This is a genomic window from Micromonospora sp. NPDC051006, assembly GCF_044456245.1.
Classification (GTDB): Bacteria; Actinomycetota; Actinomycetes; order Mycobacteriales; family Micromonosporaceae; genus Micromonospora.
Window position 1 is genome coordinate 1 of sequence record NZ_JBITFP010000026.1, and the last position, 89,634, is coordinate 89,634.

The window sequence follows — 89,634 nt, forward strand, 5'->3', positions numbered from 1 at the left end:
AACTCAACGGACGACCCCGCCAAACCCTCGACTGGCAGAATCCAGCCGAAGCACTCAACAAGCACCTCGTTGCAACAGCCGCTTGAAACCGCCGCCGGGGATACCGCACTGTCGCCGACCTGGTGTGGATCTAGCCCTGCCGCCCGCGCGCGGGACGCGGCTAGGCTGACCGCCATGACGGGCAGGGTGGCAGCGGTGAACCTCGGTGTGGTCACCGAGGCCGAGTGGGCCGGCGACGCGAGCGGCCGCAGCGGAATCGACAAGCGGCCGGTCGACGGGCCGGTGCTGGTCCGCGCCGACGGGGTGGTCGGCGACTTCATCGGCGAGCGGGCCCACCACGGCGGCCCGGACCAGGCGCTCTACGCCTACGCGGAGGAGGACGCCGGCTGGTGGGCGACCGAGCTGGGCCGCGACCTCGGGCCCGGCAACTTCGGCGAGAACCTCACCACGTACGCGGTCGACGTGACCGGTGCGGTGATCGGCGAGCAGTGGCAGATCGGATCCGTGCTGCTCCAGGTGACCAAGCCCCGGACGCCGTGCACCACCTTCGCCGGCTTCTGGGGAGTTCCCGACCTGATCAAGCGGTTCACCGTCCGGGCCCTGCCCGGGGCGTACCTGCGGGTGCTGCGCGAGGGGGAGATCGGCCCGGGCGACCCGGTCGAGGTGGTGGACCGGCCCGCTCACGGCGTGAGCATCGGCGAGGTCTTCCGGGCCACCAGCCTGGAGCCCGAACTGCTGCCTCGACTGCTCGACGTCCCCGAGTTGCCGGAGTCGATCCAGGACAAGGTCCGCCGCCGCCTCGCCAGCCGGTAACCCGGCTCGCGGGCAGCGCCGCGCCACCATCAGCCCGCGCAGGCAGCGAACCAGGCCGCGTCCCAGCCGGGCCGCGTCCCAGCCGGGCCGCGGAGCCCAGCCGGGCCCGGCGCGGGAAGTCGGGCACGGAAAAGAGGCCCCCTGCCGCGCCCGGGGGCGGCGGCGGGGAGCCCCTCTTCATCGGCTCAGCGGAGCCAGGGGACGCTGCGGTCCAGCAGGCCGCGCTCCTTGAGCTCCTTGCGCAGCGGGATCTCGTCGTCGACGTAGCCGTCCCAGTTGATGCCCCAGTAGTTCGCGGTGTGGGTGCCCTCACCGATCAGCTGGCGCTGCACCGGCGTGCGGTTGCGGTACCACTCGCCGTCCAGGTCCGGGTGCAGCTCGTCCAGCGGGCGGATCCACCGGTAGGTGTAGCCCACGAAGAGCATCTTGCGGGTGATGTTCGACAGGTTCGTCGAGCGGGAGTGCCACTGCCGGCGGTCGAAGATGAAGGCGTCGCCCGGGTTCGCGGTGATCTCCACCGTGCCCTCCGGGTCGGGGTTGTGCACGCTCAGGTCCTTGGGCCGGTCCAGCGAGTTCCACAGGTGGCTGCCCGGGATGACCTTGGTGGCGCCGCGCCCGGTCTCGGAGAGGTCGGAGAGCACGTACGCGACCTTGAGCGAGAACATCGGGCGGGGCAGGTTCGGGTCCATCGTCTCCGGGTCGGAGTTCTGCCGGTACCCGTCCTGGTGCCAACCCCAGTACGGCTTCTCCGGCTCGAGGGCCGGCGGGGTGACGTCGAGGTGGTTGTGGTGCGTGTAGATGTTCCAGCCGGCCAGGCCCCACATGTACGGGAAGGCGATCGGGTGGGTCAGCAGCTCGCCGAAGAGCTCATCGCGCTCCAGGAAGCCCAGCAGGTGCAGGGTGCCGTCCTTCTTGGTGTTGCCCTTGGCCTGCTCCTCCGCGTAGACGCGGTCGACCGCCGCCTCCAGCGCCGCCCGGTGGTCCTCCGTCAGGACGTTGCGCAGCAGGAGGAAGCCCTGCTCGTGGAACTCCTTGCGGTCAGTGTCGCTGATCGGTTCGTAGCCGGTCCGGCCGCCGTAATCGAACACCCGTCGTACCCCTCCCCATGAGGTGGATCCATTTCTGGCACAGGCCGCCGATCGTAACGCGCGCAGCGCCGAGTCGGGGAGGGCGGAGGACGCGCTCGGGCCGGACCCGGACACCCGGCAGCGGGATGACTCCGGTCCGTGTGGACGGCGGCCAGCAATGCGCCGTCTGAGGGCTTTTGACGGATTGTGCGGTAACTGCCGGTAAGGAAATCCGGGCTGGGTCAGCTCGCGGCGAAGACCTCGGCGACGACCTGCGGGCTGGCCTGCGGATCGCCGCCGGCTGCGCTCCAGGTGCCGTCGCGGGCGGTCCACTCCAGGTCGCCGAAGCGGACCCGCTTCACACCGTGGTCCTGAGCGTGCGAGACCAGCCAGTGGGCGTAGCGCCAGCCGTTGCGCTGGTCGGTCGCGGCGAGGGTGAACCCGGTGACCTCGACCGGGACCGCGCTGCTCGCCAGCCCCCAGTCCAGCGCCAGGTTGCGGGTCAGCGCGGCCGCCGCCGCCTCGCCGCGCATCACCGGGGTGCGGCCCACCGTGCAGGCCACCGCGCCGGTCGCATCGCCGAGCAGCGCCCGGCTGAGCACCGCCGACTCGTCGGCCCACTTCTGGTACGCCTCGGGGAAGGCCGAGCGCTGCACGCGCTGGGCGGCGTCGGTGACCCGCATCCGCTCCCAGCCGCGCACCTTCTTCAGCGCGGCGTAGAACCGGTCGGCCGCGTAGCGAGGGTCGCGGATCTTCTCCGGGGTGCCCCAGCCCTGGCTGGGTCGCTGCTGGAACAGCCCGACCGAGTCCCGGTCGCCGCTGGCGAGGTTGCGCAGTCCGGACTCCTGGTAGGCGGTGGCCAGCGCCACCACCACGGCCCGCTCCGGCATGCCCCGCTTGGCGCCGATCGCCGCGATGGTCGCCGCGTTGGCCATCTGGTCGGCGTCGAGTTCCACCCGACCGTCGGCCTGGACGGTGCAGGTCCGGCTGGCCAGCGGCAGGCGCAGATCGCTGCCGAGCCGTCGGACGACGAGCAGGACTCCCACCACGGCGAGGAGGACGAGAACGACGCCACCCGCCACGACCGCCCGAGTTCGCACCCACACCCCCTGTTCGACAGTCCGACAAGCGTACGTCCCGCAGCGGCCGATCCGGGTCGTCCGACCGGTTTGGACCGGGCCGAGCCGGGCCGCACCGACCGGGCGTTCCCGCTCCTGCCGCGCTCTCACCTGCGCGTACCGGCCTCCCGTCCGCCCTGGTTCGGCGATAATTGGAGCCTTGGACCCGGCCGACGGCGTCTGGTGCGAGATGCCGAAACCGTGACAGAGCACCGTACGTCTCGCCCGGCCCGACCTGTCGCCAGCGTCACCGCGACGACCAGCGCCGAAGGTGGTTGACCGGTCAAGCACTTGCATATGATTGACATGTCAATTACAGGGGCCGTCGCTGAACCGGCGACGTCCCGCAGGTGCCCGAACGGCCCGCCACAAGCCGTCCGGACAGGGCAGACACCAAGGAGCAGTTCCATGGGAACGCTGGACGGCAAGGTAGTGCTGATCACCGGCACCGGCGGAGGGCTGGGACGGGTCGCGTCGCTGGCCTTCGCGCGGGAAGGCGCGCGGGTCGTCGGGGCCGACATCCAGGTCGAGGGCAACAACGAGACGGTCGAACTCGTCCGACGTGCCGGCGGCGAGATGACGGGCATCGCTCCGGTCGACCTCACCGATCCGGAACAGGCGCGCCAGCTGGTCGAGGACGCCGTCGCGGCCTATGGCGGACTCGACGTGGTCTACAACAACGCCGCCTCGCTCCGCTTCGGCCCGATGCCCGACTTCTCCGTCGAGGACTGGCGGGCCACCATCACCGGCGAACTCGACATTCCCTTCTTCGTGTCGAAGTTCGCCTGGACGCACCTGGTCCGGCGCGGCGGCGGCGTCATCATCAGCGCCGCTTCCATGGCCGGCATGATCGGCGGCCACGTCCCGCCGATGGTCGGGCACGCCGCCGCGAACGCGGGCATCATCGGCATGACGCGGCAACTCGCGCTCGAAGGCGCGCCGCACGGGATCCGTGCGGTGGCGATCAGTCCCGGGCCGATCCTGAGCCCGGCCAGTGAGCGCGACCTCGGTGACGACCAGGTGGCCCGGGACGCGATCACCAACAAGACGCTCCTCAAGCGCTTCGCCCGACCCGAGGAGGTCGCCGAGCTGGTGGTCTTCCTCGCATCCGACCGGGCGTCGTACATCACCGGCGCGAACTACCCGGTCGACGGCGGCGCGACCGCCTGGTGACCCGAACGGACGCCGGGACGCCGCCGCTCGGCGGCGGCGTCCCAGCGCCGATCCGTCCCGGCCGACCCGAGGCAGACGCCCCGGCGCTAGCCCGCCTGCTCGGCGCGACCACCGTCGAGAGCGGCCACCCATCGAGTCAACCGTTTCTCCCGGAACGCCGTGACGCCCTCCCGCCCCTCCTCGGAGAGGAAGTAGCCGGTCGACAGCGTGGCCAGCTCGGCGATCTCGGTCCGCAGCTCGGTGGCGGCCGGGCGGCGCAGCAACTGCTTGGCGCCGGCCAACGCGCCCGGCGCCCCCCGCACCAGCGACGCGCAGTACCGCTCCACCGCCGCGTCCAGCCCGTCAGCGGGCACCGCCGCGGTGACCAGCCCGATCTCGGCGGCCCGCCGGCCGTCGAAGGTGTCCCCGGTCAGGTAGAGCTCGGCCGCCGCCCGCGGGTGTAGCCGGGGCAGCACGGTCGCCGAGATCACCGCCGGGATCACGCCGATCCGTACCTCGGTGAAGGCGAAGGTCGCCTCCTCGGCGCAGACCGCCAGGTCCGCCGCCGCGATCAGACCCAGCCCGCCGGCCCGGGCCGGCCCGGCGACCCGGGCGAGCACCGGCTTGGGGCACTCCCAGACCGCGGCGAGGACGTCGCCGAGCATCCCGGCCGGCACCGTCCCGCTGGCGTACGCGGCGGCGGTCTCCTTCAGGTCCGCGCCGGAGCAGAAGACCGGGCCGGTGTGGTCGAGCATCACCATCCGGACGCCGTCGTCGGCGACCGCGGCGGCCAGCCCGGCGAGCAGCTGCGTCATCAGCGGGGTGGAGAGCGCGTTGCGGTTGTGCGGGCTGTCCAGGGTGAGGGTGGTCACCCCGCGAGCCGTGGCGACCCGCACCAGCGCGTCGGGAGAGGTCATGCGGGCACACTAGTGCTCATGCCCGGCGTGCTTCCAGAAGGCGAGACCGTCCCCGTCGACGGATCGCTACCCTCCGCCGCGACCGCCGACGTCGGCGCGCGCGGTTTCGGCGTGTACGTGCACGTGCCCTTCTGCGCCAGCCGCTGCGGCTACTGCGACTTCAACACCTACACCGCCGGCGAGCTGGGCGGTGGGGCGAGCCGGGAGGAGTACGCCGACTCCGTGCTCGCCGAGCTGCGGCTCGCCGCCCGGGTGCTCGGCGACGCCCCGCCGAAGCGGGTGGACACCGTCTTCGTCGGTGGCGGCACCCCGACCCTGCTCCCCGCCGACGACCTGGCCCGGATCCTCGACGCGATCGACCGGACCTGGGGGCTGGCCGCCGACGTCGAGGTGACCACGGAGGCCAACCCGGAGTCGGTCACGCCCGAGTCGCTCAAGACGCTGCGGGCGGCGGGCTACACCCGGATCTCCCTGGGCATGCAGTCCGCCGCGCCGGGGGTGCTGGCGATCCTGGACCGCAAGCACAGCGCGGGTCGGGCCACCGCCGCCGCCCTGGAGGCGCGCGACGCCGGGTTCGACCACGTCAACCTGGACCTGATCTACGGCACGCCGGGGGAGAGCGCCGAGGACTTCGCCCGCTCGCTGGAGCAGGTGGTCGCCGCCGGTGTCGACCACGTCAGCGCGTACGCCCTGATCGTGGAGGACGGCACCCGGCTGGCCGCCCGGATGCGCCGTGGCGAGCTGCCGTACCCGAGCGACGACGTGGCGGCCGACCGCTACCTGGCGGCGGAGGCGGCGCTCGGCGCGGCCGGCTTCTCCTGGTACGAGGTCTCCAACTGGGCCCGGACGCCGGCCGCCCGGTGCCGGCACAACCTGCTCTACTGGGCCGGCGCCGACTGGTGGGGGCTCGGGCCGGGAGCGCACAGCCACGTCGGCGGAGTGCGCTGGTGGAACGTGAAGCACCCCACGGCGTACGCCCAGCGGCTCGCCGCCGGGACGTCCCCCGGCCTGGCCCGGGAGGTGCTCACCTCCGACGAGGCGCACATGGAGGACGTCATGCTGCGGCTGCGGCTCGCCTCCGGACTGCCGCTGGACGTGCTGGACGCCGCCGGCCGGGCCGCCGCCGCGCGGGCACTGGCCGACGGCCTGCTGGACGCCGGACCATACGCGGCCGGTCGGGCCGTGCTCACCCTGCGGGGCCGGCTGCTGGCCGACGCCGTCGTCCGCGACCTGCTGCCGTGAGCGGTGCCCGACCGGCCGGGGGAGCGGCCGGCCGGGATCACTTGATGAAGCTCGCCGACATCGGGTAGCGGTAGAGCTGGCCCTCGTTGGCCTTGATCCCGGCGAGGATGCCGAAGACCGTGCCGAGGATGACCGCCGCGGCGACGCCGATGAAGCCGATGAGGATGCAGGAGAGCACCCAGCCGATCAGGCCGACGATCGACCAGATCAGCTGGAAGTTGAGCGCCGCCACGGCGTGCGCCCGGACCGTCGGGGACTGGTTGCCCCGGGCCAGCATCGCCACCAGCGGGGCGATCCAGCCGAGCACGCCGCCGCTGAGGAACATCCCGGCCGCCCCGCCGAAGTGCGCGACGAGCGCCCAGGTCTTGTCCTCGTTGTTGGCGAAGCCGCCGCCGGGAGCCCCGTAGGCCCCGCCGGTCGGATAGCCGACGCCCGGCGGCGGGTAGCCGCCCTGGGGCCCACCTGGGAGTGGGTAGCCGCCTGACGGTGGCAGGTCACCGCCGGGTGGCGGATAGCCATCGGGCGGGGGATAGCCGCCCGGGCCCGGGGCCCCGGACAGTGGTGCGGTGGGCGGCTCGTCCGCTGCGGACGGGCCCGGAGCTGCATACGGCGGGTTCGGCTCCGGCGGGTTGCCGCCGGGCTCCCCGGCGCCGGGAGGGCGAGGTGGTTCAGTCATGGACGTCACGGTAGGGGCAGCCGGCAACGCCGCACCAGAGCGTTGTCGTCCGGATCGGCGGGACGTGGGCAGGGCCGCACCCGCGGTCCGTCGTTGATCATCGCGCTGGCGGGCCTGCCGACGTAGACTGGCACTCGTTACAGTCGAGTGCCAGGAGAGCCGCCGGCGGTGCCCAGTGCCGCCGGCCGAGGCGCGTAGGAGGTGGGGGGAATGGGTCTCGACGACCGCAAGCTCGCCGTGCTCCGCGCCATCGTCGAGGACTACGTCGCCACGCAGGAGCCGGTCGGCAGCCGCGCGCTGGTCGAGCGACACCAGCTCGGGGTCTCGCCCGCGACGGTCCGCAACGACATGGCCGTGCTCGAGGAAGAGGGCTACATCCGGCAGCCGCACACCAGCGCCGGCCGGGTGCCCACCGACCGCGGCTACCGGCTCTTCGTCGACCGGCTGTCCCGGGTCAAGCCGCTCAGCCCGGCCGAGCGCCGGGCGATCGAGCGCTTCCTGGTCGGCGCGGTCGACCTCGACGACGTGGTGCACCGCACGGTTCGGCTGCTGGCCCAGCTGACCCGGCAGGTCGCCGTCGTGCAGTATCCGAGCCTGGCCCGGTCGTCGGTCCGGCACCTGGAACTGGTGCCGATCTCCACCACCCGGCTGATGCTGGTCATGATCGCCGACACCGGGCGGGTCGAGCAGCGGCTGGTGGAGATGCCCGCGCCGATCCCCGCCGACGACGTCACCGATCTGCGCCGGTTGGTCAACGAGAAGCTGGCCGGCACCCGGCTCTCCGACACGCCGCCGCTGGTGCAGGCGCTGGTCGACGAGGTGCCGACCGAGCTGCGCCCGGCGATGACCACCCTCTCCACCGTGCTGCTGGAGACGCTGGTCGAGCGGCACGAGGAGCGGCTTGCGCTGGCCGGCACCGCCAACCTGACCCGGGGCGGCCTGCTCGACTTCCAGGGCTCGCTGCGGCCGATCCTCGAGGCGCTGGAGGAGGAGGTCGTGCTGCTCAAGCTCATCGGCGAGACGGAGCCGAGCACGACCCGGGTGTTGATCGGCGACGAGAACGAGTTCGACAACCTCCGCGCCGCCTCGGTGGTCAGCACCGGCTACGGCCCGGGCGCCACCATCGTGGGCGGCCTGGGGGTGCTGGGGCCCACCCGGATGGACTACCCCGGGACCATCGCCACGGTGCGCGCCGTGGCACGCTACGTGGGCGAGCTGCTGGCCCAGAACTGACCAGTCAGGGCGCCGACGGCCGGCTCCGGCCGCGGCGCAACGCAACGCGAGACGAACATGAGGACACGGAACGCAGTGGCCAGGGACTACTACGGCATTCTCGGTGTGAGCCGGGAAGCCTCCGACGACGAGATCAAGCGCGCCTACCGCAAGCTGGCGCGCCAGTTCCACCCGGACGTCAATCCGGATCCGGAGGCTCAGGAGAAGTTCAAGGACATCAACGCCGCGTACGAGGTCCTCTCGGACGACCGGAAACGGCAGATCGTCGACCTGGGCGGTGACCCGCTCGCCCCGGGCGGCGGAGGCGCCGGCGGCCCGGGTGGCCCCGGCGGGGCCGGCCCGTTCGTCGGGTTCCAGGACATCATGGACGCGTTCTTCGGCGGGGCCGCGGGCGGCGCCCGTGGGCCGCGGCCGCGCACCCGGCCGGGCGCCGACGCGATCCTGCGGCTGGAACTCGACCTGCACGAGACCGCTTTCGGCGTCGAGGCGCCGATCACCGTCGACACCGCCGTGCTCTGCACCACCTGCTCCGGCGCCGGCACCGCCGCCGGCACCCACCTGGCCACCTGTGAGGCCTGCGGTGGTCGCGGTGAGGTGCAGTCCGTGCAGCGCACCTTCCTCGGCCAGGTGGTCTCCGCCCGGCCGTGCACCGTCTGCCAGGGCTACGGCACCACCATCCCGCACCCCTGCCCGACCTGCGCCGGTGACGGGCGGGTACGCACCCGCCGCTCGCTGACCGTCAAGATCCCGGCCGGGGTCGAGGACGGCATGCGGATCCGGCTGGCCCAGCAGGGCGAGGTCGGCCCCGGCGGCGGCACCGCCGGCGACCTCTACGTCGAGATCCACGAGCGGCCGCACGACGTCTACTCGCGCAAGGGCGACGACCTGCACTGCCGGGTCACCGTGCCGATGACGGCGGCGGCCCTCGGCACCCGGCTGACCATCAAGACGCTGGACAGCGAGGAGACGGTCGACGTCAAGTCCGGCACCCAGCCGGGCAGCACGCTGCGGCTGCGCGCCCGCGGGGTGCCACACCTGCGCGGCACCGGCCGGGGCGACCTCTACGTGCACCTCGACGTGCGTACCCCCACCAAGCTCGACGCCGACCAGGAGAAGATGCTGCGCGACTTCGCCAAGACCCGGGGCGAGGAGGTCGCCGAGCTGACCAAGCAGGGCGGCTTCTTCTCCCGGATGCGGGACGCGTTCAACGGTCACGCCTGAGTCGTAGCCGGGTCAGCCGCCCTGGCCGGTCCGGGGCGGCTAGCCTGTTGATCGTGTCCGCGCCGCTCTTCCTGGTCGATCCGCTGCCCGCCGCCGACTCGCTGACCCTCGGCGGGCCCGAGGGGCACCACGCGGCCACCGTGCAACGACTGCGGGTGGGCGAGGAGCTGCTGCTCGCCGACGGCCGGGGTGGCACGGCGACCGCCGTGGTCACCGCCGTCGGCCGGGGCAGCCTGGAACTCGACGTCACCTCCCGGGGGTACGCAGACGCGGCCGTTCCACGGCTGGTGGTGGTGCAGGGCATCGCCAAGGGCGACCGGGGCGAGCTGGCCGTGCAGGCGATGACCGAGGTCGGGGTGGACGAGATCGTGCCCTGGGCGGCGTCCCGCTCGGTGGCCCAGTGGCGCGGCGACCGGGGCGTACGGGCCCGGGAGAAGTGGGTCGCGACCTCCCGCGAGGCCGCCAAGCAGGCCCGCCGGCCCTGGCTTCCGGTGGTGGCCGGCGCCCCGGACGAGTCGACCGCCCAGGTGGCCCGCCGGATCGCCGGAGCCGCCGCCGCGTTCGTGCTGCACGAGGAGGCCGACGGGCGCCTCACCACCGCCGAGCTGCCGGACGCCGGCGAGATCGTGCTGGTGGTCGGCCCCGAGGGCGGCGTCGCCCCGGCCGAGCTGGACGCCTTCGCCGAGGCCGGCGCCCGCCCGGTCCGCCTCGGCGAGTCGGTGCTGCGCACCTCCACCGCCGGCGTGGCCGCCCTCAGCGTGCTCGCCACCCGCCTGCTCCGCTGGTAACCCCCGGCCCTCCGCCCCCCGCCCCCCGCACCCCCGGCCCGCCCTCGGCGATCATGCAGTTGTGGTGCCTCACCAAAGGGGCGTAACGCCAGTTACCGGGCACCACAAGTGCATGATCGGCGGGGTGGGGGTTGGGGGGGTTAGGTGCGGAGGTAGGAGGCGCCGTTCAGGTCGACGATGGTGCCGGAGGCCCACTCCGCTTCGGGGGAGGCGAGCCAGTGCACCGCGGCGGCGATCTCCTCGGGGCGGGCCACCCGGTTGAACGGGCTCTGCGCCCGTACGGCCGCGCCCCGCTCGGCCTTCAGGTGCTCGTTGGTCATGTCGGTCGCCACGAAGCCGGGCGCGACCGTGGCCACCGCGATGCCGTACGGGGCCAGCGCCACCGCCAACGACTGGCCGAGCGCGTTCAACCCGGCCTTGCTCGCCCCGTACGCCGGGTTTCCCGGCTCGCCGCGGAACGCGCCACGGGAGGAGACGTTGACGATCCGGCCGCCGCGCTCGCGCATGTGCTGGGCGGCGCACCAGGTCGCGTTGGCCGCGCCGAAGAGGTTGGTGTCGAGCACCTCCCGCCAGCGCTGCCGCCACTGCTCGTAGGAGCTCTCGAAGACCGGGTGCGGCGGGTCGGCCGGCCCGAACATGCCGGCGTTGTTGACCAGCACGTCCAGCCCGCCGAGCAGCTCGGCGGCCCGGTCGACCATCGTGCGGACCGCCTCCGGGTCGGCGAGATCGGCCCGCAGGACCACGTGCCCGTCGCCGGGCAGTTGCGCGCGCAGCTCCTCGGCGAGGTCCGCCGAGTCCCGGTGGTGGATCGCCACCCGGTCGCCGCCGGCCGCGAAGGCCTGGACCACGGCCCGCCCGATGCCGCGCGAGCCTCCCGTCACCAGTACCGCCCGTGAAGTCACGCGGGCCATCATGCCGCAGCGGCCCGGCCTCGCCCATCCGGCCCCGGTGCAGCGCTTAGCATGCCCCGATGGGAAGCGACTGCCTGTTCTGCCGAATCGTCGCCGGGGAGATCCCGGCCACCGTCGTCCGGGAAACCCCCACCACCCTCGCCTTCCGCGACATCGGCCCGAAGGCGCCGGTGCACGTGCTGGTCATCCCGAAGGAGCACTACGCCGACGTCGCCACGCTCGCCCAGGGCGACCCGGGGCTCGCCGGCGAGGTGCTGGCCACGGCCGCCGCGGTGGCCGACGACGAGGGCCTGCTCGGCGACGGTTTCCGGCTGATGTTCAACACCGGGGCGTACGGCGGCCAGGAGGTCTTCCACGCGCACGCCCACCTGCTCGGTGGCGCGCCGCTGGGCCCGATGCTGGCCCGGGACCTCGGGTGAGCGAGGTGGCGGACCGACTGGACCGGATGGTGCGCCAGGTGCAGGCGCAGGCCCGGATTCCGGCGGTCTCGGCCGCGCTGCACCGGGCCGACCGGCCGCTGTGGAGCTGCGCGGTCGGCGGCACCGGCAACGACACCGCCCTCGGCCCGGCGACGCAGTTCCGGATCGGCTCGGTCACCAAGACCTTCACCGCCGTGCTGACCCTGCAGTGCCGCGACGACGGCCTGCTCGACCTGGACGACCCGGTGGGCCGGCATCTCGACCTGCCGGCGCACGGCGAGCTGACCCTGCGCCGGCTGCTCTCGCACACCGCCGGGCTGCAACGCGAGCCGTTCGGCGACGTGTGGGACAGCCTGCGTGCCCCCGACGCCGACCAGCTCCTGGCCGACCTGGCCCGGGCCGAGCGGGTGCTGCCGCCGGCTCGCCGCTACCACTACTCCAACCTCGGCATGGCGCTGCTCGGGCAGCTGGTCGGCCGGTTGCGCGGCGGCAGCTGGGCGGAGGTGCTCGCCGAGCGGGTGCTCGTACCGCTGGGGCTGACCGCGACCACCGTGACACCCGGGCCCACCGCCGCCACCGGGTTCCTGGTCGACGCCTACTCCGACGAGGCGCACCCGGAGCCGCCGACCGACTTCGGCGCGGTCGGCCCGGCGGCCCAGCTCTGGAGCACCGCCGGCGACATGGCCCGCTGGGCCGCCTTCCTGGCCGACCCGGCGGCGCTCGACCCGGCGGGCGCGGTGCTCGCCCCCACCACCCTGGACGAGATGCGCTGGCCGCTGACGGTGACCGACGAGACGCTCTGGGCCACCGGCTTCGGGCTCGGCCTGATCCTGGTGCCGCAGGGTGAGCGGGTGGTGCACGTCGGGCACGACGGCGCGATGCCGGGCTTCCTGGCCGGGGTGTACGGCCGGCGCGGCGGCGAGGGCACCCCGGGCGCGATGGGCTGCGCGGTGCTGCTCTCCTCCGGCGGCGCCGCCGCGGCGCTCGACCTGCCGCACCGGCTGCTCGCCGCGGCCGTCGAGCACGACCCGGCGCAGATCGAGCCGTGGCGGCCCGGCCCGCCGGCGCCCGCGCCGCTGCGCGGCCTGCTCGGCCGGTGGTGGGGCGAGGGCTACGAGTACGTCTTCTCCTGGCACGACGGGGCGCTGCGGGCTCGGGGCGCCGACGACCCGCCCGGCCGGCCGCCGGCGGTCTTCGCGCCGCTGCCCGACCAGCCGGACGTGTACCGCACCGTCTCCGGGCGGGAGGCCGGCGAGCTGCTCCGGCTGACCCGGGACGAGCACGGGACGGTGATCCGGATGCACTGGGCCACCTACCGGTTCACCCGCCGTCAGGAGACCTTCGACCGGTACGACTTCCGCCAGGGCGGTTGACCGGCCGGGGCGGGCCGGAGGACGTCCCCGGCCCGCCCCGCCGGCTTCCGGGGGTGGCCGATCGCCTGGTTCGTCCCGGTCCGTCACGGCCGGGTGGCCCGGTCTCAGGGCGGGGAAATGCGCACAGTGTCGGCGCTGTTGAACCGATACGATGGGTGGTACGTCGTACGCCGCGCCACCAGGGCCGGCGCCCCGAGATCGAGAGCAGGTGGCACAGGGCCCCACGGCCCGACCTATGACCGGCACCCCACCTCCCGGCCCGCCCCAGGTGCAGACCAGGATCACGGTTTCCGATCCGAAGATCATGGTCAACCTGCTCGGTGCGGGTGACGAGATCCTGCGCCTCGTCGAACGCTCGGTCAACAGTGACGTGCACGTCCGTGGCAACGAGATCACCATCACCGGCGCGCCCGCGGACAACGCCCTCGCCGAGCGCCTCTTCAGTGAGCTGCTCGAACTCATCGAGAAAGGCGAGACCCTGACCACTGACGCCGTCCGGCGTACCGTCGGCATGCTCGAGCAGGGCAGCGCCGAGCGGCCCGCCGAGGTCCTGACGCTCAACATCCTCTCCCGGCGCGGCCGCACCATCCGCCCCAAGACGCTCGGGCAGAAGCGCTACGTCGACGCGATCGACGCGAACACCATCGTGTTCGGCATCGGCCCGGCCGGTACCGGCAAGACCTACCTGGCGATGGCGAAGGCCGTGCAGGCCCTCCAGGCCAAGCAGGTCAGCCGGATCATCCTCACCCGGCCGGCGGTCGAGGCGGGTGAGCGGCTGGGCTTCCTGCCCGGCACGCTCAACGAGAAGATCGACCCCTATCTGCGTCCGCTCTACGACGCGCTGCACGACATGCTCGACCCGGAGTCGATCCCGAAGCTGATGGCCGCCGGGACGATCGAGGTCGCGCCGCTGGCGTACATGCGCGGCCGGACGCTCAACGACGCCTTCATCATTCTCGACGAGGCGCAGAACACCACGCCCGAGCAGATGAAGATGTTCCTCACCCGACTCGGCTTCAACTCCAAGATCGTCGTGACCGGTGACGTGACCCAGGTCGACCTGCCCGGCGGGACGACCAGCGGCCTGCGTATGGTCCGGGAGATCCTGGACGGGGTGGACGACGTGCACTTCGCCCAGCTGTCCAGCTCCGACGTGGTCCGGCACCGCTTGGTCGGGGAGATCGTCGACGCGTACGCCCGCTGGGATGCCGAGCGGGAGAACCAGCAGGCGCAGAGCGTGCACGCCGTACCCGGGCGGGCCGCCCAGGGCGGCCGTTCCGGCCGGCGCCGCTAGAGCAGGGGAACCAGTTGTCCATCGAGATCGCCAACGAGTCCGGTGTCGAGGTCGACACCGACGCCGTGCTCGCCGTCGCCCGGCACGCCCTCGACGAGATGGGGGTCAACCCCCTCGCCGAGCTCTCCGTGCTGCTGGTCGACGTCGACTACATGACCGAGCTCAACCACCGCTGGATGGGTGGCGACGGGCCCACCGACGTGCTCGCGTTCCCCATGGACGAGGGCAGCGTCGACCACGGGCCGGGCGAGAGCGCCCCGGCCGGCGGCGAGCCGGCCCTGCTCGGCGACATCGTGCTCTGCCCCGACGTGGCGGCCAAGCAGGCGGCGACCGCCGGCCACTCCGCCGCCGACGAGCTGCACCTGCTCACCGTGCACGGGGTGCTGCACCTGCTCGGTTACGACCACGCTGAGCCGGAGGAGGAGCGGGAGATGTTCGCCCTCCAGGCCCGACTGCTGTCCAGCTGGCGGTCGAGCCGGTCCCGGTGATACCCCTTCATGCGTCCGCGGCCGGTGCGACCACCGGCCTACCGGACCTGCAACTGCTCGTCTTCGCCGCCGGTCTGGTGGTGCTCGCCGGGCTGATCGCGATGACCGAGGCGGCGCTCGCCGCGGTCTCGCCGGCCCGCGCCGCCGAGTTGACCCGCGACGGCGCCCGAGGCGCTCGGGCGCTGCAGGCCGTCGCCGGCGACGTGGTCCGCCACCTCAACCTGCTCCTGCTGCTGCGGCTGCTCGCCGAACTGACCGCCACCACGCTGGTGGCGCTGGTCGCGGTGGACACCTTCGGCGCGGGCTGGCGGGCGGCGCTGGTCACCGCCGGCGCGATGACCGTGGTCAGCTTCGTGGTGGTGGGGGTCGCCCCGCGTACCCTCGGCCGGCAGCACGCCTACTCGGTGGGTCGCGCGGTGGCGCCGCTGGTGCGCTGGCTGGGCCGCGCCCTCAACCCGCTCGCCTCGCTGCTGATCCTGATCGGCAACGCGGTGACCCCGGGCCGTGGCTTCCGCGAGGGCCCGTTCGCCACCCAGGTCGAGCTGCGGGAGTTGGTCGACCTGGCCGAGCAGCGCGGCGTCGTGGAGCACGGCGAGCGGCAGATGATCCACTCGGTCTTCGCCCTCGGCGACACCATCGCCCGCGAGGTGATGGTGCCGCGTACCGAGATGGTGTGGATAGAGGAGGGCAAGACCCTCTCCCAGGCGCTGGCGCTCTTCCTGCGCTCCGGTTTCTCCCGGATCCCGGTGATCGGCGAGAGCGTCGACGACGTGCTCGGCGTGCTCTACCTCAAGGACCTGATCCGGCGGGTACGCGGCGACGACCGCTCCGCCGAGCAGTTGCCGGTCTCCGAGCTGATGCGGCCGGCCACCTTCGTGCCCGAGTCCAAGCCGGTCGACGATCTGCTCTCCGAGATGCAGGCGGCCCGCAACCACCTGGTCATCGTCGTCGACGAATACGGCGGCACCGGCGGTCTGGTCACCATCGAGGACATCCTGGAGGAGATCGTCGGCGAGATCACCGACGAGTACGATGTCGAACGCCCGCCGGTCGAACGGCTGGCGGACGGGTCGGTCCGGGTCGCCGCCCGGCTTCCGGTCGAGGACCTGGGCGAGCTTTTCGACACCGAACTGCCCACCGACGAGGTGGAGACGGTCGGTGGTCTGCTCGCCCAGTCGCTGGGCCGGGTGCCGATACCCGGTGCGCTGGTCGAGCTGGCTGGTCTCCGGCTGATCGCCGAGGGCACCACCGGCCGACGCAACCGGATCGACACCGTGCTGGTGAGTCGGGTCGAGTCGACCGACCAGCAGGAGAGCCCGGGGCGCGGCGAGTCCGCCGAGTCCCGGGGCAACCAGAACCGAGCCGAGGAGAGGCAACCCGCCGATGCCTGAGTCGCCCGCCGTGCCAGCCGCCCGGCCCACCCCGTCCGCGCCGGCCGAGCTGAGCGCCGAGGACGGCAAGCTGGTCGTCCTGGCGCGGGGTGCCCGGGCGCGGGTGGGGGCCGTGGAGGGCGCGGCGGTGCGCGACCAGGACGGCCGGACGTACGCGTCGGCGAGCGTCGCGCTGCCGTCGCTGACCCTCACCGCGCTGCAATTGGCGGTCGCCTCGGCGGTGGCCGCCGGTGCGACCCGGCTGGAGGCCGCGGTGGTGGTCACCGAGGCCTCGACCCTGGACGGCGCCGGGCACGCGGCGGTCCGCGACCTCGCCGCCGAAGCGCCGATCCACGTGGCCGCGCCGAACGGCACCGTCCTCGGCACGGTGCTCCAGTGAGCGCGACCGGCGGTCTGCGGGACCCGGAGGAGCGCCCCTACCGGGCCGGCTTCGCCTGTTTCGTGGGGCGGCCCAACGCCGGCAAGTCGACGCTGACCAACGCGATCGTCGGGCAGAAGATCGCCATCACATCGAACAAGCCGCAGACCACCCGGCACATCATCCGGGCTGTCCTGCACCGGCCGGAGTCGCAGCTCGTCCTCGTGGACACCCCCGGCCTGCACCGCCCGCGTACCCTGCTCGGCGAGCGTCTCAACGACCTGGTCCGTACGACCTGGTCGGAGGTCGACGTGATCGGCCTCTGCATCCCGGCGGACGAGCCGGTGGGCCGGGGCGACCGGTTCATCAGCGGCGAGCTGGCGGAGCTGAAGGCGACCGTGCTGGCCGTGGTGACGAAGACCGACCTGGTCGACAAGAAGCGCCTGGCCGAGCAGCTGCTCGCGGTGAGCGAGCTGGGCGACTTCGCGGCCGTGGTGCCGGTCAGCGCCGTCTCCGGGCACCAGGTGGACACCCTGGTCGACGTGATGACCGACTACCTGCCACCGTCCCCGCAGCTCTACCCGGACGACATGCTCACCGACGACCCGGAGCAGGTGCTGGTCGCCGAGCTGATCCGGGAGGCGGCGCTGGAGGGCGTCCGCGACGAGCTGCCGCACTCCATCGCGGTGGTGGTGGAGGAGATGCTCCCCGAGGGCAAGCTCACCAAGATCTACGCCGACCTGTACGTCGAGCGTCCCAGCCAGAAGGCGATCGTGATCGGTCACCGGGGCAGCCGGCTCAAGCAGGTCGGCACCGCCGCCCGGCAGCAGATCGAGGAGCTGCTCGGCACCCGCGTCTACCTCGACCTGCACATCCGGGTCGCCAAGGACTGGCAGCGCGACCCGAAGCAGCTGCGCAAGCTCGGCTTCTGACCCGGCCGCAACCTCTGTTCGAGCGCCCGTCCCGGCTTCCGGGTCGGGCGCTCGACCGTTACCGCCAACCCTGATCGGCAGCGGTCAGCGCACTGCGCGGCCCGCTGCGCTGGCCGAAAACCGGCATGATCGGCATCGGTCGGACCTATGGGAACTTTCACTTCTCGACGGGGTGTCGGTCCGTTTGGCCGCGGGCGGGCGGAGGGTAGGAGACATTCGCGCCCGTGCCCCCGACACAGATGCAGGCTGATGCGAAACAGATACCTCGATCTGCTCCGTTTCCTGGCCATCGTTCGAGTCGTCGTCTACCACGTCACCGGCTGGGCCGCGCTGACCCTGATCTTCCCGGCGATGTCGGTGATGTTCGCGCTCGCCGGTTCGCTGATGGCCGCCTCGCTGCACCGGTCCGGGCCGGCGGCCGTGGGCCGCCGGCTGCGTCGACTGCTGCCCTCACTCTGGGTCCTGGCCGCGATCTTCGTGCCGGCCATGCTGCTCACCGGGTTGCCGTTGACCCCACGGGTGCTGCTCTGGCTGTTCCCGGTCGCGGACCCGCCGGCCAACGGCTGGGGCGCGCTGGCGCTGAGCGTCATCTGGTACCTGCGCGACTACCTGTGGTTCGTGCTCGCCTCGCCGGTCGCGCTCTGGCTGTTCCGCCGGGCCCCGCTGCCCACCCTGCTGGCCCCGTACGTCCTGCTCGCGGCGATCGAGTCGGGCATCTGGGCGACGGCGCCCGGGGTGGCCCGGGAGTTCGGCCTCTACTTCGGCGCGTGGTTGCTCGGCTTCGCCCACCACGCCGGGATGCTCCGGCGGCTCGCCAACCGGGTGCTGGTTCCGCTGGCGCTGGCGCTCGCCGCCGCCGGGGGCGGTTGGATCCTCACCCACCCCGGTCCCCGCGGCTACGACCTGAACGACATCCACCTCGGCAACGCGCTCTGGTCGGCGGCGTTCATCCTGGTCGTCCTGGGCCGGGGGCCGGCCGGCGCGGCGTGGATCGAGCGCAGCGCCCTGTTCAGCCGGCTGGTGACCGTCTTGAACCGGCGGGCGCTCACCGTCTACCTCTGGCACATGCCGTTCGTGGTCGCCCTCACCCCGCTGGTCGACGTGGTGGGCTGGTCGCACCAGGATCCGCTGGGGCTGGCCATCCGGGTGCTGCTGGTCTTCGCGCTGGTGGGCGTGGTGACGCTGGCGGTGGGCTGGGTGGAGGACCTGGCCGCCCGTCGGCCGGTCGAGCTGCTCCCCGGCGTCCGCCGCCCGGTGTCGGCCGGCGTGCCGCCCACCAGCCCACCCCCGGCCGGCGCGGTCACCCGGCCGGTGCTCGTCGGTGCTGCCGCTCGTGCCGCCGACGGTGCACCGTGGTCCGCTGCCGCCCGATCCGACGGCGCGGGCGGGCCGGGCCCGACCGGGGCGTACCCGGACCGGCGCGGCCCGGACGCCGGCCCGGTGCCGGCGCAGCGCACCGGCCGATAGCCGCCCACGCCCGAGGTCAGCGCTGGGTGATCGAGACGTCGCCGCTGCCGGTGGAGACGTCGAGGACCAGGGACGCGCCGGGGTCGTCGGCGACGCCGAGCTGGGCGTCGCCGGAGCCGGTGTTGGACCGGACCCGGTACCGGCCGGGGGGCACGACCAGGTTGACGTTGCCGCTGGACGCGTGCGCGCGGGCGGAGACCGGCTGGTCCACCTCCACGTCGACGTCGCCGGAGTTGGCCTCGACGTCCACCTGCCCGGAGAGCCGGCGGGCGCTGATGTTGCCGGAGGAGGCCCGCAGGATGACCGGGCCGGTCACCTCGGTCACCTCGATGTCACCCGAGCCGGTCTCGACCCGGACCGCTCCGCTGCCGCCGGCCAGCCGGACGTTGCCCGAGCCGAGCTGCAGCTGCACCGTGCCGACCCGGCTCAGCTCGACGTCCCCGGAGCCGGTCTCGCCCTGCACGGCGACCCCCTCCGGGGCGGTCACCTCGTAGGAGATGCTGCACCGCGACCCGCAGTCGGTGTCCAGCACCAGCTCGTTCTCGTTGATCTGGTACGTCGCGTCGGGCTGGGCGCCCTGGTAGCGCACCACCCGCTTGATCCGTACCTCCGACGCGCCGCCGGTGGCGCGCACCACCACGTCGCCCGCCCCGGGCAGCACCCGGATCGTGGTGATCCGGGCCGCCTCGGTGTTGTCGTAGTCGAGCCGGCGGTAGGAGAGGTTGTCACACCCGGCGAGGACGATGAGGGTGGCGGCCAGGCCGAGAGCGACCGCGCCGGTCCGGCGGGCGCCAGGGCGGCGGGCGGCGGGGCGACGGTCGGCAGAGCGACGGGCGTCGCGGTCGTCAGCGCGGCGGCCGATGGTGCGGTGCAGGGCCATGGCGAGCACGCTACGGCTGAAAACGGGCCCCGCGCATCGGGGTTCGTCCGGCCGTCCACCCCGAACCGACCCTGATATCGCACCCCGAGGGAGAATGGCCCGATGGCCGGGTACCGCCGACAGCTCTACCGCGACGACGCGGTGGTGCTGCGTGTGCAGAAGCTCGGCGAGTCCGACCGGATCATCACGCTGCTCACCCGCCGGCACGGCCGCCTTCGCGCGGTGGCCCGGGGCATCCGGCGCACCACCAGCAAGTTCGGCGCCCGGCTCGAGCCGTTCGGGCACGTCGACCTCCAGCTCGCGGGCGACCCCAAGGGCAACCACGGCAGTTCGCTGCACACCGTGAGCCAGGTCGAGGGCATCGACCTCTACGGCAAGCGGTTCCTCGGCGACTACCCGCGCTACACCGCGGCCAGCGCGATCGCCGAGACCGCAGAGCGGCTCACCCCGGTCGAGCGGGAGCCGTCGCTGCGGCTGTTCCAGCTCACCCTGGGCGCGCTGCGCGCGCTCGCCGAGGGCAGCCACGCCACCACCCTGGTGCTCGACGCCTACCTGCTGCGGGGGATGGCCCTGGCGGGCTGGGCGCCGGCGCTGATCGCCTGCGCGGTCTGCGGCACGCCGGGTCGGCACCGGGCCTTCTCGGTGCCGGCCGGCGGCGCGGTCTGCCCGGACTGCCGCCCACCGGGCGCGGCCCATCCCGCGCCGGCGACCATCGACCTGATGTCCGCCCTGACGAGCGGAGACTGGCGGGTCGCCGACGCCACCGAGGCCGGCGTACGCCGGGAGTGCAGCGGCCTGGTGGCGGCGCACCTGCAGTGGCACCTGGAGCGCGCGCTACGCTCGCTGCCGCTGGTCGACCGGGGTGCCCCGGGGTCCGGCGAGAGCGGGGCGAAGGAGAGAACAGAGTGATTCGCACGAGCAGGGCCGGCCGGCGTACGCCGACGCCACCGACACCGCACCCGTCCGGCGCCCGGCCGCCGGCGCTGCCCGCCGAGGCGCTGCCCCGGCACGTCGCGGTCGTGATGGACGGCAACGGCCGGTGGGCCAAGGACCGCGGTCTGCCCCGCACCAAGGGCCACGAGGCGGGGGAGCACAGCCTCTTCGACACCATCGAGGGCGCCATCGAGCTGGGCATCCCCTATCTCTCGGCGTACGCCTTCTCCACCGAGAACTGGCGGCGCTCGCCGGATGAGGTCCGTTTCCTGATGGGCTTCAACCGCGACGTGATCCGCCGCCGCCGCGACCAGCTGGTCGACCTCGGCGTCCGGGTGGTCTGGTCCGGTCGGGCCGGCCGGCTCTGGAAGAGCGTCATCTCGGAGCTGCAGACCGCCGAGGAGATGTCCCGGGGCAACTCGACGCTGACCCTGCAGTTCTGCGTCAACTACGGAGGCCAGGCGGAGATCGCCGACGCCACGGCGGCGATCGCCCGGGAGGTCGCGGCCGGCCGGCTCGATCCGGACAAGATCACCGAGAAGACCGTGGCGAAGTACCTCTACCACCCCGAGATCCCCGAGGTGGACCTCTTCCTGCGGCCCTCGGGCGAGCAGCGGATCTCCAACTTCCTGCTCTGGCAGACCGCGTACGCTGAGCTGGCCTTCCTCGACACGCTCTGGCCGGATTTCGACCGCCGGCACCTCTGGTACGCCTGCGAGCTCTACGCGCAGCGGGACCGGCGGTTCGGCGGCGCGCTGCCCAACCCGGTCGCCCCGCCGGCCTGACCGGCACGGCCCGGCCGGCCGGCGCCGGAGCGGCGACCGGCCACCGGGCGGGGAGTTGCCGTCCTCGTGGCACCGACCGCCGGTCGCAGGCTTACCAGGGCGTCACGCTGGGTATCAGTCTGCTCAGGAGCCACTGACGGAGGTGAACCCACATGATCCAGAAGCGCATTGCCCAGTGGGCGGTGATGGCCGTCGCCGTGCCGCTGGCCGCCGCCGGCGCGCGCCGGCTGAGCCACACGCTGGAGGCTCGTCGCGGCCCCTCCGGGGTGTCCCGACTCCTGACCCGGGGTGCCGACATGCTGCGCCCGCAGAAGGCCAAGCGCCGCCGGTTCTGGTGATCGACCCGAAATCTGCGCCGCCCGCCGAGCCGCGGGCGGCGCAGATTCGCGTCTGCGGCGTTGGCCGGTCGGCGGGGGGCGGCCGTGCTTAGGATCGACAGGCGGGGGTGTCGTGGGGGTGCTCCCGTCTTCGGGGGTGGCGATGCGGGAGCTCCGGTACAAAATGATCATGGCGTTGAACGCCGCCGACCTGGGCGACCCGATCTGCGACCAGGTGGCCGAGATCTGTGCCGAGATCGCCGAGCAGCACTGCGCCGAACTCGGTCACGCGCCGCAGCTGCGCACCGGTGAGATCGGCGAGCTGGCCACCGGCGAACCGGCCCTGACCTGGGCGCCGACCCCCGCCGACAGCGCCCAGCGGGCCTGGTGAGCACGCCCGCGCCGGCGGTCGACGTACGCCGGGCCGACGACCGCTTCCACACCCGGATCTCCTGGCTGGACTCGAAGCACTCGTTCTCCTTCTCCCGGCACTACGACCCGGCCAACACCCACCACGGGCTGCTGCTGGTCAACAACGACGACGTGGTCCGGCCCGGCGCCGGCTTCGAGACCCACCCGCACCAGGACATGGAGATCGTCACCTGGGTGCTCCGTGGCTCGCTGGTCCACCAGGACTCGACCGGGCACTCCGGGGTGATCTATCCGGGGCTGGCCCAGCGGATGAGCGCCGGCACCGGCATCCTGCACTCGGAGAAGAACGACTCCTGGCGGCTCGACGGCCGGAACCCGCACACCGACCCGGTGCACTTCGTGCAGATGTGGGTGCTGCCCGACACCGAGGGCGTCGACCCGGGCTACGAGCAGTTGGAGATCGACGACCAGTTGCTCCGCGGCGACCTCGTGCCGGTCGCGTCCGGCATGGAGCGCTACGACGGCGCGTCCGCCATCCGGATCCGAAACCGGTACGCGGCCCTGCACGCCGCCCGCCTCGGCCCGGGCGACGCGGTCACCCTTCCGGACGCGCCCTACCTGCACCTCTACGTGCCCACCGGCGCGGTCACGCTGGAAGGCGTCGGGCCGCTCGGCACCGGCGACGCCGCCCGACTCACCGCCACCGGCGGTCAGCGGGTCAGCGCCACCGAGCCGGCCGAGATCCTGGTCTGGGAGATGCACGCCACCCTCGCCTGACGCCCGCTCGACCGGCAGCCCGCAGGGGTCGGGCTCGTCACGCCTCCACTTCGGAACGGTCGCCGGCCCAGAGGGTGTGGAAGGCGCCCTCCCGGTCGACCCGCTGGTAGGTGTGCGCGCCGAAGTTGTCCCGCAGCCCCTGGATCAGCGCGGCCGGGAGCCGCTCCGCCCGCAGCGCGTCGAAGTAGGACAGCGACGAGGCGAACGCGGGTGTGGGCACCCCGGCCCGGGCCGCGTCGGCCACCACCCGTCGCCAGCTCGGCACGCCCGCGCCGACCGCCTCGGCGAACCACGGCGCCACCAGCAGGGTGGGCAGGTCGGGCTGCTCGTCATAGGCCTTCCGGATGTTGTCCAGGAAGCGGGCCCGGATGATGCAGCCGCCCCGCCAGATGGTCGCGGTGCCGCCCAGGTCGATGTTCCAGTCGTACTCCTGGCTGCCGGCCCGGATGTGGTCGAAGCCCTGGGCGTACGCGACGATCTTGGAGGCCAGCAGCGCCCGACGGACGTCCTCGACGAACGTGTCGCGGTCGTCCACCTGCCACTTCGCCCCGGCGTCCGGGAAGGCCCGGCGGGCCGCCGCACGCTGGTCGACGTGCCCGGAGAGCGAGCGGGCGAAGGTCGCCTCGGCGATGCCGGTGATCGGGATTCCCAGGTCGAGCGCGCTCTGCACGGTCCACCGACCGGTGCCCTTCTGCTCCGCCCGGTCCTGCACCACGTCGACGAACGGGCGGCCGCTGGCCGCGTCGGCGTGCGCCAGCACGTCCGCGGTGATCTCGATGAGGAAGGACTCCAGCTCGCCGTCGTTCCAGCCCCGGAAGATCTCCGCGATCTCCGCGGGCTCCGCGCCCAGACCAGCCCGGAGCAGGTCGTACGCCTCGGCGATGAGCTGCATGTCGGCGTACTCGATGCCGTTGTGCACCATCTTCACGAAGTGCCCGGCGCCGTCCGGGCCGACGTGCCGGCAGCACGGCACCCCCTGCACCTGCGCGGCGATCTTCTCGAAGATCGGGCCGAGCTTGCGGTACGACTCGGCGGAGCCGCCGGGCATGATGCTCGGCCCGAGCAGCGCGCCCTCCTCGCCACCGGAGACGCCGGTGCCGACGAAGTGCAGCCCGTGCTCGCGCAGCGACTCCTCCCGTCGGCGGGTGTCGGCGAAGTGGGCGTTGCCGCAGTCCACCACGATGTCGCCCGGGTCCAGCAGCGGGACCAGCTCGTCGATCACGGCGTCGGTCGGCGCGCCGGCCTTCACCATGACGATCACCGCCCGGGGGCGTTCCAGCGCCCCGACGAAGTCGGCCAACGACTCGGCCGGCACGAACGTGCCCTCGTCACCGTGCTCGGCGACCAGGCGCCGGGTCCGCTCCGGCGAGCGGTTGTGCACCGCCACCGTGAACCCGTTGCGGGCCAGGTTGCGGGCCAGGTTGCGGCCCATCACCGCCAGCCCGGTCACGCCGATCTGCGCCGTCGCCTGCTCCGCCATGCGTGCCGCCACCTCTCGCTCCTGCTGTCCGCGGCTTCGAACCTATCGCGCTGTCCGCCGACCCGCGCCGACGATCGACCGTCGGTGACGGGACGGATGCGTTCGGCTCCGCCTCCGGCGACGGGCGGGTCGACCGGCTGCGCGTTGCGCGCCGCGGTCGGACGGTCAGCCCTCGGCCAGCCGGGCCTCGATCCGCGCGACCTTGCCGGTGAGCGCGTCGGTCACCCCGGGTCGGACGTCGGCCTTGAGCACCACGCTCACCCGCGGCGCCCGCGCGGCGACCACGTCGACCGCCCGCTTGACCACCGCCATCACCTCGTCCCACTCGCCCTCGACGGTGGTGAACATGGCGTCGGTCCGGTTGGGCAGGCCGGACTCGCGGACCACCCGGACGGCCTCGGCGACCAGGTCGCCCACCGAGTCGTCGCCGCCGAGCGGGGTGATCGAGAACGCGATCAGCATGTGCCGATCCTGCCAGCAAATCGGATGCGCGCGCGGCCGGGCATGGGTTACCGTCGGCACATGCGTAACTGACGCCCACCTCCGAGCCGGCCCGCCGCCCTGCGTGCGGTCCGTGCGCTCCCGGGCGTCCGCATTCTCCGCCACCGCCGCGTCGGTGGCCGTCGTGGCCGATCCCGGGACGAACCCCGTCCGCCAGGACCGTGGCTGTCGTCAGCCCGGTTCCCGCCCAGCCGAGACCGTGCCGTTCACGCCGCGACCACGCGTCGCCCGCCGGCCGGTCCGCCGAGAAGGAGGCCCGGATGCCCACCAAGCGCAACCCGAAGAAGTCCCGTACCCCACGATCCACGCCCGACGTCGCGGAGCTGACGCCGGCCGACCTCGACGCGGTGGTCGCCCCCGTGGTGCCGCCGCTGCCGCTCGACGCGGCGACCGAGCCGGCGACCCGGCCGGTCCCGCCGAAGGCCGGTCCGCCGGTCGGCCACGGCCGCTCCGCCGCCGGCCGGGGCAGTCAGCGGGCCGGCGCGCCCCGCCGGTACGCCTTCCGGCGCAGCTGATCGGCGGAGGCGGGCCCGCCTCGCCTCAACCACCGCTGCACCAGCCGGCACCGGGTGCGGTCCGCCACCATTGGTGACGGACCGCACCCGGGCTCAGTGGTCGGCGCAGCAGGGCGTCGGGTCGGCCACCTCGAACGGAGCGACGCCGCCGGCGTGGTGCGGCACGGCCACCAGCACCAGCTCGCCGTCGCGCCACTGCGGACGGACGAAGTCGCGGGTGTCCAGCGGCAGCTCCGGTCCGGCCGTCGCCCCGCCGAGCACCACGACCCGCTCGATCGCGCTGTCGGCGAGCACCTCGCCGACGGTGCGCGTGCCGACCAGCCGGTCCACACCGGGGTAGCGCACGGCCCGGCCGGCGCGGCGTTCGCCGTGTTCGGCCGCCGCCCGCTCGGCCGCCGCCCGCAGTTCCGGCGGGGTGCTGGGCAGCCCGGCCAACCGGTCCGTCGCCGCCGGCACTGCCACGCTGAGCGCCACGTGCGGGTACGGCGCGGCGACCAGGTGGGTGCAGGCGACCAGGTCCGGCAGGTCGAGCGGCACAACGTGGGCGGCCAGCCAGTGCTCGGCCTCCCGGACGGTCCGGTGACCCAGGCTGAGGCCCAGGATCACTGCGGCAGGACCCAGATGGGGTTGGCGTAGAACCACAGGTCCTCCCACGGGTCCGCGGCGCCGGTGACGTCGAGGGCCGGGCCGAACGGGTCGACCGCCGCACCCATCAGGCCGGGCTGGCTGCGCTTGCCGTCCGTACCCCGGACGCGCAGGTAGAACGGCTCGTCCACCCGTCCGAAGGAGTAGGTGAAGGAGACCTTGCCGGTGCCCTTGGCGACCTCGAAGGACTTCACCACCTTGGTGTCGGGTGCGGTGAAGGCGTCCTTGTCGGCGACCGGGCCGGTCACCCGACCGGCGATCACGTCGACCCGGGCGAGGGTGGGCACGAACTGCGACCAGTTGGGGGTGTCGGCCAGGTCGATGTCGATGGTCACCTCGACCCGGGTACCGCGCTTGACCCGCAGCACGCCACCGAGCGGCGTACCCGACTCCCGGCGCCGGTCACCGGCGATCCGGGCGCGGACGTCGAGAGCCTTGATCAGACCGGCGTGGTCCACCCAGACCCGGCCAGCCCGCAGGCCGTCCATGACGGACCGGTAGCTGAAGGAGCTCGCCCCGACGTGGGTACGGCTGTACTGGCCCGGCCAGTAGTCGCCGGCCGTGCTGAGCAGTGGGCCGTACACCGGGTCGTTGTGCTTGCCGTTGAGGTCGAAGTTGCTGTCCGGCCCCCGCTGCGAGGTGTCCAGGTAGTTGACGTGCGAGTCGGAGTTGGCGCTGATCCACCAGGCCCGGCCCTCGGCGAGCAGGCTGTCCCAGAGCCCGCCGACGGTGGAGGTCATCCAGTCGAACCCACCCCACGTGCGGTAGCTCTCCAGGGGGTAGCCGGGGAACGACGCGGCGGACGGGCTGTTGTCGTAGTAACCGCGGTTCCGGCCGCCACCGGGCAGACCGGCCGCCTGGTGGCCGGGAGCGCCCTCCATGCCGATCGCCACGCTCGGGTCGGCGTCCCGCCAGGCGCGGATCTCGTGCGGGGAGTCGATGCCCCGCCGGGCCGGGTGGTTCGCCAGGAAGAGCGCGCCCTCGACGCGGCGCTTGCGGACCGCCTCGCCGAGGAACTTGATGCCGGCGATGGCGAGCGCCTCGTTGGCCGGGGTCGAGTCACCGGCGTTCTTGACGCTGCCGTCGAACGCGTTCTCGAACTCCTTGAGAACGGCGACCTCGTTGCGCCCCGGGTGGACGAAGACGGTGGCGTGCTCCGCGGCCGGGATGTTCCACTCCAGGCCCTGGTAGATCAGCAGGTCCTTCAGCTGGGCCCGGGCGGCGACGATGTCCGGGTTGACCTTGTCCACGCCGATCTTGGCGTGGGCCACGCTGCCGTGGTCGGTGACGACCATCCAGTCCAGCCCGTACGCCTGGGCGTGCCGGGCCTGGTCGACCACCCGGTACATCGCGTCCGAGCTGTACTGGGTGTGGATGTGGTGGTCGCCGGCGAGCCACTGGAACTCGCCGGTGCGGCCGTGGTCGCCACCGGGGCCGTGGTCATGGCCCGCCGCGTGCGCGGCGGTTCCGCTGGTCAGCACGGTGGCGGCCGCGCCGGCGCCGAGCAGGCCGGCGTTGCGCAGGAAGCCGCGTCGGCTGAGGTCACCGGGCGCCAGTTCGGCGTCCGGGACACCGAGGTCGAGCGCCGGAGGTACGTCGCCGCCGGCGGCGGGATCGTGATCGTGATGGTGCGCGTGGCCGTGGCCCATGTGCTGCTCCAGTCGGATCAGGGGAGTAGTCCGCGGGCCAATCTGGACTGCGCAGGGGAACAGTGCGTGTCACCAGCGCGGCAACCATGCGAACATGCGACTCCGGCCATGCCTGCGGGCCAGGCGTGCGGCCTGGTCAGCCGATGAGGGGCCGGAAGGTGCCGAGCAGGATGCTGGTGGTGAGGGCGGCGGCGGCCAGCGTCGCGGCGCCGGCCACCAGGAGGGCGTCCGCGGCGGTGAACCGCTGCCGGCGGGCGACCGTGCGCGGGGTGCCCGCGTCGAAGCCCCGGGCGTCCATCGCCACCGCCAGTCGGGTACCCCGCCGGATCGCCCCGACCAGCAGCGCGAACGCGGTCGAGACGAAGAGCCGCAGCTTCGCCACCGGGTTGCGCCCGGCGTCCACCCCGCGCGCCCGGCGGGCCATGCTGATCATCTGCCACTCCTGGCCGAGCAGCGGCACCAGCCGGAACGCCGCCAGGGCCCCGATGGCGAACCGGGCCGGCGCCTTGGCGTTCTGGACCAGCGCGTCGGCCAGGTCGGTCGGGTCGGTGGTGGCGAACACGATCACGCCGGGCAGCGCCACCGCGAACATCCGCAGCACCAGCCCGAGCGCGGTGAGCAGCACGCCCGAGGTGACCACGACCGGGCCGGCCTCGACCAGCACCCGGCCGGAGCGCTCGGCGGCGAAGAGCACCAGCGTGACCACGATGCCGACCGCGCTGACCAGCAGCGGCCACGCGCGCCGGGCCAGCACCCGGTAACGCACGCCGAAGAGCGGCAGCAGCGCCAGTTCGACCGCGATGGCGATCGCCGGCGCGACCGGGTCGAGGGTGGCGACCAGCACGATCGAGAAGACCAGCGCGGCGGCCAGCTTGGCGACCGGGTTGCGCCGGGCCAGCGGCGCCCCGGGCACGGCGACGGGTTCGAGGCCGATCACGACCGTCTCCGCGGGTCGACGGCGGCAGGGCCGGCGACGGCCGCCGGGCTGGCGGGGCCGGTCATGGCCGCCGCTCCAGGGTGAGTTGCCGGTCGGCGAGCGCGGCGACGAACTCCGGGTCGTGGGTCACGGTGACCACGCCGTGCCCGGCGTCGCGCAGCTCGGCGAAGAGGTCGACCAGTTCCAGCCAGGTCCTCCGGTCCTGACCGAAGGTGGGCTCGTCGCAGACCAGCAGGCGGGGCGCGGTGGCCAGGGCGGTCGCGACGCTCAGCCGCCGCGCCTCGCCACCGGAGAGGGTGTACGGGTTGGCGCCGGCGAGCGCGGTCAGCCGCAGCCGGTCCAGCAGCTCGTCCACCGTGGACCGGATCGCCGCCTCGTGCCGGCCGGTGCGGCGCGGGCCGAGAGCCAACTCGTCGTAGACGGTGCTCGTGACGAACTGGTGCTCCGGGTCCTGGAAGACCGAGCCGATCCGGCCGGCCAGGGCGGGGGCGCGCCAGCGGTGCGGGGGAGTGCGGGCGTCCCGGCCGGCCAGCTCCGGGCTCGCCGTCACCGCGCCGGTGCCCGGCCGGAGCAGCCCGCCGAGCAGCAGCGCCAGGGTGGACTTGCCCACCCCGTTCGGGCCGAGCACAGCGAGCGCCTCGCCGGCGCGTACCGCCAGGTCGGTGTCGGCCAGCCGGGGTGGCAGGCCGAGCCGGTCGGCGGTGAGCAGCAGGTCGCCCGGGGTCGTGGTGGCGCGCCGGGGCGGCACGGTCCGGCCGGGCACCCAGACGCCCTCGGCGGCGAGCGCGTCGCCGTGGGCGCCGAAGACCGCCTCCGGGGTGCCGTCGGCGCGTACGCCGCCGCCGGGTTCGAGCACCACCACCCGGTCGACCAGCGGCAGCGCCTCGGCCACCCGGTGCTCCACCAGGATCAGCGTGGTGTTGGCCTCCAGCGCCCCGGCGACCGCGTCGCGGACCAGCGCGGCGCCGGCCGGGTCGAGGTTGGCGGTCGGCTCGTCGAGCAGCAGCAGGCCGGGGCGCAGGGCCAGCACCCCGGCCAGCGCGAGGCGCTGCTGCTCGCCGCCGGAGAGGGCGGCGGTGGGCCGGTCCCGGTGGTACGGGAAGCCGACCCGGCGCAGGGTCTCGTCGACCCGGGGCCAGATCTCCGCGGCCGGTACGCCCCGGTTCTCCAGCCCGAACGCCACGTCGTCGCCGCAGCGGGCCATCACCAGCTGGCTCTCCGGGTCCTGGAAGACGATGCCGACCCGTTCCCGGTCCTTGCGCGGGTCCAACCCGTCGATCTCGCCGGTGCCCGCCTGCTCGCCGGAGTCCTCCGGCAGCAGCCCGGCGAGCGCGGCCAGCAGGGTGCTCTTGCCGGCCCCGGACGGGCCGAGCAGCAGCACCCGCTCGCCGCTGGAGATCCGCAGATCCACGTCGCGCACGGCCCAGCGCTTGCGCCCGGCGTGCCGCCACCCGAACCCCCGCAGTTCCACTCCGCTCACCGCACCCCCTCCCGCGCGCCGCTACCGGCCCCGTCGTGTTGATCAAGAGGTTTGCGTCAGAAATCGGGACGCCGTTGACGCAAACCTCTTGATCAACGGGTCCGGGGGGAGGGGTGGGGGTGGGGGAGGGGGGAGGAGGTGGGTGGGGGTTAGATGGCGGGGCGTTCGCGGGCGGCGGGGAAGCGATCGAGGACGCCGGTGTTGGCCAGGGCCCGGGTGAGGGCGAGGCTGCCGACCCCGGCGATCACCAGCGAGCTGGCAGCCGTGATCAGGATGTACGGGAGTCGGAAGCTGACCCACGAGGTCTCCGGGTACCAGACGAAGACGTCGTAGATGGCCGCCGCGAGACCGGCCAGCGTGGCGGCCAGCAGCGCGATGGGCGCCTTGAAGTTGCGGTAGCCGAAGGCCGCGAACGCCAGCTCCGCGGCGGCCGCCTCCAGCGGGCCCTGGATGACCAGCGTCCAGCCCCAGCTGCTGCCCAGCGCCACCGAGACCAGCGCGGCGACCGTGAGCGTGAAGAAGGCGGCACCGGGCTTCCGGATGATCAGCCCGCCCAGGACGGCGGGAACCAGCCAGACGCCGTAGAGGACCGCCCGGCCGGGCAGCGGAATGGCGTCGGCGGGACCGTTCCAGAGCAGGCCCCAGGCCCAGAAGATGATGCCGAAGGCGACGGCGATCACCGAGGCCACGACGATGTCGACGGTCCGCCAACGGTTCGTGTCGGGTGGTGTCATGCGAGTGCTCCCAGTTCTGTGGAGGAACCAGGAGAAGACGCACGCCGACGTCCGGTGGAACCGGACGGCGGCGCGGCTGGAGGTCGACCGAACTCCCTGCGCTGGCATTACCCAGATCAGGTTCGAGGGTCTGCGGGCGTGTGCCCGCACTCTCAGCGCTGTGCGCTCCCCTGTCGGATGTGAAGTTGTTCCACAGACGCTAGCACCGCGACCGGGGGCCGGGCGACGCCGGCCGGCCTGGGTAGGCTGCTGATCATGCGGATCGACGCCCGAGGATTCACGTTCGACGTCCGCGCCGGTGGACCAAAGGAGGGCCCGCCCGTCCTGCTGCTGCACGGTTTCCCGCAGCACGGCGGGGAGTTCGACGACCTGACGCCGGCCCTGCACGCCGCCGGCCTGCGCACGTACGCGCCGGACCAGCGCGGCTACTCGCCCGGCGCCCGCCCGGAGGCCGTCGAGGCGTACCGGTTGGCGGAACTGGTCGCCGACGTGGTGGCGCTGCTCGACGCGCTGGGCGTCGAGGCGGCGCACCTGGTGGGGCACGACTGGGGCGCCGTCGTCGCCTGGGCCGTGGCCGCCGCCCACCCCGGCCGGATCCGTACCCTCACCGCCGTCTCGGTGCCGCACCCCGCCGCGATGGCGTACGCGCTGTCGCACGACGCGCATCAGAAGGTCCGCTCGTCGTACATGGTGCTGTTCCGGCAGCCCGGCAAGGCGGAGAAGGTGCTGCTCGGGTTGCGGGCGGCGGCGCTGCGTCGGATGCTCGCCGGGGTCGGCGACGAGGAGCGGGTGGCGGCGTACGCGGAGCCGATGCGTGCGCCGGGCGCGCTGACCGGGGCGTTGAACTGGTACCGGGCGATGTCCCGGGGTGACCTGGCCGCGGTCGGGCCGGTGACCGTGCCGACCACGTTCGTCTGGAGCGACCGGGACATCGCCATCGGCCGGACCGCCGCCGAGGCGTGCGCGGAGCACGTGTCCGGTGACTACCGCTTCGTCGAGCTGCCCGGCGTGACCCACTGGATTCCGGACGAGGCGCCGGCGGCGCTGGCCGAGGCGATCGTCGCCCGGGTGCGGGGCGTGGCCTGAGCCGCGTCCGGCGGTCGTGAGGAATGGAGGAGACATGACGTTGAGCGCCGACGCCTACCTGGCGGTGGTGACCGAGACGATGAACCAGGTCGCCGCGGGCCAGCGGGAGGCGGTGGGCCGGGCGGCGGACCTGCTCGCCGACGCGGTACGCGCCGACGGGGTGGTGCACGCCTTCGGCACCGGGCACTCCGAGGCGCTCTCGATGGAGATCGCCGGCCGGGCCGGCGGGCTGGTGCCGACCAACAAGATCGCGCTGCGGGATCTGGTGCTGCACGGCGGCGCGCCGGCCGATCTGCTCGGGCCGACCCTGGAGCGGGATCCGTCGGTCGCGCACCGCCTCTACGAGCTGGCGCCGGTGCGCCCGGCGGACGTCTTCGTGGTGGCCTCGAACTCGGGCGTGAACGGTGCGATCGTCGAGTTCGCCAGCCTGGTCAAGGAGCGCGGCCACGGGTTGGTGGCGATCACCTCGGCGCAGCACTCGGCGCGGATGACCTCCCGGCACCCGTCCGGGCGGAAGCTCGCCGACCTCGCCGACGTGGTGCTCGACAACGGCGCCCCGTACGGCGACGCGACGTTGCCGCTGCCGGGCGGCGGCGCGGTCGGCGCGGTCTCCTCCATCACCGCGGCGCTGCTCGCGCAGCAGATCACGGTCGAGGTGGTGGCCCGACTGCTCGCCGCGGGGGAGCGGCCCCCGGTCTACCTCTCCGCCAACATCGCCGGCGGTGACGAGCACAACCACGCGCTGGAGGCCCGCTACGCCGGCCGGATCCGCCGCGGCTCCTGACCGCTGCCGGCGGGCGTCTCGCGCGCTCCTGATCCGCCGCCGGCGGGGGCCTCGGGCGCGCCTGATCCGCCACCAGCGGGCGCATCGCGGCGCGGGCGGTGTCCTTTGACGGGGTCGATCATGAGCTGGTTTCGCGGATTGCGCGATCGGGCATTGGCGTTGCTGCCGGCGGCGGGCCCCGCCGGCAGTAGCGTCTGACCGGAGGTAGCGCGTGTCGAAGGAAACCGAGAAGCAGCGTTGGCAGCGCAACTTCGCCGACCTGCTCCAGGAGCTCCGGGTCGCACAGACCGGGGTGCAGATCCTCTTCGCGTTCCTGCTGACCCTGCCGTTCAGCAACGGCTTCACCAGGACGACCGAGTTCCAGCGGGACGTCTACGTGGTCTCGCTGCTGGCCGCGGCGGCCGCCACCGCGTTGATCATCTCGCCGGTGGCGTTCCACCGGGCGCTGTTCCGCCAGGGGCGCAAGCCGGAGCTGGTCCGCTTCGCCCACCGGATGGCCACCGGCGGGCTCGCCTTCATGCTGATCGCCATGGTCAGCGCGGTGCTGCTGATCACCGACTTCGTGCTGGACCGTCCGATCGCGTTCGTGCTCAGCGCGGTGACCGGGGTCTGGTTCCTCGTCTTCTGGGTGCTGCTGCCGTTCGTCCGTCGCAACTGGGGTGACGACGACATCGACGACGATGACGACGATCCGCACACGCTCACCGGCGACTGACCAGCGATCGCCGAATCTCGATCTTCACAGACCGCTACCCCTGGGTAACACCCGGGGGTAGCGTGGCATTTGTCGAGCACGTTGACGCGCCGGACCGAGGTTCGAGGGGGCAGCCGTGACCACGACGCAGAACAGCCGACCCGTGCCGGACGAGCCCGGCGCCGTCCCGGAGCGGCCCGACACCAGCGGCGGCGTCGCCGCCGCGTTGCCGGTAGAGGCGGGGCAGGTCTCCGAGAAGGAGGCACGCCAGGTCGCCGAGGCGGCCCGGCAGTCCACCTGGGACCGCCCCAGCTTCGGCAAGGAGCTCTTCCTCGGCCGGTTCCGGCTCGACCTGATCGATCCCTGGCCCCGCTCCGACCCGGCGGACGACGCCCGGGCCGAGGAGTTCCTCGACCAGCTCCGGGCGTTCCTCGTGACCGAGGTGGACGGCGCCGCGATCGAGCGGGACGCCCACATCCCCGACGAGGTTTTCCAAGGGCTGGCCCGGCTCGGCGCGTTCGGCATGAAGATCGACCGCTCGTACGGCGGGCTCGGGCTGAGCAACCTGCAGTACTGCCGGGCGTTGATGCTGGCCGGCTCGATCAGCCCGGCCATCGGCGCGCTGCTCTCGGCGCACCAGTCCATCGGCGTGCCGCAGCCGCTCAAGATGTTCGGCACCGCCGAGCAGAAGCAGCTCTTCCTGCCCCGGCTGGCCGCCGGCGAGGTCTCCGCCTTCCTGCTCACCGAGCCGGACGTCGGCTCCGATCCGGCCCGACTGGCCACCACGGCCGAACCGACCGAGGACGGCACCGGCTACCGGCTCAACGGGGTCAAGCTCTGGGCCACCAACGGCACGGTGGCCACCCTGCTGGTGGTGATGGCCCGGGTGCCGGCCGGCGAGGGCCGTCGCGGCGGGATCACCGCGTTCGTCGTGGAGGGCGACGCCGAGGGCATCACCGTGGAGCGGCGCAACGCCTTCGTCGGCCTGCGCGGTCTGGAGAACAGCCTCACCCGGTTCCACGACGTCCTCGTCCCGAAGGAGAACGTCATCGGCGGCGAGGGCAAGGGGCTGAAGATCGCCCTGACCACGCTGAACACCGGCCGGCTGTCGCTGCCGGCGATGTGCGTCGGCGCCGGCAAGTGGGCGTTGAACGTGGCCCGGGAGTGGTCCGCCGACCGGGTGCAGTGGGGCCGGGCGGTCGGCGAGCACGAGGCGGTCGCCCAGAAGCTCGCCTTCATGGCCGCGACGACGTACGGCATGGAGACCATGCTGGATCTCTGCTGCCTGCTCGCCGACGACGACCGCAACGACATCCGGATCGAGGCCGCGCTGGTCAAGCTCTACGCCAGCGAGATGGCCTGGCGGATCGCCGACGACCTGATCCAGATCCGTGGCGGTCGTGGCTACGAGACGGCGGATTCGCTGGCGGCCCGGGGCGAGCGGCCGGCCGCCGTCGAGCAGCTGCTGCGCGACCTGCGGATCAACCGGATCTTCGAGGGCTCCACCGAGATCATGCATCTGCTGATCGCCCGGGAGGCGGTCGACGCGCACCTGTCGGTCGCCGGCGACATCATCGACCCGGACGCCGGCCTCGGCCGCAAGGCGAAGGCGGGCGCCCGGGCCGGCGCCTTCTACGCCAGGTGGCTGCCCACACTCGCCGTCGGTCGTGGCCAGCGGCCCACGGCGTACGCCGAGTTCGGGCCGCTCGCCGGCCACCTGCGGCAGGTGGAGCGCGCCTCGCGCAAGCTGGCCCGGTCGACCTTCTACGCGATGTCCCGGTGGCAGGGAAAGATGGAGCGCAAGCAGGCGTTCCTGGGCCGGGTGGTGGACATCGGCGCGGAGCTGTTCGCGATGTCCGCCGTGTGCGTGCGGGCGCACGCCGAGCGGGACGTCCGGCCGGAGAACCTCGAGCTGGCCGACCTGTTCTGCCGGCAGGCCCGGGTCCGGGTCGACGCGCTCTTCACCGCGCTCTGGGAGAACACCGACTCGGTGGACGTGGCGGCCGCCAAGCGCATCCTCGCCGGCCGGTACGCGACCCTGGAGGAGGGTGTGGTCACTCCGCCGACCGACGCACCCTGGGTGGCCCCGTGGTCGCCCGGCCCGTCCACCGCGACCGACGTCCGCCGCCGGATCCCGCCGCCGCAGTGACCGCCCGGCGGTCGGCGGCGGTGGCCGTCGGTCGCCGGGACCTGGCGGGCGTCAGCTCAGCGGGCGATCGCCCAGGCCAGGATCGCGGCCAGGATCACGCCGTTGAGCGCGGCGAGACCCAGGTACGCCCCCGGCGGGATCTTCCGCCCCTTGCGGACGAAGTTGACCAGTACGCCGGCATAGCCGAGCAGCAGGACGGCGATCACGACCAGGAAGTAGAACACCTGAAGACCTTAGCGGCCGTCCCTGAGACCCAGTTGGCGCAGCTCCAGTGCGGCGAGCGCGTCGACGGTGTCGTCGTCGCCGCGGCGCCACGCCTCGGCGACGTCAGGCCCGATCCGGGTCAGCCGACCCAGCGGCTGGGTGGCCAGTGCGCGCAGGGCGAGCAGGTCCCGGCCGGCCGGCGCGGCCGCCAGCTTCGCGGCCGACCCGGCGCGGCGCATCCAGCGCAGCCGCAGCGGGAGCCAGCCGAAGAGCACCAGGCCGAGCGGGAAGATCAGCACGGCGACGGCGAGCGCCAGGGCCAGCTGGTCGACCAGCTGTTGCTGGTCCCGGCCGGCCTCGGCGAGCGACCGGGCGGCGTCGGCCGCCCGCTCGAAGGGCGCGGTCAGCTCGTCACCCACCAACGGCACCCGGCCGACCTTGCCGCCGGCGTCGGCCAGGTTGTCGGCGAGCCCGCCGCCGGCCCCCTCCAGCTTCTGGCCGGGGACGGCGAGCTTCTGGACCAGGTCATGCAGCCACAGTGCGCCGCGGATCGCCCCGTACACCCAGGCGACGACGAGCAGGTCGGTGAGGAGCTGACGGGCGGCGGTCGGGAAACGATCGGCGTAGATCTTCACGCCGGACAGCGTGCCACGAACGGCCGTTCCCGGCATCCGCCGCCGGCCGGGTCGACGCGGCCGGCGGGCCGCGGCGTCAGTGGGCGCAGGCCGGGCAGGTGCCGAAGATCTCCAGGGTGTGGCTGACGTCGGCGTAGCCGTGCTGCGCGGCCACCCGCTCCGCCCAGCTCTCCACCGTCGGCCCGGCCACCTCCACGGTCCGGCCGCAGGCCCGGCAGACCAGGTGGTGGTGGTGCCCCTCGCTGCACCGGCGATAGAGGTGCTCACCGCCGGGCGGGCGCATCACGTCGATCTCGCCGGCGTCGGCGAGCCCCTGCAGCGTCCGGTAGACCGTGGTCAGGCCGACCCGCTCGCCACGGGCCCGGAGCATCGCGTGCAGCTCCTGCGCGCTGTGGAACCCCTCCACCTCGACGAGCAGCGCGCTGACCGCGCTGCGCTGGCGCGTGTTGCGGACGGCGGTTGCGTTCTCGCTCACGGGGCACCCCCTTCGACCGGTCGCTGTTTCATGATCCCTCGCCGGCGTGACTCACCGCATCCGCGACGATGTGCGCGACGTGCTCGTCGACCAGGGTGTAGGCGATCTCCCGTCCCCGGCGGGCGCCGCGGACCACACCGGCGCCGCGCAGCACCCGTAGGTGTTGGGAGACCAGCGGCTGGGCCGCGCCGAGCTTCTCCACCAGCTCGTGCACGCACCGTTCCCCGTTGGCGAGTTCGCTGACGATGGCCAGCCGGATCGGGGCCGACAAGGCACGTAGCAACTCGCCGGCACCCTCGAAGCCGTCATAGCCGGATCCGCCGCTCACCCTGTAACGGTAACCAATACCGCTGGCATCGCGGCGACCAGCATCAGCGGAGCACGACCTCGTGCGGCTCAGGCGCCGGCACGGCCGCCGGTGACGTGCGGCGGCGCAGCACCCGCCACGCCCCGGCGGCCAGCGCGACCACCAGGAACGAGGCGATCGCCATCAGCACCACCGAGGCGCCGGGGGCGGTGTCGGCGTTGGCCGCGACCCAGACGCCCGAGCCGGCGGCGAAGAGCCCGAGCGCCATCGCCGCCGTCATGGTGCTGCGGAAGCCCCGGGTGACCTGCTGCGCGGTGGCCACCGGGACCACCATCAGCGCGCTGATCAGCAGTACACCGACCGCCCGCATGGCGATGGTCACGGTGACCGCCGTGGCGACCGCGATCAGCATGTTCAGCGTCCGCACCGGCAGGCCGGAGACCCGGGCGTACTCCTCGTCGTGGCTGACCGCGAAGAGCGCCGGGCGCAGCGCGATCATGGTCACCAGGATCGCCGCGCCGAGCACCGCGATCGTGGTCAGATCGGCCGGCGAGATGGTGGTGAGCGACCCGAAGAGGTACGCGTTGAGGTTGCTGCTGGTGCTGTCGGAGAGCCCGACCAGCATCACGCCGCCGGCGATGCCGCCGTAGAAGAGCAACGCCAGGGCCAGGTCGCCGGAGGTCCGCCCGCGAGAGCGGACCAGCTCGATGCCGATCGCGCCGAGGGTGGCCACGATCACCGCGACGAGCACCGGAGAGCGGTTCAGCAGCAGCCCGGCGCCGACGCCGGTCAGCGCCACGTGCCCTACCCCGTCGCCGATCAGCGCCAGCCGGCGCTGCACCAGGTAGATGCCGAGCGCCGGGGCGGCCAAACCGATGATCAGCGCACCGATCAGGGCGCGCTGCATGTACGGGTACTGGAAGAGTTCCATGGGTCAGATGCTCCAGAGCCGGGCGGGCTCGTCGGGACAGTGCGGGTGCACGTGGTCGTGGTCGGGCTCGGCGTGGTGGCCGGCGGGCTCCGGCACCGAGCCGTCGTGGCAGATGCCGCCCTCGTGAACGACGATCGCTCGGCTGATCACCGGCCGCAGCGGCCCCAGCTCGTGCGCCACCAGCAGCACCGTGCCGCCGTCGGCGACGAACTCGCGCAGCGCCCCGGCGAACGCCTCCTGGCTGGCCGCGTCCACCCCGGCGGTCGGCTCGTCGAGCACCAGCAGCTCGGGTCGGCCGGCCAGCGCCCGGGCGATCAGTGTGCGCTGCTGCTGCCCGCCGGAAAGGGTCGCGACGGGGTCGCCGGCCCGGTCGGCGAGCCCGACCGCGCGCAGCGCCAGGTCGACCGCCGCCCGGTCGGCGGCGCCGGGTGGGCGGAAAAACCCGCGTCGGGCGAGTCGGCCGGAGGCCACCACCTCCCGGACGGTGGCCGGTACGCCGCCACCGGCGCCGAGGCGCTGCGGGACGTACCCGACCCGCTCCCACTGCCGGAACCGGCGCAGCGGGCGGTCGAAGAGCGTGACGGACCCGCCGGTCAGCGGCACCAGGCCGAGTACGGCCCGGACCAGGGTGGACTTGCCCGAGCCGTTGGCGCCGAGGACGGCGACGACCTCGCCGGCGGTCACCCGCAGCGAGACGTCGCGGAGCACGGGGCGGCCGTCATAGCCGACCGCCCCGTGCTCGACGGTGATCACCGGTGGGTTCACGAGCAGCCCAGTGCCGTTCGCAGCGTCTGGAGGTTGGTACGCATGACCGAAAGGTAGTCCGAGCCGCTGCCGTCGGCGAGCCCTTCGATCGGGTCCAGCACCGCGGTCTGGGCGCCGACCTGGCCGGCGATGGTCTCGGCCACCTTCGGGCTGACCAGCGTCTCGAAGAAGATCGTGGTGGCCTTGTGCTCCCGGGCCTCCTCGATCACCTCGGCGAGCCGCTGCGGGGAGGGCTCGACGTCCGGGCTGAGCCCGGTGATGCCGACCTGCTCGAGCCGGTAGCGCTCGGCGAGGTAGCCGAACGCGGTGTGGCTGGTCACGATCTCCCGCCGCTGGCAGGTGGTCAGCCCGGTGGCGTACTCGCCGTCCAGCTTCTCCAGGTCGGCGTGGAGCGCCCGGGCACGGCTGGTGAAGTCGGCGGCCCGGTCCGGGTCGACCTTGCCCAGCCGCTCGGCGAGCTGGTCCGCCACGGTGGCGAGCCGGGTCGGGTCGAGCCAGAGGTGCGGGTCCTTGCCGCCGCTCTCCTCCTCGTGGCCCGGCTCCTCCGTCGCCCCGGCCCCCTCGCCCTCGTGCTCGTGGGCGCCGGCGGTGGCGTCCCGCAGCGGCTGGACCGTGGCCACGTCGAAGGCGCGGTCGGTCGCGTTCTGCTCGATCGCCTCGTCCACCGCCGGCTGGAAGCCCTTCAGGTAAACGATCAGCTCGGCCTCGCTGACCTCGCCGACCTGGCTGGGGTTGAGCTCCAGGTCGTGCGGCTCGGCGCCCGGCTTGACCAGGTTGGTGACCCGGACCGCGTCCCCGCCGATCCGCTCGGCGATGAACTGGAGGGGGTAGAAGGCGGCCACCACGTCGACCCGCTGCGGGTCGGCGCCGGCCGGGCCGTCCGTGGAGCAGGCGGCGGCTCCGCCCAGGGTGAGCAGGGCGGTGGTGGCGGCGGCCAGGACGCGCGAAGCGGTGCGGTTGTTCATGTCGCCAACTGTCCGTCGTAACGACAATGATTGTCAAAAACGCATGATTGCATGTCAGAGCAGCTTCGCCAGGGCCGCCGTCACCAGCAGGGTCAGCATCAGCAGCCGGACCACCCGGGTCTGCGGCGCCTGCACCGACCAGGTGGTAGACAGCAGCGCGACCAGGGCCGCGGCCAGCGCCAGCAGCAGCACCGCGCCGACCGGGCCGGGGGCGAAGAGGGCCACCAGCACCAGCAGGAGGGTGACCAGGAACACCGACGTCGGGTTCGCCCGGGCCAACCGGGCCAGCAGGAGGCTCTGCGTACGCTGCATCCCACAGACTCTACGAGGAGGAACCCGGTGCTGGTGACCAACCGGTTCGTGGTCGAGGTCGATGTCGCGGACGACTTCACCGAGCGGGCGCACGCCGCCCTCACCGCGCTGGCCGACCGCCCCGGATACCTGCGCGGCCAGCTGGTCCGGGCGTTGGACGACCCCCGGCACTGGTGCCTGGTCACCGAGTGGGAGTCGGTCGGGGCCTACCGTCGGGCGCTCGGCGGCTTCGAGGTCAAGGTGACCGCCGTCCCACTGCTCGCCGAGTCGGTCGACGAGCCGTCCGCGTACGAGGCGCTGGCCACCGCCGCCCCGGGCGGGGCGGTCGTGATCTCCGCCAGTGATCGGGCCGCTGGTCCTTACCGCTGAGCCGTCGGGCACTACCCTGCTCGTATGACCGCTCCCGGACCGGCAGCCCCACCGCCGTACCCTGCGCCGACCGGGTCGGAGGGCGGGCAGCCGCCCGCCACGCCGGACATCCCGGCGGGAGCCCCCGCCCCGCCGCCCGGCCCGGGTGTGTCGCCGCCCTTCGCCGCGCCACCCACCGAGGGGCGGCGGGCCCGGCTCTGGCTGGGTCTCGGGGTCGGCGCGCTCGCCCTGGTGCTCTGCTGCGGCGGGGGCGGGGCCGCCGTGGTCGGCCTGGCGGTCAGCGGGGTGCAGGCGGTACGCGAGCAGGGCCGGACGGTCTCCACCGACTACTACCAGGCGCTGGTCGACCGGAACTACGGCGAGGCGTACGACCAGCTCTGCGACGACGCGCAGCGGCGCGAGTCGCGGCCGGAGTTCGAGCGGCGGGTGGCCGCGGAGCCGCAGGTCGCCGGGTACCGGGTGGGCGAGGTGGACACCAACAACCTGACCGTGCCGGTGGACGTGACGCTGGAGGGCGGCCAGCACGAGCGGCAGCAGGTCATCCTCGGCCAGGACCAGCAGAACGGTGGCATGGAGGTGTGCGGGATCAACTGACCCGCCCCCGGTATTCTGCTGGGCTCGGGGCACTGCTGGTCGTACCGTTGTCCCGAACTGTTCGTTCCGTCCCCATCACGTCCCCGCCGACCGCCAGCCGGCGTAGGAGGAAACATGCCAGCCGACCGTATCGACGCCGTTGTCAGCCTCGCCAAGCGCCGAGGCTTCGTCTTCCCCTCCAGCGAGATCTACGGAGGCACCCGGTCGGCGTGGGACTACGGTCCGCTCGGCGTGGAGCTCAAGGAGAACGTCCGCCGGCAGTGGTGGAAGACCATGGTCCAACAGCGCGACGACGTCGTCGGCCTGGACTCCGCGGTGATCCTGGCCCGCAAGGTCTGGGAGGCCTCCGGCCACATCGCCGAGTTCGTCGACCCGCTGACCGAGTGCCAGTTCTGCCACAAGCGGTTCCGCGCCGACCACCTCGAGGAGGCGTACGCCGAGAAGCACGGCAAGCCGCTGACCTCGCTGTCCGAGCTGAACTGCCCGAACTGCGGCAACAAGGGCACCTTCACCGAGCCGAAGATGTTCAACGGCCTGATGAAGACCTACCTCGGCCCGGTGGAGAGCGACGAGGGGCTGCACTACCTGCGCCCGGAGACCGCCCAGGGCATCTTCGTCAACTACAAGAACGTCGAGACGGTGGCCCGCAAGAAGCCGCCGTTCGGCATCGCGCAGACCGGCAAATCGTTCCGCAACGAGATCACCCCGGGCAACTTCATCTTCCGGACCCGCGAGTTCGAGCAGATGGAGATGGAGTTCTTCGTCGAGCCGGGCTCGGACGAGCAGTGGCACGAGTACTGGCTCCAGGAGCGCTGGAACTGGTACCTCGACCTCGGCCTCTCCGCCGACAACCTGCGCCTCTTCGAGCACCCGAAGGAGAAGCTGTCGCACTACTCGAAGCGGACGGTGGACATCGAGTACCGCTTCCAGTTCGGCGGCACCGAGTTCGCCGAGCTGGAGGGCATCGCCAACCGGACCGACTTCGACCTCTCCACGCACAGCAAGCACTCCGGCGTCGACCTGTCCTACTTCGACCAGGCCAAGGGCGAGCGCTGGATGCCGTACGTCATCGAGCCGGCCGCCGGCCTGACCCGGGCGGTGCTCGCCTTCCTGCTGGAGGCGTACGACGAGGACGAGGCGCCGAACACCAAGGGCGGCGTGGACAAGCGCACCGTCATGCGCTTCGACCCGCGGCTGGCCCCGGTGAAGGTGGCGGTGCTGCCGCTGTCGCGTAACGAGGCGCTCTCGCCGAAGGCCAAGGACCTGGCGGCCACCCTGCGCAAGCGCTGGGTGGTGGAGTTCGACGACTCGCAGGCGATCGGCCGCCGCTACCGGCGACAGGACGAGATCGGCACCCCGTTCTGCGTGACCGTCGACTTCGACACCCTCGACGACAACGCGGTGACGGTGCGCAACCGCGACACCATGGCGCAGGAGCGGGTCTCCCTCGACCAGGTCGAGCGTTACCTCATCGAGCGGCTGCCCGGCTGCTGACCACCGGCTCCACCCGACGGCCCCGCCCTCCGGCGGGGCCGTCGGCTTTTCCGGCCAGGTCTCGGCTCGGATACTCGGGCGAGCCCGGCCAATCGGACCGCAGGTGGGGCGCCGTCGCCGGCCGGCTGTTGAGTCGTTCGTGATCTCGTGCGAGCATTCCCGGCGTTGAATCTCGTCACGGGGGTGTGCATGACGCGCGCGTCGCAACAGGACCACGACCACGACCCGAACCGGCGGCGCCTGCTGCGCCGCGCGGCGACGGTCGCCGCCACCACGGCCGGCGCCGGGGTCGCCGCAGCCGTCGGGATGCCCGCCGCGGCTCAGGCCGCCCCGGGCGACAACCTGGTCATGGGTACGGCGAACGACGCCGGCCCGGCGACCACCGGCCTCACCCACACCGACACTCCGCTGGTGCTGAGCAACAGCGCTGGCGCCCCGCTGCGGCTGGTGCCGGGTGAGAGTCTCTACCCGCAGGTGCTCGAGTCCGAGGTGGGCACGCTCGCCGTCGACGACATGGGCGACCTGTTCGTCCGGGCCGGCGCGGACAGCGGCGACAACGGCGTCAACGGCTGGGCCTGGACGAGCGAGTGGGCGACCACCTCGGTCGCCGTGCCGCCCACCCGGGTGCTGGACACCCGCTACACCGACCTGCGGCGCCTGATCGTCGGCGGCGCGGACAACCCCCTGGACTCCAGCGGTCGGCTCCTGCCGGGCAAGCCGATCGTGGTGAGCCTCGACTCGTACGTCCGGGACGGCTACGCGATCAAGGGCAACGTCACCGTGGTCGGGATGACCGGCGCGGGCGTGCTCACCGTCTGGGGCGCGGGCACCAAGCCGACCGCGTCGACGGTGAACTGGTCGACCGCCGGCACCATCCTCTCCAACTTCCTCTTCACCGAGCTGGGCGCGAGCGGGGTCTACCGGAGCGTCCTCACGATCCAGGCGACCTCCTCGCCGACGCACGTGATCGTCGACATGACCAGCCTGCTGGTCGGTCACCCGAGCCAGGTCCTGCTCGGCGGTGGCGCGTAGCCGCCGGGACGGCCGGCGCTCACCCGCCGCCGCCCGGCCCGCCCGCCGTAGACCGTCAACCCACCCAACGGGGGAATGAGATGAGTTCGTCCGAACCCGACCGCTCCGCGTCGCGGCGAAGCCTGCTGCGCAAGGCCGCCGTCACCGGCGGCGCCGCGGTCGCCGCCACCGCGGTGACCGCGGTCAACGCCACGCCGGCCGTCGCCGCCCCCGGTGACCCGGTGGCGCTCGGCCTGCCCAACTCCGGTGGCACCACCACCGTGACCAGCACCGCGCCGGGCGGCGCCGCCACCCTGGCGGTCAAGAACAGCACCGGTGCGACCGTGGAGCTGAAGCGCGGCACGTCCACGACGCCGACCCTGCCCGGCTCCCTCTGGTCGACCAGGAACGGCCTCGGGGTCTCCGGCGCGACCGGCTCCTCCGGCACGCTCAGCCGCTACGACGTGCTGACCACCGCCAACGCCACCATGCTGGTCCCGGTCCCGCCGACCCGGATCCTGGACACCCGCAACGCGGCCGGCCGGGCCCGACTGCTGGAGGGCGCCGGTCGGGTGGACGCCCAGGGCCGGGTCGTCGCCGACTCCTTCCTTGTGGTGCACCTGGCGGGCATCGCGGAGTACGCCGACGGCATGCTCGGCAACATCACCGTGGCCAACACCGAGAAGGGTGGCTTCGCCACCGTCTTCGGCCGGGGCGACCTGCCGAACGCCTCCACCATCAACTGGTGGAGCGCCGGGCAGCTGCTCTCCAACGGCGTGATCACCCAGCTCGGCGACTACCAGACGGCGAACGGCGACTACTACCCGGACGTCGTGGCCATCTACGTGCAGAAGAGCGCCACCGCGGTGATCCTCGACGTGACCGGTCTGCTGGTGTGGCACCCGGACTCCGCGGTGATCAACGGCACCCGGAGCACGGCCCGGATGTCCCTCGCGGCGGAGTCGGGCAGCACCGAGGTGCGGGCCCGGGAGATCAAGGCGAATGCCGAGCGGGACGGCCGGGAGGTGCGGGCCGGTGCGTGACCACGGAACCGAGGAGAGCAGCAGCATGACCGCCGAGGAGACCGCCGCGCCGACCCGGCGTCGGATCATCAAGGCCGGCGTGGTCGCCGGCGCCGGTGTGGGCGCGGCCGTGGTGGTCGCCAGCCCGGCCAGCGCCGCACCCGGCGACCCGGTGCTGATCGGGCAGACCAACGACGCCGGCGCCACCGAGACAATGCTGACCGGCGGGTCGTCGGCCAACCCGGCGCTGGCGCTGAACGCCACCGGCGGCCGGCCGCCGCTGGTGCTCGCACCGACCCCCGACGCGAGCATCCCGCAGGAGCTGCCCACCGGGTCGCTGGCGGTCACCCCCGCCGGTGACCTGGTGATCGGCGGTCGGGGCAACACCAAGGCGTACGTGAACACCTCCCGGTGGGCCAACCGGACGGTGGCCGTGGCGCCGCGGCGGATCCTGGACACCCGCTCGATCGCCAGCTACACCGGCAACGTGCTGAGTGCCACCAGCGTGGTGACGTCCGGCAAGCTCGGCGCCGGCAAGGTCATCCACCTGACGGTGAAGAACGTGCCGCCGGCGCTCGCCGAGAAGGCGACCGCGGCCTACCTGAACATCACCGTGGCGGGCACCGTCGCCGCCGGGGTGCTGACCGCGTACAGCTCGTCGATCAGCAAGCCGGTCAGCTCCTCGCTGAACTGGTGGGGGCCGAACCAGATCCTCTCCAACCTGGTCGAGGTGCAGCTCGGCAGCTACAACGGCAACGGGCTGGCCTTCGCCCTGCACGTGAGCAGCGCCACGTCGGTGATCGTGGACGTCTCCGGCCTGATCCTCTCGGCGCCGGCCACCTTCTGACCGGGCCGGCCATCTTCTGACCGGTACGCCGGTCGCCGTCACGGTGCGAGTTCGCTCACCCCGACGGCGGCGACCGGCCACCGGGCGGTGGCCCGACGCGGCCGGCGTGGGATTCTTGGGTACGTGACCAGTCCCGCCGCTCCCGCGCTCCGCCCGCTCACCCTCGGGCGGTACCAGGTGTGGCCGCCGGTGGTGCTCGCCCCGATGGCCGGCATCACCAACGTCGGCTTCCGGCAGCTCTGCCGGGAGCAGGGCGGCGGCATCTACGTCTGCGAGATGATCACCACCGTCGCGCTGGTCGAGCGGAACCCGAAGACGCTGCGGATGATCGCCTTCGGCGAGCAGGAGCAGCCGCGCAGCCTCCAGCTCTACGGCACCAACCCGGAGACCACCGCCGCCGCGGTGCGGATCGTGGTGGAGCGCAACCTCGCCGACCACATCGACCTGAACTTCGGCTGCCCGGTGCCCAAGGTGACACGCCGGGGCGGCGGCGCCGCGTTGCCGTGGCGGCGCCGGCTCTTCGCTCGACTGGTGAAGGCCGCGGTGGACGCCGCGTCGCCGGCCGGGGTGCCGGTCACGGTCAAGATGCGCAAGGGCATCGACGACGACCACCTGACGTACGTCGAGGCGGGCCTCGCCGCGCAGGACGCCGGGGTGGCCGCGGTGGCCCTGCACGGCCGGACCGCCGCCCAGCGCTACTCGGGCACCGCCGACTGGGACGCCATCGCCACCCTCAAGCAGGCGCTCGACGTGCCGGTGCTGGGCAACGGCGACATCTGGGAGGCCGACGACGCGCTGCGGATGGTCGCGCACACCGGCGTGGACGGGGTGGTGGTCGGCCGCGGCTGCCTCGGTCGGCCGTGGCTCTTCGCCGACCTGGAGGCCGCGTTCAACGGGCGCCCGGAACGCCGGCTACCCGATCTCGGCGAGGTCGCCGCGACCATGCGCCGGCACGCCGAGCTGTTGGTGGAGCAGTTCACCGTCGGGTCCCGGACGCCGGAGCGGGGCGAGCGGGACGGCTGCACCGACTTCCGTAAGCACGTGGCCTGGTATCTGAAGGGCTTCCCGGTCGGTGGCGAGCTGCGCCGGGAGCTGGCGATGATCGAGAGCCTGACCCAGCTGGACGACCTGCTCGGCAAGCTCGACCCGACCGAGCCCTTCCCGGTCGCCGCCCTGGGCCAGCCGCGTGGCCGGACCAACTCGCCCGGCAAGGTCTTCCTGCCCGAGGGTTGGCTGGCCAGCCGGGACGACGACACCGTCCCCGAGGGCGCCGAGATGGCCGACTCCGGCGGGTGACCGCCCCCGCCCGGCGGCCCGGTTCCCGGGGTCCGGGGTGACGGAGAGACGACGAAGGGCCGGCCCCCGGTGGGGGCCGGCCCTTCGGTCGGTTGTGGTTGCTCCGGCTCAGTTGGCGGAATAGCCGCGGGTGGCGATCCAGTCGGCGAGGTTGTCCACGCTCATCCGGTAGGAGGCCATGTTCGGATCGGCCGAGTCGGCGATCGTCACGACCTTGCCGCCGTCGCGGTAGCCGATGACGCTGATGTAGTGCCCGCCCTCGAAGGAGTGGGTGTTGCCATCAGTGTCGGTGGCGGTGCCGGCGATGTTGGCGACCACCGCGCGACCGTCGTCGACGGTGCGCACGACGTCAGCCCGCAGCTTGTCGGTCTGCTTGTCGTCGGCCTTCGGGGTGCTGATCTCGACGCTCCGGTAAACGTCCTTACCGGTCTCCTTGTTCAGCACCGGGGTGATGTCGTTGATGGAGTTGGTGCCGGCCTCCGTGGTGCCCATCTCCTTGGCCATGGCGTCGACGTTGATGTCCTTGCCCTGGACCGAGAGAGCGTTACGGGTGGCGGCCGGACCGCAGTAGAAGAAGTTCGGCTGCGCCTCGTAGCGCACGCCCAGCTCCCGCTCACCGTGCTTGCGGTCGCCCTGCGACGCCGAGGTGGTGGGCTTGTCGGTGCTCGGGGCGGCGAACGCGGTGGTCACCGGCCCGGCGATGGCGCCGCCGGTGAAGGCGAGCCCGGCAGCGGTCAGAGCGGTCTTGCGGATCAGATCGGTACGCATGATGTGTGCCTCTCTGTTCGGGGGTGCACGACACGCGCCAGGTCAGGGGGCACGTGCCGGTAAGCAAGGGGGTCCGTGCGGGAGGCGGCCGGGGTCGTGATCGACCTGCTCGGTGCGCGTCCCGGGATGGTGTAACCGTGCGGGCCGGCCAGCCATTCCGGCGGCGAGGGGCCCGGTGTTGCGTGGTACCGGGGAGTCAACCGAGCCGAGTGGCCGGTCATTCCCGGCGGCCGTCAGGCCTGCGGTACCGGGTGGTCAACCGACCCGAGCGGCCGGTCATTCCCCGGCGGGCCAGGGGCTTGGCCCGGAGGCCGGCGGCGAGGCCGCGCGGCACGTCATGTTCAACGACCCCGACCCGGCCATGATTCCGCCGCCGGAGTGGCCCCGACCACGGGACCCGGGATGCCAGACGCGGACACCACGCCCAGCCGGCAGCCCGCGAACCGGACACCCGGCTCAGTCGGGACAGACCCGACCACCGGGGCCGGCCGGCCGGGTTCGGGGTGATCGACTCCAAGTCGCCGAAAGTGGGGTATCCCGAGCGCAGGGACACCGCCGCGTCGGCGAGCTGGAGTCGATCAACCCGGCTCGTTCGGGGGCCGGGCGGCCGTCAGCCCGTTCACGCGGTCGGGCGGCCGTCAGAGGGGATCGGCTGCGACCCCCGAGGCGGGCTGGGTTGGATTGCGCCGATCGTCCGCCGAGGCGGGTTGGGCCGGGATGAGCGGGGTGTCCGCCGGTGCCGGCGTGACCGGTTCCGCCGGCCAGGGGACCTCGAGGGACGGGTGGAAGGTGATGCCGGCGGCGGCCCAGCGCGGGCCGTGCCCGGCCAGCCGCTCCCGGAAGCCGGCCCAGTCGTGACTGTCCCGGGATGACCAGCCCAGCTCGGCGACGGCGGGCAGCCGGGGCAGGAGCAGGAGTTCGATGTCGGCCAGCGTGGTCACCGACTCGGTCCAGAGCGGGGCCTCCACGCCCAGCACGGCCTCGGCCGGCACGCCCGTCACGTGGGTGCCCGGATCCCACTCGTACGCCCGGCGCACGTCGATCAGCCCGGCCCAGTCGTGCCCGATCGGGGTGTCCGGGGCGTACTTCATGTCCAGGTAGGCGTGGTTGCCGGGGGAGAGGATCAGCCGCGCGCCGCGGCCTACCGCCTCGACCGTGGCCGGGTCCTCGCCGTTCGTGCCCCACCACTGGAGCACCCGGCCGTCGGTGTGCTCGGCGGGCGCGATCTGGTGCCAGCCGACCACGGTCTTCCCGGTGTCAGCCACGATGCGCTGCACCCGCTCGACGAAGCCGGTGTAGGCCGCCCCCTTCACCTTGAAGGCCTCGTCGCCGCCGATGTGCAGCAACTGGCCGGGGGTGAGCGCGGCCAGTTCGCCGAGCACGTCGGCGACGAAGTCGTACGTCCGCTCGTTGGCCGGGTCGACGTAGCTGAAGCCGACCTCGGTGCCGGTGTACGGCGGGGGCGCGATCCCGTCCGGCGCCAGCTCGGGATAGGCGACCAGCGCCGCGTTGGTGTGCCCGGGCAGGTCGATCTCCGGCACCACCGTGACGTGCCGCTCGGCGGCGTACGCGACGATCCGCCGGTAGTCGGCCCGGCTGTAGTGCCCGCCCGGGCTGTCGCCGACCGCGCCGACCCCGCCGACGGTGGCGAGCCGGGGCCAGGAGTCGACGGCGATCCGCCAACCCTGGTCGTCGGTGAGGTGCAGGTGCAGGTGGTTGAGCTTGTACCGGGCCAGGTGGTCGATCACCCGGAGCACGTCGGGGACGGCGAAGAAGTGCCGGGCCACGTCGAGCATCGCGCCCCGGTAGGCGAACCGGGGCCGGTCGACGATCGACCCGCCGGGCAGCGCCCAGCGCTCGACCGCCGGGGTGCGGCTCTCGATCGCCGGTGGCAGCAGCTGGCGCAGGGTCTGCACGCCGTGGAAGAGCCCGGCCGGGGTGCCCGCGGCGATCCGTACCCCGTCGCGGGTCACGTCGAGCCGGTAGCCCTCGGCGCCGAGCGCCTCGTCGCCGGTCAGCACCAGCGCGATCCCGCCGGTCGACTCGGGCCGGGCCGTGTCGGTGACCGGCAGCGGATAGCCGGTGGCCGGCCGGAGCAGCTCGGCGAGCTGCTCGGCGACGGCGAGCGCGGCCGGGTCGGCGCTGACCCGGATCACCGCGTCGGCGGTGAGCGCGAAGTCGGCGGCGGGGTCCGGCCTGACCTGCTGCGGGGCGGGCACCACGTCGCCCAGCCCGATCGGGGCGGGCGGGGCCAGCAGCTCCGCCGCGGACCGGCTCGCCTGCCGGGCCAGTTCGGCGGCTGCCGCACCGGTCGCCGTCCTGGGCAGCGGTACGGGGGAGCCGGCCGGCCCGGCGGCGCGGTCGGTCGGCGGGTCGAGCGGCTCCGGGGCGGTGCTGGGCAGGGACACGGCGGCGACTCCGGGGTGTATTCGCGGCTGTTATGGCAAAGGTGAGGTTCACCGAAACGCGTGCCGTCAAGGGTACGGCGGACGGCCGGACTGCGTGATCCTGCGCGTGGAAGCGTTCCCAAAAACCGGTACGAACACGGATAGTCGTGATAGCTGTGCCTATTGTCACCGAACGGTCCCAGGTCACCCGATGTTCGCTTAACCTTCGCCCACCGATCGGCGTCGACCACCGGATTACCGGTGGTGCGGCTCGGGGTATGAGAGCAACTGAACCTTCGTTAAGTGTCGGACCGGCGCGCGTGGGAGGCTCTGGTGGCAGCGCAAGAGATGGCGGAGCACAAGTACGTCTACGACTTCACCGAGGGCAACAAGGACCTCAAGGACCTGCTCGGCGGCAAGGGGGCCAACCTGGCCGAGATGACCAATCTCGGCCTGCCCGTCCCACCCGGCTTCACCATCACCACCGAGGCGTGCAAGGCGTACCTCGCCACCGGCGCGGAGCCGGACGGGCTGGCCGGCCAGATCGAGGCGCACCTCGAGTCGCTGGAGCGCGGGATGGGCAAGCGCCTCGGCGACCCGGATGATCCACTGCTGGTCTCCGTCCGCTCCGGCGCGAAGTTCTCCATGCCCGGGATGATGGAGACCGTCCTCAACGTCGGCCTCAACGACCGCAGTGTGCGAGGACTCGCCCGGCAGGCCGGGGGCTCGGCCGACCGGGCCGGCTCCGACGGCGCGGACCGGTTCGCCTGGGACTCCTACCGACGGCTGATCCAGATGTTCGGCAAGACCGTCTGTGACGTGCCGGGCGACGAGTTCGAGCACGCGCTCGACGACGCCAAGCGCGCCAAGGGCACGTCGAACGACCTGGACCTCGACGCCGACGACCTGCACGGGTTGGTCGACGCGTACAAGAAGATCTTCCTCAAGCACACCGGGCGGGACTTCCCGCAGGACCCGCGCGAGCAGCTCGACCTGGCGATCCGGGCGGTCTTCGACTCGTGGAACGCCGAGCGGGCGGTGGTCTACCGCCGCCAGGAGCGGATCCCGGCCGACCTCGGCACCGCGGTCAACGTGGTGGCGATGGTCTTCGGCAACCTCGGCCCGGACTCCGGCACCGGGGTCGCCTTCACCCGCGACCCGGCCAGCGGCGCGCAGGGCATCTACGGCGACTACCTGGCCAACGCCCAGGGCGAGGACGTGGTCGCCGGCATCCGCAACACCGTGCCGTTGCAGGAGCTGGAGCGGATCGACAAGACCTCCTACGACGAGCTGCTGAGCTACATGGCCCGGCTGGAGGAGCACTACAAGGACCTCTGCGACATCGAGTTCACCATCGAGCGCGGCAAGCTCTGGATGTTGCAGACCCGGGTCGGCAAGCGCACCGCGGCGGCGGCCTTCGTCATCGCCGGGCAGCTCGTCGACGAGGGCCTGATCGACCTCGACGAGGCGCTGCACCGGGTCAACGGCGCGCAGCTCGCCCAGCTGATGTTCCCGCGGTTCCGGCTCGACCACGAGTTCGAGCCGGTCGCCAAGGGCATCGGCGCCTCGCCGGGCGCCGCGTCCGGCAAGGTGGTCTTCAGCTCCGCCCGGGCGGTCGAGCTGGCCGGCACGGGGGAGTCGGTGATCCTGGTCCGCCGGGAGACCAACCCCGACGACCTCAACGGCATGATCGCCGCCCAGGGCATCCTCACCTCCCGGGGCGGCAAGACCAGCCACGCCGCCGTGGTGGCGCGGGGGATGGGCAAGACCTGCGTCTCCGGCGCGGACGAGCTGGACGTGAACGTCCCGCAGCGCAGGTTCACCGTCGCCGGGCAGACCGTCAACGAGGGCGACGTGATCTCCATCGACGGCACCACCGGCAAGGTCTACCTCGGCGAGGTGCCGGTGATGCCGTCGGAGGTGGTGCAGTACTTCGAGGGCAGCCTCGATGCCGAACACGTCGACAACCCGCTGGTCCGGGCCGTACACCGGATCATGACGCACGCCGACCAGCGCCGGCGGCTGGCGGTCCGGACGAACGCCGACACCGGCGCGGACGCGGCCCGCGCCCGGCGGTTCGGCGCCGAGGGCATCGGGCTGTGCCGCACCGAGCACATGTTCCTCGGCGACCGGCGTGAGCTGGTGGAGCGGCTGATCCTGGCCCGCAGCGACGACGAGCGGGACGCGGCGCTGGCCGCGCTGCTGCCGTTGCAGCGGGCCGACTTCGAAGAGATCTTCCGGGAGATGGACGGCCTGCCGGTCACCGTCCGGCTGATCGACCCGCCGCTGCACGAGTTCCTGCCCCCGCTGGAGCAGCTCGCGGTCAACGTCGCGGTCGCCCAGGAGCGCGGCGAGGACGTGGCCAAGGAGGAGGCGCTGCTCGCCGCCGTGCGGCGGATGCACGAGGAGAACCCGATGCTCGGGCTGCGCGGCGTCCGGCTGGGTCTGGTCATCCCCGGCCTCTTCGCGATGCAGGTCCGGGCGATCGCCGAGGCCGCCGTCACGGTCGCCCGCAGCGGCGCGGTGGCCAAGCCGGAGATCATGGTTCCGCTGGTCGGCGCGGTGCAGGAGCTGGAGACGGTACGTGCCGAGGCCGAGAAGATCATCGCCGAGGTGGTCGGGGACAGCGGCGTCGAGGTGCTGATCGGCACGATGATCGAGGTGCCCCGGGCGGCGCTGACCGCCGGGCAGATCGCCGAGGCGGCCGAGTTCTTCTCCTTCGGCACCAACGACCTGACCCAGATGGCGTGGGGCTTCTCCCGCGACGACGTGGAGGGCGCCTTCTTCTGGCGCTACCTGGAGCTGGGCATCTTCGGCATCTCGCCGTTCGAGTCGATCGACCGCGACGGCGTCGGCCGGCTCGTCCGGATCGCCGCCGAGGAGGGTCGGGCGGCCCGGCCGGGGCTGAAGCTCGGCGTCTGCGGCGAGCACGGCGGCGACCCCGACTCGGTGCACTTCTTCCACTCCGTCGGGCTGGACTACGTCTCCTGCTCGCCGTTCCGGGTGCCGGTGGCCCGACTGGAGGCCGGTCGGGCGGTCGTCGAGACGGACGGCTCGGACAGTCGCTGACCGGGGGCGGCGGGCCGGGGACACGGTCCGCCGCCCACCTCGGCGCGCATCCGCCTGATCGATCCCGGTCACCGGTGCTCACCACGATCGACGGCCGGTCGCGGGGCGTCACTGCCGCGCCGCGCCGTGTACCGGGGCCGTCGCCGGCGCGCCGGGACGGCCGTCCGGGCGTAATCTTGGCTCGCTCGTACCCGTCGATGCGGAAGGGTGACTGCATGTCCAGCGTCTGGGAGAACCTGACCGTCGACGCCCGCGACCCGGCCCGGCTGGCCCGCTGGTGGGCCGAGGCCCTCGGCTACCAGGTCGTCAACGAGAGGCCGGACGAGGTGGAAATCCGCCAGTCGGCCCAGCGGCTGCCCGGCATCGTCTTCGTGCCGGCGACCGGCGGCAAGGAGACCAAGAACCGACTGCACATCGACCTGCGCCCGAGCGACCAGGAGGCCGAGGTCGAGCGGCTGGTCGACATGGGCGCCCGGCACGTCGACATCGGCCAGGGTGACGCCGGGTGGACGGTGCTCGCCGATCCGGAGGGCAACGAGTTCTGCGTGCTGTCGCAGCGTGCCTAGGCGGGTGACCGGGTGACCGGTCAGTCGCCCGGCGGCGCCGCGCCGGACGCCGAACGACGGGTCGCCGAACCGCCGAAGGACAGCGGGTACGGCCGTTCGCCGTACGAGCGGGATCGGGCGCGGGTGCTGCACTCGGCGGCGTTCCGCCGGCTCGCCGCGAAGACTCAGGTGCACACCGCGGGCACCGACGACTTCCTGCGTACCCGGCTCACCCACTCGCTGGAGGTCGCCCAGATCGCCCGGGAGATGGGCGCCCGGCTGGGCTGCGACCCGGACGTGGTGGACGTCGCCGGGCTGGCCCACGACCTCGGCCACCCGCCGTTCGGGCACAACGGCGAGGCCGCGCTGGACCTGCTGGCCAGCCCGTGCGGCGGCTTCGAGGGCAATGCCCAGACGCTGCGGGTGCTGACCCGGCTGGAGGCCAAGGTGGTCGCCCCGGACGGCTCGTCCGCCGGGTTGAACCTCACCCGCGCCTCGCTCGACGCGATCGGCAAGTACCCCTGGCCGCGCCGCCGCGGCGAGCGCAAGTTCGGGGTGTACGCCGACGACGGCGCGGTGTTCGGCTGGATCCGGGCCGGTGCGCCACCCGGCGACCGGCGATGCCTGGAAGCGCAGGTGATGGACTGGGCCGACGACGTGGCGTATTCGGTGCACGACGTCGAGGACGGCATCCACGGCGGGTACGTCGCGCTGCGTCCGCTGCTCGACGACGCCGACGAGCGGGCCGCGCTCTGCGCCGACGTGGCGGCCACCTATTCGGGCGAGTCCCCGGCCGACCTCGGCGAGGTGCTGGTCGACCTGCTCGCCGACCCGGTGCTCACCCCGCTCGCCGGATACGACGGCAGCCACCGGGCCCAGGCCGCGCTCAAGGCCACCACCAGCGTGCTGACCGGCCGCTTCGTCTCCGCCGCGGTGGCCGCCACCCAGCAGCGGTTCGGCCCCGGCCCGCACCGCCGCTACGCCGCCGACCTGGTGGTGCCCCGACCGGTCCGGGCGCGGTGCGCGCTGCTCAAGGGCATCGCGCTGCGTTACGTGATGCGCCGACCGGGGTCGCGCGGGCGTTACGAGCGGCAGCGGCAGATCCTCGCCGAACTGGTCGCCACCCTGGTCGAGCGGGCGCCGGACGGGCTGGACCTGGTCTTCGCCCCGCTGTGGGCGGCGGCCCCGGACGAGCCCGCCCGGTTGCGGGTGGTGATCGACCAGATCGCCTCGCTGACCGATCCGGCCGCGGTGGCCTGGCACACCCGCCTGGTCCGCCGGGGCGTACCGCCGGTCGGTGACCCAGCTAGTTAGGCTAACCTAACCAGCATGACGGAGCGCCGTACGAAGGTCACGTCCGCCCGGGTCCTGCGCACCGGGCGGCCCACCCCGCACCTGATCCGGCTGGTCCTCGGTGGCGAGCAGCTCGCCGGGCTGCCGGTGGGCCAGTTCACCGACCACTACATCAAGGTGGTGTTCCCGGCGCACGGCATGACCCTGCCGACCCCGCTCGACCTGGAGGCGATCCGCCGCGAGCGACCCCGCGAGCAGTGGCCCCGGTTGCGCACGTACACCGTTCGGGCGTGGGATCCGATCGCCGGGGAGCTCACCGTCGACGTGGTCCACCACGGCGACGAGGGGCTGGCCGGCCCGTGGGCGGCGGCGCTGCGCCCGGGCGACCCGGTGCACTTCGTCGGGCCGGGCGGCGGGTACGCCCCGAGCCCGGAGGCCGACTGGCACCTGCTGGTCGGCGACGAGAGCGCGTTGCCGGCGATCGCCGCGGCCCTGGAGCGGCTCCCGCTCGGCGCTCCGGCCCGGGTGCTGGTCGAGATCAGCGGCCCGGAGGAGGAGCAGCCGCTGCCCAGCCCGGGCGCCGTGGAGCTGACCTGGCTGCACCGGGGCGACCGGCCGGTCGGCGCGGCGCTGGTCGCCGCGGTGCGGGCGCTGGACTTCCCGGCCGGCTCTGTGCACGCGTTCGTGCACGGCGAGGCGACCTTCGTCAAGGAGCTGCGCCGGCTGCTCCGGATCGAGCGGGGAGTGGCCCGGGAGTTGCTCTCCATCTCCGGTTACTGGCGACGGGGCATGGACGACGAGGGCTGGCGAGCCAGCAAGCCCGAGTGGAACCGGCAGGCCGAGGCCGAGGAGACCGTCGCCGCCTGACCGCGGGTCCGAGCCGCCGGGCGGCGACGATCGCGATGCCGGTCAGTCGGCAGCGGTGAGCGCCACCCCCTGCTCCGGCCGTTCCCCGCCCAGCAGGGCGGTGAACAGCACCGCGTACCCGGCGATCGCCGCGCTGAGCAACGCCAGCATCAGAAACGGCGAGGAGACGGTCAGGGCGATCGCCCAGATCGAGGCGACGCCGGCCCCGGCGATGAGCGTGGCGCGGCGCGAGACCCGGATCGACAGCCAGTACAGGCCGAGCCCGCAGACGAGCCAGAGGGAGGCCGAGCCGGCGAGCAGCAACCGAAGCTCATCGGTCAGGAGCGTCTCGGCGTGGACCGCCCGGACCACCTGCCCGAGCGCCCACCCGAGCAGCAGCAGGCCGCCGCCGAGCAGGTAGTGCAGGTAGGTGTAGGGCTGACCACCGCGCAGCCGGTGGATCGGAATGCCGCTGGTGACGAAGGTGGCGTAGATCCACCAGATCGCCGCCGGCACGATGAGGGCCAGCGCCGCGGTGAGGGCCATCTTCTGGTCCGGGTGGTCCGGCACGGTGGCGAGCAGGTTCGCCACCGTGCTGCCGAGCACGATGATGATGAACTGGCCGACCCGCTCCGGCAGGTGCCGGACGTCCACCGGCCACCGGCTCAGCCAGCGGTAGCCGACCCAGGGCGTGGCGAGCTCGACCGTCGTTCCGACGATCCAGAACACCGGCCGCAGATGGCCGGGCACGGCCAGCGAGGCCAGCCAGATCAGCCAGCCGATCCCGAAGCCGATCAGGTAGACGAGGGTGCCCGCCCGAGCCGCCTGGGTGGTGGGGCGGGCCCGCAGGTAGAGCAGGAGCAGCACGCCCCGGACGATCAGGTAGCCGACCGGCAGCATCTCGCCGGTGGGCACCTCGTCCACGCCGAGGGTGATCGCCCCGGCGCCGAGCAGCGCGAGCAGCAGCAACAACCGGTGCGACAGATCATCGGATTCGTACCGGGTGGCGTAGTAGGCGTGCCCCACCCAGGCCCACTGCACCACCAGGAAGAGCCCGAACACGGTGATCACGCTCCGCGCGTGGGGGGTCGTGTCCTCGCCGAGCCGGTCCACCACGGCTGCCAGCGCGAAGACGAAGATCACGTCGAAGAAGAGTTCGAACCAGGTGGCGTGCCGGTGGCCGGCCTCGTCGACGGTGGCTGTCGGTCGACGTGCGACCACCCGGCCGGCCAGTCGGCCCCACCGTGCCGCACCGCCCTGTTGCGCCCCCATCTGCCTATGCTCGCCGCAGCGAGTCGGTGGTCGGGACGGAAACGGGCAAGCCGCACGCGATCCGGCTCACCCGGCGCGCCCCCGGCGGCGGATCGTCGGCCCGGCAGGGCAGGATGTAGGCCGAGGGGGTGCATCCATGGCTGGCCGGATCCGGGACGAGGACATCGCGCTGGTCCGCGAGCGCACCTCGATCGCGGACGTCATCTCCGAGACGGTGACCCTGAAGTCCGCCGGTGGCGGCAACCTCAAGGGGCTCTGCCCGTTCCACGACGAGAAGAGCCCCTCGTTCAACGTCTCTCCGGCGCGCAACGTCTGGTACTGCTTCGGCTGCGGGGCCGGCGGCGACGCCATCAAGTTCCTGATGGACGCCGACCACCTGAGCTTCGTCGAGTCGGTCGAACGGCTCGCCGCCCGCGCCGGTATCCAGCTGCGTTACGTGGAGGGCGACACCCCGGCCCCGCGTAGCCGCCCCCAGCAGGGGCAGCGGCAGCGGCTGGTCGCCGCGCACGCCGCCGCGGTCGAGTTCTACCGGTCCCAGCTCACCACCGCCGGCGCCCGGCCGGCCCGCGAGTTCCTCGCGCAGCGCGGCTTCGACCGGGCGGCCGCCGAGCGCTACGGCTGCGGCTTCGCCCCCGAGGCCTGGGATCTGCTCACCAAGCACCTGCGCCAGCAGGGCTTCACCCACGACGAGTTGGTCACCGCCGGGCTGTCCCGCCCGGCCCGGTCGGGTTCGCTGATCGACCGGTTCCGCCGGCGGCTGCTCTGGCCGATCCGCGACCTCACCGGCGACGTGATCGGCTTCGGCGCCCGCAAGCTCTTCGACGACGACGACGGCCCGAAATACCTCAACACCCCCGAGACCCCGATCTACAAGAAGTCACACGTCCTCTACGGCATCGACCAGGCAAAGCGGGAGATCGCCAAGCAGGGCAAGGTGGTCGTGGTCGAGGGCTACACCGACGTGATGGCCTGCCACCTGGCCGGGGTGACGACGGCCGTGGCCACCTGCGGCACCGCCTTCGGCGCCGACCACATCGGGGTGCTGCGCCGGCTGCTGCTCGACACCGACGCGGTGGCCGGCGAGATCATCTTCACCTTCGACGGCGACGCCGCCGGGCAGAAGGCCGCGCTGCGCGCCTTCGACGACGACCAGCGCTTCGTCGGGCGTACCTTCATCGCGGTCAGCCCCGACAACATGGACCCGTGCGAGCTGCGACTGGCCAAGGGCGACCTCGCCGTCCGTGACCTGGTCGCCCGCCGCGAGCCGCTCGTCGACTTCGCGCTGCGGCACATGATCAGCCGCTACGACCTGGACACCGTCGACGGCCGGGTCGAGGCGATGCGCCGGGCCGCGCCGCTGGTGGCCAAGCTCAAGGACCGGGAGAAGCGCCCGGAGTACGTCCGCAAGCTCGCCGGCGACCTCGGCATGGAGATCGAGCCGGTGCAGCGGGCGGTGCTGGCCGCCGCGTCGGCTCCCGCCGGCCGGGAGGCGCCCGCCCCGGTCGCCGCCCGGTCCGTCGCGGTCGCCGAGCCGGCGGTGGAGAGCCCTCAGTCGATGGTCGAGCGGGAGGCGCTGAAGCTGGCCCTCCAGCAGCCGGTGCTGGCCGGGCCGATGTTCGACGCGGTCGAGGCGGCGGAGTACCGGCACCCGGTGCACGTGGCGGTGCGCGAGGCGATCGCGGCGGCCGGCGGAGCCGCGGCGGCCACCGGCGGCGCGGTGTGGATCGAGTCGGTCCGCGACGTCTGCCCCGATCTCGCCGCCCAGGCCCTCGTCGGTGAGCTGGCCGTCGAGCCGTTGCGGATCGACGGCGACCCGGATCCGCGGTACGTCTCGGTGACCATGGCCCGGGTGCAGTGGGGTTCGGTGACCGGCCGGATCCGTGATCTCAAGTCGCGCATCCAGCGGATCAACCCGGTCAACAACAAGGACGAATACTTCGCGCTCTTCGGCGAGCTGCTGTCGTTGGAGCAGCACGCCCGGGCGCTGCGGGAACAGGCCGCGGGAGGGCTCTAGATGGGACTGTTCAACCGCCGGCCCAAGCTGCCCCCGGCCGACCGGCCGCCACTGGCCCCCGACGAACGGGTGCTGGCCTGGGCGGCGGCCGGCAACGGCGAGGGCGACGGCGTGCTGGTGGCCAGCAACCTCGGGCTCTGGCTGCCCGGTCGGGGGCACCGGCTGGGCTGGCACGACCTGCTCAAGGCGGTCTGGTCCGGGCGGGAGCTGACCGTCACCCCGGCCGAGCGGGTCGCCGAGCGGGACGGCTACCTGGTCGTCGCCGACTGTCCCGCGGAGACCTACCTGCTGCTCGACCCGGGTGACCTGCCGCACCAGGTGCGGGCCCGGGTCACCCGCTCGGTCGCGTACACCCAGCACCACTCGATGCCCGGCGGCGCCGGCCGGATCGCCGCCCGTCGCGTGTCCGGAGTGGACGGCCTGACCTGGACGGTCCGCTACGACCCGGGCAGCCCGGTGGACGACGCCGAGCTCATCGCCGAGACCGACCGGCTGGTCGCCACCGCGAAGGCCGCGACCGCTCCCGCCGACATCTGACCGGCCGGGGCGACGCCCGACCGTCGACCGGCGGGAGCGGCCCGCCCGAGTTCGCTCAGCGCGCCCCGAGGTCCGCCAGGGCCTTGTCCGCGCCGCGGTGCAGCGGCACCGGGTCGGTCCGGCGGGCGTTCTCCAGGCTGATGCCCTTGGCCGCCGGGTTCGCCTGGGCCAGCGCGTCCTTCTTCTCGAACACCGTCCGGGTGATGGCGCAGGCGACGTCGGCGTCGAGATCCTTGCGCACCAGCAGCACGTTCGGCACCACGATGGTCGGGGTGTCGGCCGCCGTGCGGTACGCGTCCCGACCGATGGTGCCCGCCTGGTAGGCCGGGTTCAGCTCGGCCATCTTCGGCAGCAGCGGCGTGACGTCGAGGAACCGCACCTGGTCGCCGGCCGTGGTGAACAGGTCGGTCACCCCGCCGGTGGGCAGCCCGCCGGACCAGAAGAAGCCGTCGATGCTGCCGTCCTTCATCCCCTCGACCGTCTTGGTGAGGTCGAGCCGCTGCGCCTGGACGTCCTTGGCCGGGTCGAGGCCGGCCGCCTCGAACAGCCGGTTGGCGATCACCTCGGTGCCGGACTTGGGCGAGCCGGTGGAGATCCGCTTGCCCTTCATGTCGGCGACCGAGGCGATGCCCGCGTCGTTGCGTACGACCACCTGGGTGTAGTTGTCGTAGATCCGGGCCAGTGCCTCGACCGGCTGGGCGGCGGTGAAGCTGCCCTTGCCCTGCACCGCGTTGACGGCGGTGTCGAAGAGTGAGAAGGCGACGTCGTACTGGCCGGCGACCAGCTGCTCGACGTTCTGCACCGAAGCGCCGGTCTCGGCGGCGGTGCCGGTCAGCCTGCCGCCGGTGGCGCCGGAGAGTTGGCCGGCCAGGGCGTTGCCGACCACGTAGTAGACGCCCGTCGCGTTGCCGGTCGCGATGCCGACCCGGGTGTCCCGGGTCACCTCGCAGGTGACCTCGCTGGCGGTGTCGTCGCGGGCCGCGCCGCCTTGTTTGCCACCGCAGCCCACCGTGCCCGCGGCGACGAGGGCGAGCACGCCGACGCCGGCGCCGAGCCGAAGCTTGATCCCGCTCACTGTCCTACCTCCCTGAGCTCCGCCGGTGATCCGGCCCGCGGCCCGCCGGTCCGGCCGGCGGATCCGCGTCGTACGAACACCCCCGTCACCGCGAGCGCGGCCAACGCGAGGCCGACCGCCACGGGCACGGGTTCGAGCCAGAGCAGGGTCACCCCGGCGAGCGCGGCGAGCAGGCGTTCCGGCACCCCGGCCGGGCCCACCCCGGGCAGCCAGCCGCCCGCCGCCACGGCGAGCACGGCGACACTGAGCGCGATGACCGTGCCGGCGAGGACGATCCGTTGCGGGCCGCCGATGCCGAGCAGCCCGAGCCCGGCGGGCGTGATCACGAAGGCGATCGGGGTCAGGTACGCCGGCAGCGCGTAGCGCAGGGTCTGCCACATGGTCGGCACCAGCCGCCCGCCGGTCACCGCGGCGGCGGCGACGGCGGCGAGCGCGGTCGGTGGGGACACCTCGGAGAGCGCCGCGAAGTAGAAGACGAACATCGCCGCCGCCGGGGTCGCCACCCCCAGGTCGATCAGGGCCGGTCCGATGATCACCCAACCGATCACGAACGAGGCGGTGACCGGCACGGCGAGCCCCAGCAGGCTGAGCGCGACGGCGGCGAGCACCGCGGTCAGCATCAGCACCAGGGTCGGGTCCGAGGTGACCGCCTGGGCACCGTCCACGAGCAGCGCGGCGGCCTGCGGGCCGAGGCCCGTCTTGGTGGTGGTCGCCGTGATGATTCCGGCGGCGGCGCAGACGGCGGCCACGGCCAGCACCCCGCGCACGCCGGTGACCAGGGCGGTCAGCGCCCGCAACGGGGTGAGCCGGTGGGCGCGGTCCAGGAAGGAGAGCACGGCCGCCAGGGCCGTGGCGAGGACCACCGCCCGGGTCGCCGAGACGCCCACCGCGAGCAGCGCGATGATGACGAGCAGCGAGGCGAAGTGGTAGCCGAACCGGGCCAGCAGCCGCCACGGCGAGACGGCGTCGAGCAGCACCGGCCGTACGCCGGAACGCCGGGCGTCGATCTCCACGGAGAGCAGGATGCCGAGGTAGTAGAGGATGGTCGGCACGGTCGCCCAGCCGAGCACCTGCAGGTAGGAGACGCCCAGGTACTCGGCGATGATGAACGCCGCCGCGCCCAGGGTGGGCGGCGAGAGGATCGCGCCGACGCCGGCCGCGGCCAGCATGCCGCCGGCCCGCTCCGGGGGGTAGCCGGCCCGTCGCAGGATCGGCCAGGTGACCGCGCCGATGCTCACGGTGGTCGCGGCCCCGGAGCCGGAGACGGTGCCGAGCAGGAACCCGGAGGCGACCGCGGTGCGCCCGGCGGCGGTGCGCGAGCGGCGGAACGCGGCGGTGGAGAGCGTCACGAAGAACCGGCCGGCGCCGGAGAGGTCGAGCACCGCGCCGTAGATGGTGAAGAGCACGATGTACGAGGCGGCGACGTCGAGCGGGGTGCCGTAGAAACCGCTGTCGGAGTTGTAGAAGGCGTCGACCAGTTGGCTGAAGTCGAGCCCCGCGTGGGCCACCGGCCAGGACTGCGGCAGCAGCCCACCGTAGTAGCCGTAGCCGAGGAAGAGCAGGCAGACCGCGGGCAGGACCCAGCCGGTGGTCCGCCGGCACGCCTCCAGCAGCAACAGCAGCAGCACCGTGCCCATGACCAGGTCGACCGGCGCGAGCAGGCCCTGCCGGTCGAGGAAGGCGTCGTAACCGCCGCCACCGGAGCCGAGCGACAGCGGCAGCACCGGATAGAGGCAGGCGGCCAGCGCCAGCAGGGCCAGCGCCCAGTCGGCCACGCTGGGCCGCGTCCGGGCCGCCACGGGCCGGGGTGCGTGGCGTCGTCGGAGCCGCAGATCGGCCGGGTAGGCGAGGAAGACCAGCGGCAGGATCCCGGCCAGGAAGATGATCAGGTAGTACTTGCTGCCCTGCGGCAACGGCCGGAACACCTGCCAGAGGGCGAGCGCGCCCACCGCCAGCGCCATCCCGCCGAACAGCAGGCCGATCGGCCCGGCCAACACCCGGCCGGGCTTCTCGTCCTCGAACTGCGCGGCCAGCTCGGGCACCCCGGCCGGCGCGCCGGAACGGGTCGCCCCGTCGTCGACGGTCCGGCTGGCCGGGCCCGCCGTGTCGAGGGATCGCTCCAGTGCGGGCGGCGGGTCGTCGCGGGTCGCGGTGGCGTCCGGCTCGTCGGCGGCTTCCCTTTCGGGGCTGGCACGAGTCGCCGGTGCGGTGCGGCCGGGCGGGTTGTCGGCGGGTGCGGCGGTGGTCTCGGGCGCGGTCGCCGAAGGTGGGCCGGCGGTCGGATCGGATGGGTCGCCGGCGTGTGCGGTGACGGTCTCCGCGGTGGGCGCGGGCGCTGGTCGCGGGGCTGCCCCGGCGTCGTCCGGGCCGGTTCCGGCACCGGTCGAGCCGTCCGGACGCGGCTTCGGCGGCGAGCCGTCGGGGGAACGGGTGGGCGACACGAAGGGACGATACACGTCAATGCGCTGCCGGCGGGGGCGGCGCGGCGGGGATAAATGGGGTGGAGCTGTCGGACCCGGTGGCTAGGGTCGGGCGGTGACCACTGCTCAACCACTCATCCGGGCCCGAGGGCTGGTGAAGCGGTTCGGCGACTTCACCGCCGTCGACGGCATCGACGTCGACGTGCAGCCGGGCGAGGCGTTCGGTTTCCTCGGCCCCAACGGCGCCGGCAAGTCCTCCACCATGCGGATGGTCGGCTGCACCTCGCCGCCCACCGGTGGCGAGCTGCGCATCCTCGGCATGGATCCGGTTCGTGACGGGCCGGCGATCCGGGCCCGGCTCGGGGTCTGCCCACAGCTGGACAATCTCGACCCCGAGCTCACCGTCCGCGAGAACCTCACCACCTACGCCCGCTACTTCGGCATCTCCCGCCGGGTGGCCCGGGAGCGGGCCACTGAGCTGCTCGACTTCGTCCAGCTCGCCGAGCGGGCCGACAGCAAGGTCGAGCCGCTCTCCGGCGGCATGAAGCGCCGGCTCACCATCGCCCGCGCGCTGGTCAACGAGCCCGAGATCGTGCTGCTCGACGAGCCGACCACCGGGCTCGATCCGCAGGCCCGGCACCTGGTCTGGGAACGGCTCTTCCGGCTCAAGCAACAGGGTGTGACGCTGGTGCTGACCACCCACTACATGGACGAGGCCGAGCAGCTCTGCGACCGGCTGGTGGTGATGGACGGCGGCCGAATCGTCGCCGAGGGGTCGCCCCGGTCGCTGATCGAGCTGCACTCCACCCGCGAGGTGGTGGAGCTGCGCTTCGCCGCCGAGTCGCAGGAGGCGTTCGCCGGCAAGCTCAGCGGGCTGGGGGAGCGGGTCGAGGTGCTGCCCGACCGGATCCTGCTCTACGTCTCCGACGGCGACGCGGCGCTGGTCGAGGTGCAGGCCCGAGGCCTCACCCCGGCCAACGTGCTGGTCCGGCGCAGCAGTCTGGAGGACGTCTTCCTGCACCTCACCGGCCGCACGCTGGTCGACTGAGACGCCGCACCGTCCGGCGGCCGGCCGGGGCGTAGCATCCCGGAGTCCCGGCCGCCGGTGGCCCGGGCAGGGCGAGCGGGGGTTCGGGTGTCTGTTGTGGAGGGTCGGTTGCGGCGTCAGGACGGGCTCGGTGCGCTCTATCTCGGCATCTTCGCCACCGTCTGGTTCAGCGTGCCGGCCGCGGAGCAGCCGCTGCGCGGCGCACTGCTGGCCGGCAGCGTGGCCGCCCTGCTCACCGCCGTCGGCGGAGGGATCGTCACAGCCCGGTCCCGGGGCGCGGAAACCGGGCCGCGTGACCGGGCGGCGGGCCGTCGCTACCTGCTGATCGTCGTCGCCGAGTTCGCCCTCGCCGGGCTGGGTGCCGTGGCGCTGGCCGCCGCCGGCTGGTCGGAGTTCGTCCCGGTGCTCGTCTGCGCCGTGGTGGGGCTGCACTTCTTCCCGCTCGCCCCGCTGCTGGGCGACCCGCTGCTGCGCCCGCTCGGGGTGGCGATCTGCGCGGTCGCGCTGGCGGGGCTGTTGACGGGGCTGGCGACGGGGGTGTCGGCGGGTCTGGTGGTGGGCACCGGCACCGGCGTGCTGCTGCTCGGCTACGCGCTCCGGGCGTTGGCTCGGGCGGCCCGCGGCTGAACCGGGCCGCACCAGCCACCGACCGGGCTTCGGCGAGCGCGGCGCGGTAGTGGGCGGCCAGCCTTCACTGGACGAGCAACACCCCGACGCCGGCCAGCACGGCCATCGTGGACAGGGCGGCGAGAGCGACGGCGCGGCGGCGGGCGGTGGGACCGCCGACGAGGCGCAGGGCGAGGGCGAGCGGGCCGATGGGAAGCATGGACGGCTCCTTCCGGGTGGTGATGGCGATCCGGGCGGCGGCGACGACGATTCCCGCCGCGATCCGCACCGGTGACAGGTCGAGTTCGGCGGCGTCGCGCACGTCGGCCAGCCACTGTTCGAGGTGGCGCGCCCGCTGCCCCGCGTCGGGCAGGAGCGCCGCCGCGCAGCGGACGAGGGCCGCGGCCAGCCGATTCATCAGGCCTCCCGGGGGCGGGTGGGCCGGAGCGTGGCGCGCCCCGCGGTCGCTCGGGCGCAGACCCGGCGCGCTTCACCGGCGCCCTCGGCGGTGAGCTGGTACATCCGGCGCCGGGGCCCCCGCCGCTCGGTCTCCGCCTCCCAGGTGGAGGTCACCCAGCCGTGCCGCTCCAGCCGTTCCAGCAGGGGGTAGACGCTGCCGGAGGGGCGGCCGGTCAACTTGATGATCTCCAGACCCCAGCGCGGCTGCTCGCTGTCGAGCAGCACGCGCAGCACGTCGACGGTCGCGCCGCCGATCCGTCCGAGCGGTTCCACGGGAACAAGGCTACCTATGTAGATTAAGGCTGTCCACCGGAACGGGCAGCTGCCGCTTCCGTCAGCGCGGCCGGAGCGGAAACTGCCGCGACACCCGCACCGGGTGGTCGTAGGGTGGCTCGGGCCTGTCGTACCCCGGGGGTAGGAAGGTCGCAGCGAGCGGACGGCGAGTCAGGGTGGTGATCGTGGTGGGCGTGACGCCGTCGGCGGGTCGGGTCCGGCCTGCGCTGCCCCGGGTGCCCGCGCTGGCCGTGCTCCACTACTTCCTGGTCGGCTACCGGCGCACCTGGCGGGCCGGTGTCTTCTCCTCGTTCCTGCTGCCGGTGCTGACCGTGCTCGGCTTCGGGGTCGGCGTCGGCGCCTACATCGACCAGGGCGTCGGTGGGGTGCCCTACCTCGACTGGCTGGTGCCCGGGCTGATCGCCTCGACCGCGTTGCAGGTGGCCATCGGCGACTCGACCTGGCCGGTGTTCAGCAACTTTCAATGGATCAAGACCTACTTCGCGCAGAGCGCGGCCCCGCTGCGGGTCGGCGACATCCTGGCCGGGCACCTGCTCTACGTGCTGTTCCGGGTGCTCACCACCATCGCCGCGTTCCTGCTGATCACCGGGCTGTTCGGCGCGCTCCGGTCGCCCTGGGCGGTGGCGGTCGTGCCGGTGGTGGCGCTGCTCGGGCTGGCCGTCGCCGCGCCCACCTTCGCCTACAGCGCCGCGGTGTCCAGCGACAGCTGGCTGGCCATGCTGTTCCGCTTCGCGGTCATCCCGATGTCGCTCTTCGCCGGCGTCTTCTTCCCGGTCGAGAGCCTGCCCGAGGCGCTGCGCTGGCTGGCCTACGCGACGCCGCTCTGGCACGCCGTCGACCTGTGTCGGGCGGCGACCCTCGGCGTCGCTCCGCAGTGGTCGGTCGCCGGGCACCTGCTCTACCTCGCGGCCTGGGCGCTGGGCGGGTGGCTGCTGGCCCGCGCGGTCTTCCGCCGCCGGCTCGTCGTCTAGGAAGGGTTCGCTGTGGTCAGTCTGGTCCTGCCCCGGCTGGTCGACGTCTCCGCCGCGTCCCGGCGGTCGGTCTCGGTGGCCGAGCGCAACGTCGCGGCGCTGAAGTCGGTCTACTGGCTGCTGCTCATCTCCGGCTTCGTCGAGCCGCTGCTCTACCTCTTCTCCATCGGGGTGGGTGTCGGTGGGCTGGTCGGCGACCTCACGCTGCCCGGCGGCCAGGTGGTCAGCTACGCGGCGTTCGTCGCCCCGGCGATGCTCGCCTCGTCGGCGATGACCGGCGCGCTCGCCGAGACCACTTTCAACTTCTTCGGAAAGATGAAGTACATGAAGCTGTACGACGGGGTCATAGCGACCCCCGTGCAGCCGTTCGAGATCGCGCTCGGCGAGTTGGGCTGGGCGATGTTACGCGGCAGCGCCTACTCCGCCGCGTTCCTGGTGGTGATGGCGTCGCTCGACCTGACCACCGTCGCGAGAGCGGCGACCGCGTTCCCGGCCGCGGTGCTGGTCGGCTTCGCCTTCGGCGCGCTCGGCATGGCGCTCTCCACATTCATGCGCAGCTGGCAGGACTTCGACCTGATGGGCTCCGCCCAGTTCACCCTCTTCCTCTTCTCCGGCACCTTCGTCCCCGCCGAGGCCTACCCGGCCGTGCTGCGCTGGCTGGTCGAGGTGACCCCGCTCTACCGGGCGGTGCACCTGATCCGGGGCGTCTCGCTCGGCACCGCCGGTTGGTCCTGGTTGCTCGACGTGTTCTACCTGGTCGTGGTGATGGCGCTGGGGCTGGTGGTGGCCTCAAGGCGGATGGGCCGGCTGCTCTACAAGTAGGTGGTTACCCGCTGCTTCGTCGGGGCATGTCCTGAGGGCATCGCCGACAACGAGGAGGGGCGAATGGCCGCCGACGAGTCTTCCGCCCGGGGTGGGCGTCCCCGCGGGGACGCCGGTGCCCGGTCGGCCGGGGAACCGGCCGACGAGCGCTCCCACACCGGTGGCCAGCCGGGCCGGGACCGGGGGCCGGTCGGGCCCGACGAGGGCCCGCAGAGCCCCACGGCGCTGCCCGGCACCGGGTGGAAGGCGGCGCTGCGCCGGACGGTCCGGGAGTTCCAGGACGACAACCTGACGGACTGGGCGGCCGCGCTGACCTACTACGGGGTGCTCTCGATCTTCCCCGGCCTGCTGGTGCTGATCTCGATCCTCGGCCTGCTCGGGCCGGACGTCACCAAGGGCGTCACCGACACCGTCAACCAGGCGGTACCTGAGGGCAACATCCAGACGATCATCGTGGACGCGATCGGGCAGGCGCAGAAGTCCGGCGGGCTGGCGAGCGTGGCGGCGGTGCTCGGTCTGCTCGGTGCCTTCTGGTCCGCCTCCGGCTACATCGCGGCCTTCATGCGCGCCTCCAACGCCATCTACGACGTGCCGGAGGGGCGGCCGATCTGGAAGACGCTGCCGATCCGGGTCGGCGTGACCGCGGTGATCGGCGTGATGCTGCTGGTCAGCGCGGTGATCGTGGTCTTCACCGGGCGCCTGGCGGAGCAGGTGGGGGACGCGATCGGCCTGGGGTCGACCGCAGTGACGATCTGGAACATCGCCAAGTGGCCGGTGCTCCTGGTCCTGGTCAGCCTGATGTTCGCCATCCTCTACTGGGCCTCGCCGAACGCCCGGCACGGCGGGTTCCGCTGGGTCAGCCCCGGTGGGGTGCTGGCGGTGGTGATCTGGTTGGTGGTCTCCGGGCTCTTCGCCGTCTACGTCTCGAACTTCGGCTCGTACAACAAGACGTACGGCGCGGTGGCCGGCGTGATCATCTTCTTGGTCTGGCTCTGGTTGACCAACATCGCGATCCTGCTCGGCGCGGAGTTCGACGCCGAGCTGGAGCGCAGCCGGGCCATCGCGGCGGGCCACTCGGCCGACGAAGAGCCGTACGTCGAGCTGCGCGACGACCGCAAGCTCCGGAAGAAGCGGAACTCCGCCGACCGCCGCCGCTGAGCGAGGGGGAGACGCAGGTTTCCCGAGAGAGTGGCCGCCCGCCCGGGCGGCCACTCTCTCGTCGTGTCCCGAGGACCGGAACGGCGCGCAGCAGGAGGTCGGAGGCGTTCGTCTGGCCGGAGGCTTTCCTTGATCCACTATTAGCTTTTGTTCGTTCGGACAAAAGTTGGAGTCAGATTGGCTGAAGCTCTGGACATGTAGCGCGGAACGCTCCTACTGTGTCGGACACAACACATCGACGTGGCGTCGATGTGAAAGACCCGCGATGCGGAGGTGAGTCCCGGTGCGGACGGAAGACCCGCTGCACGTCCGCCTCCTGCGGTTGCTGCGCGACGAGGGCGCGGTCTCCCGGGCCGAGCTGGGCGACCGGTTGCAGATGCCCCGCCCCCGGCTGTTGGCCGAGCTGGAGCGGCTGGTCGCTCTCGGCTACGTCGCCGAGGCCGGGTTGGCCGCCTCCCGGGGCGGACGCCGCTCCACCCTGGTGGAGCTCAGCCCACACCTGCGCTTCGCCGCCGTCGACCTGGGCGCCAGCTCCATCGACGTCGAGGTGGTCAACGGCCGGCTGGAGCCGGTCGCGGCGTACGCGGAGCCGGCCGACATCCGCTCCGGCCCGAAGGCGACCCTGCAACGGGTCAACGAGCTGCTGCACAAGGCCAAGGTGGACGGCGCGTACGAGCGGCTGGACGCGGTCGGCGTGGGCGTTCCCGGGCCGGTCAGCTTCCGCGACGGCGTGCCGGTGTCGCCACCGATCATGCCGGGCTGGGACCGCCACCCGGTGCGTGAGCTGCTCACCCGGGAGCACGGCTGCCCGGCGGTGGTCGACAACGACGTCAACATCATGGCGATCGGCGAGCGGCACGGCGGAGTCGCCCACTCGGTGGACGACTTCCTCTTCGTCAAGATCGGCACCGGCATCGGCTGCGGCATCTATCTCAGCGGCGAGGTCTACCGGGGCACCGACGGCTGCGCCGGCGACATCGGCCACATCCAGGTCGACCCGCACGGCCCGATGTGCTCCTGCGGCAACGCGGGCTGCCTGGAGGCGCTGTTCAGCGGTGCCGCCCTGGCCAAGGACGCGACCGTCGCGGCGCGCAGCGGCATGTCGCCGGCGCTCGCCGAGCGGATGGCCGCACACGGCATGGTGACCGCCCTCGACGTCGCCGAGGGCGCGGTCGAGGGGGACGTGACCTGCATCCAGCTGATCCGGGACGGCGGCCGGCGGGTCGGCGGCGTACTGGCCGGGCTGGTGAGCTTCACCAACCCGTCGATGATCGTGATCGGCGGCGGGCTCGCCCAGCTCGGGCACATTCTGCTCGCCGAGATCCGCAGCGTGGTCTACCGCCGGTCGCTGCCGCTGGCCACCGGCAACCTGCCTGTCGTCCTCTCCGAACTCGGCCCGCGGGCCGGCGTCGCCGGCGCGGCCGTGCTCGCGAGCGACGTGGCCTTCGGGGAGGCGTCGTGAGCGCGAGGAGTGAGCCGGGTTTGCGGGCCCCGCGGTCGCGATCTGCGGCAGCGCTGTGAACGAGCGGGAAGAGGCACTGTGACCGAGCGGGAGGAGGGCGTGGTGAGCGAGCGGGAACCATCCGAGGTGGACGGCGGCGCGGAGGGCGTGGCGCCCGACGCCCCGCTGGTCGAGGCCCCGGCCGACACCGTCGCGGGTGAGGTGGTGCTCCGCCTCACCGACGTGGTCAAGACCTTCCCGGGCGTCCGCGCTCTCGACGGGGTGCAGCTGGAGGTCCGCGCCGGCGAGGTGCACTGCCTGCTCGGCCAGAACGGCGCCGGCAAGTCCACCCTGATCAAGGTGCTGGCCGGGGTGCACCTGCCGGACTCCGGCCAGGTCGAGTGGCGGGGCGAGCCGGTCACCTTCGCGAACCCGCAGGCCGCCATGCGTGCCGGCATCGCCACGATCTACCAGGAGCTGGACCTGGTCGAGGACCTCTCGGTGGGGGAGAACGCCTTCCTCGGCCACGAGCCGCGCCGGCTGGGCTTCGTCCGCCGCGGGCACATGGCCCGGCGGACCCGGCAGATCCTCGGCCGGCTCGGCCACGCCGAGATCCCGCCGGGGCGGATGGTCCGGGCGCTGCCGGCGGCCGGTAAGCAGATCGTCAGTATGGCCCGCGCGCTGTCGCACGAGGCACGCCTGATCATCATGGACGAGCCGAGCGCCGTGCTGGCCCACGACGAGGTCGGCAACCTGTTCCGGATCATCCGGGAGCTGACCGCGCAGGGCATCGCCGTCATCTACATCTCCCACCGGCTGGAGGAGATCCGCGAGATCGGCGACCGGGTCACCGTGCTGAAGGATGGCCGGACCACCGCGGCGAACCTGCCGGCCCGCGAGACCCCGACCCGCGACCTGGTCAGTCGGATGACCGGCCGGACCATCGAGTACGTCTTCCCGGAGCGCCCGGCGCAAGCCGCGGCCGGCGCCGAGCTGCTCGAGGTCGAGGGGCTGACCCGGCCGGGCGAGTTCGCCGACGTGTCGCTCAGCGTGCGGGCCGGTGAGATCGTGGGCATCGCCGGCCTGGTCGGCTCCGGCCGCTCCGAGCTGCTGGAAACGATCTACGGCGCCCGCCGGGCCGAGGCCGGCACGGTTCGGATGGCCGGCAAGGCGCTGCGGGCCGGCAGTGTCGGCGCGGCGGTACGGGCCGGGATGGGCATGGCGCCGGAGGAGCGCAAGAGCCAGGCGCTGCTGCTCGGTGAGCCGATCTACCGCAACGTCACCCTGGCCACCTTCGGCCGCTACGCCCGGCTCGGCTTCACCGACGCGGGCGCCGAGCGGGCCGAGGCGGACCGGATCGCCGAGAGCCTGGAGCTGCGACCGCGCGACGTCCGGCGGCCGGTGCGCACCCTGTCCGGTGGCAACCAGCAGAAGGTGGTGGTCGGGCGCTGGCTGCTCGGCGACACCAAGCTCCTTCTGCTCGACGAGCCGACCCGGGGCGTGGACATCGGCGCCCGGGCGGAGCTGTACCAGGTCATCCGGGCGCTGGCCGCCCAGGGCGTCGGGGTGCTGCTGGTCTCCAGCGAGGTACCCGAGGTGCTCGGCCTGGCCGACCGGGTGCTGGTGATGCGGGAGGGGCGGGTCGTCCGCGAGGCCCCGGCCGGCGAACTCGACGAGAACACCGTGCTCGACCTCGTCATGGCGGGGTCCCTGATGGAAGGCGCACCGGCATGAGTGACGTGACTCCCACCGCGACGCCGGAGCGGGCAGCTCAGCTGCCGGCGCAGTCGCCGCCGGTGGATCCGGCGGAGACGGCGGCGGCCGGCGAGAAGGCGGCCCCGACCGGCAATCGGCTCTCCTGGTGGCGGGGTGATGGCGGCGACGGGGCCAAGCGCAACCTCGGTCTGATCGGGGTGCTGGTCGCGCTCATCGCGGTAGGGGCGATCACCAAACCCGACCTCTACGACGATCCGACCTGGGTCTGGAACAACATCCTGGCGATCCTGCAGCTCGCCTCCGTCGTCGGCGTGGTCACGGTCGGCATGACCTTCGTGATCATCGGCGGCGGGATCGACCTCTCGGTCGGCGCGATCGTGGCGCTGGCCGGGGTCTGGTGCACCACGGTGGCCACCCAGAGCTACGGCGCCGGCGGCATGATCTTCGCGGCCATCGTGGTGGGCATCTGCGTCGGTCTCGTCAACGGCGTGCTGATCTCGTACGGGCGGCTGGTGCCCTTCATCGCGACGCTCGCGATGCTGGTGGCCGCCCGCGGGCTCGCGGCGTCGATCTCGAACAAGCAGACCCAGGTGTCGAGCAGCACCTTCATCAACGACATCGCGGCGCGCAAGGTGCTCGGGATTCCGATCCTGGTCTACATCCTCGCCGCGGTCGTGGTGGCCGGGTGGATCCTGCTCAACCGGACGACCTTCGGTCGGCGGACCATCGCCGTCGGCGGCAACCCGGAGGCGGCGCGGCTGGCCGGCATCAACGTCCGCCGGCACACCATGCTGCTCTACGCGCTCTCCGGTCTCTGCTGCGGCATCGCCGCCATCATGCTCACCTCGCAGGCCACCTCGGCCCAGGCGGCCATGGCCAACCTCTACGAGCTGGACGCGATCGCCGCCGCGATCATCGGCGGAACCCTGCTCAGCGGCGGGCGCGGCACGATCGTCGGCTCGCTGCTCGGCGTGATCATCTTCGCCACCATCACGAACCTCTTCGCCATCAACGGCCTCTCCATCGAGGCGCAGAACATGGTCAAGGGCGGCATTATCGTCGCCGCCGTCCTGGTCCAGCAGTTCCAGTTCAAGTCCTTCACTCGGCTCCTCGCGCGGAACAGGCTCACCACCACAACCTGACGCACCGCACGTTGTCCCTGGCGACGTCGAGATCTTCGACAGTGGCCGGACCTCGCACACCCTCACCAACTGAAACCCGCTCCCAGGAGGTCGTCATGACCCAGCACAGTCGCGACCTGTCGCGTCGTCGGTTGCTGTTCGGCGGTGCCGCCGTCGGTGCCGCCACCCTGCTCACCGCCTGCACCAGCAACGAGACCCCGGCGGCCAGCACCCAGACCAAGGCCGCCGGAGACGGCGCCGGCAACAACGCTCCCGGCAAGAAGGTGGTCATCGGCTTCTCCGCCCCCGCCGCCGACCACGGCTGGATGGGCGCGATCCACGCCAACGCCAAGGCGCAGGCCGCCGCCTACTCGGACGTCGAGCTCAAGGAGGTCGACGGCGGCACGACCTCCGAGGCGCAGCGCTCCACGCTGGGCACGCTGATCGCCCAGAAGCCGGACATCATCGTCGTGCTGCCGCACGACGGCAAGGAGGTCAACGCGGTTGCCCTCCAGGCGATGCAGGCGGGTATCCCGATCGTCAACCTCGACCGGGTGTTCCCCGACGCGCTGGCCTCCCGGCTGGTCATCAAGGGCGACAACTACGGCATGGGCGTCTCGGCCGGGCACTTCATCGGCAAGCAGCTGAAGGACAAGGGCGTCACCAACCCGGTGATCGGTGAGATCGCCGGCCTGGAGATCCCGCTGACCGTCGAGCGCAGCGCCGGCTTCGCGGCGGCCCTGGCGACCTACGGGTTCAAGGTGTCCAACCGTCGCTCGGCCGAGTTCACCTCGGACAGCGGCCAGCGCGAGGCGGCCCAGCTGCTCCAGGCGCTGCCCAAGATCGACGCGATCTGGAACCACGACGACGACCAGGGCATCGGCGTGCTCGCCGCCATCAAGCAGGCCAACCGCTCCGAGTTCTTCATGGTCGGCGGCGCGGGCGCGAAGCTCGCGATCGACGCCATCAAGGCCGACAACTCGGTGCTCAAGGCGACGGTCACCTACAACCCGTCGATGGCCTCGTCGGCGATCTCCCTCGCCCGGCTCATCGCGCAGGGCCGGGGCATGGGGGACCTCACGGAGCTGCAGGTGCCCAAGGAAGTGACCCTCGCCTCCGAGACGATCACCAAGGAGAACGCGAGCAACTACGAGAAGCTCGGGTTCTGACACACGGGGGGAGACCCACCTTGTCCACGAGAGACAGAGACCTGCGGGTCGGTCTGGTCGGCTACGCGTTCATGGGCGCCGCGCACTCACAGGCGTGGCGCACCGTGAACCGGGTGTACGACCTGCCGGCGCGGGCCCGGATGGCGCTCATCTGCGGCCGGGACACCGGAAAGGTGGCCGACGCCGCCGACCGGCTCGGCTGGGAGGCGTACACCACCGACTGGCGTGACCTGATCAGCCGGGACGACATCGACGTGGTCGACGTCTGCACCCCGGGGGACAGCCACGCCGAGATCGCGCTCGCCGCGTTGGCCGCCGGTAAGCACGTACTGTGCGAGAAACCGCTGGCCAACACGGTGCAGGAGGCCAGGGCGATGGCCGCCGCGGCGGCCACCGCCCAGGCCGCCGGGGTGCGGTCGATGTGCGGGTTCAACTACCGCCGGGTGCCCGCGGTCACGATGATGCGCCAGCTGGTCGCCGACGGACGGCTCGGGGTGATCCGGCACGTCCGCGCGACGTATCTGCAGGACTGGATCGTGGACCCGCAGTTCCCGCTGGTCTGGCGGTTGCAGAAGGACAGGGCGGGCTCCGGCGCGCTCGGCGACATCGGAGCGCACATCATCGACCTGACCCAGTTCGTGACCGGCCAGCGGATCACCGGAGTGAGCGCGGTGACCGAGACGTTCGTCAAGGAGCGTCCGCTGCCGGCGGAGTCCAGCGGGCTCGCCGCCACCCTCGACGGCAACGGTGACGGGCTGGCTGCCGCTGACGGCCACGGCCCGGCCACCGGTCAGGTCACCGTCGACGACGCCGCGGCCTTCGTGGCCCGGCTCGACGGTGGCGCGCTGGGCACGTACGAGGCGAGCCGGTTCGCCACCGGGCGCAAGAACGCCCTGCGTGTGGAGATCAACGGCTCGCTGGGCAGCCTGGTGTTCGACCTGGAACGCCTCAACGAGCTGGAGTTCTACGACGCGACGCTGCCCAGCACCGAGCAGGGCTTCAGCCGCATCCTGGTGACCGAGGGTGAGCACCCGTACATGTCGGCCTGGTGGCCGCCGGGCCACATCATCGGCTACGAGCACTCCTTCACCCACCAGATGCGCGACTTCATCGAGGCGATCGCCACCGGGGTCGACCCGGCTCCGTCCTTCGCCGACGCGTTGCAGGTCCAGCTGGTGCTGGACGCGGTGACCCGCTCGGCGGAGGAGGGCTCCTCCTGGACCGAGGTGGAGCCGGCGCTGACCGCGGTCGCGGTCTGAACCACGGCCCGGCCGGGCGGGGAGTCCGGCCGGGCCACCACCCCCGACCCATCCGCGGTGGCGGTGATCCCGCCGCCACCGCCCGATCAGCTTTCCGGGAACGACCGGCGAGGGACCGGCCGCGGTTGCGCCCCGCGGCTCGGGACGAGGTCTATCCCGGAAGGGCGTGCAGCCGGGCTTCGCGGCCCGGCGGTGCACGAGCAGGACGGCTGTCCGGTGTGGCCGGACCGGGATTCCCCGGCCGCACCGGAGGGCCGCCACCACCCCGACGACGTTCCGGAGGAGCAGATGGCACCGCCAACGGCTCGCGCGACCGTCACCGACCAGTTCCGTCGCGCCGCGACGGACCGCGACTGCTGAAACGTCCGGCCGGGGCGCCATCGCCCTGACGGCTCGGATGCGGGGGAGGCAGGGTCGAGACGCCGACCCGACCCTGCCTGCCAGCCCCGTCCGTCCGCACCCGCACCGGCAGCCGGTCCGGCGCCGTCGCCGCCGACTTCGACGCCGGACCGTCTCCGAGGCGGACGGGCGGACGGGGCCCATCCGATACATCGATGTTTCTCACACTTCTATATCTTTCGGAATCAAATTCTGATATCAAGATAATTCGATGCACAACGGTCTTCCTGATCGGGAAGGGGCGCCATGCGTACGGGTGTCTGGCTGGTGGGGGCGCGCGGTTCTGTCGCGACCACCAGCATCGTCGGAGGGCTCGCGCTGCGCGCCGGCCTCACCGGTCCGGCTGGTTGCGTCACCGAGCTGCCGGAGCTGCGCGGTCCCGCGCTTCCCGCCTTCAGTGATCTGGTCTTCGGTGGCCACGACGTGGCCACCACGCCGCTGGTCAAGCGTGCTGAGACGCTCGCCGTCGCCGGGGTGCTGCCGGGCCGGCTGGTCGCCGCCCTGCTCGACGAGCTCGCCGCGGTGGAGCAGGAGCTGCGCCCCGCACCGGCCGGGGCGACGCAGGCCGACCGGGCCGCCGCCGCCGTCCGGGACCTCACCGACTTCCGCGACCGGCACCGGCTGGAGCGGGTGGTCGTGGTCAACGTCTCGGCGACCGAGCCGGCCGTCCGACCACACCCCGGGCACGCCGATCCGGCCGCGCTGCACGCCGCGCTGACCAGCCCCGACGAGGTGCTGCCGGCCAGCTCGCTCTACGCGTACGCGGCGCTGACCGCCGGCTGCCCGTACGTCGACTTCACCCCGTCGACCGGGGCCCGGCTGCCGGCGCTGCACGCGCTGGCGGTCGAGCGCGGGCTGCCGTACGGCGGGCACGACGGCAAGACCGGCGAGACCCTGGTGAAGTCGGTGCTGGCCCCGATGTTCGCCATGCGGAACCTGACCGTGCACACCTGGTCCGGGCTGAACCTGCTCGGCGGCGGCGACGGTGCCAACCTGGCCGATCCGGCCGCCAACGCGGCCAAGGTGGAGAGCAAGCAGCGGGTGCTCGGCGAGACGCTGGGCTACGTGCCGCAGGGCGACACCCGGATCGACTTCGTGGAGGAGCTGGGCGACTTCAAGACCGCCTGGGATCTGATCACCTTCTCCGGCTTTCTCGGCACCCGGATGCGCATGGAGTTCACCTGGCACGGGTGCGACTCGGCGCTCGCCGCGCCGCTGGTGCTCGACCTGGCCCGGCTCACCGCCGCCGCGCACGCCGGCGGGCACGTCGGCCCCCTCGAGGAGCTGGCCTTCTTCTTCAAGGACCCGCTCGGCGGGCCGACCCACTCGCTCGCCGAGCAGTGGACCCGGCTGGCGGAGTTCACCCGCCGCCTGCACGCCGACCGGGGGAGCGCCGATGGCCACGCTGGCTGACCTCGCCGAACTGGTCCGGGCGCCGGCCGCGCTCTCGGTCCCCGGGGACGTGGTCGCCGGCGCCGCCGCGGCCGGGGTGCTCGACCGGCGTACGCCCGCCCTGGCCGGCGCCTCGGTGCTGCTGTACTGGGCCGGAATGGCCGCCAACGACTGGGCGGACCGGCGCCTGGACGCCGTCGAGCGCCCGGAGCGCCCGATCCCCAGCGGCCGGGTCCACCCGGGCGCCGCGGTCGGCCTCGCCGCCGGTCTCACCGCCGCCGGCCTGGGCCTGGCCGCCGCCGCCGGCGGCCGACGCGCGACGGCGGTGGCGGTGCCGCTGGCCGTGGCCGTCTGGGGCTACGACCTGCGGGCGAAGAACACCGCGGCCGGTCCCGCGGTGATGGCCGCCTGCCGGGGGCTGGACGTGCTGCTCGGCGCCGCCGGTGGTCGGCTGACCCGCGCGCTGCCGGCCGCGCTGACCGTGGCCGCGCACACCTGGACGGTCACGGCGCTCTCCCGCCGGGAGGTCACCGGCGCCGACGCCACCCTGCCGCTGGGCACCCTCGCCGGCACCGCCCTGGTCGCCGCGAGCGCGGCTGCGGCCCCCCGCCCGCGCCCCGAGCGCCGACCGACCCGACCGCCGGCCGACGGCGACGTCACCGAACGTCGCGCACCGGCCCCCCGTTCCCGCCGCGCGGCGCTCGCCGCCGCGCTGCCGGCGGCGTTGACCGCCTGGTACGCCGCCGGCTACGGCCGGGCGCAGGCCCGGGTGGTCGCCGATCCGAGCGCCGGACGGGTGCGCGCGGCGGTGGGTGCCGGGATCACCGGACTGCCTGCGTTGCAGGGTGCGCTGACCGCCCGCAGCGGCGCCGGGCTGCTCGGGTTGGCGGTCGCCGCGGCGGCTCCGCTCGGCCGCCGGCTCGCCCGGAGGGTGTCACCGACATGACCGCACCGCCGCGCTTCGGCTACGGGACCAACGGGTTCGCCAACCACCGGCTGGACGACGCCCTCGCCGTCATCGCCGACCTGGGCTACGTCGGGGTGGCGCTCACCCTGGACCACGATCATCTCGACCCGTACCCGCCGGGGCTGGTCCGCCGGGTGGCCGCCGTGCGGCGCCGGCTGGAGACGCTCGGCCTGGCGGTGGTGATCGAGACCGGCGCCCGCTACCTGCTCGACCCTTGGCAGAAGCACGCGCCGACGCTGCTGCACGACGACCCGACCCGGCGGGTCGAGTTCCTGCGCCGGGCGGTGCGGATCGGCGCCGACCTGGGCGCGGAGGCGATCTCCTTCTGGGCCGGCGTACGCCCCGAGCCGGTCCCGCCACGGACCGCCTGGGACCGGCTGGTGGCCGGGTGCGCCACGGTGGTCGACGCCGCCGACCGGGCCGGGGTGCGGCTGGGATTCGAGCCGGAGCCCGGCATGCTGGTCGAGGACATCGCCGGCTGGCGGCGGCTGCGCGCCGCGCTCGACGACCCGGCCTGCTTCGGCATCACTCTCGACATCGGACACTGCCGCTGTCTGGAGCCCTGGCCGGTGCCGCGCTGCGTGCACGAGGTGGCGGAGCACCTGGTCAACGTCCAGATCGACGACATGCGCCGGGGCGTGCACGAGCACCTCGAGTTCGGCGAGGGCGAGATCGACTTCCCACCGGTGCTGCGAGCGCTGGACGACGCCGGCTACCGGGGTCTGATCGCGGTGGAGCTGCCCCGACACTCGCACGCCGCGCCTGCCGTGGCCGCCCGGTCCCTGGATTTCCTGCGCGCCGCCGCGCGGTCCGCGGGCCCGGCCCGCCCGGGCAGCGACGACCCAGGCGGTGGCGCCGACCCGGGGCCCCAGCACACCGACGGCCAGGACACCGCGCGTCCCCTTTGCTTTGCTTCAGCGGAGGCGACAGCCAGTGTCCGCCATCCGGACACCGCCCGTCGCCTGGAGTGAAGCAGAGCAAAGGGCGCGGTGCGGTACCTGCCGACCAGCACGAGGGAGGAGACGGGATGACACCCGATCAACTGCGAGCGGCCCTGCGGGGCGTTCGGGACCCCGACTGGCTGGACGTGGCGCTGCGCCAGGTCGCCGCGGAACCGGCGGCGATCGACCGGTTCTTCCCCGCCGCCGGCCGGCACTGCGGCCGGGGGGAGCTGACCGGGTTGCCCGGTTGGACCGCCGACGAGGCGGCCCGCGTCCTGCTGCTCACCGCCCTGCCCGCCGAGCACGCCCGCCACGCCGACGCGCTCTACCGGCACGGCGACGCGGCCGAGAAGCGGGCGGTGCTCAAGGCGCTGCCACTGCTGCCGATCGGCGCGGCCGGGGTGCCCCTGCTGCACGACGCGATCCGCACCAACGACACCCGGCTGGTCGCCGCGGCCCTCGGCCCGTACGCCCGCCACCTCGACCCCGCGGCCTGGCGGCAGGCGGTGCTGAAGTGCGTGTTCATGGAGGTGCCGCTGTCGGTCGTGGCCGACCTCGACACCCGCGCCGACGGGGAACTGGGCGTGATGCTGGGCGGCCTGGCCGCCGAACGGCAGGCCGCCGGCCGGAGCATGGCCGCGGACGCCACCGACCTGCTCGACCAGCTCAGCCCACAGGAGGCGTGATGCGCATCTTCGACCCGCACATCCACATGACCTCACGCACCACCGACGACTACGAGCGGATGGCCGCGGCCGGCGTCCGGGCGGTGGTGGAGCCGGCGTTCTGGCTCGGGCAACCGCGCACCAGCCCGGCCTCGTTCACCGACTACTTCGACTCGCTGATCGGCTGGGAGCCGTTCCGGGCCGGGCAGTTCGGCGTGCGGCACCACGCCACGGTGGCGCTGAACCCGAAGGAGGCCAACGACCCGCGCTGTCGTCCGGTGCTCGACCTGCTGCCCCGCTACCTCGACAAGGACGGCGTGGTGGCGGTCGGCGAGATCGGGTACGACTCGATGACCCCGGAGGAGGACGAGGCCTTCGCCGCCCAACTGGCCATGGCCGTCGCCCACGACCTGCCGGCGCTGGTGCACACCCCGCACCGGGACAAGGCCCGGGGGGTCGAGCGCACCCTCGCCGTGGTCCGCGAGTCCGGCATCGAACCGGGTCGGGTGGTGGTCGACCACCTCAACGAGGTGACCGTCAAGCTGGTCCGGGACACCGGCTGCTGGCTCGGCTTCTCCATCTACCCCGACACCAAGATGTCGCCGCCGCGGATGGTCGAGCTGCTACGGGAGTACGGGACCGAGCGGATGCTGGTCAACTCGGCGGCCGACTGGGGACGTTCGGACCCGCTGCTCACCCGGGCCACCGCCGAGGCGATGCTGCTGGCCGGGTTCACCGACGACGACGTCGACCAGGTGCTCTGGCGCAACCCGGTGGAGTTCTACGGTCAGTCGGGACGGCTCGACCTGACCGGCCTGGACCTCGCCGACGTCGGCGGCCCGGCCGGGACGTTCGCCGGCAACTCGATCCTGCGCGGAGGCAGCTGATGCGGCTGCGGCACGCCGGTGGCGAGACCGTCCACCTCGGCTACTGCACCAACGTGCACCCCGCCGAGGACCTCGCCGGCATCCTGGCCCAACTGGACACCTACGCCGTACCCGTCCGGGCCGCGCTCGGCGCCGACCTGCTCGGCCTCGGGCTCTGGCTGGCCGCGCCGGTCGCCGCCGAGCTGGCCGCCGACCCGGCGGCCCGCCGCCGGCTGCGGACGGAGCTGACCACCCGGGGGCTGGAAGTGGTCACCCTCAACGGCTTCCCGTACGCCGCGTTCCAGGCGCCGGTGGTGAAGGGCGACGTCTACCACCCGGACTGGACCACCGCGTCGCGGCTGGCGTACACCCTCGACTTGGCCCGGGTGCTGGCCGACCTGCTGCCGGACGACGCGGCCCGCGGTTCGATCTCCACCCTGCCGCTGGCCTGGCGCTCGCCCTGGGACACCGACCGGGCCGACGCGGCCCGGCGCCGTCTCGACCAGCTCGCGGCCGGCCTGGCCGCCGTGGAGCGGGACACCGGCCGGCGGATCCGGGTCGGGTTCGAGCCCGAGCCCGGCTGCCTGGTAGAGAGCACGAAACAATCCGCCGCGATACTGTCCGGTATGGACACTCGGCTCGGCGTCTGCCTCGACCTCGCGCACCTGGCCTGTGCGTGGGAGGAGCCGGCCGAGGCGCTGGCCCGGCTGCGCGCGGCCGACCTGCCGGTGGTGAAGGTGCAGGTCTCGGCCGCGCTGGAGGCGGCCGACCCGGCCGGCTCCGCCGACGCGTTGCGCCGTTGGGTCGAGCCCCGCTTCCTGCACCAGACCCGGGCCGTCGGCTGCGCGGGCGCCGCCGACCCGGCCGATCCGGCGTACACGGCCGACGACCTGGACGCCGCCCTGGACGCGGAGCTGCCCGGGCCGTGGCGGGTGCACTACCACGTGCCGCTGCACGCCCCGCCCGAGCCACCACTGGACTCCACCCTGCCGGTGCTGCGCGCCGCGCTGGCCGCGCTCTTCGCCGGCCCCGACGCGGGCTGCGACCACCTCGACGTGGAGACGTACACCTGGGGGGTGCTGCCCGAGGCGCGGCGCCCGCGCACCGACGCGGAGCTGGCCGCCGGGATCGCCGCGGAGCTGGCGTTCGCCCGCGACGAGCTGGCCACACTCGGCCTCGCGCCGATGACCCGGACCGAGCGAAGCGAGGTGGCGGCATGAGCGAGCGTCAGCGAGCGAATCATCGACTCAGAGCGGTAGTGCCTCATGGCGGCACGGAGCGAAGCGGAGTGCCGGCATGAGCAGGCGGTTGGTCGTGCTGGACGTGGTCGGGCTGACCCCGCGGCTGCTGGCGCACATGCCGCGGCTGCGCGGGATCGCCGACGGCGGGTTCCGGGCCGAGCTGGGCACCGTGCTGCCCGCGGTGACCTGCTCGGTGCAGTCCACCTTCCTCACCGGGGAGCTGCCGGCCGGGCACGGCATCGTCGGCAACGGGTGGTACTTCCGGGACCTCGGGGAGGTGCTGCTCTGGCGGCAGCACAACGCGCTGGTCGGTGGGGAGAAGCTCTGGCAGGCGGCCCGGCGGGCCGAGCCCAGCTACACCGTGGCCAACGTCTGCTGGTGGTACGCGATGGGCGCGGACGTGGACTGGACGGTCACCCCGCGTCCGGTCTACTACGCCGACGGGCGCAAGGAACCGGACTGCTACACCGATCCGCCGGAGCTGCACGACCGGCTCACCGAGCGGCTCGGCACCTTCCCGCTCTTCACCTACTGGGGGCCGGGCGCCGGGCTGCCCTCGTCGGCCTGGATCTGCCGCGCCGCGGAGCAGATCCTCGCCGACCACGCGCCGGACCTGACCCTGGTCTACGTCCCGCACCTCGACTACGACCTGCAACGCTTCGGTCCCTCCTCACCCCAGGCCGCCGCGGCGGCGGCCGCGCTGGACGAGGCGCTCGGCCCGCTGATCGACGCCGCCCGGGCCCGGGACGCGACGGTGGTGGCGTTGTCGGAGTACGGCATCACCGACGTGTCCCGACCGGTCGACGTCAACCGGCTGCTGCGCGCCGAGGGCCTGCTGCGGGTGCACACCCAGGCTGGGATGGAGTACCTCGACCCGTGGACGTCCCGCGCGTTCGCGGTCGCCGACCACCAGGTCGCGCACGTCTACGTCAAGGATCCGGCGGATGTGCCGGCGGTGGCGAAGCTCTGCGCGGGCCTGCCCGGAGTGGCCGAGGTGCTGGACGCGGAGGGCAAGGCCGCGCACGGGTTGGACCATCCGCGCGCCGGCGAGCTGGTGCTGGTGGCCGAGCCGGACGCCTGGTTCACCTACTACTACTGGCTCGACGACGCCATGGCTCCCGACTTCGCCCGGCTGGTCGAGATCCACCGCAAGCCTGGCTACGACCCGGCCGAACTCTTCTTCGACCCGGCCGCCCCGGTCGCCGCCAAGGGCCGGGCCGCGGTGGCGCTGGCCCGCAAGAAGCTCGGCATGCGCTACCTGATGAGCGCGGTCGGGCTGGACGCCGGGGCCCGGGCGGTGCGCGGATCGCACGGCCGGCTGCCGGCCGACCCGGCGGACGCCCCGGTGCTGCTCTGCTCCGATCCGGCCGCGTCCCGGGACCGGATCGCGGCGACCGAGGTCAAGGGGCTCCTGCTGGAGCTGGCCGGGCTGGCGAAGGCCGGCACACCACCGGCCGGGGAGGTACGCGTCATCCCGACGGCGTCCGGCGTGCCGAGGGAGGCGTCGTGACGCTCACCGTGGCGTCCACCGACGCGAGCGGGCTGCGCGCCCGCTTCGACGCCGAGCTGGCCGCGTTCCTCGAACGGCAGGGCCCGGACTGGCCGGACGGCGCGCCGCGCGGCGTCTTCACCGCGTTGCAGCGGTTCGTGCTGGCCGGCGGGAAACGACTGCGCCCGCTCTTCTGCTACTGGGGCTGGCGGGGGGCGGGCGGCAACGACGGCGCCCCGATCGTGGTGGCCGCGGCCGCGCTGGAGCTGTTCCACGCGTTCGCGCTGATCCACGACGACATCCTGGACGGCAGCGACCGCCGCCGGGGCGAGCCGTCGGTGCACCGGCTCTTCGCCGACCTGCACGCCCGCTCGTCCTGGCGGGGCGACCCGGAGACGTACGGCCGCAACACCGCGCTGCTCTGCGGCGACCTCTGCGCCGCCTGGTCCGACCAGATGTTCCACGAGTGCGGGCTCACCACCGAGCAGGTGCACCGGGGGTACGCGATGTTCGCCCTGATGCGTACCGAGGTGATCGCCGGGGAGTACCTGGACCTGGTCTCCGGGGTCGGCGACGGCTCGGTGGCCAGCGCGTTGACCGTGATCCGGATGAAGGCGGCCCGCTACACGGTCACCCGTCCGTTGCAGATCGGCGCGGCGCTGGCCGGCGGACCGCCGGAGCTGATCGAGGCGATGGCCGAGTTCGGCGATCCGCTCGGCGACGCGTTCCAGCTCCGCGACGACGTGCTGGGCGTCTTCGGCGACCCGGCGGTCACCGGCAAGTCTGTCCTGGACGACCTGCGCGAGGGCAAGCCGACGGTGATGATGGCGCTGGCCCGCAGCGTCGCCGACCGGACGCAGACCGCTCGGCTGCGGGAGCTGTTCGGCAACCCGGACCTGGACCCGGAGGGCGCGGCCGAGCTGCGCGCGATCATCGAGGCCACCGGCGCGCGGGAGCGGATCGAGCAGATGATCCGGGTGCGCACCGAGGGGGCGCTGGCCGCCCTGGAGAGCGCGCCGCTCGACGACGCGACGCGGGCCGCGCTGGTCCGTCTCGCGGGGCAGGCGATCGACCGCCGCTCCTGACCGACCGCCGTCCACCGGACGTTGGCTGGGACTTTTAGCCGAATCAGCGAAAGTCCGGGTTGGCTCGGCAGAAGGTATGGACACATTGACATCTACGACTTAATGTCGTGGCCACCACCACACTGTTTCGTCGAGGTGAACCGGCGGCGCGGTAACCCATCGACTGGTGACCTCCGAGAACGTGGCTCCACCGACCGGTGGTCACGGCCGGCCCGATCGGCACCCGGGCCGCCTACCGCAACCCCGCTACGGCATCCGGCGCGTCGGCGCGCGCCCGCCCTGGCAGACACTCGTCAGGAAGGGACAGCCCTCGTATGTCCACATTGGACAAAGCACCTCAGCGACCCCGACGATGGTTCTCCGCCGGATCGGCGCTGGTCCTGGTCGCCGCGGCCGGCACGGTCGCGCTCGGCGCCGGCCCGGCCGCGCTCGGCGGCCCCACCGCCGCGCAGGCGCATCCGATCAACGCGACCGACTTCCAGCAGGTCGAGCTCGCCCGCGGCGTCGCCGAGATGGGCGAGCCGATGTCGTTGGCCGTGCTGCCGGACCGGTCGGTCCTGCACACCGCGCGCAACGGCACCCTGCGCCGCACCGACGCGAACGGCAGCACCTCGGTGATCGGCACGCTCCCGGTCTACACGCACGACGAGGAGGGCCTGCAGGGCGTCGGGGTCGACCCGAACTTCGCCACCAACCGGCACATCTTCCTCTACTACGCCCCGCCGCTCTCCACCCCCGGCGGGGACGCCCCGGCCACCGGCAGCGACTTCTCCGCCTGGCAGGGCGTCAACCGGTTGTCCCGGTTCACCCTCAACGCGGACTTCACCGTCAACCAGGCCAGCAAGGTCGACGTGCTCGACGTGCCGGCCGACCGGGGACTCTGCTGCCACGTCGGCGGCGACATCGACTTCGACGCAGCCGGCAACCTCTACCTCTCCACCGGAGACGACACCAACCCGTTCGACTCCGCCGGCTACGCGCCGATCGACGAGCGGACCAACCGCAACCCCGGCTACGACGCCCAGCGCAGCGCCGGCAACAGCAACGACCTGCGCGGCAAGCTGCTCCGGATCAAGGTCAACGCGAACGGGACGTACTCCATCCCGGCCGGCAACCTCTTCCCGGCCGGCACGGCCCGGACCCGGCCGGAGATCTACGCGATGGGCTTCCGCAACCCGTTCCGGATCAGCGTGGACAAGGCCACCGGCGTCGTCTACGTCGGCGACTACGGGCCGGACGCCGGCTCAACCAGCGCCACCCGTGGACCCTCCGGCCAGGTCGAGTTCAACCGGGTCACCGCGCCGGGCAACTACGGCTGGCCGTACTGCACCGGCACGAACACCAGCAGCGAGACGTACAACGAGTGGGACTTCGCCGCCAACGCCACCGGCCCGAAGTTCAACTGCACCGGCGGGCCGACGAACAACTCGTTCCGCAACACCGGCCTGCCCACCCTCCCGGCCGCCAAGCCGGCCTGGATCCGGTACGGCGGTGACGCCGGCAGCCCGACCGAGTTCGGCGGCGGCTCCGAGTCCCCGATGGGTGGCCCGGTCTACCGGTACAACGCCTCCTCGACCTCGACGGTGAAGTTCCCGCAGTCCTTCGACGGGCAGTTCTTCGCCACCGAGTTCGGCCGGGGCTGGATCAAGCCGATCCACGTCAACGCCGACGGCAGCCGGGGTGTCATCGACACCTTCCCGTGGACGGGCAAGCAGGTGATGGACTCGGCGTTCGGTCCGGACGGGGCCTACTACGTGCTCGACTACGGCACCGGGTACTTCAACGGGGACGCCAACTCGGCGCTCTACCGGTTCGAGTACATCGGCGGCGGCAACCGGGCGCCGACGGCGGCGGCCAGCGCCAACCGGACCTCCGGCGCCGCGCCGCTGGCCGTGACGTTCTCCTCGGCCGGCTCGTCCGACCCGGAGGGCGGCGCCCTGACCTACGCGTGGGCGTTCGGCGACGGCACCACCTCCACGGCGGCCAACCCGACGAAGACCTACACCGCCAACGGGACGTACACCGCCACGCTCACCGTCCGCGACCCGCAGGGGGCCACCGGCAGCGCCAGCGTGGTTATCAGCGTCGGCAACACCGCGCCGACGGTCACCATCAACGCGCCCGGCAACGGCAAGCTCTTCTCCTTCGGCGACACGGTGCCGTTCACCATCACCGTCACCGACCCGGAAGACGGCACGATCGACTGCACCAAGGTCAAGATGACCTACGTGCTCGGCCACGACCAGCATGGGCACCAGATCACCTCGCAGAACGGGTGCTCCGGCTCGATCACCATCCCGGTCGACGGGGAGCACGACTACGCGGCGAACATCTTCGGCATCTTCGACGCCGAGTACACCGACGCGGGCGGCCTGACCACGCACACCCAGCACACCCTGCAGCCCCGGCACCGGCAGGCCGAGCACTTCAAGACCTCGTCGGGCATCAACACCTTCGACAAGGCCGCCGCCGAGGGTGGCAAGACCGTCGGTGACATCAACAACGGGGACTGGATCGCCTTCCAGCCGTACCAGTTGGGCAACGTGACGTCGTTCAGCGCCCGGGTCTCCTCGGCCGGCGCCGGCGGCACCCTCCAGGTGCGGGCCGGCTCCGCCACCGGCACCGTGCTCGGCTCGGCCACCGTCCCGGTGACCGGCGGCTGGGAGACCTTCGCCACGGTGAACGGGACGCTCAGCAGCCCGCCCGCCGGCACCACCACGCTCTACCTGACCTTCGCCGGGTCGGGCACCGGAGCGCTCTACGACGTGGACGCCTTCACGCTGAACACCGGCACCGCCACCGGCGGCGCCGGCCCCATCCGGGGCCTGGCGAACAAGTGCCTGGACGTCCGGTCCGGCGCCACCGCCGACGGCACGCAGATCCAGCTCTACACCTGCAACGGCAGCACTTCGCAGGCCTGGACGGTGACGCCGAACTCGACGGTGCGCGCCCTGGGCAAGTGCCTCGACGTCTCCGGTGGTGGTTCGGCCGACGGGACGAAGATCCAGCTGTGGACGTGCAACGGCACGGGAGCGCAGAACTGGTCGGCGCAGGCCGACGGCACGCTGCGCAACCCGCAGTCGGGCAAGTGCCTCGACGTGTCGGGCAACAACTCGGCCGACAGCACGCCGGTGCACCTGTGGACCTGCGTGGCCGGCGCGGCCAACCAGAAGTGGATCCTGCCCTGACCTGAGTTGAGCGGAGGGGTCGCCGGTTCCGGCGTACCGTCGAGACCGGTGGCCCCTCCCGACCGACCCTAGGAGAGCGACATGCGCAGACTCCTGCGACCCGTCCTCGGCGCGGCCACCGCCGTCCTCGCCGTCATCGCCTGCACCACCCCGGCCACCCCGGCCAGCGCCGCCGACGCCCCCTACGACGTGCTGGTCTTCTCCAAGACGGCCGGCTTCCGGCACGACTCGATCGCGGTCGGCACCCAGGCCATCCGCGACCTCGGCGCGGCGAACAACTTCACGGTCACCGCGACCGAGGACGCCGCCCAGTTCACCACCAGCAATCTCGCCCGGTTCGAGACGGTGGTCTTCCTCAACACCACCGGCGACGTGCTCAACGCGACCCAGCAGACCGCCTTCGAGTCGTACATCGGCGGCGGCGGTGGCTACGTCGGCGTGCACGCCGCGGCCGACACCGAGTACGGCTGGTCCTTCTACGGCAACCTGGTCGGCGCGTACTTCGCCTCGCACCCGGCCATCCAGCAGGCCAACGTGAAGGTGGAGAACCGGGCGCACGCCGCGACCGCCCACCTGCCGCAGACCTGGACCCGTACCGACGAGTGGTACAACTACCAGACCAACGCCCGGTCGACCGCGCGGGTGCTGGCCACCCTCGACGAGTCGTCCTACTCGGGCGGCGGGATGGGCGCCGACCACCCGCACTCCTGGTGCAAGACCTACAGCGGCGGCCGGTCCTTCTACACCGGTGGCGGGCACACCCAGTCGTCGTACGCCGAGCCGGCGTTCCGCGCCCACCTGCTCGGTGGCATCCGCTACGCGGCCGGCCGGACGAAGGCCGACTGCCGACCGGAGACCGGCTACAGCACCCTCTACAACGGCTCGACCACCGGCTGGTCGCAGGCCGGGCCGGGCAACTTCAGCAACTCCGACGCCACCCTCACCTCCGTCGGTGGGATGGGGCTGTACTGGTACAGCGCGAAGCAGTTCACCAACTACTCGCTGAAGCTCGACTGGCGACTGGCCGGCGACGACAACTCCGGGGTGTTCATCGGCTTCCCGCCGTCGAGCGACCCGTGGTCGGCGGTGAACAACGGCTACGAGATCCAGATCGACCCCACCGACGCGGTCGACCGGACCACCGGCGCGGTCTACACCTTCAAGTCGGCCGACATCGCGGCCCGCGACGCGGCGCTGAACCCGGCCGGGGAGTGGAACACCTACGAGTTGCTGGTCGAGGGGGAGCGGCTGCAGCTCTTCCTGAACGGTGTGAAGATTAACGACTTCACCAACACCGACCCGGTCCGCTCGCTCGCCGGGCACATCGGCATCCAGAACCACGGCACCGGTGACGACGCCTCGTTCCGCAACATCCGGATCAAGGAACTCGGCACCACCCCGCCGCCGACCGGCAACGTCACCGTCCAGGCCGAGGCGTTCAGCTCCGCCAGCGGCGTCAGCGCGGTCGGTAAGACCGGCGCCAACGGCGGGCAGACCCTCGGCTACGTCGAGCCGGGCGACTGGGCGGCGTACAACGGCCTCGACCTGACCGGGGTCACCTCGTTCCGGTCCCGGATCGTCTCCGGCGGGCCGGGCGGCACCATCCAGGTGCGTACCGGCTCGACCACCGGCCCGGTGCTCGGCTCGGTGGCGGTGCCGAACACCGGTGGCTGGAACACCTTCGCCGACGTCAGCACGACCCTCTCCGGCGTACCGTCCGGCGCGCAGAACCTCTACCTCACCTTCACCGGGTCGGGCGGCGGGCTCTTCGACGTGGACGACTTCACCCTGGTGAAGGGGAGCGGGGGCGGCACCGGCACCGGGCCGATCCGGGGTCTGGCGGGCAAGTGCCTGGACGTGCGCAACGCCGGCACGGCCGACGGCACGCAGGTCCAGATCTACACCTGCAGCGGCAGCGCGGCGCAGACCTGGACGGTGACGCCGAACTCGACCGTGCGGGCGCTGGGCAAGTGCCTCGACGTCTCCGGCAGCGGGTCGGCGGACGGCACGAAGATCCAGCTCTGGACGTGCAACGGCACGGGAGCGCAGAACTGGTCGGCGCAGGCCGACGGCACGCTGCGCAACCCGCAGTCGGGCAAGTGCCTGGACGTCTCCGGCAACAACTCGGCCGACAGCACGGCGGTGCACCTGTGGACCTGCATCGCCGGGGCGGCCAACCAGAAGTGGACCCTGCCCTGACAGTGAGGATGTAGGGGCGGTCACCCGGTTGTCTGACCCTTGCCCTGACCGACGGTTGCTGTCCTTGGCTGGATTTGTCGACTGTCCGGGTGACCGCTCCTGCACGT

General features: G+C 73.0%; 85 protein-coding genes and 1 riboswitch. Of the genes, 57 read left to right on the forward strand and 28 right to left on the reverse strand.

All coding sequences use genetic code 11. The features are described 5' to 3' along the window. Window positions 1-174 precede the first annotated feature (174 nt). On the forward strand, window positions 175-813 hold the full coding sequence (locus ACIBBA_RS28460) for an MOSC domain-containing protein (protein WP_396701214.1): 639 nt from the start codon (window positions 175-177) through the stop codon (window positions 811-813). Between the two features lie 185 nt (window positions 814-998). Here ACIBBA_RS28460 and ACIBBA_RS28465 read toward each other — a convergent pair whose 3' ends face one another. Beyond that, window positions 999-1,901, reverse strand: a complete 903-nt coding sequence (locus ACIBBA_RS28465; RefSeq protein WP_357049301.1) for a phytanoyl-CoA dioxygenase family protein — start codon at window positions 1,899-1,901, stop codon at window positions 999-1,001. 221 nt (window positions 1,902-2,122) lie between these two features. Further along, the gene (locus ACIBBA_RS28470; protein WP_396701217.1) at window positions 2,123-2,986 is read right to left on the reverse strand and encodes a hypothetical protein; all 864 of its coding nucleotides are present in this window, start codon (window positions 2,984-2,986) and stop codon (window positions 2,123-2,125) included. Window positions 2,987-3,406: 420 nt separating this feature from the next. Here ACIBBA_RS28470 and ACIBBA_RS28475 point away from each other — a divergent pair, with 420 nt between their 5' ends. Next, entirely contained in the window at window positions 3,407-4,171 is a 765-nt protein-coding gene (locus ACIBBA_RS28475; RefSeq protein ID WP_396701219.1) for an SDR family NAD(P)-dependent oxidoreductase, read from the forward strand. 86 nt (window positions 4,172-4,257) lie between these two features. Here ACIBBA_RS28475 and ACIBBA_RS28480 read toward each other — a convergent pair whose 3' ends face one another. Next, window positions 4,258-5,067, reverse strand: coding sequence for an enoyl-CoA hydratase-related protein (locus tag ACIBBA_RS28480; RefSeq protein ID WP_396701220.1), 810 nt, complete (start codon window positions 5,065-5,067; stop codon window positions 4,258-4,260). Between the two features lie 18 nt (window positions 5,068-5,085). Between ACIBBA_RS28480 and hemW the strand changes: the two genes are divergently transcribed. Continuing rightward, window positions 5,086-6,309, forward strand: a complete 1,224-nt coding sequence (gene hemW / locus ACIBBA_RS28485; protein ID WP_396701222.1) for a radical SAM family heme chaperone HemW — start codon at window positions 5,086-5,088, stop codon at window positions 6,307-6,309. 37 nt (window positions 6,310-6,346) lie between these two features. Here hemW and ACIBBA_RS28490 read toward each other — a convergent pair whose 3' ends face one another. After that, complete coding sequence (locus ACIBBA_RS28490; RefSeq protein ID WP_396701224.1) at window positions 6,347-6,985, reverse strand: DUF4870 domain-containing protein; 639 nt, start codon at window positions 6,983-6,985, stop codon at window positions 6,347-6,349. A gap of 210 nt (window positions 6,986-7,195) precedes the next feature. On the opposite strand from ACIBBA_RS28490, the gene hrcA reads away from it, so the two are divergent. The 3 genes from hrcA to ACIBBA_RS28505 all read left to right on the forward strand — a co-directional run bounded on the left by hrcA (window position 7,196) and on the right by ACIBBA_RS28505 (window position 10,227). Further along, the gene (gene hrcA / locus ACIBBA_RS28495) at window positions 7,196-8,218 is read left to right on the forward strand and encodes a heat-inducible transcriptional repressor HrcA (RefSeq protein ID WP_350874003.1); all 1,023 of its coding nucleotides are present in this window, start codon (window positions 7,196-7,198) and stop codon (window positions 8,216-8,218) included. Window positions 8,219-8,293: 75 nt separating this feature from the next. Further along, window positions 8,294-9,439 (forward strand): molecular chaperone DnaJ, encoded by a 1,146-nt coding sequence (dnaJ, locus tag ACIBBA_RS28500; RefSeq protein WP_350874004.1) that lies wholly within the window; start codon window positions 8,294-8,296, stop codon window positions 9,437-9,439. A 53-nt stretch (window positions 9,440-9,492) separates the two neighbouring features. Next, the gene (locus tag ACIBBA_RS28505; protein ID WP_396701226.1) at window positions 9,493-10,227 is read left to right on the forward strand and encodes a 16S rRNA (uracil(1498)-N(3))-methyltransferase; all 735 of its coding nucleotides are present in this window, start codon (window positions 9,493-9,495) and stop codon (window positions 10,225-10,227) included. Between the two features lie 140 nt (window positions 10,228-10,367). Here ACIBBA_RS28505 and ACIBBA_RS28510 read toward each other — a convergent pair whose 3' ends face one another. Further along, on the reverse strand, window positions 10,368-11,129 hold the full coding sequence (locus ACIBBA_RS28510) for an SDR family oxidoreductase (protein ID WP_350874006.1): 762 nt from the start codon (window positions 11,127-11,129) through the stop codon (window positions 10,368-10,370). A 68-nt stretch (window positions 11,130-11,197) separates the two neighbouring features. Between ACIBBA_RS28510 and ACIBBA_RS28515 the strand changes: the two genes are divergently transcribed. The 8 genes from ACIBBA_RS28515 to ACIBBA_RS28550 all read left to right on the forward strand — a co-directional run bounded on the left by ACIBBA_RS28515 (window position 11,198) and on the right by ACIBBA_RS28550 (window position 18,860). Further along, window positions 11,198-11,557, forward strand: a complete 360-nt coding sequence (locus tag ACIBBA_RS28515; protein ID WP_357049325.1) for a histidine triad nucleotide-binding protein — start codon at window positions 11,198-11,200, stop codon at window positions 11,555-11,557. Next, the gene (locus tag ACIBBA_RS28520; RefSeq protein WP_396701228.1) at window positions 11,554-12,930 is read left to right on the forward strand and encodes a serine hydrolase domain-containing protein; all 1,377 of its coding nucleotides are present in this window, start codon (window positions 11,554-11,556) and stop codon (window positions 12,928-12,930) included. Before ACIBBA_RS28515 ends, ACIBBA_RS28520 begins: the two co-directional genes overlap by 4 nt. 235 nt (window positions 12,931-13,165) lie before the next feature. Continuing rightward, complete coding sequence (locus ACIBBA_RS28525; protein ID WP_350874210.1) at window positions 13,166-14,224, forward strand: PhoH family protein; 1,059 nt, start codon at window positions 13,166-13,168, stop codon at window positions 14,222-14,224. A gap of 14 nt (window positions 14,225-14,238) precedes the next feature. After that, window positions 14,239-14,712, forward strand: a complete 474-nt coding sequence (ybeY, locus tag ACIBBA_RS28530) for an rRNA maturation RNase YbeY (RefSeq protein WP_350874009.1) — start codon at window positions 14,239-14,241, stop codon at window positions 14,710-14,712. Further along, window positions 14,712-16,103, forward strand: coding sequence for a hemolysin family protein (locus ACIBBA_RS28535; RefSeq protein ID WP_396701330.1), 1,392 nt, complete (start codon window positions 14,712-14,714; stop codon window positions 16,101-16,103). The genes ybeY and ACIBBA_RS28535 overlap by 1 nt, the downstream gene beginning before the upstream one ends. Then, a complete protein-coding gene (locus ACIBBA_RS28540; RefSeq protein ID WP_396701231.1) occupies window positions 16,096-16,482 on the forward strand; it encodes a cytidine deaminase in 387 nt (128 codons plus the stop codon). The genes ACIBBA_RS28535 and ACIBBA_RS28540 overlap by 8 nt, the downstream gene beginning before the upstream one ends. Window positions 16,483-16,496: 14 nt before the next feature. After that, window positions 16,497-17,393, forward strand: coding sequence for a GTPase Era (era, locus tag ACIBBA_RS28545; protein ID WP_396701332.1), 897 nt, complete (start codon window positions 16,497-16,499; stop codon window positions 17,391-17,393). Between the two features lie 249 nt (window positions 17,394-17,642). Further along, on the forward strand, window positions 17,643-18,860 hold the full coding sequence (locus ACIBBA_RS28550; protein ID WP_396701233.1) for an acyltransferase: 1,218 nt from the start codon (window positions 17,643-17,645) through the stop codon (window positions 18,858-18,860). A 16-nt stretch (window positions 18,861-18,876) separates the two neighbouring features. On the opposite strand, the gene ACIBBA_RS28555 is transcribed toward ACIBBA_RS28550, so the two are convergent. Continuing rightward, window positions 18,877-19,740, reverse strand: a complete 864-nt coding sequence (locus ACIBBA_RS28555) for a DUF4097 family beta strand repeat-containing protein (RefSeq protein WP_396701235.1) — start codon at window positions 19,738-19,740, stop codon at window positions 18,877-18,879. 102 nt (window positions 19,741-19,842) lie between these two features. On the opposite strand from ACIBBA_RS28555, the gene recO reads away from it, so the two are divergent. The 5 genes from recO to ACIBBA_RS28580 all read left to right on the forward strand — a co-directional run bounded on the left by recO (window position 19,843) and on the right by ACIBBA_RS28580 (window position 22,924). Continuing rightward, window positions 19,843-20,649, forward strand: coding sequence for a DNA repair protein RecO (gene recO, locus ACIBBA_RS28560; RefSeq protein ID WP_396701237.1), 807 nt, complete (start codon window positions 19,843-19,845; stop codon window positions 20,647-20,649). Continuing rightward, on the forward strand, window positions 20,646-21,458 hold the full coding sequence (locus ACIBBA_RS28565; protein WP_350874015.1) for an isoprenyl transferase: 813 nt from the start codon (window positions 20,646-20,648) through the stop codon (window positions 21,456-21,458). The genes recO and ACIBBA_RS28565 overlap by 4 nt, the downstream gene beginning before the upstream one ends. Window positions 21,459-21,610: 152 nt before the next feature. Further along, window positions 21,611-21,796 (forward strand): hypothetical protein, encoded by a 186-nt coding sequence (locus ACIBBA_RS28570; protein WP_350874016.1) that lies wholly within the window; start codon window positions 21,611-21,613, stop codon window positions 21,794-21,796. A 169-nt stretch (window positions 21,797-21,965) separates the two neighbouring features. Beyond that, entirely contained in the window at window positions 21,966-22,166 is a 201-nt protein-coding gene (locus tag ACIBBA_RS28575; RefSeq protein ID WP_357049346.1) for a thioredoxin reductase, read from the forward strand. Next, complete coding sequence (locus ACIBBA_RS28580) at window positions 22,163-22,924, forward strand: pirin family protein (RefSeq protein ID WP_357049349.1); 762 nt, start codon at window positions 22,163-22,165, stop codon at window positions 22,922-22,924. The genes ACIBBA_RS28575 and ACIBBA_RS28580 overlap by 4 nt, the downstream gene beginning before the upstream one ends. Window positions 22,925-22,961: 37 nt before the next feature. On the opposite strand, the gene gndA is transcribed toward ACIBBA_RS28580, so the two are convergent. Further along, window positions 22,962-24,404, reverse strand: coding sequence for an NADP-dependent phosphogluconate dehydrogenase (gene gndA, locus ACIBBA_RS28585; RefSeq protein WP_396701334.1), 1,443 nt, complete (start codon window positions 24,402-24,404; stop codon window positions 22,962-22,964). Window positions 24,405-24,569: 165 nt separating this feature from the next. Beyond that, window positions 24,570-24,866 carry a thiamine-binding protein gene (locus tag ACIBBA_RS28590; RefSeq protein ID WP_088988093.1) on the reverse strand — a complete coding sequence of 99 codons (297 nt, stop codon included), beginning with the start codon at window positions 24,864-24,866 and terminating at the stop codon, window positions 24,570-24,572. Window positions 24,867-25,165: 299 nt separating this feature from the next. Here ACIBBA_RS28590 and ACIBBA_RS28595 point away from each other — a divergent pair, with 299 nt between their 5' ends. Further along, complete coding sequence (locus tag ACIBBA_RS28595) at window positions 25,166-25,420, forward strand: hypothetical protein (protein WP_396701240.1); 255 nt, start codon at window positions 25,166-25,168, stop codon at window positions 25,418-25,420. Window positions 25,421-25,513: 93 nt separating this feature from the next. Here the strand turns inward: ACIBBA_RS28595 and ACIBBA_RS28600 are convergent, their stop codons facing one another. The 5 genes from ACIBBA_RS28600 to ACIBBA_RS28620 form a co-directional block, all read right to left on the reverse strand. Continuing rightward, entirely contained in the window at window positions 25,514-26,026 is a 513-nt protein-coding gene (locus ACIBBA_RS28600; RefSeq protein WP_396701242.1) for a hypothetical protein, read from the reverse strand. Beyond that, the gene (locus ACIBBA_RS28605; RefSeq protein ID WP_350874021.1) at window positions 26,023-27,714 is read right to left on the reverse strand and encodes a PHP domain-containing protein; all 1,692 of its coding nucleotides are present in this window, start codon (window positions 27,712-27,714) and stop codon (window positions 26,023-26,025) included. The genes ACIBBA_RS28600 and ACIBBA_RS28605 overlap by 4 nt, the downstream gene beginning before the upstream one ends. Before the next feature lie 136 nt (window positions 27,715-27,850). Then, a complete protein-coding gene (locus tag ACIBBA_RS28610; protein ID WP_396701244.1) occupies window positions 27,851-28,651 on the reverse strand; it encodes an energy-coupling factor transporter transmembrane component T family protein in 801 nt (266 codons plus the stop codon). A 61-nt stretch (window positions 28,652-28,712) separates the two neighbouring features. Further along, window positions 28,713-30,131 carry an ABC transporter ATP-binding protein gene (locus tag ACIBBA_RS28615; RefSeq protein ID WP_396701246.1) on the reverse strand — a complete coding sequence of 473 codons (1,419 nt, stop codon included), beginning with the start codon at window positions 30,129-30,131 and terminating at the stop codon, window positions 28,713-28,715. 149 nt (window positions 30,132-30,280) lie between these two features. After that, entirely contained in the window at window positions 30,281-30,865 is a 585-nt protein-coding gene (locus tag ACIBBA_RS28620) for an ECF transporter S component (protein ID WP_396701248.1), read from the reverse strand. Between the two features lie 75 nt (window positions 30,866-30,940). Then, a riboswitch (TPP riboswitch) is annotated at window positions 30,941-31,047 on the reverse strand. 73 nt (window positions 31,048-31,120) lie between these two features. Here ACIBBA_RS28620 and ACIBBA_RS28625 point away from each other — a divergent pair. The 4 genes from ACIBBA_RS28625 to ACIBBA_RS28640 all read left to right on the forward strand — a co-directional run bounded on the left by ACIBBA_RS28625 (window position 31,121) and on the right by ACIBBA_RS28640 (window position 35,578). Beyond that, on the forward strand, window positions 31,121-31,951 hold the full coding sequence (locus tag ACIBBA_RS28625; RefSeq protein WP_396701250.1) for an alpha/beta fold hydrolase: 831 nt from the start codon (window positions 31,121-31,123) through the stop codon (window positions 31,949-31,951). 34 nt (window positions 31,952-31,985) lie between these two features. Then, window positions 31,986-32,735 carry a sugar isomerase domain-containing protein gene (locus ACIBBA_RS28630; RefSeq protein ID WP_396701252.1) on the forward strand — a complete coding sequence of 250 codons (750 nt, stop codon included), beginning with the start codon at window positions 31,986-31,988 and terminating at the stop codon, window positions 32,733-32,735. 211 nt (window positions 32,736-32,946) lie between these two features. Then, the gene (locus tag ACIBBA_RS28635; RefSeq protein WP_396701254.1) at window positions 32,947-33,450 is read left to right on the forward strand and encodes a DUF6328 family protein; all 504 of its coding nucleotides are present in this window, start codon (window positions 32,947-32,949) and stop codon (window positions 33,448-33,450) included. 115 nt (window positions 33,451-33,565) lie between these two features. Beyond that, complete coding sequence (locus tag ACIBBA_RS28640) at window positions 33,566-35,578, forward strand: acyl-CoA dehydrogenase family protein (protein WP_396701256.1); 2,013 nt, start codon at window positions 33,566-33,568, stop codon at window positions 35,576-35,578. 56 nt (window positions 35,579-35,634) lie between these two features. Here ACIBBA_RS28640 and ACIBBA_RS28645 read toward each other — a convergent pair whose 3' ends face one another. From ACIBBA_RS28645 to ACIBBA_RS28680, 8 genes are all read right to left on the reverse strand, one after another. Next, a complete protein-coding gene (locus ACIBBA_RS28645) occupies window positions 35,635-35,802 on the reverse strand; it encodes a hypothetical protein (RefSeq protein ID WP_350874028.1) in 168 nt (55 codons plus the stop codon). Between the two features lie 9 nt (window positions 35,803-35,811). Further along, on the reverse strand, window positions 35,812-36,417 hold the full coding sequence (locus ACIBBA_RS28650; RefSeq protein ID WP_357049373.1) for a hypothetical protein: 606 nt from the start codon (window positions 36,415-36,417) through the stop codon (window positions 35,812-35,814). Between the two features lie 76 nt (window positions 36,418-36,493). After that, on the reverse strand, window positions 36,494-36,892 hold the full coding sequence (locus ACIBBA_RS28655; RefSeq protein ID WP_357049376.1) for a Fur family transcriptional regulator: 399 nt from the start codon (window positions 36,890-36,892) through the stop codon (window positions 36,494-36,496). A 28-nt stretch (window positions 36,893-36,920) separates the two neighbouring features. Continuing rightward, entirely contained in the window at window positions 36,921-37,220 is a 300-nt protein-coding gene (locus ACIBBA_RS28660) for an ArsR/SmtB family transcription factor (RefSeq protein ID WP_396701259.1), read from the reverse strand. A 43-nt stretch (window positions 37,221-37,263) separates the two neighbouring features. Further along, window positions 37,264-38,130 (reverse strand): metal ABC transporter permease, encoded by an 867-nt coding sequence (locus ACIBBA_RS28665; protein WP_396701261.1) that lies wholly within the window; start codon window positions 38,128-38,130, stop codon window positions 37,264-37,266. Between the two features lie 3 nt (window positions 38,131-38,133). Next, window positions 38,134-38,895 (reverse strand): metal ABC transporter ATP-binding protein, encoded by a 762-nt coding sequence (locus tag ACIBBA_RS28670; RefSeq protein WP_396701263.1) that lies wholly within the window; start codon window positions 38,893-38,895, stop codon window positions 38,134-38,136. Next, window positions 38,892-39,860, reverse strand: a complete 969-nt coding sequence (locus ACIBBA_RS28675; RefSeq protein ID WP_396701265.1) for a metal ABC transporter substrate-binding protein — start codon at window positions 39,858-39,860, stop codon at window positions 38,892-38,894. The genes ACIBBA_RS28670 and ACIBBA_RS28675 overlap by 4 nt, the downstream gene beginning before the upstream one ends. A 54-nt stretch (window positions 39,861-39,914) precedes the next feature. Next, entirely contained in the window at window positions 39,915-40,172 is a 258-nt protein-coding gene (locus ACIBBA_RS28680; protein WP_396701267.1) for a DUF6703 family protein, read from the reverse strand. Between the two features lie 27 nt (window positions 40,173-40,199). On the opposite strand from ACIBBA_RS28680, the gene ACIBBA_RS28685 reads away from it, so the two are divergent. From ACIBBA_RS28685 to dusB, 7 genes are all read left to right on the forward strand, one after another. Then, window positions 40,200-40,541: an antibiotic biosynthesis monooxygenase family protein gene (locus ACIBBA_RS28685; RefSeq protein WP_396701269.1), complete on the forward strand. Its 342-nt coding sequence runs from the start codon at window positions 40,200-40,202 to the stop codon at window positions 40,539-40,541. A gap of 24 nt (window positions 40,542-40,565) precedes the next feature. Continuing rightward, window positions 40,566-41,135 (forward strand): hypothetical protein, encoded by a 570-nt coding sequence (locus ACIBBA_RS28690; protein ID WP_350874037.1) that lies wholly within the window; start codon window positions 40,566-40,568, stop codon window positions 41,133-41,135. A 114-nt stretch (window positions 41,136-41,249) separates the two neighbouring features. Next, entirely contained in the window at window positions 41,250-42,629 is a 1,380-nt protein-coding gene (locus tag ACIBBA_RS28695; RefSeq protein WP_350874038.1) for a glycine--tRNA ligase, read from the forward strand. A 189-nt stretch (window positions 42,630-42,818) separates the two neighbouring features. After that, complete coding sequence (locus tag ACIBBA_RS28700; RefSeq protein WP_396701272.1) at window positions 42,819-43,661, forward strand: hypothetical protein; 843 nt, start codon at window positions 42,819-42,821, stop codon at window positions 43,659-43,661. 80 nt (window positions 43,662-43,741) lie between these two features. Next, complete coding sequence (locus ACIBBA_RS28705) at window positions 43,742-44,683, forward strand: hypothetical protein (protein WP_396701274.1); 942 nt, start codon at window positions 43,742-43,744, stop codon at window positions 44,681-44,683. Further along, a complete protein-coding gene (locus tag ACIBBA_RS28710) occupies window positions 44,676-45,509 on the forward strand; it encodes a hypothetical protein (RefSeq protein WP_396701276.1) in 834 nt (277 codons plus the stop codon). Before ACIBBA_RS28705 ends, ACIBBA_RS28710 begins: the two co-directional genes overlap by 8 nt. A 123-nt stretch (window positions 45,510-45,632) precedes the next feature. Beyond that, window positions 45,633-46,805 carry a tRNA dihydrouridine synthase DusB gene (dusB, locus tag ACIBBA_RS28715; RefSeq protein WP_357049407.1) on the forward strand — a complete coding sequence of 391 codons (1,173 nt, stop codon included), beginning with the start codon at window positions 45,633-45,635 and terminating at the stop codon, window positions 46,803-46,805. Window positions 46,806-46,913: 108 nt separating this feature from the next. On the opposite strand, the gene ACIBBA_RS28720 is transcribed toward dusB, so the two are convergent. After that, window positions 46,914-47,573: a C39 family peptidase gene (locus ACIBBA_RS28720; RefSeq protein ID WP_396701278.1), complete on the reverse strand. Its 660-nt coding sequence runs from the start codon at window positions 47,571-47,573 to the stop codon at window positions 46,914-46,916. A 638-nt stretch (window positions 47,574-48,211) separates the two neighbouring features. Beyond that, window positions 48,212-49,981 (reverse strand): beta-N-acetylhexosaminidase, encoded by a 1,770-nt coding sequence (locus ACIBBA_RS28725; protein WP_396701280.1) that lies wholly within the window; start codon window positions 49,979-49,981, stop codon window positions 48,212-48,214. A 312-nt stretch (window positions 49,982-50,293) separates the two neighbouring features. Between ACIBBA_RS28725 and ppdK the strand changes: the two genes are divergently transcribed. From ppdK to ACIBBA_RS28745, 4 genes are all read left to right on the forward strand, one after another. Continuing rightward, the gene (gene ppdK, locus ACIBBA_RS28730) at window positions 50,294-53,029 is read left to right on the forward strand and encodes a pyruvate, phosphate dikinase (protein WP_396701282.1); all 2,736 of its coding nucleotides are present in this window, start codon (window positions 50,294-50,296) and stop codon (window positions 53,027-53,029) included. A gap of 215 nt (window positions 53,030-53,244) precedes the next feature. Continuing rightward, entirely contained in the window at window positions 53,245-53,595 is a 351-nt protein-coding gene (locus ACIBBA_RS28735; protein WP_350874045.1) for a VOC family protein, read from the forward strand. A 12-nt stretch (window positions 53,596-53,607) separates the two neighbouring features. Then, window positions 53,608-54,888, forward strand: a complete 1,281-nt coding sequence (locus ACIBBA_RS28740; protein WP_396701285.1) for a deoxyguanosinetriphosphate triphosphohydrolase — start codon at window positions 53,608-53,610, stop codon at window positions 54,886-54,888. 15 nt (window positions 54,889-54,903) lie between these two features. Next, window positions 54,904-55,734, forward strand: a complete 831-nt coding sequence (locus ACIBBA_RS28745; RefSeq protein WP_396701287.1) for a siderophore-interacting protein — start codon at window positions 54,904-54,906, stop codon at window positions 55,732-55,734. A 42-nt stretch (window positions 55,735-55,776) separates the two neighbouring features. Here the strand turns inward: ACIBBA_RS28745 and ACIBBA_RS28750 are convergent, their stop codons facing one another. After that, complete coding sequence (locus ACIBBA_RS28750) at window positions 55,777-56,985, reverse strand: low temperature requirement protein A (protein WP_396701289.1); 1,209 nt, start codon at window positions 56,983-56,985, stop codon at window positions 55,777-55,779. Between the two features lie 136 nt (window positions 56,986-57,121). Between ACIBBA_RS28750 and dnaG the strand changes: the two genes are divergently transcribed. Further along, the gene (gene dnaG, locus ACIBBA_RS28755; RefSeq protein ID WP_396701291.1) at window positions 57,122-58,999 is read left to right on the forward strand and encodes a DNA primase; all 1,878 of its coding nucleotides are present in this window, start codon (window positions 57,122-57,124) and stop codon (window positions 58,997-58,999) included. Further along, a complete protein-coding gene (locus ACIBBA_RS28760) occupies window positions 59,000-59,536 on the forward strand; it encodes a hypothetical protein (protein ID WP_396701293.1) in 537 nt (178 codons plus the stop codon). A 55-nt stretch (window positions 59,537-59,591) separates the two neighbouring features. Here the strand turns inward: ACIBBA_RS28760 and ACIBBA_RS28765 are convergent, their stop codons facing one another. Together ACIBBA_RS28765 and ACIBBA_RS28770 are read right to left on the reverse strand one after the other, a co-directional pair. After that, on the reverse strand, window positions 59,592-60,611 hold the full coding sequence (locus tag ACIBBA_RS28765; RefSeq protein ID WP_396701295.1) for a TAXI family TRAP transporter solute-binding subunit: 1,020 nt from the start codon (window positions 60,609-60,611) through the stop codon (window positions 59,592-59,594). Next, window positions 60,608-63,052 carry a TRAP transporter fused permease subunit gene (locus ACIBBA_RS28770; protein ID WP_396701297.1) on the reverse strand — a complete coding sequence of 815 codons (2,445 nt, stop codon included), beginning with the start codon at window positions 63,050-63,052 and terminating at the stop codon, window positions 60,608-60,610. The genes ACIBBA_RS28765 and ACIBBA_RS28770 overlap by 4 nt, the downstream gene beginning before the upstream one ends. A 94-nt stretch (window positions 63,053-63,146) precedes the next feature. On the opposite strand from ACIBBA_RS28770, the gene ACIBBA_RS28775 reads away from it, so the two are divergent. Both ACIBBA_RS28775 and ACIBBA_RS28780 read left to right on the forward strand, forming a co-directional pair. Further along, window positions 63,147-64,079 (forward strand): ABC transporter ATP-binding protein, encoded by a 933-nt coding sequence (locus ACIBBA_RS28775; RefSeq protein ID WP_396701299.1) that lies wholly within the window; start codon window positions 63,147-63,149, stop codon window positions 64,077-64,079. 87 nt (window positions 64,080-64,166) lie between these two features. Then, on the forward strand, window positions 64,167-64,706 hold the full coding sequence (locus ACIBBA_RS28780; RefSeq protein WP_396701301.1) for a hypothetical protein: 540 nt from the start codon (window positions 64,167-64,169) through the stop codon (window positions 64,704-64,706). 64 nt (window positions 64,707-64,770) lie between these two features. Here the strand turns inward: ACIBBA_RS28780 and ACIBBA_RS28785 are convergent, their stop codons facing one another. Both ACIBBA_RS28785 and ACIBBA_RS28790 read right to left on the reverse strand, forming a co-directional pair. Next, a complete protein-coding gene (locus tag ACIBBA_RS28785; RefSeq protein ID WP_396701303.1) occupies window positions 64,771-65,103 on the reverse strand; it encodes a hypothetical protein in 333 nt (110 codons plus the stop codon). Then, window positions 65,103-65,417 carry a PadR family transcriptional regulator gene (locus ACIBBA_RS28790; RefSeq protein ID WP_396701305.1) on the reverse strand — a complete coding sequence of 105 codons (315 nt, stop codon included), beginning with the start codon at window positions 65,415-65,417 and terminating at the stop codon, window positions 65,103-65,105. The genes ACIBBA_RS28785 and ACIBBA_RS28790 overlap by 1 nt, the downstream gene beginning before the upstream one ends. 194 nt (window positions 65,418-65,611) lie before the next feature. Between ACIBBA_RS28790 and ACIBBA_RS28795 the strand changes: the two genes are divergently transcribed. The 18 genes from ACIBBA_RS28795 (at window position 65,612) to ACIBBA_RS28880 (ending at window position 89,527) form a co-directional block, all read left to right on the forward strand. After that, window positions 65,612-66,409, forward strand: a complete 798-nt coding sequence (locus ACIBBA_RS28795; RefSeq protein WP_396701336.1) for an ABC transporter permease — start codon at window positions 65,612-65,614, stop codon at window positions 66,407-66,409. Between the two features lie 12 nt (window positions 66,410-66,421). After that, complete coding sequence (locus ACIBBA_RS28800) at window positions 66,422-67,231, forward strand: ABC transporter permease (RefSeq protein ID WP_396701307.1); 810 nt, start codon at window positions 66,422-66,424, stop codon at window positions 67,229-67,231. 63 nt (window positions 67,232-67,294) lie between these two features. After that, entirely contained in the window at window positions 67,295-68,389 is a 1,095-nt protein-coding gene (locus tag ACIBBA_RS28805) for a YihY/virulence factor BrkB family protein (protein ID WP_396701309.1), read from the forward strand. A gap of 283 nt (window positions 68,390-68,672) precedes the next feature. Next, window positions 68,673-69,851 (forward strand): ROK family protein, encoded by a 1,179-nt coding sequence (locus tag ACIBBA_RS28810; protein WP_350874059.1) that lies wholly within the window; start codon window positions 68,673-68,675, stop codon window positions 69,849-69,851. Window positions 69,852-70,052: 201 nt separating this feature from the next. Further along, a complete protein-coding gene (locus ACIBBA_RS28815) occupies window positions 70,053-71,564 on the forward strand; it encodes a sugar ABC transporter ATP-binding protein (RefSeq protein ID WP_350874217.1) in 1,512 nt (503 codons plus the stop codon). Then, window positions 71,561-72,688, forward strand: coding sequence for an ABC transporter permease (locus tag ACIBBA_RS28820; RefSeq protein WP_357049460.1), 1,128 nt, complete (start codon window positions 71,561-71,563; stop codon window positions 72,686-72,688). The genes ACIBBA_RS28815 and ACIBBA_RS28820 overlap by 4 nt, the downstream gene beginning before the upstream one ends. A 95-nt stretch (window positions 72,689-72,783) precedes the next feature. Beyond that, window positions 72,784-73,836 (forward strand): substrate-binding domain-containing protein, encoded by a 1,053-nt coding sequence (locus ACIBBA_RS28825; RefSeq protein WP_350874061.1) that lies wholly within the window; start codon window positions 72,784-72,786, stop codon window positions 73,834-73,836. Window positions 73,837-73,856: 20 nt separating this feature from the next. After that, window positions 73,857-75,095: a Gfo/Idh/MocA family oxidoreductase gene (locus ACIBBA_RS28830; protein WP_350874062.1), complete on the forward strand. Its 1,239-nt coding sequence runs from the start codon at window positions 73,857-73,859 to the stop codon at window positions 75,093-75,095. 645 nt (window positions 75,096-75,740) lie between these two features. Further along, window positions 75,741-76,907, forward strand: coding sequence for an inositol-3-phosphate synthase (locus tag ACIBBA_RS28835; RefSeq protein ID WP_396701312.1), 1,167 nt, complete (start codon window positions 75,741-75,743; stop codon window positions 76,905-76,907). Next, window positions 76,891-77,832 carry an SCO3242 family prenyltransferase gene (locus ACIBBA_RS28840; protein ID WP_396701314.1) on the forward strand — a complete coding sequence of 314 codons (942 nt, stop codon included), beginning with the start codon at window positions 76,891-76,893 and terminating at the stop codon, window positions 77,830-77,832. Before ACIBBA_RS28835 ends, ACIBBA_RS28840 begins: the two co-directional genes overlap by 17 nt. After that, the gene (locus ACIBBA_RS28845) at window positions 77,829-78,824 is read left to right on the forward strand and encodes a sugar phosphate isomerase/epimerase family protein (RefSeq protein ID WP_396701316.1); all 996 of its coding nucleotides are present in this window, start codon (window positions 77,829-77,831) and stop codon (window positions 78,822-78,824) included. Before ACIBBA_RS28840 ends, ACIBBA_RS28845 begins: the two co-directional genes overlap by 4 nt. Window positions 78,825-78,880: 56 nt before the next feature. Next, window positions 78,881-79,480, forward strand: coding sequence for an EboA domain-containing protein (locus ACIBBA_RS28850; protein ID WP_396701318.1), 600 nt, complete (start codon window positions 78,881-78,883; stop codon window positions 79,478-79,480). After that, window positions 79,480-80,346, forward strand: a complete 867-nt coding sequence (locus ACIBBA_RS28855; RefSeq protein ID WP_350874067.1) for a TatD family hydrolase — start codon at window positions 79,480-79,482, stop codon at window positions 80,344-80,346. Before ACIBBA_RS28850 ends, ACIBBA_RS28855 begins: the two co-directional genes overlap by 1 nt. Continuing rightward, window positions 80,346-81,545, forward strand: a complete 1,200-nt coding sequence (gene eboE, locus ACIBBA_RS28860) for a metabolite traffic protein EboE (protein WP_396701320.1) — start codon at window positions 80,346-80,348, stop codon at window positions 81,543-81,545. Before ACIBBA_RS28855 ends, eboE begins: the two co-directional genes overlap by 1 nt. A 76-nt stretch (window positions 81,546-81,621) precedes the next feature. Further along, window positions 81,622-83,076 (forward strand): alkaline phosphatase family protein, encoded by a 1,455-nt coding sequence (locus tag ACIBBA_RS28865; RefSeq protein WP_396701322.1) that lies wholly within the window; start codon window positions 81,622-81,624, stop codon window positions 83,074-83,076. Further along, complete coding sequence (locus ACIBBA_RS28870) at window positions 83,073-84,140, forward strand: polyprenyl synthetase family protein (protein ID WP_396701324.1); 1,068 nt, start codon at window positions 83,073-83,075, stop codon at window positions 84,138-84,140. Before ACIBBA_RS28865 ends, ACIBBA_RS28870 begins: the two co-directional genes overlap by 4 nt. Before the next feature lie 323 nt (window positions 84,141-84,463). Continuing rightward, window positions 84,464-87,328 carry a ricin-type beta-trefoil lectin domain protein gene (locus ACIBBA_RS28875; protein ID WP_396701325.1) on the forward strand — a complete coding sequence of 955 codons (2,865 nt, stop codon included), beginning with the start codon at window positions 84,464-84,466 and terminating at the stop codon, window positions 87,326-87,328. An 81-nt stretch (window positions 87,329-87,409) separates the two neighbouring features. Then, window positions 87,410-89,527 carry a ThuA domain-containing protein gene (locus ACIBBA_RS28880; protein WP_396701327.1) on the forward strand — a complete coding sequence of 706 codons (2,118 nt, stop codon included), beginning with the start codon at window positions 87,410-87,412 and terminating at the stop codon, window positions 89,525-89,527. Window positions 89,528-89,634: the final 107 nt, after the last annotated feature.

Bases quoted from the DNA above. Each gene is read 5' to 3' on its own strand.
- ACIBBA_RS28460 (WP_396701214.1), top strand. From the start codon at position 175: ATGACGGGCAGGGTGGCAGCGGTGAACCTCGGTGTGGTCACCGAGGCC.
- ACIBBA_RS28475 (WP_396701219.1), top strand. From the start codon at position 3,407: ATGGGAACGCTGGACGGCAAGGTAGTGCTGATCACCGGCACCGGCGGA.
- ACIBBA_RS28480 (WP_396701220.1), bottom strand. From the start codon at position 5,067: ATGACCTCTCCCGACGCGCTGGTGCGGGTCGCCACGGCTCGCGGGGTG.
- hemW (WP_396701222.1), top strand. From the start codon at position 5,086: ATGCCCGGCGTGCTTCCAGAAGGCGAGACCGTCCCCGTCGACGGATCG.
- ACIBBA_RS28490 (WP_396701224.1), bottom strand. From the start codon at position 6,985: ATGACTGAACCACCTCGCCCTCCCGGCGCCGGGGAGCCCGGCGGCAAC.
- hrcA (WP_350874003.1), top strand. From the start codon at position 7,196: ATGGGTCTCGACGACCGCAAGCTCGCCGTGCTCCGCGCCATCGTCGAG.
- ACIBBA_RS28515 (WP_357049325.1), top strand. From the start codon at position 11,198: ATGGGAAGCGACTGCCTGTTCTGCCGAATCGTCGCCGGGGAGATCCCG.
- ACIBBA_RS28525 (WP_350874210.1), top strand. From the start codon at position 13,166: ATGACCGGCACCCCACCTCCCGGCCCGCCCCAGGTGCAGACCAGGATC.
- ACIBBA_RS28540 (WP_396701231.1), top strand. From the start codon at position 16,096: ATGCCTGAGTCGCCCGCCGTGCCAGCCGCCCGGCCCACCCCGTCCGCG.
- ACIBBA_RS28550 (WP_396701233.1), top strand. From the start codon at position 17,643: ATGCGAAACAGATACCTCGATCTGCTCCGTTTCCTGGCCATCGTTCGA.
- ACIBBA_RS28555 (WP_396701235.1), bottom strand. From the start codon at position 19,740: ATGGCCCTGCACCGCACCATCGGCCGCCGCGCTGACGACCGCGACGCC.
- recO (WP_396701237.1), top strand. From the start codon at position 19,843: ATGGCCGGGTACCGCCGACAGCTCTACCGCGACGACGCGGTGGTGCTG.
- ACIBBA_RS28570 (WP_350874016.1), top strand. From the start codon at position 21,611: ATGATCCAGAAGCGCATTGCCCAGTGGGCGGTGATGGCCGTCGCCGTG.
- ACIBBA_RS28575 (WP_357049346.1), top strand. From the start codon at position 21,966: ATGGCGTTGAACGCCGCCGACCTGGGCGACCCGATCTGCGACCAGGTG.
- gndA (WP_396701334.1), bottom strand. From the start codon at position 24,404: ATGGCGGAGCAGGCGACGGCGCAGATCGGCGTGACCGGGCTGGCGGTG.
- ACIBBA_RS28590 (WP_088988093.1), bottom strand. From the start codon at position 24,866: ATGCTGATCGCGTTCTCGATCACCCCGCTCGGCGGCGACGACTCGGTG.
- ACIBBA_RS28595 (WP_396701240.1), top strand. From the start codon at position 25,166: ATGCCCACCAAGCGCAACCCGAAGAAGTCCCGTACCCCACGATCCACG.
- ACIBBA_RS28605 (WP_350874021.1), bottom strand. From the start codon at position 27,714: ATGGGCCACGGCCACGCGCACCATCACGATCACGATCCCGCCGCCGGC.
- ACIBBA_RS28620 (WP_396701248.1), bottom strand. From the start codon at position 30,865: ATGACACCACCCGACACGAACCGTTGGCGGACCGTCGACATCGTCGTG.
- ACIBBA_RS28625 (WP_396701250.1), top strand. From the start codon at position 31,121: ATGCGGATCGACGCCCGAGGATTCACGTTCGACGTCCGCGCCGGTGGA.
- ACIBBA_RS28630 (WP_396701252.1), top strand. From the start codon at position 31,986: ATGACGTTGAGCGCCGACGCCTACCTGGCGGTGGTGACCGAGACGATG.
- ACIBBA_RS28665 (WP_396701261.1), bottom strand. From the start codon at position 38,130: ATGGAACTCTTCCAGTACCCGTACATGCAGCGCGCCCTGATCGGTGCG.
- ACIBBA_RS28675 (WP_396701265.1), bottom strand. From the start codon at position 39,860: ATGAACAACCGCACCGCTTCGCGCGTCCTGGCCGCCGCCACCACCGCC.
- ACIBBA_RS28680 (WP_396701267.1), bottom strand. From the start codon at position 40,172: ATGCAGCGTACGCAGAGCCTCCTGCTGGCCCGGTTGGCCCGGGCGAAC.
- ACIBBA_RS28690 (WP_350874037.1), top strand. From the start codon at position 40,566: ATGACCGCTCCCGGACCGGCAGCCCCACCGCCGTACCCTGCGCCGACC.
- ACIBBA_RS28695 (WP_350874038.1), top strand. From the start codon at position 41,250: ATGCCAGCCGACCGTATCGACGCCGTTGTCAGCCTCGCCAAGCGCCGA.
- ACIBBA_RS28700 (WP_396701272.1), top strand. From the start codon at position 42,819: ATGACGCGCGCGTCGCAACAGGACCACGACCACGACCCGAACCGGCGG.
- ACIBBA_RS28705 (WP_396701274.1), top strand. From the start codon at position 43,742: ATGAGTTCGTCCGAACCCGACCGCTCCGCGTCGCGGCGAAGCCTGCTG.
- ACIBBA_RS28720 (WP_396701278.1), bottom strand. From the start codon at position 47,573: ATGCGTACCGATCTGATCCGCAAGACCGCTCTGACCGCTGCCGGGCTC.
- ACIBBA_RS28735 (WP_350874045.1), top strand. From the start codon at position 53,245: ATGTCCAGCGTCTGGGAGAACCTGACCGTCGACGCCCGCGACCCGGCC.
- ACIBBA_RS28745 (WP_396701287.1), top strand. From the start codon at position 54,904: ATGACGGAGCGCCGTACGAAGGTCACGTCCGCCCGGGTCCTGCGCACC.
- ACIBBA_RS28750 (WP_396701289.1), bottom strand. From the start codon at position 56,985: ATGGGGGCGCAACAGGGCGGTGCGGCACGGTGGGGCCGACTGGCCGGC.
- dnaG (WP_396701291.1), top strand. From the start codon at position 57,122: ATGGCTGGCCGGATCCGGGACGAGGACATCGCGCTGGTCCGCGAGCGC.
- ACIBBA_RS28760 (WP_396701293.1), top strand. From the start codon at position 59,000: ATGGGACTGTTCAACCGCCGGCCCAAGCTGCCCCCGGCCGACCGGCCG.
- ACIBBA_RS28785 (WP_396701303.1), bottom strand. From the start codon at position 65,103: ATGAATCGGCTGGCCGCGGCCCTCGTCCGCTGCGCGGCGGCGCTCCTG.
- ACIBBA_RS28805 (WP_396701309.1), top strand. From the start codon at position 67,295: ATGGCCGCCGACGAGTCTTCCGCCCGGGGTGGGCGTCCCCGCGGGGAC.
- ACIBBA_RS28820 (WP_357049460.1), top strand. From the start codon at position 71,561: ATGAGTGACGTGACTCCCACCGCGACGCCGGAGCGGGCAGCTCAGCTG.
- ACIBBA_RS28825 (WP_350874061.1), top strand. From the start codon at position 72,784: ATGACCCAGCACAGTCGCGACCTGTCGCGTCGTCGGTTGCTGTTCGGC.
- ACIBBA_RS28835 (WP_396701312.1), top strand. From the start codon at position 75,741: ATGCGTACGGGTGTCTGGCTGGTGGGGGCGCGCGGTTCTGTCGCGACC.
- ACIBBA_RS28840 (WP_396701314.1), top strand. From the start codon at position 76,891: ATGGCCACGCTGGCTGACCTCGCCGAACTGGTCCGGGCGCCGGCCGCG.
- ACIBBA_RS28845 (WP_396701316.1), top strand. From the start codon at position 77,829: ATGACCGCACCGCCGCGCTTCGGCTACGGGACCAACGGGTTCGCCAAC.
- ACIBBA_RS28850 (WP_396701318.1), top strand. From the start codon at position 78,881: ATGACACCCGATCAACTGCGAGCGGCCCTGCGGGGCGTTCGGGACCCC.
- ACIBBA_RS28855 (WP_350874067.1), top strand. From the start codon at position 79,480: ATGCGCATCTTCGACCCGCACATCCACATGACCTCACGCACCACCGAC.
- eboE (WP_396701320.1), top strand. From the start codon at position 80,346: ATGCGGCTGCGGCACGCCGGTGGCGAGACCGTCCACCTCGGCTACTGC.
- ACIBBA_RS28865 (WP_396701322.1), top strand. From the start codon at position 81,622: ATGAGCAGGCGGTTGGTCGTGCTGGACGTGGTCGGGCTGACCCCGCGG.
- ACIBBA_RS28880 (WP_396701327.1), top strand. From the start codon at position 87,410: ATGCGCAGACTCCTGCGACCCGTCCTCGGCGCGGCCACCGCCGTCCTC.